Below are 115,343 nucleotides of genomic sequence, written 5' to 3'. Positions count from 1 at the left end.
CGAGGGTGCCAGAGGTGTTGGTGGTGGCCCCGGCCACGTTGGCCGTGAGCGCCCCTGCGGCCGAGATGTTGCCTCGCTGGTTGTTGGCCAAACCGCCGACCGTGATATTGGCATTGCTGTCGCTGGTCAGCACGCCGTCCTGGTTGTTCAGGTCACCGGAGGTGATGATTTCCAGGCTGCCGCTGCGCAGGGTGCCGGACGAGTTGTCGAAGGTACCAAGGTTGGCCGTGAAGGCCCCGGACACATTGATAGTCCCGCCCTGGTTGGAAAAGCTCGGCTGGCTGAGCGCCAGGCTCGCCACGCTCAGTGTTCCGCCGTTGTTGAGCAGGTGCGCAGTTTGCAGGGTGATCGGGCCACCTGCGTACACCTTGCCACCATCGTTGCGGATCGCGCCTGTGGCGGTGATGCTGCCCGGGTCAATCGGTGCGGCAGCAGGTGTTGAAGTGCCTGCGGTTGTCGTGCTGCCTGTCGATGTCGTGGCGCCAGTGGAGCCGCTTGAGCCGGCGCCTGAGGTAGTACCTGTGCCAGTGCTGCCGCTGTCACTGCCCGGTGTCGGAGCAGGCGCAGGTTCGCTGCCGATCCACCCATCATTGGTATTGCTGATCGTGGGGGCCTCAAGCGCGAGCGATGCCATGCTGGTCTGACGGATCGTCCCCTGGTTGACGATGTCGCTACCAGTACTGGCCAGCTGCACGCTCTGGCCTTCCAACGTGCCGGTGTTCTCCAACCGCCCCGATGCCGTGACGACCAGGTTCCCAGCGCTCGCGCCGATGCTGCCGGCATTGCGCACCCCCAGACCAGCCTCAGTCCCGATCAGCGAAATCTTGTTCGCATACATGCCACCCAACGCCGCAACGTCGAGCGCAAAGGTCGGAGCAGCACCAGTGCCTGACGTCGGCGTGATCTGGCTGTGATCGGCACTGATCTCGTTCGCACCAGTCACCACCTTGAGCTCGCTCGCCCAGATACCAGCATTGACCTGCACAGCACGCGCCAGAATGGCCGCATAGTCGGTCTTGCTCGCATCGAGCCCCGCACCATCGATGGTGACGGTGCCGCCACGAACCAGGAAGCTGTCGAGCCCCCCGATCGCATTGAACTGCGGCGTGCCCGTGGTGAGCGTAGCCCGCGAGGCGTTGATGAAACCGCCTCCGTCCACGCTGATGCCGGCCGGGTTCGCAATGATCACTTCGGCGCGCTGGCCACCCACTTCGATGTACCCGCGAAGCTGGCTCGGCGAGCCGCCGTTGATTTCGTTCAGGATGATGCGCGCCGGCCCCGTTGCGAGGTAAGGATTGCCTTGAACGAACCCGCCCAGTTGGGTCTGCACGTTCACCCGGCTGTTGTTCAGGATCGCGCCGTTCGCGCCCACATTGAACTGGTTGTAGACGTTGCGCGAAACGCCTGCGGCCGAAGGAGTCTGGATGTTGACCAGCGGCACGCCGTTGGGCGCCAGCAGCACCATCGGGCGAAGATTGCCCGGCACATTGGGCGCGCCGACGATCTGTGCATGTGCCGACGTTGCCATCAGCACGCCGGCGATGGCCATGGCGCCCGCTGCGGTCGTCGCCTTGCTCGCACCCTTGCCGGTACTGGCGGCCGTCTCCTGGACCACCATACGCATACCTCTGGCCGCATTGAAAACAACGCGGTGCAAGTGCCGATTCATGTTTAGCGCTCCCTCAAATCTTTGTTAATCCGCAACACATTTGTGTCCAGACACGCGTTGCAGGGGCGCGATTATGGGATAGCGTTACATCTCAGCAAGGCATTTAGTCACGCTTTGTAAGATTACGTCGAAGGTTTTTCGGGCGATGTAATGCATATGAATTACTTGGCTGCGCCGCCACCGCATGCCGGTGAAATTGCGCCCGGATGCCCGGCGTTTGCCCCGCCTTCGCGCAGCAGCCGTCGCCGCCGACCTACAGACAAGACTCTCCCGCCGCGCCATGGTGAAACCCATGACACACCCCATCGAACTCACCATCGAAGAACCGCTGCCGGGCGCCTTTGTCTGGCAGTTGCTCGAAACCGACGACAAGGGCACGCACCCGCGCGTGCTGCGCAAAGCGTATGACGCTGTGGAGAGCTATGAACTGGCGCTCTCGGCCGGCCAGCGCGCGCTGCAAAGCGAGATTCGTCACCGCGCGCCTGCCGGGCACGGTTGATTGAATCGCTCACGGCGCCTTCAAGCCTTGGCGGCTCAGGCGTGCAGTGCGAAGTCGTCGATCGTGAGCGTGATGGACCGATGCGGCTCGGCTTGGTAGCGCGCGACGGCCACGGGCTCTATGACGTGAAAGTGCTGCCTGCATGTCTCCAGCAGGCTGTCGCCGACTTCGCGCGCGCCGAATTCATCGTGCAGGGTTTCCTCGGAAATCTGCGCGACGACACGGGGGCCGCCGGGGCCTTCGGGGTAGAAGGCAAATCGCACGCTCGCGGTGTCGAAGCAATAGATGCCTTCGAAGTTCATCTCTCTTGTCTCCTTGTGAAGCGGCGGCGATTGGACGCGCACGCAGCAACGGCAAAGAGTAGAAAAATTCGCATGCGCGTGCAGGAAATGTCCTACAGACAACAAGGAGAGAACTTGTATCCGGAAACGGCTTCGGCTTCCATTGCGCAGCGCCGATCCGGCGAAGATCGCAGCTTCCAGATTTCCTGTACCCGGAGCCTTTCCGGAGCACCCGACTCGATGACCGAAACGATCACGCGCCCTGCCCGGCTCCGCCGCCGCGCAGCCGCATCCGGCCTCGCTGCCGCACTGCTTTTGTTGGGAGCATGCAGCGGCCCCACGGAAGCCCAGCGCCTGGCAACCGCCAGCACGCCGCCGCCCACCGACTGCACCGCCTGGGTCGGCACCGACCGCAACGCCATGATGAGCGGCTACCTGCTGCCGCAGGACCAGAAGAACAGCAAGGGCACCAAGGTCTGCGTGCCGGTGCTGATGACGGCCAACCCCACGCCTTCCGGCTATGCGGGCGGCGACTATCACATCGCCGAGTTCACCGACGACAAGCTCAAGGCCCGCTGGCGCGCCTGCAAGGAAGACCCGGCGTGCTTCAAGCGCATCGACGCGCAGATGCAGCGCTGGCTGCCGCCCAACAAGGAACGCGCCACGCGATCGACAGGCGTGGTCGACCCCTCCGGCAAGATCGATCCGGACGGCCAGGTCGACCTGAAGCAGATCCGCCGGCCCGCCTTCTTCGCCAAGGCGCCGTACCGCGAAGGCATCGCCGGGGCCGACGCCCGCACCTACGTGGTCGAGTTCACCGCGCCGCGCGACACCTTCGAGCGCATCGACCTGAAGATGAGCGGCGACATCAAGCTGCGCGGCTGGTACATCGAAGGCGCGGGCGTGGACGGCGGCAAGGGCAAGAAAGTGCGCGCGCTGGTCATCATGGCGCCGGGCGGCGGCGGGCAGCTCACGGCCATCCAGCACCCCGACGAGGCCTCGTACCGCATCGACGAGAAGACCGGCAAGACCATTCCCATCAACTTTCCCAACGCGACCACCGAGACCATGGGCCAGCGCTGGTGGCGCGAGAACCTGTATGCGCTCAACCAGGCCGGCTTCGACGTGCTGGCCTACGACCGGCGCGGCGAAGGCTTGTCGGGCGGTTTCAGCGACACCAACACGCTGGAGCAAGGCGAAGACGTATTCCGCGCGCTCACGGCGCTGGAAACCGGGCGCGGGCTGCGCATCCTCACGCCCCAGGGCGAAGTGCTCGAAGGCGAAGCCACCCGGGGCAAGCTGCTCGCAGGCATGCCATCGAGCGAGATCCCGCTGGTGCTCGGCGGCTACTCGCGCGGCTCGATGTCCACCGCCTGGGCCATGACGAGAAACTACGTGGCCCAGTGCAGCTTCGACATGCCCGAGCCCAACTGCACGCCGCCCAAGGGCCTGCGGAACATCCGCGGTGCGATATTGCTGTCGTCGTTCGCCAGCGGCGCGGGCTATGTGGGCGACTCGCCCGACCTGGCCGACCGCAACCTGTTCCTGGGCGGCATGGCGGCCGATCACCACATCGTGTTCTATCCGAACTCCTCCACGCTCGCGGGCATGGACCGCTGGCCCGCCGCCTTCTTCGGCAAGGGCCTGTGGGACCGCGCGGAAACGCTCGAAGGCACCGTGGCCGCCTACAACCGCATCCGCGGCGTGAAAGAGATCGTGCTGGCGCGCGGACCGCATTCGATCGAGACCTGGCCCGCGTCCGACCAGGCCTATCTGCGCGAGCGCATGGTGGTGTTCGCGAAGTCGCTGATCGTCGGCGGGCGCACCATCCCGGGCGCGCGGCCGTGGAAGGACTTCAAGTCGCTGGTGGCGACCACGCCCGACTCGTGGGAGCCGTCGTCGCGGCCGAAGGCGCCCTGAGCGACGAGGCGATCAGTACTTGCGCGGGTTGTCCGGCCGGCGGTCATAGCGATCGGGCACGCCGTCGCCATCGCTGTCGCGGTTGCGTTCATAGCGGTCAGGAATGCCGTTGTGGTCGCGGTCACGATTGCGGCGGTGGTTGTCGTGGCCGCAGCCGGCCGCAAGGCTGGCGACTGCAAGCAGAAGAATGAGGTGCTTCAAGCTGTGTTCCCCGTGCTGTCGGTGTAGTTCTTGGGAGCCCCAGTGTCCGGGCGGCTGCTGAAGAATCGCTGAGCCTCTGCTGAAGGCTTCATGAACGCCGGGCACTGACACGGTGGCCCGGCCGCCTTCCCGTGCCCGGGTTGAAAACCTCCGGCATGCCGCCATTTCCTTTGGGATCTGGCGACTGAAAAGAGGTGCTCCATGGGCGCGCGCGACGAATTCATTCTTGACTCCTACTCGGCCACCGTCACGCAGGTGGCGCACACCGCCAGCGCGGCGGTCGCCCACATCAAGGTCCGAAAGCAGGCACAGCGCGGTAACGCAGGCGGCCAGGGCAGCGGCTCCGGCTTCCTGTTCACGCCCGACGGCTTCACGCTCACCAATGCCCACGTGGTCGAGGGCGCGAGCGAGCTGCGCGCCGCATTCGCAGACGGCACCGAAAGCGTCGCGCGCCTGGTCGGGCTGGACGCCTCGACCGATATCGCGGTGTTGCGCATCGAGTCGCACCCGAGCACCTTCCTGCCGCTGGGCAGTTCGGCCGCCCTGCAACCCGGCCAGCTGGCCGTGGCGGTCGGCAATCCGCTGGGCTTCGACTTCACCGTGACCGCCGGCATCGTGAGCGCGCTGGGCCGCAGCCTGCCTGCGCGGGGCGGCCGGATGATCGAGGACGTGATCCAGACCGACGTGGCCCTCAACCCCGGCAACTCAGGCGGCCCGCTGCTGGACAGCGCGGCGCAGGTCATCGGCGTGAACACGGCGGTGATCCCTTCGGCGCAAGGCCTGAGCTTCGCGGTGGCCATCGACACCGCGCGCTGGGTGGCCGGCGAGCTGATGCGTCATGGCGCGGTGCGCCGCGGCAAGCTGGGCGTGCAATGCGCGGCCGTGGCATTGCCCAGGCGTTGGGTGCGCGAGAACGAATGGCCCGTGGCCACCGGGGTGCGCGTGGTCGAGGTGGTGGCCGGCTCGGCCGCCGCGCGCGACGGGCTACGCAGCGGCGACATCCTCATTGGCTGCGACGGAGTGCCGCTGGCCCAGCTGTCCGACCTGCTCAAGCGGCTGGCGGGCGAAGGGTATGGACGCCCGTTGCTGCTCAAGCTGCTGCGGCCCGTGGCCGGGACTCTGACGCCCTTTTACCTGACGGTAACGCCCGCAGGCTGACCCCCTCCTGCCGGCGCAACGACAATAGGCGCCTGCAGTGAAGCACCCGTCCAGGAGAAAACCTTGTCCACCGTCACCATCACCCCTCAAGTCAACGCCAGCAACGAAGCCCCCTTCGTCCTCTTCGGCGGCGTCAACGTTCTCGAATCGAAGGACCTGGCCCTGCGCAGCGCCGAGGAGTACGTGCGCGTCACACAGAAACTGGGCATTCCCTACGTCTTCAAGGGCAGCTTCGACAAGGCCAACCGCTCCTCCATCCACTCCTACCGCGGTCCCGGCCTGGACGAAGGCCTGAAGATCCTGCAGGCCGTGAAAGACGCCTTCGGCGTGCCCGTGCTGACCGACGTGCACGAAACCGCGCAGGCGGCCCCGGTCGCGGAAGTGGTCGACGTGCTCCAGCTGCCCGCCTTTCTCGCACGCCAGACCGACCTCGTCGTGGCGCTGGCCAAGACGGGCCGCATCATCAACATCAAGAAGCCGCAGTTCCTCAGCCCGTCGCAGATGCTCAACATCGTCGAGAAGTTCAAGGAAGCCGGCAACGACAAGCTCATCCTGTGCGACCGCGGCACCTGCTTCGGCTACGACAACCTCGTGGTCGACATGCTGGGCTTCGGCGTGATGAAGAAGGTCACGCAGAACCTGCCCATCATCTTCGACGTGACCCATGCGCTGCAGCAGCGCGAAGCCGGCGCTGCCGCATCGGGCGGCCGCCGCGAGCAGGTGGCCGACCTGGCACGCGCCGGCATGGCCGTCGGCCTGGCGGGCCTCTTCCTCGAAGCCCACCCTGATCCGGCGCAGGCCAAGTGCGACGGCCCGAGCGCACTGCCGCTGGACAAGCTGGAACCGTTCCTGACGCAGATCAAGGCGCTGGACGATCTGGTGAAGTCGTTCGCGCCCCTGAAGATCTGAAGCAGGGGCCCGAGGGCCCGGCGCGGCTCCATCCGTGGGCCATTTACTAAAGTTTTCAATTGGACTGCCGATATCCAGCCATTCCCCTGGATTCCGGAGTCCGAATATGTTTCTGAGCAACGTTTCAATTGGCAAGCGCCTGGCCATCGTGCTGGGCGCCATCCTGGCGCTCTTTCTCGCCACCAGCGTCGCCGCGGTGTGGAAGCTGCAGCAGCTCAGCCAGGAGATCGACGCCATGATCGAGGACAACGTCAAGACCGAGCGCGCCGGCTCCGACTGGCTGCGCCACACCACGTCGGGCGTGCAGCGGGCGGCGGCCATTGCCAAGAGCAGCGACGCCAGCCTGATCGACTACTTCGCGCCGGCCACGGCCAAGTCGATCAAGGACACCAACGAGCTGCAGAAGTTCATCGAAGGCAAGCTGGTCAAGCCCGAGGAGCGTGAGCTGCTCGAGAAGGTCGGCAACCTGCGAAAGGCCTACCTCGCCTCGCGCGAGGAAGTCAGCAAGTTCAAGCTGAAGGGCGACCTCGAAGGCGCCAACCGCATCTTCGACTCCCAGTTCCAGCCCACCTCGGTCAGCTACATCGCGGGCGTGCAGCAGGTGGTGGACATGCAGCGCGAGCAGCTCGATGCCGCCGCCGCCCGCGCCAACAATCTGCGCGCACAGACCAGCACGCTGCTGATCGTGTGTTCCGCCGTGAGCCTGGTGCTCGGCACCCTGCTGGCCTGGCTGCTGGCACGCAGCATCACGCGCCCGCTGCGCAGCGCCGAAACCATCGCGCAGTCGATCGCCGAGATGGACCTCACGGGTGCAGTCCAGCCCAGCTATGCCAAGGACGAAACCGGCCACCTGCTGCGCGCTCTCGACCAGATGCGCACCGCCTTGCAGGGCTCGCTGACGCAGGTGCATGGCGTGGTGATGAACGTATCCACGGCCAGCTCGCAGATCGCCACGGGCAACCAGGACCTGTCGTCGCGCACCGAAGAGCAGGCCAGCTCGCTGGAGCAGACGGCGGCCTCCCTTGAGGAGCTGACCTCCACGGTGAAGCAGAACGCGGACAACGCGCGCCAGGCCAATCAGCTGGCCACCTCCGCTTCTGAAGTGGCAGTCAAGGGCGGCAGCGTCGTGTTCCAGGTGGTGGAGACGATGGGCTCGATCAATGCGTCGTCGAAGAAGATCGTGGACATCATCAGCGTGATCGACGGCATCGCGTTCCAGACCAACATCCTGGCGCTCAATGCGGCCGTCGAGGCGGCACGCGCGGGCGACCAGGGGCGTGGCTTCGCTGTGGTCGCCTCCGAAGTGCGCAGCCTGGCGCAGCGCTCGGCCGCGGCGGCCAAGGAAATCAAGACGCTGATCGGCGACTCCGTCGACAAGGTCGAGGAAGGCAGCCGGCAGGTGGCCGATGCCGGCCGCACCATGGAAGAGATCGTCGGCAGCGTGAAGCGCGTGACGGACATCATGGGCGAGATCAGCGCGGCAAGCCAGGAGCAGACCTCGGGCATCGAGCAGATCAACCAGGCCGTCACGCAGATGGACCAGGCGACGCAGCAGAACGCGGCGCTGGTCGAAGAGGCCTCGGCCGCAGCCCAGTCGCTGCAGGAGCAGGCGGGCAGCCTGTCGCGGATCGTCGGCAGGTTCAAGCTGGAGCGGCAGCACACTGCTGCGGCATCCGCGACCACGTCGTTGAGCACCTACGCACCCAACGCGCCACGCGCCTACCAGGAGCTGATCGCGTCCCACTAGGCGGAAGAAGCCGACAAAGGCCCTGCACGGAGGAATGAGGCGAAACTAGGCGCCACGTATCAGTCTTTCCTCCGGAGCCTACCTTGTCATCCAAAGTCTCCCGCATTGCCCTGTCGGCCTCGGCTGCCGCCATTGGCAGCATCGCGGCGTACTGGACCCTGCTTGCCACGCGCCAGGGGCACATCCTCTTCAACGCCCGCAAACTGCCCGTCGTCCATCTGTCGGACGACTTCTCCACGTACTCCCACACCGTGCCGGGCGGAATGGTCCGCGGGTATGTCTATCACCCCCAGGGTGAAGACTCGCTGCGGGACCTGTTCGTCTACTTCGCCGGCCGCGGCGAAGACGTGCGCGCCACCGCGCAGATGCTGCACTGGCTGCCCGAGGGCTTCGGCTTTGCCGCGCTCAACTACCGCGGGGTGGCCGACTCGCAGGGGCGCCCTTCCGAGATCGCATCCGTCGAAGACGCGAGCCAGTTCGCCAACCATTTGCGCCGCGCCTTTCCGCATGCACGCCTGCACGTGGTCGGCCGCAGCCTGGGGACTGGCGTAGCCATCCAGCTCGTGGCGCGACAAGACTTCGAGAGCCTGCAGTTGGTGACTCCCTACGACTCGATGCTGGAGGTTGCGAAGAAGCGCTTCCCGCTCGTGCCGCTGTCGCTGCTGCTGCGGCACCAGTTCAACTCGCTGGAGCACTGCAAGGAGGTCGCCGCGAAAACCCAGGTGCTGCTGGCCGAGCACGACGACGTCGTGCTGCCCGAGCGCTCGCAAAAACTCATCGCCGCATGGCCCACCCCGGTCAGCGTGCAGACGGTTCCCGCGTCGAACCATCACAGCATCATGGGCCTGGAAGAGACCTGGCTCTATCTCGTCGACTTTGCGTTGACGGCGGTCATTCCCGAGCCGAAGGCGGCATAGCCCGCTGGCTGGTCGATGCCATGGACTCCCTGATCGCCGCCTCCGCCCGCGCCCTGGCCGCCGGCGATGCGCTAGGTGCCCTCAAGCGGGTCGCCCTGCGCGACGACCCGCCTGCGCTGGCCTTGCGCGGCATCGCCATGGCCCAGCTCGGCGAGCACCCGCGCGCACGCGAACTCCTGCGGCGCGCCGCACGCGACTTCGGCGCGCATGAAGTGCTGTCGCGCGCCCGCTGCATCGTGGCCGAGGCCGAGGTGGCGCTGGCCATGCGCGACCTCGGCGGCTCGCCGCGCACGCTGACGGCTGCGGCAGCCACGCTGGAGGCGCACGACGATCACGCCAACGCGCTGCAGGCGCGGCTGATCGCGGCGCGCCGGCTCCTGCTGCTGGGGCGCCTCGCCGACGCCGCAGCCGCGCTGGAGCGCCTCGATGCGCGCGGCCTGCCGCCATCGCTGGCGGCGGTGGCCAAGCTGAGCGCGGCCGAACTGGCGCTGCGCTCGCTGCGCATCGGCCCGGCGCAGGCAGCGCTGGCCCGTGCGCACGAAGCGGCCGTGCGTGCGCGCGTGCCGGCACTGCTGGCAGAGGTGGCGGAGGCACGCGCAGCCTTCGAGCGCCCCGCCGCACGGCGCATCTTCGCGGGCGGCGAGCAGGCGCTGCGCCTCGACGAAGTCGCGGCGCTGCTGGCCTCCGACGCACTCGTGGTCGATGCCTGCCGCCGGGGCCTGAGCGCTGGTGACGCGTGGCAGCCGCTGGCGCGCCGTCCGATCCTGTTCACGCTCGCGCGCTCGCTGGCCGAGGCATGGCCCGGCGATGTCGATCGCGAAGCATTGATCGCAAGCGCATTCCGCACCCGCCACCCCGACGAAACGCATCGGGCGCGCCTGCGTGTCGAGATCGGCCGCCTGCGCGCACTCGTCACCACCCTGGCGAGCATCGAGGCCACGCCGCGCGGCTTCGTGCTCAAGCCGCACGGCGAACGCGCCGTCGCCCTGCTGGCGCCGCCCATCGACGGCGACCAGGCCTCGCTGGTGGCGCTGCTTTCCGACGGCGCGGCGTGGTCGACCTCGGCCCTGGCGCTGGCGCTCGGAGCCAGCCAGCGCACCGTGCAGCGCGCGCTGGTCGAGCTGGAGGCCGAAGGCCGGGTGCGCTCCATCGGCCAGACGCGCTCGCGCCGCTGGCTGTCGCCGCCGCTGGCGGGATTCACGACGATCTTGTTACTCCCCGCTGCGCTGCCGTTTGAATAGAGTTGTCTCCAGGCGCCAATCCGAGGCGTTTCACAAGGAGCCAACGATGAGCAGCAACAACAAGACGAGCAAGAGCAGACCCCAGCCCACCGTGCGGCCGGCCGAGATCGTGCGCGAGTACGGCCCCTTTGCCGACGCCACCCAGGTGGCGGGCGTGACCTACGACGGCCAGCGCGTCTGGGCCGCCACCGGCGCCAGGCTGGTCGCTTTCGACCCCGCCAGCGGCGAGACCACGCGCACGCTGGACACCGCCTGCGACGCCGGCACCGCCTTCGACGGCAAATACCTCTACCAGATCGCCGAGTCGCGCATCGACAAGATCGACCCGGCCACGGGCAAGGTGCTGGCGTCGATCCCCTCGCCCGGCCATGGCAACGACTCGGGCCTCACCTGGGCCGAAGGCAGCCTGTGGGTGGGACAGCACCGCGACCGCAAGATCCACCAGATCAACCCCGAGACCGGCGCCGTCGTACGCACCATCGAGTCGAACCGCTTCGTCACCGGCGTGACCTGGGTCGACGGCGAGCTGTGGCACGGCACCTGGGAAGCCGAAGAAAGCGACATCCGCCGCATCGACCCGCAAAGCGGCGCCGTGCTCGAGCGGCTCGAAATGCCGCACGGCATCGGCGTCAGCGGGCTCGAGTCCGACGGGGCCGATCTTTTCTATGCCGGCGGCGGCAAGAGCGGAAAGGTCCGCGCCGTGCGCCGTCCCCGCAACTCAACGGAGCATTGACATGACCGAAATCAATCACGCAGCAAACCACCCCGTCGTGTCCAGCGACCAATGGCTCGCCGAGCGCAAGGCACTGCTGGCGCGCGAGAAGGAGCTGATGCACCTGCACGACCAGATTGCCCGCGAGCGCCGTGCGCTGCCATGGGAGCGCGTCGAGAAGAACTACGTCTTCGACACGCCCGAAGGCAAGCGCACGCTGGCCGAGCTGTTCGAGGGCCGCCGCCAGCTGATGGTGCAGCACTTCATGCTCGGCCCGGGGTGGGAGCAAGGCTGCCAGAGCTGCTCTTTCATGGCCGACCACACCGACGGCATGAACGTGCATCTGGCGCATCGAGACATCACGATGGTGGCCGTCTCGCGCGCACCGCTGGCCGAGATCGCGCGCTTTCGCGAGCGCATGGGCTGGCAGTTCAAGTGGGTGTCGGCGAACGGCAGCGACTTCAACCACGACTTCCACGTCAGCTTCACACCCGAGGAGCAGGCCACCGGCAAGGTCTACTACAACTACGCCGTGCAGCCCTTCCCCCAGGAAGAGGCGCCAGGTGTCAGCGTGTTCTACAAGGACGACGCGGGCGAGGTGTTCCACACCTACTCGACCTTCGGTCGCGGCGTGGAAGTGATGATGGGCGCCTACTACATGATGGACCTCACGCCCAAGGGCCGCGACGAGCGCGAAGTGCCCTACAAGATGGAATGGGTGCGCCACCACGATCGCTACGAGCCGCAGGCAAAGGCGGCAGGCGATTCGTGCTGCTCGGCACACGGCTGAAGCGCGAAGCATCATGGCAAGCCTCTGGCCCTGGCTGGCGGTCGCGGGGATCGGCGCCCTTCACGGGCTGAACCCCGCCACCGGCTGGGCCTTCGCAGCCGCCTGGGGCGTGCGCTCACGCGACCGGTCGCAGGCGCTGCGGGCCCTGGTGCCGATCGCGGTCGGGCACGCCGCATCGGTCGCACTGGTTGCCGCTGCTGTGGCGCTGGGCCTGTCGATGGATCGGATGGCGCTGCAGGTGCTGGCGGGTGGGCTGCTTGTCGCCGTCGTCTCGTATCACCTATGGGGCCGCAGCTCGGGCAAGACGGCCGGGCATGCCGGGCTGGCGCTCTGGTCTTTCATGATGTCCACCGCGCACGGCGCGGGGCTGATGCTGGTGCCGGCGCTGATCCCGCTGTGCATGGGCGACGCACCGGCAGCACGCGAGATCACCGCATCGGGCTCGCTGATGCTGGCGCTCGCGGCCGTTGGTGTTCACACCGCGGCGATGCTCGCGGTCACCGGCGTGATCGCCACCGGCGTGTGCCGTGGCTTCGACTTCAGGCGGAAGTCGCCTGCAGCGCCGCACTGAAGGCGATGCCCGGCCGCATCACTGCCGCCCCTTCGGCACGTGGAAATCCGGCGACCCGGCCACCACCTTGCGGATCTCGTTCATCAAGGCCCGCGCCCCCGGCGACGGAAACGCGCCCAGTCGCTGCGTCAAGCCGATCTCGCGCCGTGTTTCCTCGAGCGGAAAGTCCAGCACCACCAGGCTGCCGTCGCGAATCTCGTAGCGCAGCTGGTGCGCCGAGATCGCGGTCAGCATGTCGCTTTCCAGCAGCAGGCCGCGCAGCACGGCAAGGTCGCCTGTCTCGACCGCAGGCAGCGGCGGCGCCTGCCGCGCATCCGAGAAGAAGCGCTCCAGCAGCTCGCGCGACGGCGAGCCATGCCGAGAGAGCGTCCAGCTCGCCTCGCGCAGCATCCTGAAGTCGATGCGCTTCGCGCGTGCGAGCGGGTGACCGGCGCGCGCGATCACCGAGATGCGGTCTTCGAACAACGGCTCCTGCTGCAGGTCTTTCGCTTCACCTGCACTGCGCAGCGCGCCGAGGATGAAGTCGATGTCGCCGCTGCGCAGAGACGCAGCCAGCGCGTCGTACGGACTCTCGACCGTGGTGACGTGCAGCCCCGGGTGCCGCGCGAGCAATGAGGCAATCGCCAGCGGCAGGATCTGCGTGCGTCCGAGCGGCAGCGCACCGACGTTCACGCTGCCCTGCAAGGTGCCTTCGCTGGCCGCGATGTCTGGCCCGATGTGCCGCAACTCCGACAGCACGCGCTTGAAGTAGAAGGCCACGATCTCGCCCGCCGGCGTCGCGGTGAGCCCGCGCGCATTCCGGTTGAAGAGCGTGACGCCGAGCCCGCTTTCCAGGTCTTTCAATGCGCTGCTGATGGCCGGCTGCGTGATGCCGAACTCGCGCGCGACGGCGGGCATGTTGCGCTTCTCGGCAAGGCTCGCAATCACGGCGAGGCGTCGGCCGTTCAGGATCGAAGTGAAGAGCGAATGCACGTCGGCCGTGCTGTCTATTCCGCCGCGCGCCGCCAGTTGCGTGCGCGCCTCCTCGAACTCGCGCTCGATGCGCAGGGCGCGCACCAGCACCAGGTCGCCGTACGCGTTGAGCGCCACGCCGCGCGAGCGCCGGTCGAACAGCGGCCTGCCGAGCGCGGCCTCCAGATCGAGGATCGAACGCGTCACCGCCGACGCCACGCGGAACAGCGCCTCGGCAGCCGCGGCAATGCTCCCGGCAGACGCCACGGCCGAGAACGCGCGCAGGTGGCGCAGGTTGATGCCGAGCGCCACGCTGTCGGCGTGCGCAATAACTTTGTGATGCTCGTTTTTTTTGTTCACGGGTGGAGGCGTCGCTCTCGATCATGCATTTTCATGCTTAAGGGTAAACCCTTTATCGATAAAAAAGAATGATGGCAGCGCAACGCTAACTCACCCCACGCAAAGCAACCGCCGCGCAGACTTCTCTTCATGCTTGAAGCACCCCCTGCACATCTTCCGGAGCGTTGCGAATGATCATCGACTGTCACGGCCACTACACGACCGCGCCCAAAGCCCTCGAGGCATGGCGCAACCGGCAGATTGCCGGCATCCAGGACCCGTCGGCCAAGCCCAAAGTCTCGGAGCTGAAGATCAGCGATGACGAGCTGCGCGAGTCCATCGAGGGGAACCAGCTGCGGCTGATGAAGGAGCGCGGCAGCGACCTGACCATCTTCAGCCCGCGCGCGAGCTTCATGGCGCATCACATCGGCGACTTCGAGGTGTCGTCCACCTGGGCGGCCATCTGCAACGAGCTGTGCCATCGCGTGAGCCAGCTCTTTCCCGATCACTTCATCGGCGCGGCCATGCTGCCGCAGTCGCCGGGCGTCGATCCGGCCAGCTGCATTCCCGAGCTGGAACGCTGCGTGAACGAATACGGCTTCGTGGGCGTCAACCTCAACCCCGACCCCTCGGGCGGCCACTGGACCAGCCCGCCGCTGTCCGACCGGCACTGGTATCCGCTCTACGAAAAGATGGTGGAGCTGGACATTCCCGCGATGGTGCACGTGAGCACGAGCTGCAACGCCTGCTTCCACACCACGGGCGCGCACTACCTGAACGCCGACACCACGGCCTTCATGCAGTGCCTCACCTCGGACCTGTTCACCGACTTTCCGACGCTGCGCTTCGTTATTCCGCACGGCGGCGGCGCGGTGCCCTACCACTGGGGGCGCTTTCGCGGCCTGGCGCAGGAGATGAAGAAGCCGCTGCTCAAAGACCACCTGCTGAACAACATCTTCTTCGACACCTGCGTGTACCACCAGCCCGGCATCGACCTGCTCACGCGCGTGATCCCGGTCGACAACGTGCTCTTCGCCAGCGAAATGATCGGCGCGGTGCGCGGCATCGACCCCGAGACCGGCTTCTTCTACGACGACACGCGCCGCTACATCGACGCCACGCCCATGCTCGACGACAAGGCGCGCCACCAGATCTACGAAGGCAACGCGCGCCGCGTGTACCCGCGGCTGGACCGCGCACTCAAGCAAAAAGGACTTTGAACATGTCGACCACTCCCCTCCTCCAGGAACTCGGCGTCGTGCACCGCAACGTGGTGCGCGCCGATGCGGCCGCCGTCGAGAAGCTGTCGCGCTTCGGCGTATCCACGGTGCACGAAGCACTCGGCCGCCTGGGCCTGATGGCGCCGCGCATCCGCCCCATCCATCCTGAAGCGCGCATTTGCGGCACCGCCGTCACGGTGCTGCTGCAGCCCGGCGACAACTGGATGCTGCACGTCGCGGCCGAGCAGATACAGCCCGGCGACGTGGTCGTGGCCGCCTGCACCGCCGACAGCACCGACGGCTTCTTCGGCGACCTGCTCGCAACCTCGTTCAAGGCGCGCGGCTGCAAGGGCCTGGTGATCGACGGCGGCGTGCGCGACGTGCGCGACCTCATCGCCATGGACTTCCCCGTGTTCAGCCGTGCCATCCACTCGAAAGGCACGATCAAGTCCACGCTGGGTTCGGTCAACGTGCCGGTGGTGTGCGCCGGCGCGCTGGTGCAGCCGGGTGACGTGGTGGTGGCCGATGTCGACGGCGTGGTCGTCGTGCCGGCGCAACTGGCCGCCCGCGTAGCCGATGCCGCCGAAGCCCGCGAAGCCAACGAGGCCGGCAAGCGCGCGCGCTTCGCGGCCGGCGAGCTGGGGCTGGACATGTACGCCATGCGCGAGCCGCTCGCCAAGGCCGGCCTGCGCTACATCGACTGAGCAAGGGACCGCACTGTGGCTCGCATCATCGGCGCCGTCGCCTGCTCGCACACGCCCACCATCGGCTTCGCCTTCGACAAGAACAAGCAGCAGGACCCGGTCTGGGCGCCCATCTTCGAGGCCTTCGCGCCAGCGCAGCAGTGGCTGGCCGACAAGAAGCCCGACGTGCTCTTCTTCATCTACAACGACCACGTCAGCTCGTTCTTCTTCGACCACTACTCGGCGTTCTCCCTGGGCGTGGGCGAGCGACACGAAGTGGCCGACGAAGGCGGCGGCGCGCGCGACCTGCCGGCTCTGGCGGGCCATCCGGCACTGGCGCGGCACATCGGCCGCTCGCTGGTGGCCGACGAGTTCGACATGTCTTTCTTCCAGGACCGGGCGCTGGACCACGGCGTGTTCTCGCCGATGTCGCTGCTGTGCCCGCACGAGCCGGCATGGCCGACACCGGTGGTGCCACTGCAGGTCGGCGTGCTGCAGTCGCCGGTGCCGTCGGCACGGCGCTGCTACAAGCTCGGCCAAGCGCTGCGGCGCGCGATCGAGAGCTATCCGGACGACATCAGGGTGGCCATCGTCGCCACCGGCGGGCTCTCGCACCAGGTGCATGGCGAGCGCGCGGGCTTCAACAACACCGCCTGGGACGCCCAGTTTCTCGACCTGATCGAGAACGACCCGGTGCGGCTCACCGAGATGACGCAGGCCGAACTGGCGACGCTCGGCGGCATGGAAGGCGCCGAAGTCATCATGTGGCTGGTGATGCGCGGCGCCCTGTCGTCCAACGTGCGCAAGACGCACCAGAGCTACTACCTGCCCTCGATGACGGGCATTGCCACCGCCATTTACGAAAACCTGGCGAGCCCGCCCGTCGCCGGTGAAGTCGAGCGGCACCGCCGCCACATCGACAAGGAACTGGCGGGCGTGGAAGCGCTGCAGGGCACCTATCCGTTCACGCTCGAGACCAGCGTGCGCGCCTACCGCCTCAACAAGTTCCTGCACGGCATGACGCGCCCGGCGCACCGCGCGGCCTTTCTTGCCGACGAGGAGGCCGCGTTCGACGATGCCGCGCTGACGGACAAGGAGCGCGACATGGTGCGCCGCCGCGACTGGCGCGGCCTGATCCAGTACGGCGTGATCTTCTTCATGCTGGAGAAGCTTGGCGCGGTGGTGGGCGTGTCGAACCTGCACATCTATGCCGCGATGCGCGGCCAATCGCTGGAAGAGTTCCAGCAGACCCGCAATGCGCCCGGCGCCCTTTATTCGGTGGCCGGCAAGGACGCCGCGCCGCAGGCGTGGGACCGCCGCTGAGCCGTACCTGATTTTTTGATTCTGGAGACAACACAAATGAAGCCCCTTTCCCGACGTCTCGCCCTTGGCGTTGCTGCACTGGCCGCGTTCGGCCAGCTCGGCATTGCCAGCGCGGCCGACGCCTTTCCGTCGAAGCCAGTGAAGATCCTCGTGGGCTACAGCGCCGGCGGCGCGGTCGATGCCATTGCGCGCTCGGTCGGCCTGCGGATGTCGGCCATCCTGGGCCAGCCGGTCATCGTCGAGAACAAGCCCGGCGCGGGCACCAACATCGCGGTGAAGTCCGTCATCACGAGCCCGCCCGACGGCTACACCTTGCTGCTGGCCGCCAACGCGCTGGCCGTGAATCCGTCGCTGTTCCAGCCAGCGCCCTACGACCTGGAGCGCGAGCTGACGCCAGTAGCGTCGGTCGGCCGGGTGCCCGTGGTGTTCACTGTGCGCGAAGAATCGGCCATCAAGACGCTGCCCCAACTGGTCGCTGCGGCCAAGGCCAAGCCGGGCAGCGTGACCGTCGCCACGCCAGGCAACGGATCGACACCGCACCTGGCCATGGAACTGTTCCAGCACACCGCCGGCCTGCAACTGCGGCATGTGCCGTACAAGGGCGGCGCGCAGGCGCTCACCGATGTGCTCGGCGGCCATGTGGACGTGGTTGCGGTCAATGCGCTCGAGGCACTGCCGCTCGCCAAGTCCGGCAAGCTGCGCGTGCTGGCGGTGATGAGCGCCGAACGCTCCGCCGTGCTGCCGGGCGTGCCGACCGTCGCCGAGTCGGGCTACCCGGGGTTCGAGGCCAGCGTGTGGTACGGCTTCGTCGGGCCGGCCGGGCTGCCGAAGCCCATCGTCGACAAGCTGCACGACGCCGTGCAGAAGGCCATCGACTCGCCCGAGGTGCGCTCACAGCTCGCCGCGGCCGGCGGCGTTCCGCTGCCGGGGCCGACCGAGCAGTTCGACAAGCTGCTCAAGGCCGACGTGGCGCGCTACGGCAAGCTCATCCGCGAAGCCAACATCAAGCCTGATTGATCGCCATGACCACAACAGGCATCACCCGTCGCCACGCCTGCCTCGCGGCAGCAGCCGCCGCCCTGCTGCCGGCAAGCCGCGCCGCCATGGCGCAGCAGGCCTATCCGTCCAAGCCGATCCGCATGGTCATTCCCTTCCCGCCCGGCGGCTCCACCGACGTGCTCGGGCGGGCCATCGGCATCGAGCTGGGCCGCGCGTGGCACCAGCCCGTGGTGGTCGACAACCTCCCCGGCGCCGGTGGTTCCATCGGTGCCGACAAGGTCGCCAAGTCGCCTGCCGACGGCTACACGCTGCTGATGGGGCACATCGGCACGCTGGCGATCAACCCGTCGCTGTACCCCAAGCTCGACTACGACCCCGTGCGCAGCTTTGCGCCCGTGGCCTGGGTGGCGCGCGTGCCGAACGTGCTCGTGGTGCATTCCTCCGTTCCGGCGCGCACGCTGGCCGAACTGGTCGCGCTGGCCAAGGCGCGGCCGGGCCAGCTGGCCTTTGGCTCCGGCGGCAACGGCAGCGCGGCGCACATCGCTACCGAATATCTGAAGCTGCAGACGGGCGCCTCTTTGCTGCACGTGCCTTACAGGGGCACGGCCCCGGCCGTCACCGATCTGCTCGCGGGCCAGCTGCAGCTGCTCTTCACCGGCGCGCCCGCCTTGCTGCCGCACATCAAGTCCGGCAAGCTGCGTGCGCTGGCGGTGTCGAGCCCGAAGCGCATCGCGCTGCTGCCCGACGTGCCGACGGTCGCGGAAAGCGGCGTGCCCGGCACCAAGGACTTCGAGGCCGACCAGTGGTACGGCGTGGTTGCTCCGGCCGGGACTCCCGCGGACCTCGTCGCCATGCTCAACCGGCAGATCAACCAGTCGCTCAACACGGCGGACGTTCATGCGCGGCTGGCAGCCGAGGGCGCCGAGCCCACGCCCACGACACCGCAGGCCTTCGGCCAGCTGATTGCGAGCGAAATGAAACGATGGGACCGCGTGATCAAGAGCGCTCACATCACCGTCGACTGAAGTTGGACAGGAACACACCGGCCATGAAATCGCTCGCCCGTCTGCTGCTCGCCCTTGTCGTCGCGGCACTGCTCGCCGCCTGCGCGCAATCGCCCCAATCGCCGCCCTCCACGAGTGGTGGCAAGACCGAAGTGCTCTGGCTCGGCCAGTCGGTATTCCGCATCACCACGCCGGGCGGCAAGGTGATCGTGACCGACCCGTGGCTCAAGCTGAATCCGCTGACGCCCGCGGCATACAAGAACCTCGAAGCCCTCGGCAAGGTCGACGTTCTGCTGGTCACGCATGGTCACTTCGACCACTTCGCGGATGCGCCTGCGCTGGCGCTGCTCAACCAGGTGCCGATGTACGCGCCCGGCGACATGAACCAGACGGTGGGCGTGCTCGGCATCCTGCCGCCCAACCTTGTGCCGCGCTTCAACAAGAGCGGCACGATCAACCCGGTGCCGGGCATCAAGGTGACTGCCGTGCACGCTGAGCACTCCTCGGTCATCGTGTGGAAGAACCCGGCCACCGGCAAGGACGAAGTGCACCCCGGCGGCGAGCCCGTGGGCTACATCATCGAGCTGGAGAACGGCTTCCGCATCTACCACATGGGTGACACGGGCCTGTTCGCCGACATGAAGTTCATCGCCGACTACTACAAGCCCGACCTCGTGCTGATGCCGATCGGCGGCCACTTCACGATGGACCCGGTGGACGCCGCCTACGCCACGCGCGAATGGCTCAAGCCGCGCGCGGTGATTCCGATGCACTATGGCGCCAACCCGCTCGGCAAGGGCACGCCCGACGAATACATCCGCGCGCTAGGCAGCACAAGCACGCGCGTGCTGGCTTTGAAGCCCGGCGAGAAGGCCATCTTCTGACAAGGACACACACGATCATGGGAACGACACTGGGCCTCATCGGCTACGGCGAAGTGGGCGGCATCTTCGGACGCGGGTTGCGCGGGCAAGGCGGCGTGGATGCCGTCTGGGTCTGGGACAAGCGCTTCGCCGATCCCGCGACGGGCGCGGCAGCGCGTACTGTGGCAGAAAGCGACGGAATGCACGTGGCGAGCGGCATGCAGGAGCTTTGCAGCCGCGCCGACCTGCTCATCTCCGCCGTCACCGCCTCCAACACGCTGGCGGTAGCCGAAGAGGCCGCTCGCCACGCGCGCGACGGCAGCCGTTTTCTCGATCTCAATTCGGCATCGCCCGGCACCAAGCAGCGCGCCGCGGCGGCGCTGGAGCCCGTGGGCGTCGCCTACGTCGAGGCCGGCGTCATGACCTCGGTGCCGCCCTACGGCATCCGCGTGCCGATGCTGCTGGGCGGCCCGCAGGCCGCAGCGCTTGCCGAAACGCTGAGCGGCTGGGGCATGGACGTTCGCGTGGTGAGCGACCAGCTCGGCGTGGCCTCGGCGATCAAGATGAGCCGCAGCATCATGATCAAGGGGCTGGAAGCGCTGGTCATCGAGAGCTACACCACCGCCAGGCGCTACGGCGTCGAAGCGCATGTGCTGCCGACGCTGAAGGAAACCTTTCCGCAGATCGACTGGGACAAGCAAGGCGCCTACTTCTTCAGCCGCGTCGTGCAGCACGGCAAGCGCCGCGCGGAAGAAATGCGCGAAGCGGCGCAGACCGTGCGCGAGGCTGGCTTCGAGCCCCTGATGACGGCCGCCATCGCGGCCAAGCAGGACTGGGTTGCGGCGCAGGCGCGCGATGGCCTGTTCGAAGGGCTGGATGCCGCAAGCGACTGGCAGGCCTACGCGGATCGCCTCATCGGCCGCGCATGACCATGTCGAATTCGATACGGGGCATCTGCTCCATGGCCACGAAGGGCCTGCTGCTGGAGCTGGCCGCGGCGTACACGCGCACGAGCGGCGTGCCGGTTTCGTTCGAGGCGGTGGGCGGCGTAGATGCCGCACGGCGCGTTTCGGCAGGAGAGCCATTCGACGTGGTGGTTCTCGCCTCGGATGCCATCGACAAGCTGGCGGCTGCCGGCAAGGTGGACGCATCGCGCAAGACCGACGTGGTGCGCTCCGGCGTTGCCGTGGCCGTTGCCGCGAACGCCGCGCGAGTCGATATCTCCACCGAAGAAGCGGTGCGGCGCGCCGTGCTGGATGCGGCCAGCGTCGCGTATTCGACCGGGCCCAGTGGCGTTGCCCTGGCCGCGCTGTTCGAGCGCTGGGGCATCGCCGACACCATCAAGGGCCGATTGGTACAGGCGCCACCCGGCGTGCCGGTGGGCTCGTTGATCGCACGCGGAGAAGCTGCGCTGGGCTTTCAGCAACTGAGCGAGCTGATCGGTGTCGAAGGCATCGCACTGCTGGGGCCGCTGCCGCCGGCAATCCAGATCACCACGGTGTTCAGCGCAGCGCCGGGCTCGTTCGCTTCGCAGCCGGACGCCGCAAGCGGGCTGCTCGCGTACCTGGCCTCCGGCGACAGCGCAGAAGCCAAGCGCCGGCACGGCATGGAGCCTGCCTAACGGGTCACAGACTTGCGAGAGCCGTTTCCCTTCCCGGCAATGACAAGCCCCGCACTCTCGACAAAGCCGTGAATCAACCTCAGCCGTGGCGACGCCCGCAGCCACAGCACGCCGAAGCGCCGCGTCTCCGAAGGCAGCGGCAGCGGGATCTTGGCGATGCGCTGCCCGTCGAGCAGCGGCGAAGCGATGTCGGGCACGACCGACACGCCGAGGCCTCGGTCGACCATCATCGCAATTGCCAGCAATGAACTGAGTTCGAAGCGCTCCTGCGGCACGATGCCCGCCGAACGCAGGTAGCGGTCGGCCTGCTTGCCACCGCCGAGGTTGCGGTCGTAGCGGATGAGCGGAGAGGTTCGCAGCAGCTCGTGGGGATCGCGCCGCGCGAGGCGGCTCGGCGCGAGCAGCACCAGGGGTTCTTCGCGCAGCAGGGCCCAGTCGAAGGTCTTCGCAAGCGCGAACGGTGGATACAGGCACACGGCAGCATCGAGCTCGCCCTGCTGCATCGCCTTGTAGAGCGTGGCAGTGTTGCCCGACTGCAGGTACACCTTGACGCCCGGATGCGTCTTCACGAAGCGCGCGAGGATGTCCGGCAGCAGGCTGTGGATGGCCGTGTTGATGGTGCCGATGACCAGCTCGCCGCCGGCCGCCTCGCTGCCCACCAGCGCCTTGATGTCGCTCACCTCGCGCAGCAGCGTACGGGCCCGCTGCACCAGCCGGTGCCCCGCCTCGGTCGGCTGCACCGTGCGGCCGGCGCGCGCGAGCAGCGGTGCGTTGAGCTCCCGCTCCAGCGCGCGGATCTGCTGCGCCACCGCGCCGGGCGTCAGGTCGAGCCGGCGCGCGGCCTCCGACATCGAGCCCGACTCCACCACCAGAAGAAAGCTTTGCAGGTAGGCCGTTTCCATGAAGAAAGATTTTCTGCGATCTGATCGCAGGGAGCAGCTGTTTTTCTCTTCTCATGAACTGCGGACACTGCATGCATGAGAAGCAAACTCTTCGTTCCCGGCACCCGTCCTGAACTGTTCGCCAAGGCACTGGCCAGTGCGGCGGACGCCATCTGCCTCGACCTGGAAGACGCGGTGTCCGAGCCGCGCAAGGACGAGGCACGCGAGACCGTGCGCCAGCTGCTGCTTGCCAGCGGCGATGCGGCCTCCTCGCAAAAGACACTGATCGTTCGTGTCAACGCCATGGACACGCCGCACTTCGAGCGCGACGTGGCGGCGGTGACGCAGCCCGGCGTGCATCTGATCAACCTGCCGAAGCCGCAAAGCCCGGCGCACGTACGCACGGCGGTAGAAGTCATCGAGCGCGCCGAACGCGTCAACGGCGTGCAGGCGCCCATCGGCCTGCTGCTGAACATCGAGACACCCACCGCCCTGCGCACGGCAGCGGAACTCGCACTGGCGCATCCGCGGGTGGCGGGGCTGCAGCTGGGGTTGGGCGACCTGTTCGAGCCGCTGGGCATCGCCCGGCGCGAACCTTCCGCGATTCGCCAGGCCATGTTCGCGGTGCGCATCGCAGCCGGCGAAGCGGGCGTGTATGCCTACGACGGCGCATTCGCGAACATCCGCGATGCCGAGGGCTACCGCGCCGAAGCCATGCTGGCGCGCGACCTCGGGTTTCTGGGCAAGACCTGCATCCACCCGAGCCAGATCGCCATCGCCAACGAGGTGTTCCGCCCCACCGACGAAGAAATCGCGCACGCCTGCAAGGTGGTCGAGGCGGCCCGCGAGGCCGATGCCAACGGCGTCGGTGCCTACGTGGTGGACGGAAAAATGATCGACATCCCCTTCGTGATTCGCGCGCGCGCCATCGTCGAGAGTGCACGCAGCCTTGGGCTGCTTCCCAATTGAGCCTTGGGCTGCTGCCTGGATGAGCCGAGCTTCCTATTAATAAAAACCGGAGACAAGACAATGCATTTCCCATCCTTCCTTCGCCCGCGCGTGCTCGCTGTTGTTGCAGCGGCAGCGCTCGCCGGCGCGGCATTCGCCCAGGGCGCCTATCCCGGCAAGGCCATCACGATCGTGGTGCCCTACCCGGCCGGCGGCTCGAACGACACCTTCGCGCGACAGGTGGCCAAGGAACTGGGCGACCAGCTCAAGCAGCCCGTGATCATCGACAACCGCCCCGGCGCGAGCGGCAACACCGGCACGGCGCAGGTGGCGCGCGCCGCGCCCGACGGCTACACGCTGGTGGCGGTGTCGTCCAGCATGACGACCAACGCAGCCGTGCAATCGAAGATGCCCTTCGATCCGGTGAAAGGCCTCGCACCCGTGGCAATGTTCGCCAAGGGCCCATTCATCGTCGCGGTCAACAACGAATTTCCCGCGAAGACGCCGGCCGAGCTGATCGCCGCCATCAAGGCCAAGCCGGGCCAGTACAACTACGCCTCGTCGGGCTCGGGCAGCGTGAACCAGTTCGGCACCGAGCTGCTCAAGGCCAAGGTGGGCGACCTGCAGATTGCGCACATCCCCTACAAGGGCATGGGTCCGGCCGTGACCGACCTGATCGGCAACCAGACGCAACTGCTGATCTCGAGCGGCCCCTCGCTGCTGCCGATGGTGCGTGCCGGCAAGCTGCGCGCCGTGGGCATCACGAGCCTGAAGCCCAGCCCCGTCGCGCCTGATCTCACGCCAATGGCCACCGCGGTGCCCGGCTACGAATTCGAACTCTGGTGGGGCTTGCTGGCCCCGGCCGGTACGCCGCCCGACGTGGTCGCCAAGCTCAATGGCGCCGTCAACCAGATCCTGGCCAGGCCCGAGATCACGGCCAACTTCCTGCGCGAAGGCGCCATCGCCACGCCGCTCACGTCGGCCCAGTTCGGCACCGTGATCGCCGACGACGTGGAACGCTGGAAGAAGCTGGCCAAGCAACAGAACATCACAGCCGACTGAGGAAAGAAGAACCCATGAGCACTACCGCCCCCGACAACGCTGGCGACGACAAGCACCTGCCCGCGCGCCAGGGCCCCGCCGGGCCGTTGAGCGGCCTGCGCGTGCTCGACCTGAGCGCCTACATCGCGGGCCCGTACGGTTGCTCGCTGCTGGCCGACCAGGGCGCGGAAGTCATCAAGATCGAGCCGCCCACGGGCGACAACCTGCGCAAGTACCCATCGACGCTGGAAGCCGAGAGCCGTGCGTTCATCGGCGTCAACCGCAGCAAGCTGGGCGTGGTGCTCGACCTCAAGAACCCGCAGGACCTCGCCGCGCTGATGGCGCTGGTGCGCACGGCCGACGTGCTGGTGCACAACTTCCGCCCCAGCGTGCCGCCACGGCTGGGCATTGCGTACGACCAGCTGAAGGCCGTAAACCCACGCCTGATCTACTGCGCCGTCACCGGCTATGGCGAGACCGGGCCGCTGCGCGAGAAGGCGGGCTACGACCAGGTGCTGCAGACCATGACCGGCATGTGCGCGCTGCAGGGCAAGCGCGGCGAGCCGCCCGAGATCATCTACGGCTCGGTGGTCGACTACTACGCGGCCGCGCTGGTGGCTGCCGGCGTGGCCTCTGCGCTGTACGAGCGGGAGAAAAGCGGCGAAGGCCAGTTCGTCGGCGTTTCGCTGCTGCGCTCCGCGCTCACGATGCAGTCGGCCCGCATGGTGTGGGCCGAGGGCGAGCCGAAAGACGTGGGGCGCGACATGCGCTCGGGCGGCATCACCGGTCTTCACCCCACGCGCGAGGGGCACATCTACATCTCGGCCAACACGCCGCACTTCTGGCAGGCGCTGTGCGTCAAGGTCGACCTGCCGGAGCTGGCGGGCGACGAGCGCTACGACTCGGTGCGCAAGCGCGCGCAGCACGCCGCCGAGATCGTTCCGAAGCTGCGCGCCGCGCTGGCCGCGCGCACCGCGCTCGAATGGGAAGAACTGTTCGGCGAGGAAGTGCCCTGCGCGGCAGCACGCACCGTGGAAGACATGTTCGACAACGAACAGGTGCTGGCCGAGGACATGGTGGCGAACTTCGCGCACCCCACGCTCGGCTCGTACCGCGGCTTCACCCGGCCGGTGCGATTCGGCCGTACGCCGGGGCCCGAGCCCTTTGCCGCGCCGACGCTGGGGCAACACACAGCAGGCGTGCTGGCCGCGCAGCGCTTGGACGAATAGGACATGCCCACCGATAACGTGGTGCCCCACAGCAGCGGCACTCGCAAGCCCGCAAGCGCGGCACCCGAAGGCGCATGCGACGCGCACATGCATGTGTACGACCGACGCTTCGCGCTGCACGGGCCGCCCGATGCCATGCTCGACCACGCCACGGCCGCCGACTACCGCCTGCTGCAGCAACGCATCGGCACACAGCGCACGGTGGTCGTTCAGCCGCGCGCCCACGGCACGGACAACAGCGTGACGCTGGCCGCCATTCAAGCGCTTGGCGCCGAGCACACGCGCGGCGTGGCGGTGGTGCGGCCCGAGGTGAGCGATGCCGAACTCGAACGCCTGCACGCGGGCGGCATCTGCGGCATCCGGTTCACGCTGTACACACCGGCGAATGCGGCAACGGACTTCGCCATGGTCGAGCCGCTGGCGCAGCGCGTGCATGCGCTCGGCTGGCATGTGCAGTTGCACTGGAACGCCGACCAGATCGTCGAGCACGCGGCGCTGCTCGCGCGCCTGCCCTGCACGATCGTCTTCGATCACCTTGCCCGCCTGCCGCTGCCCGACGCGCTGGCGCATCCCGCATACGACGTCGTGCGCCGGCTGCTCGACAACGGCCGCACCTGGATCAAGCTGTCAGGCGCCTACCTGGATTCGCGTGTGGGCGCGGCAGGCGGCTACGCCGACACGACCGGCATCGCACAAGCCTGGGCGCAGCAGACACCCGACCGCGTGGTGTGGGGCAGCGACTGGCCCCACCCGACCGAGCGCACCGCCAAGCCTGACGACGCTCAGCTGTTCGACCTGCTGGGCCAGTGGGTTCCCGACGAGGCCGCGCGCCGCCGCGTGCTGGTCGACAACCCGGCGCGGCTCTACGACTTTTCCTGAACTACAAGCAAACTCCGAGACATTGGCATGAAGCAACCACAGAAGCGCCTTCTGAAATCCGTCGTAGCGCTGGCCGCCTGCGCCGCTCCCCTGCTGGGCTGGGCCGCCTGGCCCGACAAGCCGATCCGCATGGTGGTGCCGTACGCCGCGGGCGGCGGCGCCGACAACACCGCGCGCATCGTCGCGCAGCAGATGAGCGCTGCGCTGGGCCAGCAGATCGTCATCGACAACAAGCCGGGCGCGGGTGGCGTGATTGGCGCCGATAACGTGGCCAAGGCGGCCGGCGACGGCTACACCGTGCTCTACGACGCATCGGCGTTCTCGGTGAATCCGTCGCTGCGCAAGCTGCCCTTCGACGCGGCGAAAGACTTCATTCCCGTGTCGCTGGTCGCCACCGCGCCGCAGATCCTCGTCGTGCCGACGAGCGCGCCGTACAAGACCGTCGCGGAGTTCATCGACTTCGCGCGCAAGAACCCGGGCAAGCTGAGCTTTGCGTCGGCGGGCGGCGGCACCGGCTCGCACCTGGCGGGCGAGGCGCTGAACGAGCAGGCGAAGATCAACCTGATGCACGTGCCCTACAAGGGCGGCGCGCCCGCACTCACCGACGTGATGGGCGAGCAGGTGTCGGCCTATTTCGGCAACGTGGCGTCGACGCTGGGGTACGTCAAGGGCGGCAAGCTGCGCGCGCTGGGCGTGAGCTCCATCAAGCGCGTGCCGGGGCTGCCCGACACGCCGACGCTCGCGGAGTCGGGCCTGCCGGGCTACAACGTGGTTGAATGGAACGGCGTATTCCTGCCCAAGGGCACGCCGGCCGACATCGTGCAGAAACTCGGCAAGGCGGTGCAGGCTGCGGTCAACGACCCGACGGTGCGGCAGAAGCTGCTGCAGCTCGGCCTGGAGCCGGCCGGCACCACGCCCGAGGCCTTCGCGAAGTTCGTGCAGGACGAGACGGGAAGAGTGAGCGCGCTGGTGAAGGCACGCAACATCAGGGTCGATTGATCCTGCACTCGACTGGGTGTGCGTGAAACGTAGTGTGTGGGTTTCCCCCCGCGGATACAGAGGCATACGCGTTTCGCGCCACGGCAGGGTGGCCCAACGAAGAATCGGCTCCGTTCACAGACGAACGCCCGTCACTCTTCCGAAGGAACCACCATGCGCTTTCGCTCTTCCACCCTCTTCTTCGCCGTTGCCATCGCGGCCTCGGCGGCGGCCCTCACGCTGACCTTTGCCGCACCATCGCCGCTCGGCGGTGACGTTCCGGCTGCCGAGGCGGTGCCCGCGCCTGAATTCCAGAACATCGACGCCTGGCTCAACTCGCAACCGCTGAAGCTCGGTGAGCTGCGCGGCAAGGTCGTGCTGGTCGACTTCTGGACCTACACCTGCATCAACTGCCTCAACCACCTGCCTTACGTGAAGGACTGGAACGAGAAGTACAAGGACAAAGGCCTGGTCGTCGTCGGCGTGCACACGCCGGAGTTCGCGTACGAAAAGTCGACGAAGAACGTGAAGGACGCGATCCAGCGGCTGCAGATCAAGCACGCGGTGGCGCAAGACAACAGCTACGGCACCTGGAAGGCCTTCAGGAACCAATATTGGCCTGCGGTGTACCTGATCGACAAGCAGGGAAAGATCGTCTATTCGCACTTTGGCGAAGGCAGCTATGGCACCACCGAGAAGAAGATTCAGGCGCTGTTGGCTGAGCCTTCGCCGACTGGCTCCTGAGACGGGAGTTGCACTGTTCAGGGCGTGATCGTTCAGCGCAGCGGTGATCGGCCAGCACAAGAGCTGCGCCCATGTGCGAATGGCACCGGGTGCTCCCCGCAGCGAAATAAAGGAGGAGGCCGCAGGCCGGGGGCCATTCGCGGAGGAGAGCACCCGGTGTCATTCGCACTCACCCCGAACACGAACACACAAACACAACAAACGCTGGAACAACAGAATGAAGAAGCTCTGGTTCGCCCTACTCTTCCTAGCCGGCGGCATCACCCACGAGATACGCAACCCGGTGAGCTGCCAGTGCATCACAGCACGATTCAGTCCAACGCCTCGACAGTCGAGGAAAAAACGTAGCCCTCGCTGCGCACGGTCTTGATGAAGCGCGGCTCGCGCGCATCGTCTCGCAGACGCTGACGCAGCCGGCTCACGAGCAGGTCGATCGAACGCTCGAAAAGCTCGGCCTCGCGCCCCTGCGTGAGACTCAGCAACTGGTCGCGGCTCAGCACCTTCTGCGGATGGTCGAGAAATACGCGCAGCAGCCGGTACTCCGCACCGCTGAGAGCCACCATCACCCCGCTGTCGTCGATCAGGTGGCGCGCAGTGGTGTCTACCTGCCACTCGCCGAACCCCAGCTTCGAAGCCGACTCGGTCGAGCGCATGTTCGGCGGCAGCATGCGCGTGCGGCGCAGCACCGAGCGCATGCGCGCCAGCAGTTCGCGGGCGGAAAACGGCTTGGCCAGATAGTCGTCGGCGCCCATTTCCAGACCGAGGATGCGGTCCGCCTCCTCGCTGCGCGCAGTGAGCATGAGGATCGGCGTCGCCTTGTACTTGCCCGTGCGAAGGTCACGGCACAGCGTGAGCCCGTCTTCGCCCGGCAGCATCAGGTCGAGGATGATGAGATCGAACGGCCCCGACTCCTCCAGCGCCGCGCGCATGTGCCGCCCCGTGGGCACCGCGACCACGCGCAGACCGTTCTTGACCAGGTACGTGGTGAGCAGTTCGCGGATTTCCCGGTCGTCGTCGACGATGAGGATGTGGTCGGAGGTCTTCGAGGTCGTCATGCAGGTGGCCGATACGTCGGAAGCCGCAATGTAGCCCGGCTGCGGGCCGGGACAAGCGGGTTTGTATTCCTGTGTATCCGGCACCCCGGACGGCCACACTACGTTGCCGACGCGAGCTTCCACACCGCATCGGCAAAGACTTGCGGCGTCTCCTGCGGCACGTTGTGGCCCGCGTTCACGACCAGGTGCGTGCGCGGCCCGGTGAACTTGGCTGCGTAGGCCTTGCCGTCAGTGGCCGGCACGACACCGTCGGAGTCGCCGTCCATCGTGATCGCTGGCACCTTGATCGTCGGAAACGCGGCCAGGCGCTTCTCGTATTCCTCGTACTGCGCGAAGCCGTCCGCAAGACCGAGGCGCCAGCGGTAGTTGTGGATGACGATCTGCACGTAGTCAGGGTTGTCGAACGACGCGGCGGTGCGCTCGAAGGTGGCGTCGTCGTATGCCCACTTCGGCGAATTCGTGGTCCACAGGATGCGCGCGATGTCGCGCCGGTTCGCTTCCAGCCCGAGGCGGCCGCGCTCGGTGGCGAAGTAGTACTGGTACCACCAGCCCAGCTCGACCTTCGCAGGCAGCGGCAGCTTGTTGCCGGGGCGGTTGGTCATGATGTAGCCGTTGACCGAGAGCAGCCCGATGCAGCGCTCGGGCCAGAGCGCCGCGATGATGCAGCCGGTACGCGCGCCCCAGTCGTAGCCGACGATGACGGCGCGGTCGATCTTCAGGGCGTCGAGCAGCGCGATCTGGTCGAGCGCCACCGCCGCCTGCTGCGCGGAGCGGGGGTTGGCGCTGTCGAGAAAGCGCGTGGTGCCGTGGCCGCGCAGGTGCGGCACGATGACTCGGCAGCCACGGGCCGCGAGCAGCGGCGCGACTTCGGCATAGCTGTGGATGTCGTAGGGGTAGCCGTGCATCAGCAGCACCGGAATACCGTCGGCAGGGCCGGCCTCGTAGTAGCCGACATCGAGCTCACCGGCCTTGATCTGGCGGATGGGCTCCAGCTTGCGCGGCTTGGCAGCGGGCACGGCATCGGCCGCGTGGACGGTGCTGCTCATGAATGCCAGCTCGACGGCGGCGAGGCTGGCGGCGGCGCCTCCCAGCAGGAAACGGCGTTGACGGTTGACGGGTTCTTCGGACATGGGGTGTTCCTTTGTTTGTGTTGGCGACGGAACGATTGAATGCGCGGGATGTATGCGGCATGTGTCATGCCAGGGGTGTTCTTGTATGGCCGTGTGTACGGGCTGCGCCGGATACACGGCCATACAAAGCCGAAGCTGCGACGGCATCTGAGCCCCGGCAGGTAATGTTGTATGTCCCGTTTGCCGCCCAACACACTGCAATACAAAGAAGTGATCTGCGGCGCGAGCCCGGGTCTATAAACCAGCCCATGCCTACATCCGCAAGCCTCCCCGCACCCCTCGCCCCGGTCAACCCCGCAGGCCTGCGCCGGCTGCTGCCCCGCTCGCTGTTCTCGCGCGTGACGCTGATCATCGTCATCGGGCTGGCCATTGCACAGCTGCTGACCTTCACGGCGATCCGCTACGAACGCGGCATCGCGATGCGAGAGCTGATGATGATCGGCATCGAGCGCGACATCGCGAGCTCGGTCGCCATCCTCGACCGGCTGCCGGCCGCCGAGCGCGAAAGCTGGCTCGCGCGGCTGGAGCGACGCAACTACCGCTTCGTGCTGGGCGGCAGCGCACAGGGCACGCCGCCCGACACGCCGATGTCGCAACAGTTCGCCGCTGCCATCGTCGATGCGATGCGCCCATTCCAGATCGTCAAGGTCGGCCAGGTGGGCAGCCCACCGCAAAGCTTGCAGATCCAGGTGCGGCTGTCGGACGGGTCTTCCGTGATCGTGCATGCGCGGCGCGTGGACATGCCGGTGTCGAGCTGGGTGATGTGGCTGTTGTGGATACAGCTGCTGGTGCTGGCCGTGTGCGCCTGGTATGCGGTGCGGCTGGTCACGCGGCCGCTGGCGCAGCTGGCCGATGCGGCCGACGAACTGGGGCCCGATCTGAAAGGGCAGCAGTTGCCCGAAGAAGGCCCGACCGAGGTGAAGCACGCGGCGCGCGCATTCAATGCAATGCAGAAGCGCATTGCGGGCTACATGGCCGAGCGCGTGGAAATCCTCGCGGCCATCTCGCACGACCTGCAGACGCCCATCACCCGCATGCGGCTGCGCACCGACCTGATGGACAGCGATCAGGACCGCGACAAGTTCCGCCAGGACCTCGATGCGATGCACGCCCTGGTGCGCGAAGGCGTGACCTACGCGCGCACGCTGCACGGTGCCACCGAGCCGCCTTGCCGCATCGACGCCAATGCACTGTTCGAGAGCATGGTGGCCGACTACGAGGACTCGGGCGAGCAGGTGCTGCTCGAGGGCCGCACAGGCGAGCCCATCGTGACTCGGCCGAATGCGCTGCGGCGGATCTTGACGAACCTGATCGACAACGCGCTGAAGTTCGGCACTGACGTGCGCCTGCAGGTACATGCCGAGGCCGACCGGCTGGTGCTGGCCGTGGTCGACAACGGACCGGGCATTCCGCCCGACCAGTTGGAGAACGTGCTCAAGCCCTTCTACCGCGTGGAAGGCTCACGCAACCGCAACACCGGCGGCACCGGACTGGGCCTGGCCATCGCCCACCAACTGGCAATGGCGATGGGCGCGGAACTGGTGCTGCGCAACCGACCCGAAGGCGGGCTCGAAGCCCGGCTGACCATGAGCACGCGCGCAGCGCCGCCGAACTGAGCCGCGCCCTCATCCCTCCATTGACCAGACTCCGACCATGCTCCTCCTCATCGTTGCCTACCTGGGTGGTGTGCTCACCATCCTGAGCCCGTGCATCCTGCCCGTGCTCCCGTTCGTCTTTGCGAGGGCCGATCGGCCGTTCCGCTCGCATGGCCTGCCGATGCTGCTGGGCATGGCGCTGGCGTTCTCGGCCATCGCCACACTGGCGGCGGTGGGCGGCGGCTGGGTCGTAGCGCTCAACGAGTACGGGCGCCTTGCGGCGATCGCGTTGCTGGCGGTGTTCGGCGTGACGCTGCTGTTTCCATCGGTGGCCGACCGGCTGAGCCGTCCGCTGGTGGCGCTTGGCTTGCGGTTGTCGGGGCCTGCCTCGGCGAAGGCGTCGGTGTTCTCGCCGCTGCTGCTGGGGGTGGGCACGGGGCTGCTGTGGGCGCCGTGCGCGGGGCCGATCCTCGGGCTGATCCTGACTGGCGCCGCACTCAACGGCGCGAGCATCGGCACGTCGTTGTTGTTGCTGGCCTATGCGGCCGGTGCGTGTACCTCGCTGGCGGCTGCGCTGCTCTTTGGCGGGCGGTTGTTCTCGGCGATGAAGGGGTCGCTGCGCACCGGTGAATGGATGCGGCGCGTGGCCGGCGTGTCCGTTCTTGTGGGCGTCGGCGCTATTGCGCTGGGGCTGGATACCGGGCTGCTCAGCCGCCTCTCTGTCGGCACAACTTCGGCGTTGGAGAAAGCACTGGTGGAGAAGATCGACATGCCCATGCCATCGCCGCAACCTCAGGCCTCCATCGACCCGGGCGGCCTGATGCTGACGTCGACGCAACCGGAGCCGAAGAAGCCCGCATTGGCACTGCCCGACGAAGGTGGCTTTCCTTCGCTGGCCGGCGCCACCGAATGGCTCAACTCCGCGCCGCTGACGCCCGAGGGCCTGCGCGGCAAGGTCGTGCTGGTCGACTTCTGGACCTACTCGTGCATCAACTGCCTGCGCACCCTGCCCTACGTTCGCGCATGGGCCGAGAAATACAAGGACGCGGGGCTGGTGGTGGTCGGCGTGCATGCGCCGGAGTTCGCGTTCGAGAAGCAGCCTGCCAACGTGCGCCGCGCAACGAAGGACCTGGGCATTGGCTTCCCGGTGGCCGTCGACAGCAACTACGCGATCTGGCGCTCTTTTGGCAATCAGTACTGGCCGGCGTTCTATGTCGTCGATGCGCAGGGGCGCATCAGGCATCACCAGTTCGGCGAGGGGCAGTACGCGAAGTCGGAGCAAGTCATCCAGCAGTTGCTGGCGGAAGCCGGGCGGCCGGTTGTGCCGGCCGACACGGTTTCGCCGGAAGGCCAGGGTACGCAGGCTGCGGCGGCTGCGTCGCCGGCCCTGTCGGGCGAGACCTACCTGGGCTACGAGCGCGCGCAGAGCTTCGCCTCGCCTGGTGGCATCGCGAAGGATCGTGCGCGGGTCTATCCCGCGGCTTCATCACTGCGCGCCAACCAGTGGGCACTGAGCGGCGAATGGGCGGTGGAAAGCGAACGCGCGGTGCTGGTGCGGGCCAATGGGCGCATCGCCTATCGCTTTCATGCACGCGACCTGCATCTGGTGCTCGGCCCGTCGGCCGATGGCAAGCCCGTGCGCTTCAAGGTTCTGATCGACGGCAAGCCACCGCTGGCAGACCACGGCACCGATACCGATGCGCAAGGCAACGGCACCATCGATGGACAGCGCCTGTACCAACTGGTGCGCCAGACGGCGAACGAAAAAGACCGCCTGTTCGAAATCGAATTTCTCGACGCGGGCGCACAGGCCTACGTGTTCACCTTCGGCTGATCGCCCTTGGTGCTCCTTACAGGTGCTGCGCTACAAGCACCACGGCCCCGGCGATAGAAATGGCGCCGCCGACGAACTTCCTGAATGCCTTCATGGCGTTGTTCTCCTTCAGTGAAGCTCAATGGTGCCGCGCGGTGGGGTGTTCGTGGGTTGGGAATCCTCATGCTCGGGATAGAAAACCCCAACCCACAAGAGCAGCATCTACGACTTGGCAGCCGGCAAGGAGAGCCGCTCTCTCGCGAACTGGCTGGCCCGAAGCCGCACACGCTGCAATGCAGCCTCCAGCGTGGGCTGCTGCATGAATACGACCACTCCCCGCCTGAGTCCGCGAAGGCTCAACTCGGCAACGCCCGCATAGCGGCCGCTGGTGGTCTGCTTGATATCGATGCGGCTCGACCAGCCATCGGGCAGGTTGACGAGGAGTTGTAGTTGTTGCTGTGTGACGTTCATGTTGGGGCTGAGGATAGGCCTCGAACCCGCAGCGCCCCAAGGAACTAGTTCCTTTGCATTAGCAATACTTCAAGATTGCCATCAGGGGGATATCCGGTGCGCCCTCATCCTCAATGTCTCCCAGATTGGTCGCGATCATCGGCTTGCCCGCCTCCCTCCGGCGGGCTCCTCCCTCCGACCCCATGCGCAAGAACGGGGTCCTTCAGCTCGCCTTTGTGCGAGCTTTTTTTTGGCTGCCCGCAAGAGCCGCGTCCATTTTTCTGGGCCAAAGAAAAACGGGTTACACCTTGTGAGCGTAACCCGTCGTTCTGTCTGCTGATTTTGTGTGAAACCGATCTAAAGACGGTCTGTAGGCCGCATGAATACTGGCTTTTGACAATTCGGTAAAGCTTCCGTACCCCCTTTTGTACCCCCTCTCCCGAAACCCTCTTATGTCGTGGCCTTCCCGCAACATTCCTAGGCGTCGCTGCTTTCTCTCCGCGGACGCCAGAGCGTCGCTGGTTGACCGTGGACGGTGCTAATGCACACCCCCATTGTGTAGGTAGGCAGATGCGCAACGACGTCAAGGGAGAAATTTTCCCTTTATTGACAGGTACTTAGGACATCTAAGCCAGAGTGTGCGCTGGAGCGCACCATGGGCGTGAAATGGCGTGGATTGGCGGTGGAATTACCCCAAATTACACCAAAAACGGCTCGGAAACTGAGGCATAGACCGGGATATGGAGGCGTACTTGGACCGGGCTTGCTGGAGCACTCCCGACTTTGCTTGCCTCTTGCGCCGGCAGCCCTTGGCGAAGTCGGCCGCCGGATTGGATTCCAGTATTTCGCGCAACTGACGCGACGTGCTAGGACTTCGGAGGGTCGCCACTCGAGTCGACAAGCACTGCCTTGGTCACAGCTGCCTCGAAGAGCTGAAACCAATACTTGAGTGAATGCAGTTCGATAAGCCGGTGATTGAGAGCCATCGGAAGCAGCAAGCCGCCCAGCCCTCCAACTAAAGCGCGAACCGGCAAGCAAGCGAAGCGCGCAGCACCGGAGAGCGAAGGCATCGGGCACAGACGCGACGCGCGGGCTCTGTGATACCCCAACAGCCTTGCCAGCCGCAGATCGCGCGTACTGGCGCTCAGCGAACTGGGGCCAACTCAATTCTGCGCATCGGAGATGATGTGAAGCATAGATTGGCTTGATCCAAGTCTGATAAATTGGTGGCGCCACCGTCGCTCAGAAGCGATTGCCAGCAAAAATTCTGAGCTGATTAATTCAAAAAAGCAGACGACAGGCATGGCTGGCATCCCGGTCATCCAAGAACATCAAACGAGGAGGGGTTGTGGCAGAGACGGCAAACATTGGCGAGATTGCGGCGAAGCTTTCAAAAGACATTTTTAAGCACTTCCTCTGGGAAACCCATCCCAAGACGGATGACAACTTCGAGTGCACGAATGAGAAGCATGTCGGCGAGGGAGGAAAGCCGAAGGCAACTCACCCGGGCGATGTAGTTTTTTTGTACCGTGATCCATACCTAGGCAAGACGGTCTATCTTCACACCGACTTGAAGAGCTATGCGGAAGACTCAATCACCTCCACGAGACTGCGCGGTGCGTTCAAATCTCTGTGCATGACAATCGACTGTGCACGGGGCTCGGACTCCTGGAGAGCAAAGTACTCCATTGACGAGTCAGAAGCACATGAAGTTCGCGGGCTGCTATTCGTTCATAACCACGATAACGGTTATGACAAGCCGTTTTACGAGGCTATCGACAAGGTCGACTTGCAAGCGCTCCCAGTCGCGCCAGGAACGCAGCTGCATTACCTCGGACCGATGGACATCCAGCGCCTGTACAGCGTAGCGAATGACATCATTCGCTTAAAGGGTGAAGGCGAGCTGCCACAGACCTACACGTTCTACTACCCCGATCTTGTGATTTCGCGTCGGCAAGGGGACGTATGGTCACAGCCTGCGACTGTGGAAACTCTGACTTCACCTTACATCATCATCAAGCACGTCGCAACGGATGAACAGAGTGCTGGCTACGTCATCTACTACAACGCACCCGCATCAAGCCCAGAAGAATTCGAGTACTTCCTCGACAGCCTGTCGAGGTTTCAGATGCTGGAGTCCGGAGAGCGAATTTTGTTGCGAGTAACTCATCCCGATGCCCCCAATGACCTCAAGTCAATCTTTCGCACGGCACAGAAGAAGTATGTCAAGGCTTGGGGGTTTGATCCTGCGCGCGAAGAAATCCTAGGGAAGATTCAGATTGAAAGGATCACGAGCGTTACCAGCACCTATAACCCGGGAGACATGGGATGGCGGGAATGAAGAAGCGGGCCCATGGCCCATCGCTTTACTACGCGAGCGACAAGAATGTCTTTGATGCGTTGAATCAGCACAAGGTTGATGCACCAACTGTCATCCGACTCTTCCAACGTCGCAACATCGTAGTTAGCAGGAAGACACCACGAGAAGAGCTTGCAAAGTACTTCTCTACGCTGACGCACGACTACTATGACCACAAGGAAATTGCGGCTCGACTCGGGGTAGTCGCCAGACGAGAGCGCACGACTTCCATGGACGTCTCAGGGGTAAGTGATACCGACGAATTGCAAGGCGTCGTTGAACAGCTGAAGAAAGAAATGGAAGCGAGCGGAGACACCGTGCAGGTGACGCGAGAAGGTAACAACCTCAGCATTCGAGTCCAATATTCCGAAATCGACTACAAGCGTAGCGAGTTCTCGCAGGTTCAAGTTCGTGACGGCACCATCGAGTTCGTCCAATCCCCGACCGGCTATGTTGTGCGAAACACTCAGAATGACTATCTCAATGGGGTCCGAGAAACGCTATTGGCTAAGGTCGAGAAGACGACTTCAGAACCTCTGGTCAAGGTTGTCGTTTCGTTGTTTGATGTACCTTCAACAAAGCTTCGATCCAAGTTTTTTCATGAACTGGCGAGTTCATTGCCCGGCTTTGTCCGGCGTGACGTGACTGATGTGTACGTATTCAAAGCGAAGCCAGAGCTGGATGATGAAGGAGGAGAAGAGGATGCAGAGGGTTCGGAGACCCATGTAGAGCGGGTCTTTCTCCGCGGCAGCGGGGTGAGCCGTTCGGAAATCCTCAATGAACTCCTTGATGAGGAGGACTACTACATCATCAAGATGGGGTGGACTGCGACCGAGCTCATGGGAGTGGGCAATGTCTACGATATCGAAGCGGGTTTTTCTGATCTCAGGGATTGCACGGGCTTCTCGTTCATCTTGAGCGGTGTCTTCGCTGTAGAGGAGGGCAAGGTCTCTACGCGGCGACGACCACCACACAAGCATGAGAGTGACGCATTCTCTCGGGTCATAGAGTCGAAGGCTCGAGATCTTGTGGCGGCGCTCCGGGCAGAGTTTCTGGCGGCCGATGCCGGGAGTAAGTAATGCAGACTAGGTATCGGTGGTTCCGCATTCAGTTTCCAGCTCGAGCCCGGGATCTGGGAATGATCGTTGCCAATTGCCCTTTCGGGCCTACATCCGCGTATGGGTTTGCCGGAGCGCCAAGCGGTGGCGCCTCCTATCGGTACCTTTGGCGTTCACGAGTGGTCGTGACAACGCTGGATGCTGAAGGAACTCCGACCTACGAGCAGATTGACAGTGTTAGTTTCACCGATTTTTCCGTTGTTGAGCTAGGCGATCTGGTCTTCCTGAGAATCGAGAATGCAGGGAGAAACGTTCGGGATCTTCTCAATGCGCTCGAGACTCTGGTCGGCATGGGCTTCACAGCCAAGCCTGTGACGTTCGATAGGGCGCGTCCCTCCGCGGTCTTCAATTCCGTCGACTCTTCCAAGCTTGTAGGGATGAAGGTCGTTGGTGCTGTTCTCGCCGACGACCTCTTGGCTCGAATGGAGTTCGTGTCGAAAAATGGGATGGCGGTTGAGAACATGGAAGTTCTCAAGGGCCTGAAATACAAGGTCGAACTTGCCGTGTTTGAAGTCGTTCTGAGTGGGCTGAAGGGGCAAATTGCATTTGCTGCGAATGGGACCGTCAAGATCAGTGGCCAGATTGCCCCCAAGTTGATAAGCCTCGTAGAAAAAGATCTGCCGTTGCTCATTTGATTTTGGTTGCTCACGCAGCATCCACGCATGCCGGTGCGCACCCAAACAAGAAAAGCCGCAAAATCCCTTGAGTCGCATTTTTCGGCTTCCGTAGCCACCATCTACGCCAGCACGATCCAAACAGCACCCTTTTTGAGTCAGTTGATCTGAGAGGCGCTGAAGAATGGAGGGAACACTATGAACACATACCTGAGAACCGGCTTCATCGAACGAGTGATGGAGTCAATGACGCGTGCGGCACCTCGCTTTGAAGAGTTTGGCCAGCGCTTCGTGAACCACATGCTCGGGATCTCGCTGAGCCACCGCGGGCTGAATGTCCTGGGGCATTCTGTCGGGTATACCGTCGACACATATGACGACACAGGCTTGGTAGCCGCAGAGTACTCAGCTTTGAAGGGCTACTTTGATGGCATCGCCAAAAAGCCGATGGAGGACGTGCTGCACGTTCTGCATCTAAAACCTCAAACAAGAGACGTCTTCCTCATCAGCTCTGACGAGTGCTCTCCAGCCGACGAGGAAGCACTTCGTAAACGCTTTTCCGCTTGGCCGGGATTCGAAGGCCGCACCGTTCACATTTACAACCGACGCAGAATCGCCGAATTCATCGTCGATCACCTCCTTATAAGCGACTTGGCAATTGATCAACTCGGTCAATATCTGCCTGTACTCAAGCACATCGCCACCGAGCACGAAGCGAATCTTCTGGCGCCAAAGCCCGCATTGGGCTATCGGGAACGAGACGTGGTCGACAAGGCCATTCTTGCGAGCCTCCAGACGGAAAAGTGCCTCTGCATCACAGGTGTCGGCGGCATCGGAAAGTCGCAAGCAGCAGCGGCATATGCCGATGCACGCAGGGACGAATTTGAGCTGATCATGTGGCTTGACGGCACAGCATTGTCCAACGTCAATGATCTGCAGTCGATCGCACTGGGGCGCTCCGGAGTAACTCGAAACGTTGTAGGACTCCTTGGTTCGCGACGATGTCTGCTCGTGATTGATGACTTAGCCGGCAAGCTCAGCATTGGGGAGATTGCAACCCTCTGTGGGCCAAACTCCAGGGTCATCATTACCCAGAGAGAGAAAACTGCCGGAGGGCTCGAGATCCCGTTTATGGAAGAGAGCCTGGCGAAGGATGTGCTGAATCACGGCGTTGACGCGCCGTGCGACGATGAAAGCTGGAAGCAGATATGGAAGACGGTGAATGGACACCCTCTCACTTTAGGCCTCATGAACGCTGCGGTTCGGGATGGAGCCACTTGGAAAGAGATCGCTGAAGATTGCGTACGCGTGGGCGAGATGGAGGACGGCCGCTACCAGAGATTGGCCGACAGACTTCTTCAACGCTTCGAGAAAACACTTTCGACCGAGCTCTCGGCATTTCGTTGGCTTGCTGCACGCGATGCATACCGGCCACTATTGAGAGCGTTGATTGGTGGAGTTGGAATCCGCAAGCTGGAGAGCCACTCCATGACGGCACCGAGCAGGCAGTCAGTTGTGCGTCTACACGATGTCGTCTTCGCGGCGCTGGGCGCCGCCCCGTGGCTGAACGAGAGTTTGAGCGACCGCTGGATAGACCAGCTCGATGGTTTTTTGCTGACCTCTGCTCAGTCGCCATCTCTGGACTTGAGGGCCGCAGGTTCGTTCATGAGGGGAAAGCTGGAGTTACTTGTTCAAGCTGGAGAGCGTCGAAGCTCATTTCTGTACGCGCTTTTGCAGGAATGGCTTCCGTCTGAACTGAACCGAGGCCTCATCGGAGACCCAGCCACACTTGTGGAGCTTTTGGAGACCACGGGGCGGCCGGCGACTCCAATCGAGACCAGTCTGGTTCTGGAATCAATCGAAGGTTTGTACCGCGCAGACAAGGAGCAAGCAGGCGTCGACGCAGCAAAAAACATATTGCGGTCGCGCATTGAGCTATTCGATCGTCTCGAGGCACTGCCAAGCCTTACGGAACGTCAGAAGGCAGAAATTCTCCACCACAAGGGAAAGGCACTGACCCTCCTCGGAAAGAGAGACGAAGCACAGGCCCTGTTCGAGCAGGTAATTCAAGGTGCTTTCCCAATGTTTGAGACCAGACTTCAGTTGGTACGTCTCTATGGCGGCAAGGCGAGAACGAAAGCCGTGGAGCAGGCCAAGGCTGTACTCGAGGCTGCAAAGACTCCAGGGACAGTCTCCAACTCAGTAGCGCTTGCAACGATCTGCGCTGTTCCGTCCGGGCCCGAAAGGGATGACTTCATGCAAGAGTACGCCGATGTTGCACAGCGAGAGATCCTCGAAGCGGCAGACGTGAACTTGGGTCAGGCTTTCGAGGCATTCGCCGCTGTAAGTCGAACTTGGAAATGGAGAGCGCCCCAACGATTCGTCGACGTTTGGCGGGGCATCCAAGCTCCAGAACCTAGCAACGATGTACAGCGATTCATCTTTGCCGAGCTCTATCAGAATGCTGGTATTGTCCTAGGTGATCAGAAGGATGCGCTCAGTGCAAGAGCTCTGTCTCTGTATGAGCAAATGACTACCCGAAACGATTTCCAATCTCAGCAGTACGCAGGAGCGTTGGCCGAGGCCGGAAAGTTTGCCGATGCACTAGCCGTTGTCTCCAAGATCGAGAAGCCAAGCCCTTGGGCGCACTACTGGAAATCTGTGGCTCAGCTCGGTCTCGAACCCACAAATGTTCAGGCCGCTATGGAGAGCATCGAGACAGCACTGAAGGAATTGCCGACTACCAGCAGCAACTTCCTTTCGGCTTTTCATGCACAGCGCTTCGAAGTTCGTATTCAGCTGAATGACTCATCAGCAATCGAAGATCTGGACAAGGCCATAGCTGTCTGCGAAGAGGCGCGATATAAAGACCAATTGATTGAGCGGCGCGCTCGACACCTTGAGCGCCAGACGCTTCCAAGCGTTGCCTGACAATTTACGTACGCGTGCTGCAATCTCACGGAGTGCGGGCTTTAAGCTGAGGTGAGAGTGGCAAGCATGCACTGCATGCGAAAGCACTTTCTCCTGCCAAGGATCATGCCCCTGGGCTTTGCAGCCATTGCTCTGGGAGGACTGAAAAGGGTTTACCGTTTGCCACCACGTGAAGCCAGTGGCTGGAATTGACTGGGCTCTAGCTCTTGTAGGGCGCCCATGCCGTAGCGCAACACGATGTCCTCCCTGCCTTCGATCTCTGAGCTCGACATATTCTCTCGCTTGATTGGCACAGAAGGCTGAGTCGGATCGCTTAACGCCGCTTTGTCGGCCGGCAGCATCGGCAGGTTGGGTATCTTGTCCCTAGGTTGGCCGGCATCTTCTGCAAGCAGTGGAAGCGCGATCTGGTAAGCCCGGCCCCCAAACCTCAGGCGGAAGAACATGTGGGGCGAGTCCGTAGGCGCGTCTGGCTTACGCCGCAAAAGCTGATATTCGAACCTTCCGGGAGCGTATACATCTGGCCGCGTTTGCATCGACAGGACGAGCAATACGTCGGCGAACGCTTCGGTTGACTCCTCGTCGCCACGGATCCAGGCCTTCAGATGTTTCAACGATTCGCAGGCCTCCGGAGGCGCCACGGCAACGGCCATCTTGACAAGGCATTTGAACACCGACGATGGCGCAAACCCTCTTCGCGTCAGTTTGAATTCGACGGTTTTCGCCTCTGGGTCGATGGTGTAACGCCCCCCTTCGGACATTCCCTCCACGATCGTCATCTGATTCAAATCATCCGATTCGATCTGAACAGCACCATCGTGAGCACTGTATTTCGGCGATGCGCCTTCTCTGTTTGGCGTACGTTCAATGGCGCGCCAAGCAGCAGACCAACGGCCGAAATGTGCATCGATGGTCGCACCAAATAGGGCGTTGCATTGATCACACTCCCGCAGATCGAAAAGCCATTGATTCCCTATGAGCCCAGGTAGCGCATGTGCCTTCTGGTCGAAGCTCACGTCAGGCGCGCCTTTGTCGCAGTAACGACAGATACGCGGCTCGCCAGCGCCAAGATGCAACTCCTCTTCCTGTGCGCCTGGCCCGAAATTAGCACGAGTGATGAAGTCGTAGCGTTCGTAGAACCATCCGAGTAGCTGTCCAATCGTCGGCTCGGACGGAACCGCAACTGTTCCGCTAGGTGGCGTTTCTGACACCATGTTTTCGCGCTCCACGGTTTCTGATGTGACTGTGACGATAGCTTAGTGCACAACGAGGCATAGCCGCTTGAAGCACTGGCGCGGCCAAGCGTGCTGCTTGCAAAAAGGCACAATCCACCATGCCAAATATCGCCACCTTCCTGAAAGCCGAAATCTCCCGTGTAGCCCGCAAAGAGGTTCGCGCGGAGGTCGAAGCACTAAGAAAGCGTGGGTGGCAGCAGTGGGAGGCTGGAGATCGAGCCATGCCACCCGGGCTGTTCGAGCTGTTCATGCTCAAGGCCGGCCAGTGGCCACTCGATGGCAATGCGGGGCTCTGAACTGTGAGGGAAGACAGATGGTGAAAACGGCGGCAACCAATACCGGGCATCCTGGCGTCGAGGCATGGTGGAAACCGAAATCGAAGCCTCCATCAAACCAGTTGAAAGCAAGAAGAACACGAGGATCAAATGACCGAGAGCACTATGAATGCTGCGCTACGCCAATTCGAGGCGGTTGAGGCAAACCTTGTGAAGGCTGAACGCCTGCTTGACGCCATTGAAGAGGCAATTCCGAAGGGCGTCGTGTTCGGCAGCGACTCCGACTACGAAAGCAACAGTCATCACTTCGACGCGCTCTATGCAGCCCTTCCGAAGATCAAGGGATGGAAGCCGGAAATTCATCTCTTGGAGCTTGACGAGATCGCGCAGAACCGCCTTGATGCCCAGGAAGTAGGCGAAATCGAATGCGTAATCTCCGTAGAGCGCTCGATCGAGGAGCCGTCGAAGTCACTGCGGCAGTATCGCCTGCGGTTCGGCCAGATGCGCCGCGAGCTTGTGCGTGACGCCTTGCAGGAACTGATGTCTGGCGTGGACGAGTGCATTCATGTGCTGTCGCAACTGCCTGAGCCTGCTGAAAGGCACCTCGAAGTTTCGCACCAGCAATTCGAGGTGTTGAAGCAGAACGTCGCTCAGATCAATGTACTGATGGGCAGCAGCATGTCCAAGCCTTCGCGATGGGGTGACTTAAATCGCCATATGCGGTTTGGGCTCTACGGAGACCTGCAAGACATCATCCAACATGACTGGCCCACAGCAAGAGCCGAGCTGCAGAAATCCATGTACGGCGACAACGAGCCTATGCCCGTTGGCATCGACGACCTTGAGACCTTGATCAGCGCAAAGCCGCGGGGAACGGTCGCGACCCAGCTGAGATGGCCGAGCCTGACCGAAGAGCAATTCGAGCGACTCATCTTCGCCCTCGTCGCCACCGAGCCGGGCTATGAAAACGCGGCATGGTTGACCAAGACGCAGGCCTGCGTATTTCGGCGAACGTGACCGCCCATTTCGGCCCATCGTGACCGGCACGCCGAGGGGTGAATTCGGCGTCATTTCGGCAACGTGACCACGCGTTTCGGTGATCGTGACCGCCCAGGTCGATGGCGGTGCTGCGCAGGGGGCAGAGTTTAGGGGGTCAGATTCGATCAGATCATTGGCTGGCCTCCTGAACTGCCTTTGTTGACTTGGCTGCTGCCCGCGCGGCCTTGCCTGTGCGACGCGACTCGCCCTCGAGATTGAAGCGCCGGCAGCTTTGCATCAATCGGTCGAGGATGGCGTCTGCGATGGTGGCGTCGCCCAGCCAGGCGTGCCAATGCTCGATGGGCAACTGGTGCGTGATGATCGTCGCGCGGTGGCCCACCCGGTCATCAATGACCTCCAGCAGGTCACCCCGGGTGACACTGTCCATCGGACCCGTTCCCCAATCGTCCAGGATCAACACGTCGACCTTGGCAAGCTGTTCGAGCCAACGTCGGAAGGTGCCTGCGCCGTGGAGGATGCGAAGCTCCTCGGCCAGACGTGGCACCCTCAAGTACAGCGCCGAGTGCCCCTGGCGACAGGCGTACTGGGCCAGCGCGCAGGCCAACCACGTCTTGCCCAGCCCGGTGGCGCCGGCGAAGGTCAGCGTCTCGCCCCGCTCGATCCAGGTCGACAGTGCGACGCCCATCAAGGTGGACCTGTCGATGCCGCGCACCGCCTCGAAGCTGGCGTCCTCCAAGGTAGCCGTGGGGTACTTCAGCTGGGCACGCTGCAGCAGCCGGGCCCGCTTGCGGTCACCTCGGGCATAGACCTCGCGCTCGACCAGCAGGGCCAGTCGCTCGTCGAACGACAGGTTCAGGCAGTCGGCCTGTTCTTGCTGCTGCTGCAAGGCGTCGGCAAAGCCCTGCAGCTTGAGTGCGCGCAGTTGGGTCAGGGTGGCGTTGTTGAGCATGGCGTGTGGGTGCAATGGATTGGATGAGTTCATGGTGGGCTCTGGGCTGGTGAGGTCGGTCGTCCTCACTGGTAGTAGCCCGGTCCGCGCAGGTTGGCGTGCGTCGGACTGGTCCATTCGGCTTCGGCATTCAGCGGCACCTGGTCACGGTTGTTGGCCAGCAGGTCGCGCACATGGCGGTAGCGGAAGGCGCCCAGTGCGAGGGCCCGCTCGCAGGCCGCCTCCAGCCGTGCCTCGCCATATCGGCGCGACAGGTTCAGCAGTCCCAGGCAGGAGCGGTAGCCGTGCTCGGGATGCTTGTAGGTCTGCAGCAGCCGGGTGATGAGTTCGCCGCAGGCCATGCCGATGCGTTGCCCCCAATCGATCAGACGCTGAGGCGTCCACTCCAGGTGGGCGCGGTGGGCAGCGGGCATGTGGGCCTCCACCGTGGTGTAGCCGCCGCGGCGCTCGTTGCGGGCGTGGGCGGCCACGCGCTGGCCGCGCAGCAGCAGCTCTACGCCGTGGCGGGTGAGGCGCGCCTCCAGGGTCTGGCCGACGAGCGCGTGAGGCACGCTGTAGCGGTGGCCCTCCAGCTCGACGTGGTAGTCGATGTGGACCTTCACCGTCTTGAAGCGGGCAAGCTCATAGGGTTGGCGCGGCAGCGCCATCAGAGCCGGCGCATCCAGTTCGGCGAACACGCTGGCGCGGCTGCCGGGCAGCTTCTGGAACGGCCGGTCGTTCACGCTCGATAGCAGCTCGGTGATGGCGGTATCGACCTGGGCGACGGTGTCGAAGCGATGGTGGCGCAGCCGCGCCAGCACCCAACGGGTGACGACTTGCACTGAAGACTCGGCAGTGGCCTTATCCCTTGGGGTTCGTGGGCGGGCGGCCAGCACCGAGGTACCGTAGTAGCGGGCGAAGTCGAGCACGGTGTCGTTAGCGCGTGGTTCGTAGCGGTCGGGCGAGGCGATGACCGCGCGTGCGTTGTCCGGCACGATCAACTGCGGCACACCGCCGTAGAAGTGCAACGCACGCACCATGCAGTCGATCCAGTCATCCAGGCGCTGGGCCGGGGTGGCGCAGGCGAAGACGTAACTGGAGGCGGCCATGGCCGAGACGAACACCTGGGCGCGGGCGCCGTCACTCAGTGGCACGGTGGGGCCGGCGAAGTCGATAAACAGCTTCTCGCCGGCGCGCCGGTGTTGGCGCATGGAGCGCTTGAGCGTGCGGGCGAACTCCTTGTAGTGCTCGCAGAACTGCGTGTAGCGCCAGGTGCGGCCATCGGGATGGGCGGCCACGTACTCCTGCCACAGCAGCATGAGCGTCATGCCCTTGCGGTCGAGCTCCCGATGAATGCGGCCCCAGTCGGGTTCGACGAAGGGCTGCGAGGTGGAGGCCCGGGGAAGCAGCGCGCTCGAGAGCTGCCGCTCGTTCCAATGCTGCACGCTCTCCCAGTCCAGGCCGGCGACTGTGGCCAGGCTGACGTACTTGGCGACGACGCCTTTGGAGACCTTGAGGGTAGTGGCGATCTGCTCGTAAGAGAGCTGGGCGTGCCACTTCAGGCGGATGACATCCTTGATCATGGGTAGAGACATTCGTTGCTTGGGCATCCCGCTCCTTCGACGGCAAAGCCGCCGAGGCTACGGTGCCCAGGGGTTGAGTTCTCTACGCAGCGCCGCCGACGCCCGGGCGCCTCCTCAGGAAGGCTCCGGACCGGCGGTCATGAACGCCGAAACGGGCGGTCACGATGCCGAAACGGCCGGTCACGATGGTCCGAAACGCGGACCGGTCACGATGCGCCGGAATGACCGGTCACGATGCCGAAATCGGCGGTCACGATGCCCCGAAATACGCACAGGCCCCAGACCGAGGACGTGACGTATCCGTGTTTCGCATACAGACTGACACGCTCGGCGGAACGATGCGGCAACGGGTAATCATCCAATGTAAGCATTGGCTCAGCAAGAGCGTCGGCATCGCCGAGATCGCGACGCTACGGGAGCAAATGAAGACCTGGGAACCGCCGCGCGTTGATGTTCACGTCGTCGCAACAACGGGCCGCTTCACGAGCGACGCAATCCTGGCTGTGGAGAAACACAACCACTCGGATAGCGCATTGCGGATTGAGATGTGGCCAGAGAGCCATCTAGAGCTGTTGCTAGCAGCACGACCCGCGCTCATCGCGGAGTTCGGCCTGCGATGAGCAGGTGGCAATGCAAAAGCACCGCACCTTTTTGTGGGCTGGTTGCGTTCATCGATACGAATTCTCGGACGTCGGATTGAATGACCGCCAAAGAGCGAGGAGTTCCATGATCGAAGAATCAGAGCCAGCGCCGGAAGTGACGGTTGCGATGCGCGACAACCTCGCACGTCTGAAAAACGCACTGTACGAATGGCTTGTCAAGGAAGAGATCCTGGGAGACGCGGCCTTCTACACCGTCGAGACCTGGCGACAGCGCGGCGAGGAATACTTGACCGACTCCCTCCTCGTTCTCACATTTGATGGCAGCACGCTGCACACGATGCTGAACTTCGGAGGAGATACCGACGAGTTTGACGATCTGGTCGAGTCGTTCGGGTTCTACTACGGGCTCGGAAATCACTGGAACCTGGGCTTCTATCCACAAGACGGATACGACTACTCCCGCTCTGTCGGGACATATGCAAGCAAGCTGCGCGATCCACGATGGCAGAAGAAGGCCGATGCGGTCAGGCGAAAGGCAGACCAAAAGTGTCAGGACTGCGGATCAGCAGTTCGTCTTGATGCGCATCACTGCTACTACACCAACATGCGCGAAGGGTACGAACCTTGGGAGTACCCGCTGAGCGCGCTTCGTGCTCTGTGCCGCGATTGTCACATCGAGCGCGATCGTGCGGAAATTCGGATGCGCGCGTTTGCGGCATCGATGACAAGGCATCAGTTGGATGCGCTGCGCCCGGCTCTCAGTCACGCCACCTACTGGTACAGCCCCGAAGCTGTATTTGCATTCATGTCGCGACTTGGGCCAGAAGAGCGGCACATTGACAACGCGCTGAAAGAGCTTCGGGCCGGGCGGGTGGAACACGAGTGATGGATCAAACGCACCCCGCCACAGGCTCGATCAAAAAATCAGTAGGAGTGACAGCGACCGAGCGCATGCTTGCGGAATTTTGCGAGCGTTCTTTCCTGAAGCTTTGGAGTTACCCGAATCCGTACAAGGACGACGGGCACGAACTGTGTGACCTGCTCGCGGTCTTCGGCGACTACGTCTTCGTCTTCTTCGATCGGGAGAACGTACTGCCGGGCGTTCCCGAGAAGAACCCACAAGTCTTGTGGGACCGATGGAAGCGGAACATGATCGACCGGCAGGTCAAGACCGCGCATGGTGCCGAGCGCTACGTCCGCAGCGGAAGGCCCATCTTCTTGGATGGGAAAGGGACGATGGCGTTTCCCCTGTCGATTGATCCGGCGAAACCCGTCCACGCCACCGGGCTGGACCGCGTGCCAGTCACAGTGCACCCGGAGGCATAGGACCATCCTGTCGCTCGTGCGTCAATCGCGGCGAGTCCTCGCCGCGTACTTGGCATCGAACATCTTTTCTTCGAGCCATTCGCACAGGCATTCCACTTGCTCGATTGCCTTCATCAGCTTGTCGCGGGAGACGTGAACTGAGGGAGACATGAACAGCCGGGGTTCATCGTTCTCCTGAAACAGCGCGGCCTCGCGCTCACTCATGAAGAACGGCCGTGGATATCGCTGCCTATCCTTCTCGGCGTGGGTCACTCGCACCGACGTGATGTTCTCTGGATGCTGATCTCTGTTTCGGGCCAACACCACTTGCTCGATGATCTCCAGGTCCGCCGGGCATTGACTCCAGTCGACGCCCGCGCAAGAGGCCAGACAAGCGCGATAGCCACCGACAATCCCTTCGCTCTTGAACTCTGCCTTGAAGGCCTTGCCGCAGTTCAGACGCAGGTTGCGCTCCCAGGTCCTGAAGTAGAGCTGCAGAGATGCCGACAGCATGGACAGGCAACAGCGGCCAGTGACTTCCCGCAGTTCGTCCGCATCGATCCACTCGCTGATAAACGGCGGCTCCCCATCTTCGCTGTAGGGAGGCACATAGGGTTCCTCCTCCGCTTCGATCTTTCGGATGATCTCGTTGAACGGACTCGCCCCATGCTCGTAAAACTGGCGGATGAGGCGCGTACGATCCTTCAAGAAGAACAGAACATCCATGCTCACTCCTTCCTTGATGACGGTGGCGGCGCACTCGCGCTCGATGCGACGACGGCCACCGACGAGCAACGGCGGTCCATCACCGGCCGCGAGGCTGCAGCCGTACAGGCCACTCTGCAAGCCCACAATAGCGGCTGATGCGCGCATACGCCGTCGCGCCCATACCCTACGCATCCTACAGCTCTGCCATGCCCACTACTAACCCGCCAAAAGCGCGTGCTGGCTTGCGCTCTGTCATCAGACGCTCCAAACCCGAAGACATCGCGACAATCCGTTCTTGGCTTGAGGCCGAGGAGGCTGCTGGCGTACACGGTAACTTTCTTTGCAACTGGTCAGTCATCACTCGAGCCCACGAGGACCAAGAGCTGCTTGTGTACATAGACGGCAAGACTGGACTGCCAGTTGCTTTCCAACTCGGGCGCCTACTGCAGTCGGGAATCCTGCAAGTCAAGCAAGACTTCCGAGGCCGGGGAATTGGCAAGAAGATGGTTGCCTACTGCGTCAATCTCGCCCGACGCAAAGGCGAGGATCTCCTCGTCATTCAGTGCAAGCCATCTTCCTCGATTCAGTTTTGGCAGCGCGTGGGCTTCACTGTGATCCCTGAAAGTGAGCCGCCTAACAAGGCCTATCGAATCTTGGAGCGAAGGCATGCCCTGCCCGCGATTGGTACGTCTGTAGAGGCAGTCATTCGTTTTTATCCGGAGGAAAGAAAATGGCATGACGCCTGCCCCGCGCTGCTGCAGGTTACGGCGTCAGGGAAGGAGTTGCCGGGCGGCGTGATCCAGCTTGATCGCCGAGTCTCCTTTCATGAAGAGTAAGCGATCATTTATCCACGTCCGTCCTGCCGGGGCGCAGTACGGAGAGCCTATGCGTCTATGCTTACAGCTCGTATCTCAGTTGTAATGCTTGGCCTGTATCGACTGCCATTTTGAATCCAAGGCGCTCATAGAGCGTCCGAGCAGGATTGCCTTTCAGAACGCTGAGCGATACAGGCAACCCATCGTCCGCAGCTTGGGCCAATATCATTCGTATCACATCGGCTCCGATGCCGTGCCCTTGATGTTCCGGCAGGATCTGTACCTGCAATATCACCCATTCCGTGGGAGTTCGATAAGCTTTGAGCAATCCAATCTGTTCCGCTTCACTCCAAATTATTTGAGCATCTTCGTATCGGAGGCGTACTCGACGAAGATGGCTATCTTCGTCACTTGGCTCTCCCACGCGCCCCAGATGTTCAGTCATAGTGAGTTTTCGCAATTCAACGAGGAACGGTTCGTCCGATGGCAACGCCGGACGCAGTGTGATTTGGCGGAGATTCATATTGAGATTGAGCACTGGGTATGTTGGCCGTTGCCACGAACGTCTCGGCAGATATTGATGCCACAGTCAGAAGTCAGATTGTTGCCTGGTATTACCATGCTGCGGCCAGCGTAGAGATCAACGCCCGAGGTCAGGCATGTTCCAGGGCAGCAATGCCTCGTAGTCGTCGACGGTCTGTGCCAGCGGCACCTTCTTGAACAGCGCGACGAGGTAGCGGTAGGGCTCGACGTTGTTGGCCTTGGCGGTCTCGATGAGCGAGTAAAGATTGGCACTGGCGTTCGCGCCGCCCACGGTGTCAGCGAACAACCATGACCGTCTTCCGATCACGAAGGGGCGAATCGCGTTCTCCACCGGGTTGGAGTCCAGCGGCCAAGCGCCGTTGTCCAGGAACCGCACGAGCTTGGGCCACTGCCCGTGCAGGTAGTGCAGTGCCTCGCCCAGCAAGCTCGACGGCGCCACGCTGTGCAGGTGCGTGAGCAGCAGTTGCTCGATCTCGCGCACGACTGCGCGGCTGTAGCGCGAACGCAGTCGCAGCCGGCGCGCGGGCGTCCAATCCCTGGCCAAGGCCTCCGCACGGTACAGCTTGCCAATCAGCCGCACGAACCGGGTCGCGAGCTGATCCGGTGAGCGAGCCGCCTTCGGGATGGCTTCCTCGGCCTTGATCAGCGGTCGGCGCGCGTGGACCCAGCATCCGAGATGCGTGAGGCCGCCGGCCTTCGCGATGCCGTTGTAGACCTCGTAGCCGTCGGTGATGAGCGTGGTGCCTGGGCGGATGCCGGCATACAGCTTCTCGGCGTGCGCGGCACCGCGTCCAGGCGCATAGGCGAACAACCGCACCGGTGGACCCGTGCCATTCATCTGCGCCCACATGAAGCTCTTGGTCTGTGCCTTGCGCCCGGGCTCCTTGAGCACCTGGACCGTGGTCTCGTCGCCGTAGATCAGGTCCGAGTCCAGCAAGTGGTCGCGCAACAGGTTGATCACCGGCTGTACAGCCTGGCCGATGCGCACGATGCCGGAAGCCAGCGTATTGCTCGCGATGTCGCCACCGAAGCGGCGTAGCAATACGGCCGTGCGGTACAACGGCATGCCGAACTGGTACTTGCCGGTGATGACCCAGGCCTGGGCCTGCTCGGTGAGCAGCCCGCGCGGGATGATGCGCGCCGGCGTCGGTGCAACCTTCAGGCTCTGATCGCAGCAGGGACAGGCGTACTTGATGCGGTGGTGCTGCAGCACGCGCACCTGCTCGGGGATGACATCCATCTGCTCGCTGACCTCGGCGCCGATTTCCACCAGCGCGTGCCCGTCATGCGCGCACACACGCTCGGCCTCGGGCAGTTCGTGGCGCACGATCTCGCGCGGCAGCGCGGGGTCCAGTGGCTTGCGTCCACGCTTCTTGCGCTGGTGACCGGCGACCGGCGTCGACTCCTCTTCGTCGATGTCTTCGACCTCGGCCTGCGGCGTCTGATCGGTGGGCGCGAGTGCCTCTGCCTCGTTCAGGAACAGGTCCTTCTGATCGGTGCCGCGGGCTTCGCTCTTGGCCGCAAACAGCTGGCGCTGCAGCGCCTTCAGCCGCTCCAGTGCGAGGTCCCGCTCGGTGGTCGCTACTCGAAGCGCGCCGGCCAGCGCATCTCGCTCGGCGATGAGCGCGGCGAGTTCTTCAGCGGTGATGGTGGCGGGCGACGACACGCCCGCTTGGATCGGCATGCGCCATCATTGTTCCTTCAGGCCACGCTGGAATAGCGCAGACGAGAGTGGCGTTGCACCATCGCGATGTCGATGCCCTCCAGTAACCAGTGCAGCTGTTCGGCCGTCAGCGTGGGAACCGCCTCGGCCGAGGGCCAGATGAACCTGTCCTTCTCCAGGCGCTTGAGCAACAGCCAGAAGCCGTTGCGCTCCCAACCCAGGATCTTCACCCGGTCGCGCCGGCGGTTGCTGAACACGTACGCGCACGAGGCGAATGGGTCCAGGCCCAGCGCCTGCTCCACCAGCACGGCCAGGCCGTTGATGCTCAGCCGGAAGTCCACCGGCTCGCGGTGCAGGTAGACCTTCAGCCCTTCGTCGAAGCGGAACATGGCAGTCGACTCAACATCTGCACCAGCGTCGGCAATTGCTGCAAGCTCGTCTCGCCGAGATCGAATTGCACGCCGTTGGGCAGGCGCACCTGCAATCCGACCATCGGGGTCGGTGCCGTCAAGGAGTTCTCATTCGGGATCACCGCCACTGCCGTAGCAGGTGCGTGGGCCATCGCGGGCGCAGCCACTGCACACTCGCGCTGAGGTAGATCTTGTTCACCTTCTACGTGTACGGCAACGAATGCCGCATCGTGCGTTCGCGCAATGTCACCAGTTGGCACCTGGGCACTTCGCCGCTGGTAAGCCGTGATCCACGTCCTCAGAAGGTTCGTGTTGACACCGTGCTCCATCGCCATGCGTGCCACCGACACTCCCTGCTTGAGGCAGGCAACGATCAATTCCTTTTTGGCCGCTTCGTCGTAGACGCTGCGACCGTCACTCTTGCGCCCCACAACCAACCGGCTTCTCAACTCTGCGTACTGCTCTGTCATCTCTACATGTCCATGTTGCTCTACATGGACACGTAGCCTCACAGCTCATCGCTCCCTGAACAAGGGCGTGGTTAATTGACGGCTTACCATGAAGACGCATACCCGCGGGCCCGAGATGTCGTTGTCGAGGCGGAGGTCGATGGAGTGCGCCGATTCATCGACAAGGCCAAGTACCGTGAGCTCCAACAACGCGGCGTCACACGGTGCAGGAATGGATGGTTCATTGACCAGATTCGCCTCGAAGAAAGGCGTTAACCCATCGCTTCACCGCAGTCTCGCCAGAGCGAACTGCACACGGGACTCGCTGGCGTCATGCGCCGGGAAGAAGTACTGAGGCGACGCTGATGTTCGAGGTCCGATGAGCAGGGGACAGGCCCTTGTCCGTGCTGCTGACCTTGGCTCCTCAGCTCGATCAGCAGCAATCAAGTAGCCCACCATCGGCCGTACCTAGAAGTCGAACTCACGGTTTGGACCTTGAGCCACATCGCCCCATATCCTGTTCGGCAGTTCATGGCGGCTGAAGAACACCAAGTGGTACAGCGGTCGATTTCCTTCGTCGCGCACCAGAGGCATACGCCGACTGATGGAAAAGCCAAGGCCACGCACCAGCCCACACCAGTAATCAAAAAATGCTTCGTCGGCATCCCCACGCGCAAACGCGAGAGGATCGACGTGCTGTCGCCAACCGGGCGCCGCGTCATCAAAGCGCGCACGCTCGGGGTTGTATTCCATCAGCACGTTGCGTCGGAGGTCCATGGTGCTGAAATGAACCGCGAAATCGACAAATTTCAGACGCGCCAGTTTTTCGATCACCTTGAACGAAAGGTACTGGAGGTTGTAGGGGTCCAGATACGCGAGGCAGAGCGCACCTTTCGGAATCGTCCCGAGCACTTGATCCACCGTGGATTCGGCGGCACCCGAGAAAGCAGTGGCCGGCGCCCCCATTGCCCGCAATCGCTCTGCACAGGCCGACGCCCGAGCGGCGTCCAGATCACCGACGAGGCAAGAGGTGAAAACAACATCGTCGTGCAGAGAATGCTGCCATGCGACCTGAGCACCGCCGGGGCGCGTCATCGTCTCGCCTTTGACCTGAATGCGGCCAGGGCCACAGAACAAATCGACATACACGCGCTGCTTGAACTTCTCCCTCGCGCGACGCGTGCCCTCCACGTACTTGGCGAGGAAGGTGTGCTTCATCTCGGGAACCCAGCGGCCAACACCGTCGCCGCCCCGTCCATGCTCCACCGGAAGATGCGGCAACGGATCAGCATCGTGCGCGAGACGAAAACTCATTGCCCGATCCCTACCTGAGAATTGAACAGAGAGGTTTGCCGGTTGCGCTCGATCCAATCGGTGTCGCGCATGTACCTGGCGCGCCTTCGGACCGATCCGTCCTCCGATCGAATGACGATGTCCTTCTCACCAGCCAGCTTCTCCAGAGCATCTTTGTACATACCCGAAGTACCAGGCGAGGTGTTGCAAGTGGCGGCGTACAGTTGCCCGATCTGCACAGGCTGGCTGCGCTCGAAGACGTTTTCCGCCAGCTGCTGGACCAGCGCGTCAGACGACAACCGATGCGCCACGTCATCAAAGAGGAATCCTCCGGTGAACTCCTGCCGGAAACCCATCATGTGGGTGGCCAGCATGTCGAGGCCTGGGCCGCCGTAGTGGATGGAATGATTCTGGTGTTTCCAGTGCACTTGCTTCATGACGTCCTGGGCTCGCGGATGTCGCGATAGATGCACCAGCCAGTATTCACCTTGACCGCTGCCCTCCCCTCGGATGAAGAAAGGCGTGAAGTATTCGGCTCCGCAGCCTCGTACCAGAGCCTGGTAGAGCGCCGCTTGAATGAAGCGCCGCCAATCCGCCGAATCCTCATCCTTGATCTGCTCGACCGTCCTTCCACCCAATGCCGTTCGGATATCGATTGCCAACTTGTCGGACACCTGGTCCGTGAACTTGTCATTCGTGTAGGTTGCAAAGGCCGAGACATGGAACGTGAGGACGACTTCACTGCCAGGCAGCTCCGCGAATATCTTCTGGATCAGCGGTGCGGGCACATCGCTGTAACCATACTGGTCCAGGAAGAAAAGTGCGGTGTTCGCGCGTGGCGTGTGATCCCTGACCAGTTGAAGGGCCGTAGACGAGGCCGACACAAAATCATCGCGGATGATGTGGATGGAGTGGCCGACGGCATCACCGTAGCCGCGGTCCTGCAGGACCTGTTTCAGATGAGACAGCGCCCGAGCGTCCTTGTCGATAAACACATATCGGACATCCAGATCAATGGGTTTCGTTCTTTTGGCATTGATCAGCAAGCGCGCTTCCTCGACGGCCGCCAGCATACGCAGCGGAGAACCGAGAACCTCATGTCCCCGCCCTTTGAGCGTGTAGAGCCCGCCCCCGCAAAATCCATCAATCAACGTGATGCGGAGCCGTTCCCGCCCGCGGGCATTGAGCGTTCGCTGCTCAAAGTACCGGATCAGGTAGCCGACCAGCACCTCATGCTTGGTCACACTGTGTGCATCGATCTCTGCAGGTCCGTTGCCCCAATCGTAGTGACTCTGTGCCAAAAGCAAGCCTTTCTGCGGTGCTGGAAGGGATCGACGTTACACGGTGTTCCCCGTGCTCGGAAACTGATCCCAATGGCGGCCGCCCAAGGAACGGCCAGCCTTGCCTTTTCCGACAGCGGCGAGTTTGACCTCTGAGCCATCGCGTCTGACGATGTGGATCGGAGTACGGCCTGTCACTGCGTCAGCGGCTTGCTCAAGGGGTGCCCAGTGCCCCCATTGCTTGAAATGGAAGGCCACGCCGGCTGCATTGCACTGTTTGCGGAGATCTTCAGGCCATTGCGGATCCATGGGACGCGAACCTGGCCCAGACTCGCCGCCAGCGATGACCCAATCCACGTGCGTGCCGCCCTCCTTCGCCTTCAACCACTGGCGCAGATCCAGGGGCCCAAGCAGAGGCTCGCACGACAGGAACCGGACTGCCGGCGTATCGAACTCCAGAAGATACTTCAACCGTTTGCCTGCGGCATCCTGATTTTCGACGGTCGCACCAAGCCAAACGTTGGAAGGCAATTCATAGCCCTTTGGCAGTTGCTTGCGCACCAGGTGGATTCGCTTGGTCAGGAGCAGCCAATCAAGATGAGGCGTTGCCGCGATGAGGTCGAGAAGGCGCAGCCGATGCGGAACCAAATCCTTGCGGTTCTCGAAGACATCCGCCATGGACGCACAAAACACACGCCGCCTGGTCTTGCTCTCCTTGGCCTCCCGGTCCCACTTCAGGGGCTCTTTCCAATGGGTATCGCCAAAAAAACGTCGCTCCGATTTCGCGCCCCAAACGTCTTCTCCGAGGCGCTTCGCCCAAGTTTCGGCATAGCAATGGTCACACGCATCGGACACGCGCACGCAACCCCACCATGGATTGAAGGTGTGGTGCGTCCACTCGATACGGGTGTCTTTTCCCATTGTTCACTCTTTTGGTGCATTGCAATAATGCACTGTTTTTTTGTACAGCATAGGCATGCTGTCATGAGAAGGCACGGAATCGGCAAGTTGGTGTGTCAAGTCCTCGCCCCCTCACATGGCATCAAGGTGTTGGTGGATCCTGTCCACCAGCACCTCGAAGTCCGGCTGCCCCTGGTAGTACAGCGCGGCTGTCTTGCGGTATTCCTGCGCAAAGCGCTGGCGCTGCTCGGCGTCAGCTAGCACAAAAGCAGGATTGCGGGCAATGGCCTGTTCGTCGCCGGTTCGGAACCGCTGCGCCTTGCGTTCCTGGTAGGCAGGCGTACTCATGAAGGCCTGAACCTCCTCCAGCCCCAGCAGACAGTGCACGTCGTAGTAGTGCCGCAGGAAGTTGGCGGGGAACGCCTGGGCTTCATCCAGTCGGCGGTACTTGGTGGAGATCGTCTGCAGCTTCTCGACGAAGGTGTGCGTGGGGGCATAGCATGGTACGGCCACAGCACGGTTGTCCCCCACGACCACCCCGCGCTTCATGGCGACATCCAGTGCCCACGACGAGATTGTGACCGGCCGATTCGGGGCGGTGTCATCGAACCCGAGTTCCAGCAGGATGCCATCCTTGACTCCAGCGAGCGCGGGAACACGCGGTGCGTAGATCAAGCGAATGCCGGCACTGCGCATCTTGTCGTCGTCGAACTGCGTGTCGCGCTCCACACCGTCGATACCCGGGATGTGGATCCGTGCGGCCAGCGCGTCGTAGTATGCACGCCGCGATTCAACATGCGCGGGCTTGTCCTGGTTGCGCCCCGTCTTCACGTCCATGCCATCGGGCGGTTCGATGCGAATGTCGATGTCTTCCGAAAAGCGGTGGATGACACCGAACCCCTTCGACAAGGACGTGCCGCCCTTCAGCTCAAACTGAAAGCTCTGAGCTTGAAGGCCCCACAGGCAATGCATGATCCAGTAGTCCTTCTCGACCAGCACGGGATCAAGGCCGCGCTCGTCTGCGACCACTGTCAGCAACTGATCGAAGTCCCGTCGTTCGTGTAGGAACTCAGCCACCCGCCCACTCCCGCAAGCGCTTGCGAGTGGCCACGCTGCCAAAGCTGTCGGCTGCGCGCTGCAGACGGGTGGGATCGAATGAAAGCAGTTTGCTGCGCGCTTGGCGCAAGACCGCGTCACGGTCTTCCGCCAGTTCGTCCAGGTTGTTCAGCAGGTCCACGTACAGGAACTCCGGCGTCAGCTTCCTGGGGAAGCGCGGCTTCATCCGGAAGTCGAACTGCCGGTTGCCGAGCTTGAAGACGCCGTGGCGCTTGTGGTTGTAGACCAACGTGCGGTTGTAAAGCTGGGTTGTACCCAGACCCACAGCGTTGTAAGCCGAGGGAGAGAACACCAGGAAATCCTTGTCGCGCAGGAACCCGCCCACAACCTGCTCATCGGCCGGTGGCAGCGGACCAAAGCTGGACTGTTTCGGTGCGTGGTACAGGCCTTGGGCCAGCTTCTTCAGCTTTCCGGTAGCCACCAGTTCACGCAGATGCCGATCCACCGCCGTGGACAGGCGTGCAAGATCCTCCCGGCGGTAAACGCGCCCAGCTTGAAGCTCGCCTGCGAGGTGCGCGGCAGCGCCTCGCAAAGAGGCAGCAGGAGATTGGACGGCGGTAAGCATGGCTAATTTTTCATTGAAATTCCATGCATTTTAGCGCTTTTCGGTAGCTTGCCTCCTCGTGCTCCTGAATCCCCCTATCCCGCGCCATGAACGCCTAGAGTGTGGATTTCCGCGCTCGTTTGACCTACTTTCCCGTCGAGTGCTGACCCGCATCTGAGTACCGATGCACTGGACCGCAGGCTTGAGCTCTGAGGTATGGGTAGGGTCAGCCGCCAGCGGAAACGTGGGTCACGCCTACGTGGAAACCAGCACCTGTTGTTCGATTTGCAACTTGAGATCGGCGAGCGATGTCATTCAGATCCTCCTGGTTAGTTCAGAGCTTGAGTGATTTTGTAATCACGACGGCACGCAAATTGTGCTTGCGACCTCAAAGCGCTTCGTCTCTCCGTTCAGGATGCCGTAGATCCGCTGGTACGAGTATCGCTGCCCACGCACGATCGGCTTGACCTCATGCGGGAAATTCCGATTGGAAGGAAAGATGACCAGCGCTCCCGCATTCGGGCGCAACTCGAGACCCTGCTTGGGGAAGTGAATCTCTCCGCCGTCGAAGTCCGAGTTCAGGTACAGGATTGCCGTGATGCCTCGCTGCACGTCCCGCGTGAGCACGCTGCCGTCTGATCTCAACACATGGTCGTCGGCATGCATCTTCAGACCGATGCCCGGCGTATAGGCAAAGAACTCGTGTTGCGCAAGAACAAGACTGTCCGACGGCTGCACCAGGAAGTGCTGTTCGAAATACTGCTGGACCGCCTCGAAGATGAAGAACGCGAGTTCCTCGTCGTGGCGTGGGACGATTGCCTTGCTATCGCGAGACTGCGTGTCGACGACGGAGTCCCCATTGCGGCCATAGACCTCATGCACGCGGAAGTCGCGTGCCTGCAGCCGATCCTCGATGTGCGAAACGCACAGATCCAGGGGCAAGGGGCAGACCCTCTGAAAAATAGGCGCGTCCGGCTTCTGAATGGATTCGGCGTAGGTGATCACAGGTCGAACCGCCAAGTCGTTTGCAGCAAGCTGCGTGCACCCGACTGGATCGCGGTGACGCCGTGCTTGTACTTGAAGTGTCCGGGAAAGGTCACCAGCTTGCCGGCCTCGGCATCGACGTACAGATCCGCATTGGGGAAATGCAGCTTCCCACCCTCGAAGTCCTGCCCTTCCGTCGAGAGGTAGAGCAAGGCCACCAGTTGGTTCGCCCAGTTGAACATCACCGTGCCCAGACCATAGTCCCGATCGGCGGGGTCCTGATCGTCGCAGTGCACGGGACAGCCCGGGCCTTCGAAGTAAAGCAGGATCTGACTCGACGCAAGGGTGACGTTCCTGCCCGCATAGTTGTACTGCGGTGCCAGTGCCTCCACCTGCTGTCGAACGACTTCGACCAGTGCGTCCTTGCCCGGCAACTCGATGTCGAAGCTCATGCGCCCGCGCTCGCGGCCATGGTTGGTGTTGTACGTCCTGGAAGGCGTCGGGTTCTTCGTCCAGGCGTCGAGGATGGCCTGTCGGTGGTCGGCGACCTCCAACTGCCGAATCCGGATGCCGTCGCGCCCGTCCGGTGTGGACACTGTGAAGCATGGGTTAAACAGCGGCCGTATCTTTGACATAGTAGTGCCTGGCAATGGCGATCCTCTTGCCCTTGGTCACGGGCGTCACCAGGTGAGGAAAGAGATGGTTCGACGGAAAGGCGACCAGCGTTCCCGTGAGTGGCTTGACCGAGATGTCGTGATCCGGAAAGACCAGCTCTCCACCTTCGAGATCGTCGGTGCTGATGTAGAGCAGCCCCGCGAACTGGTTCAGCAGGTGCATGACGTACCTGTCACGGCCAAACTGCCGGGGTGGCTTGAACTGATCGTCGACATGCAGGCCCGCACCTGCCCCGTCGCTGTAGAGCATAAATTGCTCTCGAGACACGGAGCCGGAATACCCTTCTCCACGAGCGTGGAGCGACTGGAGCACGAACTCGTCAAGCATCTGGAAAAGCATCGCGAACCGCTGCGGCTGGCGATGCTTCAGCTCCTTGGAGCGACGCAGCCTCTTGTCTTCTTCACCCATATTGGAATAGATGTCGAAGGACAGTTCGAGCTCCTCGGTCTCGAAGGCCGTGAAGCAGCTTTGGATGAGCTCGGCAGGGATGGAGGTTCTTGAAACCTCCACACCCCCACCGACCATATGAACCGGATTGGGAAACAATCAGCCTGCAGCGCCGATGCTGCCCGTCGCGCTGGAGCCATTGCTGGCGGCAATGCCGTTTTGCAGTGCCATGAAGTTCGCGCTCGTCATCGAGTTGATGATGGCCGAGGTCAGCGCGGGCACGTTGATGCGCAACGGGTTTTCGGGAGTGCCGTCGCCGATGATGTAGATGCTGCCGACCACCACCGGAGCGTGCGCCGTGGCGGCAATCTCGCGAACGGTTGCGGCGGACTCTCTCTTCAGCGGCAGCACGTTGCTCTCGGCGATCTCCGCCGGCTGCATTTTTTGAAGTTGTTGCACAGTGAACTCTCCTTGGAGGTGAGCTTCGATCAGCGTCGAAGCGGGTGGACAGGCCATGACAGCCCGGAAAAAATCATGAAATGGGCGGTGTCTCGAACAAGGTCGAGAAGACGTGGGGGTAGCCCGACGGCGGCAAGGTCGGGTTCGAATTGACTTCCAACCACCATGCGTTCCCGAGGGGGTCTACGACGCCGTCCAACGAGTAAAGAATGGGGGCCGAGAATCTGGCCTCCAGATCGAGCGCAAGCGCCTCGACCGCGAGCCTGGCTTGCGCAAGAAGCGCTTCGGGCAACTGGGGCAAGTCGTTGTCCGCAACCTCTGTCGTGCGAGGCGATTCGTAGTCGCGTCCATAGCGAAAATCGAGCCAAGCCGTGACTCCGCTGGCGAGCACCTCGTCTCGGGTGACCCCCTGATGAGCCAATGAACTGGCGATCGCCTCCCCATCCCCCACAGGGCGAGGCATCCGGGGGGACTGTGCCTGGGCCAATAGCTCGATGAGTTCGTCGATGCGATGGACGCCATCGCCGGTGACTGTGGGATACGGATAGGCGTGCGCATGGAAGATGGTGCGTCCCCAGATCCACAGCTTGAGGTTCACGCCCTGGATGAACTGCTCGGCGTACCGGGTTTCTGGCGAGGGCAATGCGCTGGCGGTCGCTTCGGGCAGAGCCACACCACCTCGAAACGGCCCCGTGATGTGCAAGCCGAAGGAGCCCCTGGACCCCTTGACGATGTAGTCCTGATTGGGCTGCTGCGGAGCAATCCACCACGCAGGTGTACAAAGGCCATGCTCGACCATGTGGGCCTTGAACAGCAGCTTGTCGGTCGACAGGGCCCACTGGACCGGTGCATAGGGCAGCCAGCCCAGAAAGCCGGTCGCCTGGTTCGAGATCTTGCTGATGTTGAGCAGTCGGCCGTCGATGCGTGCGCGGAACTGGGGTTGCAAGGTGAAATAGCGATTCCTCGCCTTCACTTCCATCCGGAAGGACTCGACATCGATGGAGCTCTGTGCCGCGTGCTTCTCCCCCCAGCTTTTGACTGCGCGGATATGGTTCAACAGCATCGTCATGTACATGGGGGAATCGTCTGCGACTGGAAAGCGTGATTATTCAGATGCCTCACCTTCCGAGGCCGCTCTGGTGGCCTCTTAGAGCAACATATCCGCGCCAGTTGCGACTTGTTTAGCGCTTTCGCTACTGAGTAGCGCCGTCATGTGCTGATAGTTTGCGTAGCATCGGGCTAGGCTTCCTGGTTTTAGGCAATGAAAGCCACGCCGATCCTCGCCTGAACTTCCCCCAAGCCTCTCGCGTTCAGCCCGGAATCACCCGTCACGATGCTCCGGGGAACCACGGCGCACTCACGCGCCGGACCGCCATCGAGCTGGGCCTGGAGTCGCCTTTTCAGAAAACGTAAACTTTTGCCCATCAGGGCCTGGCAGCTGAATCCGGCGTGCGAAATTCGACCCGGCCAACCACTAGACTGCCGAGTTTTCCGCCCCGGAGGTCCATCGTGTCCCATCCCCAGCAGCTGTTCTTCGTTGGTGGCATCAAGCAATTCCTTGGCGAACTCTTCCAGCGGAAGAAGGTTCTGGAAATCGGCAGCCTGGACATCAATGGCTCCGTTCGCGCCTTTTTCGAAGAATGCGAGTACATCGGCCTGGATGTGGGCGAAGGCAAGGGCGTCGACCTCATCTGCTATGGCGAGGACTATGGCGGCAAGGCCAACGAGTTCGATGTGGTGATCTCGTGCGAGGCCATGGAGCACAACCCCGGTTGGCGCAAAACCTGGCTCAACATGCTTCGGCTGGTTAAGGATTCCGGCATGGTCGTGATGACCTGCGCCTCCACGGGGCGACGGCAGCACGGCACGGTCGAATACGCACCGACCGATTCGCCGCTTACCATGCAGAACAACCAGAACTACTACCAGAACCTGGTCGAGGAAGACTTCAAGGCGATCATTCCATGCGACGCTTGGTTCTCGGTCTGGTCGTTCTACTGCGACCACACCAGCCACGACCTCTACTTCTTCGGCCTGGGCAAGGGCGCGCCCCCAGAGACGATCCAGAAGGCAACCGAGCTCCGGGCCGCGCTCGCCGACTACTATCACAAGCGGAACATCCTGGGCCTGCAATAAGCAGTGACCGCCACCAGACCAGGCCAGTAAACGGGATGGAACCTTCGGTACCGCTGCATTTCACCTCGCTTGCGGACCGGCATATGGTCGGCAACGTGGTAGATGCCTTCGTCGTCGCCGCCAGGAAGCTGGGCTACGAGGTCAGCAGCGAACATGCTGCCCTGCGTGCTGGCGCCATCAACGTTGTCTGCTTCGCGCACCACCTGGCGCCCGAAGCCCTGCAAGGCATGGACACCAACTGCATCGTGCTGAACTTCGAGCAACTCGTCGCAGGTTCGCAGGCCAGCAACGAGTCCTACATGACGCTGCTGCGAAGCCACTACGTCTGGGACTACAGCCAGCACAACCTGGCCCGCTATGCCGAGCTGGGCATTCCCAACGGCCACTACGTTCCGCTCGGATACGAAGAAGAGGCCGGGGACAACCTCCGCACCGAAGACGTGCTCCCCGAGGCCCTGCAGGACATCGACGTGCTCTTCTTCGGCTCGCTGAATCAGCGGCGCGCGCAAGTCATCGATGCCATGCGAAGAAAGGGGCTGCACGTGGTCTGCAATGACAACGCGCTTTGGGACAGCGCGCATCGCGACCAGATGATCCGGCGCGCGAAGCTGGTGCTCAACATGCACTTCTTCGACAACTCCCGCATCGTCGAGATTCCGAGGCTTGCGATGCTTTTCAGGCAGCGCAAGGCGGTGCTGTGCGAACTCTATGCGGACAGCGAGATCTTCTATCCGGAGCTACGGCAGGCGGTCGCGGGCGCTCCCTTCGATGGCCTGGCCGACATGGCTGTGTTGCTCGTGAGCGCCCCGCAACTGCGTCAACGGCTGGCACGCCAGGGCTTCGAGGCCTTCAGCGCGCGCACCCAGACGGCTGTGCTGGGCCCTGCGCTCGACGAGTTCTTTGCCTGGCGAGCCGGCATTCTTGGGGCCAGCATGAAGCGCACTGCGATAAATCCGCCCGATACAACGCGATAACTCATCGGGCTTTCTTTTACTGTATTTGAAACAGAATTGCTATTCGCCCCACTCGCGGCGAGTTCAGGCCGCCTCCCCAAAACCAGGAACGCTTCTGATGTCTGAGAAATTCTTCGCGTACTTGAACATCGACGATCCGCTTGTGGCCTGGGAGGTTGCTATCGGGCGACTTCGCTCGGTAGGCGTCCCCGGGCCGGACAACCACCCCAACTTCGTCAGTCTTTTTTTATCCAGCAAGTTGCGAGATTCCTTTGCACTTGACCGCCCGAGATGGCTCAAGCGGGAATTGGTGCTGGAAAAGGCTCGCGCCGCCCGTCACCCGCAGGCGGTATCGCGGCTTGCTGGCGTTTACATGTTTACGTCGATGGAAGACGCATTGCGCGCCTTAGCGGAGTGGCGCATCCCGGGCTGGAAGCGAGAGTACATATCAGAAGTCCAATTCTTCGCCAATCAATTGACCATCGCCGATTCAGACTGGATCACAGAGGACCTCTTCTCGCCGGACACCGGTTGGATGGACAGCTACTGGTCAGGCGTTGCGAAGCGTAAAAAGCCGCTCTTGGAGGCCTTGGGCATCGGGGTAGGTCAGATCCAAAACAGGGCATTGCGCGAACAGGCATACCAAGCGGCTATTCGGAACTGGCCCGGCGCAACAAACCTACTGCAAAGGGCAAGTTATGGCTTCGCCGAAGCACACATGGAGGCTGTCGCCCAGATCCGTGCACACATAGGGGCTTCGGACAACAAGCTGATCTTGAGCCACGTCATATACATGGAAGACTTCACACGGCCGCAGGATCGATTACAAGAGGTCATATTTGCTGCCGCGGCCCGCGGAGACTTTCCTACTGCACTGCCACCTGACGATCAGTACGTTCCCGATCTGAGAGAAAAAAACTGGAGATCGCAATGCCAGCGTTGCAGCAACTGCTAGCGGATGTTGGCTGGACCGAAGCAGAAGCCTCTTGAGTTGCCCTCGGAGGGCGCCAGTGCACTCAGTTCAATTCAGCACTCTCGGACTGGCGACTCGTCTATCTTTCAGAAGAGCCCGGCTGGCCCAGCCTCTCGATCCCAGTTGTAATTGATCAACTCATGACGCTTAGCCCGGTTGGGCAACCCGCACGCCGATCCCAGCGCCGAAGTTCTCAATGTAGACCACTGCGCTCTGTAAGTGCGGGCTCAAGGCACTCTTGACGTCAACTGATTGAAGAGATCGACGATTCTCAAACGTCGAGCACCTGGCGCAGCATATGGAATGGGCCCCGCCAAGTCACACCGTCACCGGTGGCAATGGTGGCCGTGCATTGGTTAATGCGCACGATCACCCCAGTGATGTTGCGACCGTCTCGGTTGTCGAAGGTCGCGGTGTCTCCGCGTTCGAACTCGCTCGCACGGCTTGTCGCCCGGGCGGGTTCGGGCGGCGGCTCGTAGGGAGCCTGCTCGTCGCGCCATTCTGCGCCGCGACTTGGGGTTCACGTCCATAACCGTCCAGTTAGAAGTTAACTGGACAGCATCGTTTAGCTACCGGCTCTGCTCAAGGTGGGGCGGCTGGCCGCTTACGATGCCATCGTGCCCCAAGCCATCCGACGCTCCGCAATCGACGTGCTCCTGATACTGGCGCTCCATCCCGCCGATGAGAACGACGCATTCGCCAGCGCATTAGCGCTTTGGGCCCTCTCGAACAAGGTCGTATTTCGGGGAGCGTTGAGCGCACCCAGCCAATCCATCCAGGTCGATGTGCAATTCCTGCCCCGGCTGCACCATCGGCACGCCGTTGCGACCGACCTGCACCTGCCCAGTTTTCAGCAAGTAGCCATAGCCGACTTGCTATTGCGCCGGGTTCAAGCCAAGGTCTGCCAAAGCGGCCAGCGGACCTTGCCCATTGCGCACGGTGGCCGTGCGACGGCTGCCGTTGTAGTTGTCGCTGGCAACGTCGCTGCCGTTGCGATAGTTATATGCAAAGGCTGGGTCGTCGCTGCCCACGTAGGTTGACAACCCTGCCGGGTTGATGCCTGCGCGTCGAGCTGCCGCATCCTGCGAAAGGTCCAGCCTGTTGACCCTCGGAATCGCGTCGCCCATCGCGTAGGCCTCCCGCGCCGCCGCCCACTCTTCGGCCTCCCCGCACGTCATGCCGCCGCCTTGACCGTTCGCCGCTGCGATGGAGTCCCCCAGCGCATTGCCAAAGGCAAAGACTCCTGCGGGAGTTGCCTAGGAAGATGCAGATTTAGAGCTTCTTAACTTTCCGGCCTTTTGAAAAAGAAGCTGCGTTTCCTGAATTTTTTTTTGTGCCTCGGCAATCATTCCATCTCGATAAAGACCGTGGACTGAGTTTACCTCTTCTATGCAATTTCGAAAAATTGCTTCGGCTTCTTTATTTTTTGTGCGTCTCGCCGCATCGGCAATTCCTTGTCGCAAAGCATCCATCATCATATCTAACGTGATCTTGTATGTTACGCAGCTGTTTAAAAAAACAAAATCAGGCGCACCCACAAATACACTTGTAAACCAATCGTCGGTCTCTCGAAAATTTTTAGGAATAGGAACAGAGTACTCAGTCATGGTTAGCGCCTAAGATAAGCCTGCGGTTGATTTGGCGTCACAATAACAACAGTATTGGTGGTTGGGGAATACTGGAAAAATTTTTGCACTTGAGATGTGGATGTGCTCTTGGAGCCAATCGTACCATCAATAATGACACCTTCCGAAGGAATTCGGATGTCGGGTATTGTGTAATTTCCGCTGCCGGCAGGGTCTCTCAAATAGCGGTTAACCAGTACGGAGTCACTTAGATTTTGGAGGGCGCCTCCTGGGGCCAGCGCAATCTTAAGTGCAGTTCGAGCTTGCTTGTCTGCCACCTGTCCCAACCTCGTTTGGTCAGATACATTATCTGGTGTGTTCAGTGTTCCCGCAATTTGCTGGGCTTGCGCAAATGCATATCCAGAATCAAAGGCTTTTTGATAGAAGGCCAGCACTTTACCTGTGATAGGTCCGGCGATAACGGTTTGTCCATCGACTGTTGCAATGTTCTCGATGCGGCCTCCAGTCCATATCCCTCCATCTCCTGCAGTTGCAGTCGCTGGTTCACTGCTGGGCTGAGGCATGCCAGTAGACACAAAATCATTGATTGCTAACGCGCCACCATTAGCCTTGTAACTCAGATAGTCAAGATAGGTTGGATTTGAGTAGGGCGTTGGATTATTAATGCTGGGAATGACGGTCGTCGGAAAAGGCGAACTGCCCAACAAGCTGGAGACCCTCGCAGTAACACCAAGACTAAAGTCGTCGGGGTTGTAGCTAAATGATTGACGCCCCATACCCCAGTTCGTCGTCGCCCCATCGTCGGTGTGGACCAGTAAGCCGAGCCCGATACCAATTGGGCTCACGCCCGAAACACCTGTCGCCTGTCCAATTGCAGGAGCAACCTTTGTAGCTGGCTGCAACGTGAACCCTTGTGGATCGAAAACATTTAGAAGCTCGGGATCATTGACGCCAGGCAGGTATAGCGCGGCTGTAGTTGTCAGTCCTTGCGCGGCAGCGAGACTGCGGGCTAGTCCCTGTGTCGACATGCGGGAAGTGATCGGCGTGCCGTCGTCCCACATAGGGCTTTCATCGGCGACGGCGGGAGCAGGTGTCGGCGCGTTGGCCTGCGCCAAGATGCTGCTATTGATCTCGTTGCCCCAGGCGCTCACCGCATCGCCCGACGCTTGGAAGCCGTAGCCACCTGTGCCGTAGCCGAACCCCTGGGCGCCGCCAGCGTTGGCTTCGGTGACACCGGACGTGCTGAGCACAGCCTCTGCATACGTACCCCTCCCAATCGAACTCTGATAGCCATACCCCTGCAGCGGTGCGTCCAGCGCAATCGATCCAGACTGCGCCGCGCTGCCCAATGCAGGCACACGCGAACTCTGCCCATTCGCCGCTGCGATGGAGTCCCCCAACGCATTGCCAAACGCATCAATGGCCACCTGCTGATAAGCCACCTTGCCCCCGCGCATGGCGGCGGCGGCCGAGCCCGCGATAAGACCTGTTGTCAGCCGAGCCGCGAAGGCGCTGCCTGCGTTGTCCCCGAATGCTTTTCCGAACGCATCGCCGATCACCGGCCCCACGGCTTGTCCCACACCCGCCCCAACAGCGCTGGCCGCCACACTCCTCCAGCTAAAACTCGATTGCAGCCCGGTTGCCACCGCGATGCCCTGCGTGATTGCATTGCCCGCAGCTTGCTGAATCACACGGTTGCCCAGAGATTTCGCGCCATCACCAAGGAAGTCGATTCCCCCCTCACCACCGATGCCACCCAAACCAGCACTCGCGCCTCCGGCAATCGCACCAAGCGCTACGCCCTTCCAGCTGAAGCTGTCTTGCGCTCCGATGGCAACGCCGACCGCCTGACTTGCAATGGATCCGACAGCTCCGCCGATAGCACCGGCAGCAACCACGGTCGCTGCGGAATAGGTCACTCCGCCGATGACAACCCCGCCGGTGGTGCCAGCAGCGACTCCACCCATGGCACCGAGTGCCGCGCCTGCCGTGTAGATCGACACCACCACAGCCACCACCACCATGATGATCTGCCCGATGGCCCCACAGCCGCCATCCTGACTCTGCGGCATCGCCATCATGGTCGGGTTGGTGCCCTCCATGATCTTGCTCGGGTCATAGGGCTTGAACGTGCCACTGTTGTTCGCACTGGACACATGCGCCGGAATCGTCAGCACCTGCCCCACGCGCAACTCGGCGTTGCCGCCCAGCCCGTTGGCGTCCGCGATCAGGTACCACAGGTTCGCATCACCATAGGCGCCCTTGGCGATGCTCTGCAGCGTGTCGCTCGCGCCCACGGCATACGTGCCCGGCGTGCCCGCCGGGTAGTTGCCGTTGATCGGCTGATACCCGAAGCTGAAACTCGCCTTCTGCGTATAGGGCGTGAAGCCCGGCACCGGGAAGCTGATGCCCGCATAGAGCTGATCGGGCACCCAGCCATAGCGCCCCAACACCTCACCGTTGACCACCAACTGTCGCTGGCCCTGGATCGGGCTGGCCGGATTGCCGTAGTAGGCATACAGCGCCGTGCCGTTCGCGTCGTTGATGAAGAAATGGTTCTGCGTGACGGTCTGGTTGCCTGGATCGCCGGTGTGCGTCAGGAAGCCGTTGACGTCGTAGTTGTAGCCGACCAGTCCCTGCGAGGTCACGGTGCCGGCCGCCGGCCCCGTGGCCGGTCGGGTCTGGGTGAGGCTCGTGAGCTGCTTGTACCCTTCGGCGCGCTGCACCGTGTTCGTGGTGGTAGCGAAGGTCGGGTTCAGCGGATCGGCATTGGCGGTGTGGTACCCCAGCACGTTGCCCGCGTCGTCGTAGGTGTAGCCGACACCGCTGAAGCTCTGCCCGCTAGGGTTGACCAGGGGCGAGACATAAGCCAGCGTGCTCTGGTAGGCGACTCGGCCGTTGGCGTCGTACCGGCTTTGGCGCAGCTGGAGGGGGTCGTTGCCCGTCACGCCCTGGTATTGGGTGTGCAGTGCGATGTAGTCTGCATCCAGATTACCCGGCGCGCTGGTGAGCACACGGCTGGCCCCGTCATAGGTGCGTGCATCCACCACCGTGCCGTCGCGCGTGGTGCTCGTCAGCCGGTTCATGCCGTCGTAGCCGTAGACCTCCTCGGTCTCGCCTCCTGTTTGAGCGATCCATTGGCCATCGCCCTGCTGCACGATGCGAATGCCTTCGTGCTTGTCGCTGGTGCGCCGGCCGTTGTAGTCGTAGCGCAGGCGATGCCCATCCGGCCCCAGATACGAACCGTCGGCTGTGGCCGAGTCCGCCAATGTCTGGCGGTTCATGGCGTCGTACTGGAAGTAGCGATCGCTGTCCGGCGGCAGCGTGCTGACATCGGCATCGATCGCGTGGGTGTGGATGTGCGTGCGGTTGCCTACTTTGTCGTAGTCGATGGTGATGTACGCGCGGGCGTCCGCCACCCAGCGCATGCGCCCCAGCGCGTCGTAGGCGATGGAGTTGTCCTGGTAGGTGACGCCCCCCTGCACTGTGGTCTCGCGCAGCCGACGGCCCCCCAGGTCATAGCGGTAGCTGGTGGTCTGGCCGATAGCCAGATCCTGGATGCGGGTCTGCTGGCCGGCGGCGTCGTAGCCGTAGACGCGGTTCTGGCCCCGGCTGTTGCTCTGCGCGATGAGCTGGCGCGCGTTGTCGTAGTTGTAGGCGTAGTTGGCGCCGCCGATGTCGCTGTGTCCCTGCAGCTGTCCGAAGTAGTCGTACTTCCAGGTCGCCAACGCACCGTTTGCATCCATCTCCACGACCTTGCGATTGAGCGCGTCGTAGCCGGCCAGGGTGACTTGTCCTAGCGGCTGCGTGGTCTTGATCAGGTTGCCACGCAGGTCGTAGTCGTAGCTGACGGTTTCGTTGTTGCCATTGGTCTGCGACAACATGCGCCCCGCCTGATCCCAGCGCTGGGTCTGGTTGATGCCCACCGATTCGAAGGTGGTACGCATCAGCCGGTCGAGCTTGTCGAAGACGAACGATGTTGCGTTGTGCTCGGCATCGACGGTGCGCACCTTGTCGCCGAAGACGTTGTAGGCATGGCTGACCACACCGGTGTCTGCGCCGTTGCCATCCGCATGGAGTTCACGCACGAGGTTGCCGCCCGCATCCCACTCCTGGCCATTGACGTTGCCATTGGCATCGCGAACGGCGACCTGCCGTCCCATGGCGTCGTAGTAGATCTGCGTGACCGGCGCGTTGGCGTTGTTGATGTTGCCGTTGGCATCCACGCCCGAGTTACCGTCCGCGTCGGTCTGCACCTGGCGGATCATCTGGTTGTTGGCGTTGTAGCTGTAGTTCGTGACCCAGACGGTCGAACGCGGGTCGTTGATGCTCAGCACATTGCCCCAACGGTCGATGGTCTGCTTGACCAGGGGTCGCTGGTAACCGTCCACGCCGTTCAGGCCAAAGCCCTGCCCGATGGCGCGCCCACCCAGCAACGGATCCTGGCTGATCGGGTACGGGCCCATGTCCGTCGCGCTCCAGCCGTACTGCGGCGGTGTAGCAGGTGTGCCGGGCGTCGCAGGAACGTAGGCCGGCGTAGTGTCCGTGATGGACACACTGCCGTCGGCGTTGAGCGTCAGGTCACCCAGCGCATGCGCCGTGGCCGCCGCCCCCAGGCCGGGGAAGAATCCGTAGGCGTACTCGTAGATGCCTGCGGGCAGTTGCGCGCCTGTGACATTGACTTCCCAACCGAAATCGCTGCGCAGCCGGACCTCCAGAGGCAGGAAGCCGCCGCCACTGCCCTTGACGCGCACGCTGAAGCCGCTGATGGACCCAGGAGGGGGACCAGGCACACGCACCACGGAGACCGTCTGATAGATCGGGCCGGTCTGTTCGTCAATACCTATCAGTTCTTGCCGGGATTCGACATACAAGCCGTCGATATGGGGCAGGCCTTGCGCAGGGGTACCTGGTGTACCGGGTGTGCCGTCGACCTTGTTGATCTGGCCCGTGGCATGGGCATAGGGTCCGGCTTCGCCCGGATGGCTCCACAGGATCTCGTACTCGTACTGCCCTGCACCCAGACCCGAGAGGTTGACGGTGCTCCAGTCACTGCCCGCAGCCCGATTGATGCCCCATGGCGCACTCCAGCCGCCGCCCACCGGGCGCACCCGGATGGTCTGCAGATCCCCGGCACCCGGGCCCTGCCACTCGAGCGTCTGCGCCGAGCCATTGACGCCTGCCACACCCAAGGTGGCCAGCGGCCGCGGCGTGATGTTGAAGGTGCCTGCAGAAGTGATCCGATCGCTTTGCCCAGGTGCATGGGTGATGGCCTGGTATTCGTAGTTGCCCAACGCAAGACCGGAGAGGTCGCCACGCGCCGCATCGCCGAACCTTACCGTGGGAAGCTCGCTCCACGCGCCATTGCTGCCAGCCGGGCGGTATTGCACCTGCACCCAGGCGTTCGGATCGTCCGGACTCGCCACCTGCAGGCTCTGGCCGGCATAGCCGACGCCGTTCTGCGAGATGAGCGTCTGCCAGTTGGCCTGCAGGTCCTTCTTGGCCACGACAACGCGCGAGATGCGGCCGATGCCGCCGTAGGCATCCCCCACCGCGGGGCTCCAGCTGAGGCTGGTGCCGCCGTTGCCTTGCGTGGCATTGAGGATCACGCTCCTGACCTGCTCTGGCCCCTCGTTGCCCTGGGCGTCGATGGGGATGTAGTAGAGGTCGACGCGCACGTCGCCGCTGCCCAGGCCTGCGAGCGCATTCCAGCCGAGGTTGACGGTGTTGCTGCCGCTCCAGCCTTCGCTGCCGTGAACGGCGCGGGCGGCAATGCCTCCCACCAGCGCATCGGTGCCCACACTGACCCCGCCCTGGACCTCTTTGCGTTCCGGCAAGGCCTGGCTCAGGACGTGGCCGATCAGGTCATAGGTGGTGTCGGTGCGTCGCACGTCCGACAGCTGTGCGACCTGTTGCGCATCGGCGGCATTACGCAGGTTGATGTCGCCGCGCCCCGAACCGGCGCTGCTGATGTTGGCAGTCTGGCGGCCCTGCAGGTCGTACAGCGCGATCTTGTCCACGCCGTCACCGGCGTTGGTGCGCCACAGGCGCCCGGCCTTGTCGTAGTCGAAGTATTCGCCGAGCTGGCCGTTGACTCGCTTGGCCGTCAGTTCGCCGAAGGCGTTGTATTCCAGGGCCGTGTCCACTTTCGGGCCAGACACGCCGGCGCCCACATTGAGCGTGTCCTGCCCGGTGGCATCGGCCGGACTGCCCTGCCAGAGGGTGACCCAAGCGGTGCCGTTCCATTGCAGGATGCGGATGGCCGTGACGCTGCCGATGGGTTCGTTGTCCGGTGAGACCGTCACGCCGTCAGGCCCCAGCACGTCGCCCGGGATCGGGAAGGTGCGGGAGTAGCTGGCGGGGTGGCCTGCCACCGTGGAGGGCCCGGTGTTTTCTCCGCCAGCAACCTCGTAGCTGGGGGTGATGAAGTCGAACTGAATCTGGACCTGGCCGCCTGCGGCGTTGACGAGATTCGCCAGGTGCCACAGATTGACGTTGCCGTAAGTCGCTGTCGGCGGAGCGCTGCCGTCGGGGGACTGCACCGGGTTGCCGCCCTCGCCGTTGCCATACGTGCCAGGCGTCACATCAGCGCCGGGTCGGGTGCTGTAGATCCCGTTGGCCGCGGCCGCGCCCTGGGTGTAGTCCGTGCCGTCGGTGGCTGTGGCGGGGTCGTAGATGTGTGTCTGGTGGCCCAGGGCGTCGTAGCCATACGCCCGATACAGGGTGCGCGTGGTGCCGGCGTTGTCGGTGACGCCCTGCCACTCCTTGGCGATGAGGCCCTGGCTGTTGTAGGAGCTGTAGTGGTTGACGCCCATGGCGTCGGTGCTCTGCACCGTGTGGCCCAGGGCGTCGTATTGAGCGAAGGTGGTGCGGTCGGTTCTGGCGAGCGTGTCCGCGTCGCTCCATGGATCCACTGGCGTCCTGTCGGGCAGGTACAGGTGGTCGAAGCCTGTCATGAACGAGAGCGACGGGCCCACGTACCGCGTCAGTTGCGCATCGAAGGGGCCCGTTGCATTGCCCCCGAGATAGACGAGCTGACTTTCGTCCACCACGTAGGGGTATACCGGATTGGTGGTGAGCGCCTCGACCTCCGCCAGGCTGGTGGTGTAGACCACGTCGACGAAACCCGGCTGCGCCGATGTCAGTCTGTACAACCTGACGCCGCCTGATGGCGGGGTCGTGGCGACATAGCCCTGGACGCCTTCGCCCACGACATACGGCATCGCCAGCCAGGACTGGTACTCCGACAGGCTGGTCGTGTAGAGATGCTTGCCGAAGAACGTGTTGTTGATCCTGTACAGCGCGGTCCCGCCCTCGAAGGGGGCGCTCGCGATATAGCCAACTGGACCTTCCTTGGCCCAGGCTGGATTCCCCTCGATGAGGCCGACCTCCGGATTGGGCGCCAGTGCATAGGGCGGCAGCGGGCTGGGGGCTGCGGGTGCGCCATTGGCATCGGCGCCGTTGACATATTCGGTCTTGAGCACGACGTTGCCGTACGCGTCGCGGCGAAAGACGGTCAGCGGGGTAATGGCCGCACCGCTGACGGTGCTGGCGCGGGTGGGCTCGGCCACCGCAGTGACGCGGCCCAAGGCGTCGTAGTAGCTGTAGGTGGTGGCGCCCTTGGCGTCGGTGGTGCTCGTGAGGTTGCCCACAGCGTCGTAGCCGTAGCTGGTGGTCAGGTCCCCGCGCGTGCTGGTGCCGTTGGACGCGGTGCTGTACTCGACGTTGCGCCGGGTCTCGCTGGTCTTGCGGTTGTTGAGGTCGTAGAAGGTGTCCACGCGCCGGTCGTTGTTGGCATCCACGACGGGCGTGGGTGGTGTGCCGCCGGCACCCGCACCGGCATTCACTGCGCCGGTCCAGCCCGCAAGGTTGCTGGTTCCGATCCAGCTCACCGCCTTCGCATACTCGATGCGCATGGCGATGTTGCCCGCCGCATCGAAAGCCTGGGTGGTGAGGTAACCCAGCGCATCGACGCTGGCGATCTGCTGGCCGCGCTGATCGTAGAAGTTGGTGCTCAGAGTCCAGGTGTTGGCGCTCTTTTGCAGCGCCACCTGGGTGAGTTCACCGAAGGTGTTGTAGGTGTTGCGGGTGGTCTTGCCCGCGAAAGTATCCTGTGCGGTATCGCTACCGCCCTCGTGAACGTAGACGGCGGCCTCGCGCACCTCGATGCCACGGCCCAGGCGGTCGTAGGTGGTCCACAGGGTGCGGTCGGCATCGTGGAGCAGCGCATCGACCGTGGACTGGACCTGCGCGCGCCCCAGGCTTGCCGGATGGCCGGCACTCAGGCCGGTGGCCGCGCCATAACGCGTGAGTTTGGTGGCGTCGCCGAAGGCATTGCGCTCGTAGCCGGTGACATAGCCCAGCGCATCGACTTCATGGGCCACCCGCCCAACGAGGTCGTAGGTCTTGTAGCTGTAGTTGCCGCCGATGTCGCGATTGGCAATGGCGTTGCCCAGGGCGTCGTAGGTGGTTTCGGTGTAGAGCGTCTGGGTGGTGTCGTGGCGGCCGTCGAGGCCATCCACAGTGAAGGTGTCGCTCGAGGGGTCGTACACGCCCACCGGCGGATAGGTGACCTTGACCTGGCGACCGACCTGGTCGTAGGCGTAGGTAGTGGTGCGCTGCTCGGGCCGCCCCGCCCCTTCCGTGCGGCTACGCAGGTTGCCGAAGCTGTCGTAGGTCAGCACCGTGATGACATTGCCGACGCCGCTGGCACCCGCATTGACCTGCAGGCGGCCGTCGCCGCCGGGAGTGACGGCGGTGAGTTCGACCTGCGGGGAGATCTCCCGCAACATGCGGCCGCCGAGGTCGTATTCGTAGTGCCACACCGCGCCCTTGGCGTTGGTGTAGCTGGTCTTGTTGTCCAGCGCGTCGTAGGTCCACGCCTGCGTGAACCCCATGGCGTCGACGCTGGAAAGGACGCGCCCTGCGGCGTCGTATTGGGAGCTCTTGCTGCGGTCCTCGGGGCTGACAACGACAGCTGCGGCAATGGCAGCCGCCGTGTTGGCGGTGCCCGACGGGATGGACAGCGCGTACTGCGTGGTGCTTCGCACCTGGCCCAGGCCGTCGTAGTCGGCCCGGGTCACAAAGCCCATGGGATCGATGCCGTAGATCTTCCACCCACCCGCATCGAAGACCTGGCGCGAGACACGGTCATTGATGGCGTCGAGCACCGTGCGCGCGCGGATATCGCTCGCGCTGGCGGTGCTGCTCAGCCCAGCGACATTGATCGCCTGCGCGTATTCGTGGCTCTGCACCAACTGGCCAAGGCCGTCGTAGCCGGATTCGGTCGTGCCGCCCTGGGCATCGACGGCGAAGACCTGGCGGTTGGCCTGATCGTAGGCAAAGCGCTGGATGCGGTCGGCTGCGGCATCGGCCGAGACAGTCCCCTGCAGCGCTGCGTCGGTGTAGGTCGTCGCGGCACCGGGCGCTGCGACGGCGTTGGCATAGCCGATCTGCTGAGTGACGTTGCCAAAGGCGTCGTAGACGGCCCGAGTGACGCTTCCCAAGGCATCGACAGTGAAGGTGCGGCGGCCTGCGCCGTCGTGAGCGAATACGGTGATGCGATCCGTGCTGCTGGCCACCGCGCTGGAAGGCAAGACGCTGGCCGAGACAGGTGTGGCGTACTGCACCTGACGCACAAGGCGACCCGTGCCGTCGTACGTCATGCCCGTGACTGCACCCGTACCGTCGGCCTGCCAGGCCAGGCGGCCGGCCGTGTCGTAGACATTGCGGATACGCACGTCGTGCGCGTCGTCGGCCTTGCCTGCAAGGGCCGAGGCCAGCGAGGCCGCGCTCGACGCGTCGCCCGGATTGACCGTGTTCGCATAGGCGCGCTGATCGATCACATTGCCATTGCCGTCGTACTGCAGGCGCGTGACGGCACCCAGCGCATCAACGCGCCAGTTCTGACGGTTCGACGCGTCGTAGAAGTAAGTGCTTGTCCGGTCGGCCGAACTGACAACCACGCTGGCCGGATCTGCCCCTTCGGCGATGGGGTTGGCGTACTGGCTGCGGCGCGCAACATTGCCGTTGGCGTCGTACTCGGTCTTGCTGACGGCGCCGATGCCGTCCACGCTCCAGGTCAGCCGGTTGGCCGCATCGTAGACATTGCGCACGCGCTGATCGTGCGCATCGTCGGCCACCGGTGCGGGCGCCGTGTGGCCGTCCCAGGCGGCGAGTGCGGCTACCGTGAGGGGCATGACATAACTGCGCTGGGCGACCACATTGCCATCGGCGTCATAAGTGCGCTGGGTGACATTGCCCAGCGCATCGACGCTCCAGGTGGCACGGTTGGCGGTGTCGTAGACCGTGCGCACGCGCTGATCGCGGGTTGAGTCGGCAACAACAGGGGGCACAGACGTGCCGTTCCAACTGCCGAACGCGGCATTGGTCAGCGCCGTCGCGTAGGCGAGCGACTCTGTGACATTGCCATTGGCGTCGTAGAAGTACTGGACCACGCCACCGGTACCGTCCACCTGCCAGGTCGCCCGGTTGAGGGCGTCGAAGACCGTGCGCACGCGTTCGTCCCGCGCCGCATCTGCGGTGACGATCGGATCGCGATCGCCAACAGGGTTCCAGCTCGCCAAGTCAATGCGGTTGGCATAGGCGCGCGTCTCGATGACGTTGTTGGTCTTGTCGTACTTGTATTCGACGACAGCACCGGTCCCGTCCAGACTGAAGCGCAGGCGACCATCGCCATCGTAGCGGCGGCCCTCGATGATGTCCGAGCCGACACTGACCACCACCTTCGCCTGCACTTGCGCGACAGTTGGGGCATTGCCCAGGCCCGAGGTGTCGATGGGCACCGCATACGAGGTGCGGCGGACCACCCGCCCTTCGGGGTCGTACTCCTGCTTTGAGAGGTTGCCCAGCGCATCGAGCGTGAAGACCAGGCGATTGTTGGCGTCGTAGGCGTAGCGCGTGGCGTTGCCGTTGGCATCAATGGAGCGGGTGACGTTGTTGGCCGCGTCGTACTCGTAGCTGCGCGTGAGGTTCAGCCCCGAGGGGTCGACCTGCTCCTTGGTGCGCCGGCCGGCGCCGTCGTAGGTGTACGCGGTGACGTTGCCGTTGGGGTCGGCGACCGTGAGCACCTGGCCGGTGGTGTCGTGGGTGTAGCTGGTAGTGAGGCGCAGACCCGTGGGATCGACCACCTGACGCACGGTCTGGCCGGCAAGGTCGAACTCGGTGGTGGTGACGATGCCGCGAGGATCGGTGACGCTGACCACCTGCCCCTTGGCGTCGTAGGCGTAGGTGGTGGAGAGATTGAGACCTGTGGGGTCGAGTGTGCGGGTCAGCAGGCGGTTGGCCGCGTCATACGTGAAGTTGGTGACGACACCATTGGCATCTGTGCTGGTCAGCTTGAGGCCGGTCTTGTCGTAGGTGGCGCCTGTGGTGACACCCAGCGGCTCATTGGTCCCGATGAGATTGCCACTCTTGTCGTAGTTGTACGTGGTGACATTGCCGCGACCGTCCGTGACGCTCTGGGTCTGCCCCTGGCTGGTATGGACCGTGGTGACGCTCACGCCCGCAGAAGTCGAGACGGTGGTGCTACGGTTGGCCAGGTTATAGCCGAAGCTCGTCCAATAGCCGATGGTATCGCGCTGGTACATGACGCGGTTGAAGGCGTCGTATTGCGTCAGTTGCTGGCCATTGAGCGGATTGGTGGTCGTCACTATCCGACCGAGACGGTCGTAGGCGATCTGGCTCCGGTTGTTGTTGCCGTCGAAGTTTTCAATAACACGACCGAAGGCATCGTAGGTCTTGCGCTGCGTGATGGCGAGGGTGGCCGCATCGCTCACGCGCTTCGTCGCCAGGCCGCGGCGGTCATAGCTGGCTGTATCCGTGACAACGTAGCCATTCTTCAGTGCGTAGCTGCTGGCGATGGCTTCGCGGAAGGCGTTGTAAGAATAGCTGGTGGTGCTGCCCAACGCGTCAGTGCTGCTGGCCTCGGTGCCGGTGGCGTTGTAGATATGCAGGACATGAGTGTCCTTGGTGGCGTCGGCCACTGCAGCGAGCTGGCTGGCCAGGACGGCGGTATTCAGGCCACCGGGCGTGGTTGCGCCCAGAGTGGAGACATCCACACGGGTGCCGTAGACGACCTGCTCGTCAAGTTGGCCAAGAGCGCTGTACTTGCTCTCGGTGACTTCGCCTAGGGCGTTGACGGTGTAGCGCAGCCGGCCAATGGGGTCGTAGAAGAAGAGCGTGCGGTGGCCGTTGGCGTCGGTGGTGCTGGTGCGACGCCCCGCTGCATCGTAGGTGTGGGTGGTGCCGTTGGCAGCCCACAGGGCGAGCGGATCGCTCAAGGCGACAGCATCGCTGCCGCGGCCGTCGAGCTCGCCGATGAGTCGGCCCTGGATGTCGTAGAGCGCGCGGCTGGTGCGCTCGTCCATGGTGCCCACTGCGGTGGTGGTCTGCACGAGCTGGCCGACGCTGCTATAGGAAAACTGGGTGACGGTGCCTTCGACATTGGTGCGGCTGACCAACTGGCCTGCGTTGTCCCATGTCCGGATCACGTTTTGATTCTGAGAAGCGTTGGTCGTCGGCCGGATGCCGTTCAGTGTGGACGTGCTGCTGATGGCGCCCACCTTGTCGGCGTAGCGGATGGTCTGGATGACGTTGCCGCGGGTGTCGTAGACGGCCTCGGTGAGGTAGCCTTCGCCATCGACTTGGGCGACGATATGGCCCTGGGCGTCGTATAAGTTGTAGCTGTGGATGTCCGCACCACCCCAATCCTGCGGACGCACGCCTGTCAGGTTGTAACTGGCGCGTGCGACGGCTATTGCCGCGATTCGATTGGCAGCGCTGGTGAAGCTGGTTGCACGATTGGCGTAAGCGATGGTTTCTACCAGTTCGCCTGCGGCGTTGTACTTGTACTCAGTGAGATAGCCCTCGGCGTCCAATGTCCCTTGAAGCTGGCCACTGCGGTTGTACAAGCGAGTGACGGTACGGTCCTGGGCGTTGTCGAGATTGACCAGGATCGTGGTGACGGGCACGCCCTCGACGACCTGCGTGAAGCTGACTTCGCTGTCGGTGTTGTGCGCATCGCCAGCGTAAGTGGCCGTGAAAGTGTGCGTGCCTGGAGGCAGCGATACACCCGACAAGGTCGCCAGGCCGTTGACGACCTGGACCGTACCCAGCAGCCGCGTTCCATCGTAGAAGCTCACCAAACCACCGGGTTGGGGGCCGTTGACCTGAATCGACAGGGAGCCATCCTTGGCGATCGAGCCCGACGTCAGGTTGATCAGCGTCGAAGGTGCCTTGGCTATCGTGACGTTGGCTGTGGTTTGCGAGGTGGCGTTGTTCGCATCGCCGGAATAGACCGCCTTGATGGAATGCGAACCCACCTCCAGACTACTCACGCTCAAGCTGGCTTTGCCGTTGACCAAGTTGACGATGCCCAGAAGCGTGGTGCCGTCGTAGAAGCTGACCGTGCCGCCCTCGGGACGCCCTTGGCCCGAGCTGTTGGCGGTTAGCACCAGGGGCGAACCGTAGACAGGTTGTGCGGGAGAGAATGCCAATCCGGTCGAGGAGGCGATCGGAGCGGACGTAATTTGCAGCGCCAATGCCCCCGACGTGCTCACGGCATGACTTGTGTCACCTTCGTACTTCGCGGTGATGCTCGCGGCGCCCAAAGGCAGGTCAGTCGTAGCCAGCGTTGCTGCACCATTGACGATGCTGGCCGTGCCAATGACAGTCGCGCCGTTGTAGAAAGTCACCGTCCCGCCGGGATCAGGAGCCGTCGAAAGCCCAGCATTCAAATGGGCCACGACCGCAGTCAAGGAGACCGGTGCACCCAACGCGCCCTGAGGTCTTGACGAGGACACCGAAACGGTGGTGGTCGCTGGTGGAACGACAGCCGGGTCGTTCACTGGACTGGAATAGGTGACCGGGGCATTGATCGAGGAGCCCGAATAGACCGCGGTCACCGGATTCGTCCCCAGCGGCAGATTCCTCATCTGCGCATAGAACCAGGGATTTGTCAGCGTGGACACATCGACGCAACCCAGCAACTGATCACCCACAAAGTAGCTGATCGTGCCCCCTTCGGTGAGCAATGCAGAGGGTGCAACGGTGTAGATGGAGGCAGTGAGGCCGTACGGGAAATTCCCTCCGAACACGTCAAATACACGGTGCTGCGTCCCCGTCACCACCAACGGCGGCACCGTGCCCGTGCCCGCCGCGATCTCGACATTCGCCGTCTGCGCCGTGACGCTGCCGTAGTTGTCCTTGTCGCCCGAATAGGCCGCCTGAATCGCGTGCGAACCTACTGCCAGGTTGTTGACCGACAAGGTGGCTTGTCCATTGACCACCGTTGCGGTGCCAAGGACGTTCCTTCCGCTGAGGAAGGTCACCACGCCGGTCGCTCCTGCACCAGCCACCTGTGCCGTCAGCACAATCGTGTCATCCTGCGTCCCCGTCGCAGCAGATGCACTGACGGAGGTGAAAGTGACCGCGGGATTGGTTTGATGACTCAGTACGGCGGAGACACTTGGGGCATTGTAAATTTCATCTCCGCTGTAAATTGCCGTCAGGGTTGACGCTTGCAGCGGCAAACTATTGAGCGTCAGAGTTGCACGACCATCAACAACGGTTGCGCGCCCCAAAAGAATCGATCCGTTGTAGAAATCGATGACTCCCTCAGGCTTCGATAACGTCTGCGCGTTGGCCGATGTCACGGTGGCGGTCAAAGACACAGGTGCACCGAAGTTCGATGGCTCGTTGGATATCTCGAGCCTGACGGAGGGCTCAGGCAGACCGACAAAAGCCTGCACCCCCTGCATGATTCGCACGCTTTCGGCGACGGCATTACCTTCATCCCCTGAGTACCGGGCGGTGACATAGGCTGCACCAGCAGGTAGCGCGTTGGTGGTCAGTTGTGCCCGACCATTCACCAAAGTCGCAACCCCAATAATGGTGTTCCCGTTGTAGAAGGTCACCGTCCCCGTGGGATTGGGAGCTGTTGACGCACTCCCATAAGTACGAGAAACGGAAGCAACGAACGTCACTGGCGCGCCCACCGTCGCACGGGGCTCGGAAGATGTGATGCCAATCGATACAGGGCCGGGCGGAACGACAGCCGGGTCGTTCACTGGACTGGAATAGGTGACCGGGGCATTGATCGAGGAGCCCGAATAGACCGCGGTCACCGGATTCGTCCCCAGCGGCAGATTCCTCATCTGCGCATAGAACCAGGGATTTGTCAGCGTGGACACATCGACGCAACCCAGCAACTGATCACCCACAAAGTAGCTGATCGTGCCCCCTTCGGTGAGCAATGCAGAGGGTGCAACGGTGTAGATGGAGGCAGTGAGGCCGTACGGGAAATTCCCTCCGAACACGTCAAATACACGGTGCTGCGTCCCCGTCACCACCAACGGCGGCACCGTGCCCGTGCCCGCCGCGATCTCGACATTCGCCGTCTGCGCCGTGACGCTGCCGTAGTTGTCCTTGTCGCCCGAATAGGCCGCCTGAATCGCGTGCGAACCTACTGCCAGGTTGTTGACCGACAAGGTGGCTTGTCCATTGACCACCGTTGCGGTGCCAAGGACGTTCCTTCCGCTGAGGAAGGTCACCACGCCGGTCGCTCCTGCACCAGCCACCTGTGCCGTCAGCACAATCGTGTCATCCTGCGTCCCCGTCGCAGCAGACGTCTGAATCGAGATCGCGGTCGAAGACGGCATTCCTGTAGGAGAAGTGCTGGAGGCATTCAGCGCGTCACCTGCGTATTCGGCTCGGAAAGAACTGACGGCGCTGGATCCAGTCCGCGCTAGCGTCGCAACGCCATTGATCAGAGACGCAGTTCCGACAAGAACTGCTCCGTCGTAGAAAGAAACCGTCCCTCCCGGCAAGGAAGAGGGCCCCAAGCTCGTCGCCACCCGAGCAGTCAAGACAGGGGCAGTACCCGCGCCACCGACCTCCAATGTCGTGGTTGTCGGATTCGGCTTGGCTGTCAATCCACGAGTCAGTGTCACAGGCGCGTGGACAGCATCACCTGCATACTCGGCCCGCAACGTGAAGTTCCCAACCGGCAATTCGGTTGTGGTCACGGTGGCAAGCCCGTTGACAACCGCGGCGCGAGCCACCAAGACATCTCCGCTGTAAAACCTTACCTCTCCTGAAGCCAGGGGCAAGTTAGGCAACTGAGCCGTCGTCAATGTGACCGATATCGAGAATGGCTGCGAATACACGAGCTCCGAGGCGCTCGGCGAGAAGCTCATTACCGCACCCGTCGTGGCGCCAGTGATGGTCTTGGTGGCAACGGCCGATACGCTGGCCGGTCTGTTCACATCGCCCGAGTAAGCCGCCCGGATGCTGTTCGCCCCCACCGGTAGCTCGTTGGTCGCGAGCACCGCCTTGCCATTGACCACCATCGCACTTCCAATGACCATTTCTCCACTGAAGAAGGTCACCATGCCGCCAGGATTCACACCCTCGATTGTGGCGGTCAATGTGACCTGCGAACCCAGCGGCACCGGATTCGCGTTGTCTACGGCAAGCGTGATTCCCCCCACAGTGGCGGGATTGACCAGCAACTCGATGTTCGCCCCATTGCCCAGCTGGCTCACATCGATCGGATTGGCCAATTGCGTCACGCTCAGAATGCGCGACGCCCCGTCATAGGTCGTCTGCGTCACATACCCCAGCGCATCCACTTGCCAGGTAAGCCGGTTGGCCGTGTCGTAGAAGCGCCATACCTTCTGGTCCTGCGCCGCACCCGCCGGGCGCAGCGCTGCCAGGCTGGTCGTCGTGTTCGCCTCGCTCCACGCCGTGGTCGGCTTGCCTGCCCCGTCCACCAGGCTTGCCGTACTGATCGGCGTCGCGTACGCAACGGTCTCGCGCAATTGCCCATTGGCGTTGTACACGTACTCGATCACCGCCCCGATCGCATCGATGTCCGCGATTTTGCGGTCCGCCTCGTCGTACAGCATCCACTTGCGCACGCCCGTGGGGTCCTGCGTCATCAGCAGGTTGCCATCCTTGTCGTAGGCGTAGGTGGTGGTGCCCAGCACACCGGTGCCGGCACTCTGCTGGGTCACGCTGACCAGGCGCCCGGCCTTGTCGTAAGCTGAGACGGTGACCAGCCCATTGGCGATGGTCACGCTGGTCTTGCCGTTGGCGTCGTCGTAGCTGGTAATCGTGGTGTTGGGCGTGGTGCCGCCATCCAGCGACGGTGCACTGACGCTGAGCACGCGGCCCAGGCCGTCATAGGTGTAGGTGGTGACGGCCGTGGCGCCGCCTGCCACGGTCGCCGGCTCGATCTTCTGCAACAGCAGCCCGCGCGGGTCGTAGATGTACTGCGTGGTCGCTGCGGTACTGGCCACGCCACTGCCATCGGCGGCCGTCGATGCGTAGGTCGTGCGGCTGCTCAATTGGCCGCGCGCGTCATAGACCAGCTCTGTAAGCTCGGTCCGCGTGAGATCCCGGGCAGAAGCCCAAGTGTCCAGCTGCGCCTCGGTGGGCACATCGCCAAGGGCTAGGTCAGCTGTGTTGTACGCAGTGCCAGCGTACTTGATGGCGCTGGTGCGCTGGCCGTAGGCGTCGTAGCGGTACTCGGTGACATCGCCCTGCGGCGTGATCACAAAGCGCAGCCGATTGGCATTGCCTGCCGCGTAAACATAGCGCGTGGTCTCGGGCAGCGCAGCATCCTTGTTGAACGCGGCACGATCGACCACGGCTGCATCGGCGTAGATCGTGTCGGTCAGCAGCTGGTTGGCACCGTTATAGATGCGCACGCGGGTGTCGCCGGCCGAGTCGACTTCCCGCGTCAGGTTGCCATGGTCGTCGTACTGCAGCGTGACCTTATGGCCTTCGCCGTCGGTGATGAGGGTGACGTTGCCCTGGGCATCGTACAGGTAGCTGACCTGACCCAGGCCGGTGGCGTTTGCTGCGGTGACGCCGCTGCGCACCTGGAGCAACTGGCCCTGGACGTCGTACAGGTAGACCGATTGAGCGCCCAGAGGGTCCGTGACCGTGGTGGTGTTCTGGGCTGCGTCGTAACTGAAGCGGGTGATCGCGCCGAGAGCGTCGGTGACGGTTTCGACCTTGAAGCCGCCGCCAGCCTGCACATAGGTGAAGCTCAGCTTCGTGCCATCGCTCTGGGTGACACTGGCCACTCGCTTGCTGGCGCCGTCGTAGGTGTAGGTGGTGACGTAAACGTCGTTGTCCGACACCGCGTTGTCGTCGGGCGAGAGGTCGACGGTGACCTGAGACAGCCGATTGCTGGCGTCGTAGGCGTAGCGGACAGTGGTGGTGGTGATACCGCCCGAGACGGTTCGAATCTGGGTGAGGTTGGTGCCGCTATAGTCGTAGTAGCTGACGTCGCCGTTGGCGTCGGTGACGGACTGCACAGTGCCGTTGGCGTTGTAGGCGTAGCTGACGGTGTTGCCGTCGGCGTCGGTGGCGGAAACGAGGCGGCCTTGCCCGGTAGCTTGGTAGCGCTCGCTGAGGCCGCTGTCGCCATCGGTCCAGATGAACTGCGAGGCGCCGCTGTCGTAGGCGATGGCGTCGAAGGCACCGGAACCAGCGGAGCTGACATAGCGGCTCTGGGTCGTGTCCCACGTGTAGACAGCCTGGGCACCATCGCGGTCGGTGCGCGTCAGTGTGCTGCCGGCCGCGCCCACGGCGCCGGAGGTCAGGACGACCTTCTGGCCGAAGGCACCCACACTCCAGTTATCGCCGTTGTCGTCGGTCAGCAGGCCCTGGCTGTTGTAGGTACGTACGGCCAGGACGTCGAGCCCGCGACCCATGAGGACGTCATCGCGGTCCTGCAGCACGAGATTGCCGTTGGCGATGTTGACGAAGGATTGCTCGCCACTTCTGCCCTGCCCTGTCGTACCGAGTTGACCACGCTGCCCCAGAGTAGTCAACGAACTCAGGCTCAGACCCAGACTATTCCCACTGACGATTGCAACCATGACTTCATCCCTCGACGATGTTGACCATGGACATGCAACCTCCGGAAGTGAGCGCCGCAGTCCTCTGCCCAACACATCCAGGGAAATCTCAAAACGTTTAGAACTCGGCAGCGAAAAAAGGTGAAACGCGCCTGCGCCGTGAAATAGGTCACAAAAAAGCCCCGACGACACCCTGGATTTAGCTGATGCAGAACCGAGGGCAATGCTGGCGACAACCAATGGGATGGACGCCCCCACCCGTACCGGCATCGATGTGCCACAGTGGAAGTGTCAGCAACCACTTGAACTGAAAGGGGCGTCCACCATGAAGATTACGACTGTTGGCATTGACCTGGCAAAGAACGTGTTCCAGGTTCACGCAGTGGATGAGCATGGCAAGGTCGCGTTGCGCAAGCAACTGCGGCGCGACCAAATGACGGCATTCTTCGTGAACTTGCCTCGGTGTCTCATCGGCATGGAGGCGTGCGGCAGCGCCCACCACTGGGCGCGAACCCTGCAGGGCTTCGGCCACACGGTTCGCTTGATGTCGCCACAGTTCGTCAAGCCGTATGTGAAGAGCAACAAGAACGACGTGGCTGATGCGGAAGCCATCTGCGAGGCCGTCACCAGACCCAACATGCGATTCGTGCCGGTGAAGAGCGTCGAGCAGCAAGCCGTGCTGTCGCTGCATCGCGCGCGCCAAGGCGTTGTCATCGCCCGCACGGCGCAGGCGAACCAGATTCGCAGCCTCCTGGGCGAGTTCGGCCTGGTCATCCCGAAGGGCATCTGCCACGTCGCCAAGCAAGTCCCCGAGCTGCTTGAAGACGCGAGCAACCAGCTGCCCGGAACGTTCCGCCGACTCATCGCTCGCCTAACCGAGCACCTCAAGGAATTGGACAAGCTGGTCGACGAGTTCGAGGACCAAATCAAGGTCTGGCATCGCAGCAGCGAGCTCAGCCTCCGGCTCGAGAAGATTCCCGGCATCGGACCGCTGGGAGCCAGTGCTCTGGTGGCCTCCATCGCGGATGCGAACAGCTTCGACAACGGCCGGCAGCTCTCGGCTTGGCTCGGCCTCGTGCCGAGGCAGAATTCGAGCGGAGGCAAGCCAACGCTCCTGGGCATCAGCAAGCGCGGGGACGTGTACCTGCGCACCTTGCTCATTCACGGCGCGCGCTCGGCCATTGTTGCGGCGCAGCGCAAGGCCGTGAACACCAACGTGTGGCTGGCGAGCCTGCTGAACCGACGACATCCGAACGTGGCTGCTGTGGCACTGGCCAACAAGAACGTGCGAACGGTCTGGGCACTGCTAGCCCATGGGCGGGAGTTCCGACCTAACTACGTGCCGCCGCAGCTCGCTGCGTAGCCGACCCAACCCATCAACACAGAAGGCAGGAGACTGAACCACCGATTGCTCAGGCAATCACGCAGTGATGGCAAAACAGGTTAGACCGTGGTTGGCGAAGCCCAAAACGTCCGGGGCACTCGGAGTGCGGACAACCGATAGAGGAGCCGACCAGCAAACCCCATCAGGGACAGCGGCGAAAAGCCGCAGCGAAAGTCCGAATGTACGGGTGCAATCGAACCTTCAAGTCATCATCAACTGAATGCCTGGCATATTTGGGGGCGTCCATGTACGGACTTCAGCAGATTGCGAAATGCTGGAACTTGAAGCCGCATCGCAGGAAAGAACCCTTTTGCTTGTCGCGCACTCTGCAAACGATCTGCCCCTATCTCGCTTATGTGCTTTTGCGGGAGCACCCTCTCCAAACCCACGCGGCTGTCGGGCTTCCTGGCTCCCACTTCAACAACCGCCGTGCACACTCCCGCTTAGGACACCTCGTTCCGCGCGTGTTTCGAGGCAGTGGCGCCCCTTTTAGCTTTCAGTCGGATTTGCCCCACCTCCAGGCCATTGCGAATCACACGAAAATAGAGATCACTTCCGCCAGTAAGGCGTAAGCGAATTGAGAAGATCCTTGTGCTGAAATCAGGACTGGAAGATCAGGTCAAGGACTGCTGCATGCTCTGGGCGTAGTATCCCGAGCATTTCGAACCCGTGGCGGGCACTGTTAAGCAGGCTCAGGATGGACTGCTGACATCCGCTGGCACTTTGACCCCAGCGCGTATCGACTTCCAACAGTGCCTTGCGTGCCGCGCGGTGAAGGTTCACCAAGTGAGCCAGCGTCTGGGGCATATCTTGCGGGCGTCGATAAAGCGTCAGCAAATGTTCGCATTCGTTGCCTTGAAGGCGCGGGAATAGAAGTGGCAAGAAGCGGCGATAAATCCGGTCCTTCGAGGCATAGAGCCGATCCAGTCGCAATGTGAGCGAGGTCATGTTCGCATGGATGCGATAGCGTGTCAGCGGCTCGGGTAAGTTGGCGAACGATGCCCCGTGAAACATGCAGTCCATCCAGAAACCCAAGTCGTCGACGACATAGAGATTGGGGTCGAATTGGAGCGCATGAGTTCGGTAAAAATCCAAGCGTCCGAGCGTGCTTTGATTAGCAAGGTAATTAGCACCTTCCACCATGCGCGCCTTGATCATGGCGTCGTCAAGAGGCAGGCCAGTGATGCCCGCTTGGTCATGAAAATGCTCGAGTTGGCTGCCAACGATAGTGACTGACGGGTTTCTCTCCAGAAAGTCGACCTGCATCTCGAAGCGATTCGGCATAGCACAGTCGTCGTGGTCGACCCGTGCCAAGTACTTGCCCTTTACCATGGCCATGGCGATGTTCATGTTAGGGCGTGTTAACACTAATTGAGCCAACCATGAGGGATGCAAGACACTTCATGCATGGAGATCACTCAAGCCCAGTTCGCTCAGATCGAGCACTGCCTGCCCCTTCAGCGGGGCAATGTCAGCCTGTCGAATCTGAGTGTGTTGAACGCAATCCTGTATGTCGCCGAGCACGGCTGCAAGTGGCGCGGCCTGCCCAAGCGCTTTGGCAACTGGCACACCATCTACACGCGCATGAACCGCTGGTCCAAGAGCGGCGTGCTGGACCGCGTCTTCGCAGAGCTTCAGCAAGCCCAAGTCGTGCGTATCAGAATCGAGGCCGTGTCGCTGGACAGCACCATCGTGAAGGTGCATCCCGATGGCACGGGGGCGTTAAAAAAAACGGCCCCCAGTCGATCGGAAGATCCAGAGGCGGGTGGACCACCAAGATTCATATGGTTGCCGCGGATGCTCGAACGGCCGTAACGTTCTCGCTGTCACCGGGCCAAGTGCACGATGCGCCTGCAGGGCGCGCACTGCTCAGCCGCCTGGGCGCGCCGGATCGAGCGCTACATCTGCTCATGGACCGCGCCTATGAAGGCAATGAGACCCGGCAACTCGCGCTCGATCTGGGCTTCATCCCCGTCGTGCCGCCGCTGAAGACCCGGCTCCAGCCCTGGGAGTACGACCGTGAGATGTACAAACGCCGCAACGAGGTGGAGCGACTGTTCCGGCGCCTGAAGGGCTATCGCCGCATCTTCTCTCGCTTCGAGAAACTCGACGTGATGTTCGTCGGCTTCATCAGCTTCGCGCTGATCGCCGACGGACTTCGTTTGTGTTAACAGGCCCTAGTCGGCAGGCCCACGTTGCATGCGTTGCGATGCATCCGAATGCGCGGGTCGTCGAAGCTGGCCATGCGCTCCCAGGTTCCGTCCGAACTAGCATCGTCCATGATCAACAGTTCAAAATCTGTGAACGTTTGCGCCAGTAGCGAGTGAAGGGTTTCAATGACGAAATCACCGCTATTGAACGTAGGAAGTACGACACTGAGCAATGGCATGGAATTCTGTAGAACGATGTGGGGCGGTACGGGAGCTTGTGGTTCGGAACTAGCTCTATCCATCCCACAAAGGTTGAGAAAGCATGGCTCACCCGTGCTTCAGTATCGATACCTGCAGCGCGAAATAAGTCACAAACAGGCTCTCCCAGTGACACCCTAGATTCAGTTGATGCAGGGCTGAGGGCTATGCCGGAGACAACCGGACTTCAGCGGGATGAGACATATTTGATGAGGTGGAACCTAGGGTTGCACCGCGGGAAACGCGTCAAAATCCTTCACAGCGCCAAGGGCTTACCTAAACTTTTTTTTATTGCCATGGACAGATTGACGGCTGGTGCCGTCGCACCGCACCAGCATCGAACCTGCGGTCGAGGGCGCCGCGGACGTCGTCGGCACCAGTCGGCACGAGAATGCACCGTAGGAAGCCCCTTTTTTGAATCCGTACCACTGGCTCTGACGCCGCCACTCACCATCTTTAACACGCCGATGAAGCAATCCGATCCAACCTCCTTCGATGCCCTGATATCCCAAGGCATGGCAGCAAGCCAGGCGAACGATGGCATGCAAGCCATCGCGTGGTTCCAGAAGGCGAGCGCCGAAGAGCCCGCTGCAGGCTTGCCTCAATTTTTGCTGGGCGCAGAATTCGCTGCGCTCGGCGACATGGCGCAGGCCGAAGCAGCGTTCGCTAACGCGACCCTGCTGGCGCCGGGTTTTCCGATGGCACGCTATCAACTGGGGCTCCTGCAGTTCAGTTCGGGACGAGCTGCAGTAGCACTGCTCACCTGGCAGCCACTGCTTGATTTGCCCGATACAGATCCCTTGCCGCATTTCGTGAAGGGATTTGCAGCTCTGGCGCAGGATCATTTCGAAGAGGCTCTGCGCTGCTACCAAGAAGGACTGGCACTCAACGCCACGAATGAGGCACTATCTGGCGACATTGAAAAGGTCATCGCCGGCATCAAGGCGCTGAATCCGGACGGCCCAATCGCCGACAGCCAAAACTCATCCAGCGACGGCGCGGACAACCATGTGCTGCTGGCCAACTACCAGCAACAAGGGCTCGCTCATTGATGCGCGAGCAACCTCTTCAGCGCTGCTGCACCTGCGCCACCGATGCATCGCTCCCATGATTGATCCATCCACCCAACTGGCCGCTCTGATCCGCGCCCAGTTTGCCGCGCAGTTCAGAACTCAGAATCGAAGTCGCCCCTCGGGACACAACTCCGACCCACACGATGTTCGGACAACGCACAGCGAGGACGAGGGTTCGGCACCCGTCGATGGTCAGCGCCCGATCAACGCGGACAGCAGCGAAGAAGCACAAATCCGGCAGATGGTGGCGTTGCGCGTTCGCGCCCTGTCGCCCAACGACCCACAGCGGCAAAGGAAGGCCTTCCGGCTTTTTCTCGAATCCGTTCTGATACAGGAGTTCGGTCGCGACCGGTTGGACGACAAGGGCTTCGACCAGATGATCGATGCGGTGCTTCAGCGCATGGAAGGCGACGCCCAGTTGAATGCGGCATTGCACGAAGCAGGAAATTTCCTGTTGGCCGAAGCGGCGCCGGCCCACCCGCCAGCCAAGACTGACAAGCCGAGCCCCTGACGCGCAGGCGTGCACGCCGTCCGTTCGCTCAACCCTCCGCGTCGGGAGGTGACTTGGTAACCAATGCAGCTGAGGGCTGAAAAAGATCGGCCATATCCCCCCCCAGCGGCCCTGTCCGCCCCCCAAACAGCCGCCGCGCAAAGCGCTGCAGATCGTTGGCTTCCTTCACTTCACCACTGAGCAAGGCCTGCGCATACCTGCCTGACAGGTTGCTCTTATCGAGTCGCAACGCGAGCTCCGCGTGCACTTCAGCTTCCTGCCGCAAGGACTGCGTAGCCAAAACAACCGCCAGGCCACCGTGGCTCTCTGCAAAGTTTCGATCCAGCGCAAGGGCAGTGTCGAAGCTCGCACGCGCACCGGCCAGATCGCCTTGCAGGATCTGCGTCCATCCAAAGCCATGCCAGGTCCCGATATGGTTCGCCATGGCCGACACGGCCTTTTCGAAGGCGCCCCGGGCGGCAACCAGGTCGCCCCCCAGGAGTGCCGCAAAACCGCGCGTCGACCACGCCCGTCCATCGCCTGGCTGGCGTTGCAGCGCGACGTCCGCCAATTGAGCTGCAAGCTTTGCATCGCGGGCAGCAAGCGCCAACGACGCCCGTGCCACCAGGGCCTCGACAGGGTGATCGGCGGGCGAGTCGCTCGACAGACTGGCACTGGACCAACGCTGCGCTGCAGCGAAGTCCGAGGCGTCGATCGCGATCAGGCTGGCCACACCAGCCGCCTGTGCATCCAGCACACGCTGCTGTTCTGCAGCGTGCGCCCAGGCCATCGCCCGATCCAATTGGCCGTCGTGATGCATCGATCGTAGCCAGAGCTGCTGCAGGGCGCGGGTTGCAAGCATGGGACGAGCGTCGGTGTCAGGCTCAGACCCAGCCAACGCTTCGAGCGTTGGCCCCAATCGGGTAATGCACTCCGCATAGCGACCGCGCCGGAATTCGATGAAGGCCAGATTGTGAAGCAGCACCTCGGCGAACCCGGCAGGCGGCTGAGGCGTTTTCTGCAGTGCCTCCAGAACGTCGAGTGCCTCGTCATATCGTTGCTGTGCAAGCCAGAAATCTCCCTCGCGTAGTCGCCACGCGAGCGGCTCGGCATTCAGGGCTTGCCCATGCTGCAAATGAGAACGAGCGCGCTCCCACTCACCGCACGACAGCGCCGTCTCGAACGCATCGATCAACAAGGCACCGTTCGACGGATCCTCTCGAAGAAAACCCTCAAGCCGATCCAGACGCTGGCGCACTGCCGCAAAGCGGGCATCGTGGGACGAAGCAGCGACAGAGATGGAAGGTGCGTTCGAATCGGTCATGGAATAAATATGGAATGGTTTACCTGATGAAGGAGCATGTCACCACGACACATCGCAGCGCGCATCCTTGCCGAGCAGTTCTCGCAGCCGCAACAGCCCTTCCCGATGCAGCTGGGATACGCGCCCTCGCGTGAGGTTCATGGAACTCGCTATCTCGCTGAACGAGATCTCCTGCAGGTAGTGATAACGGATCACGGTCTTCTGCCGATCGTTCAGTTGGTCCACCAAGCCGCGCAAAACATTGCGCAATTGATGGATCTCGGATTTGCGGAAATAGCTGACCTCCGGAGAAGGGGAATGACCATCGCTGTCGAAAGCCTCGGCATCCACCATGCCGGTGTCCTCGAGCAAGACCCCCAGCGCGATCCCGATGCCGACCTCCGCCAGATAACGGAACAACTTCTCCGCATCCCGCGATGATGCCGGGTCGCTCGGGGCGCTCTCATTGTTGGTGGAGACATCCTCGGACGCAGCTTCCTTGATCGCCTCGAGCCGCTCGTGGCGCAAGCGCATCATGGTGCTGATCTGTTGATTCTTTTCGGTCAACCGCGGCAAGCCATTGAGGATGGCGCCCTGTACGCGTCTGGCCGCGAAAGTCCTGAATTGAGCCCCCTGAGCAGGATCGAAACGGTCCACGGCCTCAATCAACCCGATGCGCGCCAGTTGCAGATAGTCCGCAAACTCGACGTCGTTGTGGGTGCGCCGTCCATAGACAGTGGCCGCCATCATCCGTGCATACGGCAGATGATGCTCGATCAGCTGCGCACGCGCACCCTCGTCCCCCTTCTCGCGCCAACGCTGCCAGAGCATGGTTGTGAGATCCAGGGTGTCCGCCGTTGCCGCCTCGGCCATGCCTTCCTCGATCTTGGCCTCGAAGAACGGCAGGGGCGACAACGGTGGAGTTGAACTCAAACGCGGCATGGTTGTGCGTTCGGAGCCTCAGTGAAAGCTGCCCACCAGGGCCTTGAGCACAAGGCTCCAGCCATCGACGAGAACGAACATCAGGATCTTGAGCGGCAGCGCGATGGTGGTCGGCGGCATCATCATCATGCCGAGCGCCATGAGAATGCTGGACACGATCAGGTCGATCAGCAGGAACGGCAGAAAGATCACGAAGCCGATCTGGAACGCGGCGCGCAACTCCGACAGCATGAACGACGGGATCAGCTGCACGTTACTGATGTCGTCCATCGACCTGGGCATGGGCGCCTTCGAGAGCTCGACCATCAACGCCAGGTCGGCCTCGCGCGTCTGCCGCACCATGAATTCGCGCAGCGGCCCCACGCCTTTGCGATAACCGTCGTCCATGGACAGCTTGCCTGCCATGAAAGGCTCGAACGCATCCTGATTGACCTTCTGCAGTACGGGCGACATCGTGAACAGCGTCAGAAAGAGCGCCAGCCCGATCAGAACCGTGTTCGGCGGCGTCTCGTTCATCCCGATGGCATGACGCAGCATCGACAGCACGATGATGATGCGCAGGAAGCTGGTCAGGCAAACAAGCAAGGCCGGAAGGATCGCCAGCACGGTGAGCCCGAGGACCACGCGCAGCGCCTGCGCGGTTTCGGTGGCAGGCGTGACCGCGCTCGTCGCATTCGGCACCGAGATCGGGCCGGAGGCAAGGCGTGGCCGCACCGGACTGCCTGCGGCGGCGGGTTTCGGCGTCGACGCAGCTGTGCTGGCCGGTGCTTCGGCGGACGGCGCAGCAACGGCAGGCGGCGCTACCGACGCCGGGCTGCCCGGCACGGCCTGCGCAGGAACCGCCTCTTCGGCAGTCTGCGCCGATACCTCGCCGCCGAACCCGCAGAACACGCCGGCCAGAAGGAGGACCGCCGCCAGAACGAGCTGCCGCATCCGCTGCGCGGACCCCGCCGAAGATGGCGTGCGCATCATGAGTGCGCGTCCGGCACGGACGACGATCCAGCGGTCGACGGCATGCGGCCTTCGTTCGCAGCGGACGGCGACTCGGCCAGCAACTGGATCGATTGGTCGGTACATCCGAGCAGCAATCGCTGGCCATTCCAGACCACGACATGCAGGCTGTGGCGAGGCGAGAGACGAGTGCTCGAGACACGCTGTATCTCCTGCGACGCAGTGCTGCTGTTCAGCAAGCCGCCGAAGCGTGCCCATAGCGGCCCGGCTGGCAGCTTTGTGGATGCGGTTCTTCGGCGGGCGGCGATCACGGCAAACACCAGCAGTCCGCCAGCGGCCGTGATCGCAAGCCACCACCGATCACTGCTCACGCCCGCCACCTCCTGCGCCCCGTCACGCTTGACTGGAATGCTGGATGGCAGACCCGCGCCACCACCACCGGATGCCGTCGCGCTGCTGTCCGGCACGGCGTGTACTCGATCGGTCGGCACGAGCAGGGCCGCGGCCACCGCGATGGCAAGGCAGGCGAGGCGCGGCTTGCCCGCGTTGACTCGCCAAGGCACAGGCTCCCTCAGCATCATTCGTCAGGCTCCCGCAGCCAGACCCAACGCGACGGGCAGTTCGGTGATGCGAACCGCAAAGTGGCCATCCACTGCAACGAGTTGGCCGCGCGCGACCACCTTGCCCTCGATGGTCAGGTCGACTGGCTGATCGATCTCGCGGTCGAGACGCAGCACCTGGTGCTCCTTGGCACCGAGCAATTCGCCCACCGAGATCGTCGCCTCTCCCACGCACACCTGCAGCCGGGCCTTGATCTGGTGCAGCGGATTCCAGTCCCGCAGGATGGGGGCTTCAGCGCCATGGGAACCCGCATCGCCGTCGGCATTGGGATGAAGATCCGGCAGCGCGATGATCTGCGCTGTCGGCAGATTGTTGCCCTGTGCGGGGCGCATCCTGTGGTCGCCGCGCACTTCGGTCGCGGCGCCCGAGGCGCCGACGCGGTTGTCGGCGACGATTCCTTCCAGGGCTTTCGTCATTGTTTTCGTTCCTTTGATGAATAGGTGTTCGCAGCCGGCGCAACGGCAGGCCTGCGGATGTCGGGCAAGGCCAGCTCGATCGCGACACGGCCGTCGATCTGTCCCAGCCAGCCATCGCAGATCGTCGCGCCATCCGCGCCGAGGACTTGCGCCGGTGCGTCGAGCGGATGCTCCAGCGGCACGACGTCGTCGAGCCGCAATTGCTGCAATTGCCCGAGGTTCAATTCGACCCCCGCCAGCATGATGCGTAGCGAAACGGTCTGGCCCGTCAGCACCCGGTCGAGGCGCTCCTTGGGGGCGTGCTGCGGACCAGCGCCCGGTGCCACCACCGGCGCGGCTTCGGCGCTCAGCAGGCTCGCGACTGCCTCATGGGACAGCACGAGCGTCCAGACGCCGCCGCACCATGGCCAGCGGACGTACAGTGCGCCGGACCACGGATCCGGCCGTGAACCGATCGTCCGCGCGCCCTCTGCGTCCTGCGGCGCGAGCCCGAAACCCGGGGTGAGAACGTCGATGCGGTGCAGCCAATCCTCCCAGGCGGCGCGCGCCACAGCAGCAGCAATCTTCGCTGGCTCCTGCACCGAGGCGTTCGCCATGTTTGCGTCGGATGCGAACATCCGCTCCGCGATGGCTCGGACTGCCGCATCGGAGGCCGCGCGACCATCGCGCGAGGGCACCTCCTGGTTCGACAGGTTGCTCCGGCGCAACGATGCGGCGAAGGTCCACCGGACGCCGTTCCCAGATGCCGATGCCGATACCGACGCACCGTCGGGCTCGCTTACGTGTACCTCCGGTTCGTCCGGGGAAGCGTTGCGCACTGGAATCCACTCGGCGCTCCACGCACGGTGCAATGCCGCGAAGCGCTGGCGCACCGACTCCTTCTGCGCATCTCGCCAACTGCGCAAGGGGCGTGCCCCGAGGGCGGATGCAACCGGATCCAGCAATGCTGAGCCGGGTGCGACGTGAGAAACCGGGGCGTTCATTTGCTCTTCATCGAGAACAATTCCTGCAGCATGTCGTTGGCCGTCGAGATCACCTGTGAGCTGGCCTGGTAGCCGCGCTGCATGATCACCAGATCGCTGAACTCCTGCGACAGGTCGACATTGGAGATCTCGACCCTGCCCGATACCACTGAGCCGAAGGCACCCTCCCCTCCAGTACCGAAATGCCAGGCGTCCTTGTTCAGGATCTCGAACTGGTTATTGCCCAACGCACCGACCGCGTCAGGTGAGTCGAAGCGTGCGAGCGCCAGTTGCCTTCCGTTGACCGTTCGGCCATTGGTGTAGGTCATCTTCAAGGTGCCGCTGGCATCGAAGGCGGTACCGCTGAGAGAGCCCGATCCAAGCCCGTCCTGCGATTGCACTCCAACGGAATAAGTCCCCCCGGAAAAACGGGTCTCCGTCATATCCAGCGTCAAGGCCATCGGGTCCAACCCAGGCGGCGTGTATGTAATGGACACGGAGGCGGACTCCGGTTTCGGTTTTCCATCGAGATAGACCAATTGGCCGCTGCCGACCACGGTGGTCCCATCCAGCAACTCGATTTTCATATTGACCCCCGCTGTGGCGGACGAACTGATCACGGTGAACCTGGGGGTCAACACATGCCGAACTTGCATGGCGTCGATCACCTGAATGGTCATCCGGTCAGGCGGCGAAGCAGGAGGTTGCTGCGGCGTCGTCCCACCGGTCGAAGGAATGACGCCATCCAGCTTGAAGGTGGAACTCGGCCTGCCGAGGTCGGTCGTCTGCCCGGCCAGCGAGATCTCGGTGAAGCCACCGTTCTCGTCGAGAGCCATGACCTTTTCGCCACCGGCCCTGTTCACAAGAACACCGTTGGTATTGAATTCGAACTGGCCGGCGCGGGTATAGGTGACTTTGCCGTCGGCGTCCTTGAGGACGAACAACCCCTGGCCATCGACAGCCATGTCGAGATCGTTGCCGGTCTGGCGCAGTTCGCCTTGCTTGAACGACATCGTCGTTCCGAGCGTGTTGAGGCCGAATCCGACCTGGCTGTAGTTCTGGTTGGCACTGCCGCCGCCCAGGTTGCCGCCCGTGTAGAACATGTCCGCGAACTGCAGGCTCGAACTCTTGAAGCCCGGTGTATTGAGATTGGCCGTGTTGTTGGCGATCACGCGTAAGCCGCGCGAGTAGCCCAACAGGCCCGTCATCCCGACGTAGATGGATTCAAGCATTGAAAATCTCCCGAAGGTTCAGGCCGTACGTCGCACTCATCGCACCGCCACGAGTTGGCTCAGCGAGACATCGCTCAACACGGCCCCCGCCGGCGTCTTGATCGTCAACAGCGGTGCGTCACCCGACAACGACAACGCGCTGACAGTACCCGTGACCTGTCCGCTCGGCGTCGACACGTCGACTGTCTTGCCGATCAGACCCACGGACTGCAGGGCCGCCTGGTTGGTGATGAGCGTTTCGATCTTGTTGTTGAGCTGCTGGGTCTGCTCCAGGCTCGTGAACTGGGCCATCTGCGCCATGAACTGCTGGTTGTCCATGGGCTTCAGAGGGTCCTGGTAGGTCAACTGGGTGAGCAGGATCTTGAGGAAATCCTCCATGCCCAGGCTGTTGGCCTGCAGGTTGGTGCTGCTGGAACCGCTAATTGCATCAATGGCCATCACGCCTCCTTTGGATCAATCGAATCGGAAATCGCCCGACGGTTGTCGATGCGGGAAATAAGTTTGTCGTCCGGCAACGCGGACATGCGGTCGTGCCAGACGAGGCGACCGTTGCACACGACCTGGTGCAGCCGCTGGCCGCGCTCCAACAAGCCATGCTGCAGGTCCGCCACGAGCCGGGGCAGCATGGCGGCCAGCGCCTCGTCGTCGGCCCGCATGGCGATCCATATGGCCTGCCCCTCGGGGGTTGCTTCCTCATGCAGCCGCAGCGGCGCGAGCTGTTCCCGGGCCTCGGCCTGGAACGCATCGGGCGCAGCATCAGCACCGTCTTCCAACTGGGCGGGCGCTTCCGTCGGCAGCCCCGTGCCCGCCTGCGTCCCCTGTCGATGGGCAAGCCGGGCATCGATGCGCAGATCGTTCGCGACGGCGGGCTCGACCTCGACGGCCGCTGACGGCGGGATCGACAGGCTGACCGCCGAGCGGATTGCAAAGACACTCACACCGATGCTCCTCTCTCCCCCCGGACTCACGATCGGCGACCCCGGCGCTGCGGCCGGCGGCAAACCACCCGCACCGGGCTGGCTCGCCTGCCACGTGCGCCCCGATCCACTGCGCTGCTTACTGTCGCCTTTGCCACGGGCACGTCCATCGATGGACCGATCGGCGGATTCCGCAGCAGCCGCCCTTGTGTCAACGCTCACCGGCTTGAACCAGCCCATCAGCTGCGCGCGCTCCATCTCGCGTTGCCACGCCAACTGCTGCTGCGCCGTGTCGCTGTTGCCTGTGGGCAGCGATGTCCTGCCTTGCCGCGAGGGCAGCGCCGCATTGGACACGGTGACGGAGCTTTCCGTGCTCATTCGGCCTCCAGCATCGGGCGCGCGAACGATGAACGCGCGAGCCAATCGCGGTCCTGCTCGTTCCTGTCGCGGTGGCGGATCTCATCTGCATACGCTGTCAAGGCATCCTCCTTGTGACGTGCCAGGCCGTCCAGGCGCACCTGCTGCGCCACGCACTGCTGTCGCAGTCGATCCCTCTCGACGCACTGCGCCTCATGCCGCACGTCGAGTTGCTGCCACTGCCCCCGCAGATGCGCGAGGTAGCCCAGCGCCCGCCGGTGAGCGGACGCGTCCAGCCGAAGCGGCAGCGCCTGCGCCATCGCAGTCGCCTGCTGATCGTGCGCGTGCTGCAAGCGGGTCATTTCGGCCTCCGTTTCCAAAATCGCCTGCTGCGCCCGCGCGAGTTCGGCCATCAGCCTGTCCAGACGCCATTGCTCGCGCTGTCGAATGGGCTCCAGCGGATAGGCGAAGCCACGCACATCGACGTCGCGCGCAGCAGCGGGGGCACGGCTCGCCGTCACGGTTTGTGCCCCGCAGATGCGGGCGCGAGGATTTCGCGCAGCCCCTGGATCGACTCCATCCGCGGCACGCCGCCCGTGCTCTGCCGCAGCCATGACTGAAGCCTCGGCTCGATGGCGATCGCTTGGTCCAGCTCCGCATTCGCGCCCTTCTCATAGGCGCCGATGTCGATCATCTGGCGATTGCGCTCCAGCACGGCCAGTTGTTGTACCGCCGCGACCGCAAGTGCGCGCTGCTCCTTGTCCGCCAGTTCGGGCATGAGCCGGCTCACGCTCTTGAGCACATCGATGGCCGGATAGTGTCCTCGGTGCGCCAGGTGCCGCGACAGCACGATGTGCCCGTCGAGAATCGCGCGCAGCGCATCCGAAACAGGTTCATTGAAATCGTCTCCTTCGACCAGCACGGTGAGCAGCGCAGTGATCGAGCCGCCGCCGGGCGCCGTGCCGCAGCGTTCGCAGAGTTCGGGCAACTCGGCAAAGACCGACGGCGTGTAACCACGCGCCGTGGGCGGCTCGCCGGCGGACAGCCCCACCTCGCGCCGCGCCATGGCGAAGCGGGTGATCGAATCCATGGTCAGCAGCACGTTGCGGCCCTCGTCGCGGAAATACTCCGCGATGGCCAGCGCCGCATAGGCCGCGCGCAAGCGCGCCAGCGCCGGCTGATCGGAGGTCGCGACCACCACCACCGACCGCGCCAACCCCTCCGGGCCCAACTGCTTCTCGATGAACTCTCGCACCTCGCGCCCGCGCTCACCGATCAGCGCGATGACGTTGATGCTTGTCCGTCCATCGGCGCCGTCCTGCGCCTTGACATGGCGCGCCAGCAACCCCAGGAGGGTGCTCTTGCCGACACCGCTGCCGGCGAAGATACCGATGCGCTGCCCCTGCCCCAGCGTGAGCAACGCATCGATGCTGCGGATCCCGGTTTCCAGGACTCGCTCGATCGGGGGGCGCTGCATCGGATTGATCGGTGCGGCTTTGAGCGGGCGGCGCTGCTGTGCAAGCGGCCTGGGCATGCTGTCGAGTGGTTTGCCGAAACCGTCGATCACGCGCCCCAGCAGCGCGGGGCCGACGTCGATCTGCGAATCCGCGCCCAGTGCGCGAACCTCGCAGCCCGCCGCGATCCCTTCGACCGAACCGTAGGGCATCAGCGTGACGCGGCCGGGCTTCAGTCCCACCACCTCGGCGAGAACACCGGCCGGATCTCCACCGCCGTGATCGGCCCCGCTGCCGGCGCCCGCTGCGCGGTGCGTCCTGATCATGATGCGGCAGAGTTCGCCCACCGCCGCATCGGGACCGATCGCGTCGATGGCGAGCCCCTGCATTTCGCGCACCCAACCGATGCGTCGGTGCAGATCGGCCTCTCGAAGCGCTTTGCGGCTCAGACGGAGAGCTTCCACGTCAAGTCTCCCGATGCCGGGCCAGTGCCCGGGACTGCAGCAGAAGATCGCGCAAGGCATGCAGTTGCGTCTCGAACCGCGCATCGAGTCCGCCTTCGGGCGATTGGAGGATGCAACCGCCCAGCGCGACGTCGGAACTGGCAATCCACTGCACATCGTCACCCCCCGGCAGAGCTGACGTCGTCGCAGCCGGTGCCCGCTGCAGCGCGGCCAGATTGTCGGGATGGAGATGGACAGCAATCAGACGCCGGTTGCGCAGGTTGCTCGCGGCATGAGCCAATTGCGCCCGCACCAGCTCGGGCTGCATCGCGGCCTCGCCAAGCACGCGGCAGACGGTTTCGAAGCACAGCGCCAGCATGTCGTCTTCCGCGGCAGACAGCCGTGCGTCGATCTGCGGTGACAGCCCTGCAATCAGGCTGTCCAATGCCTGCACGCGTGCTTCCACGGCAGCCTGGCCCTGCTGCCGAAGCTCCTGGGTCGAACGCTCGGCGCGCTCGTCCAGCTCGCGCGCCACCTTCTGTTCGGCCTGGGCTGCCGCCTGCCGCGCTTCCTGCGCCGCGCGTTCACGCCCCTCGGCCAATCCCCGGGCCAGACCTTCCTCATGGCCTTTGCGGCGCGCATCTTCCTCGATCTGCACGATGGCGGTTTGCATCTGCGGTTCGGCCACCACCCCGTCAGACGCCGAAGGCGCACCTGCGGGCCCGGGCTCGGTCCTGTGCGCTTGAACCGGAACGAGGCTCGGCCCCTGCGACCGCACCTGCAGAGCGACGGCATTCCGATCCCTTGGACGAGCCAACGCGACGTGTCCCTGCATGACCACGTCGCGCAGCACGATCGGGCCGCCTTGCGCACCCGCATCCGGCCGTGGATCGGCGCTCCCGTATGGCAGCTTGCCTGTCACTGCCGCGTGCTCCGTTGGGACCGGGCGCCCCCGAAAATGCGTCCGACCGAATGCTTCAACCTTTGCCACGGCGCGATGGAAACGCCGCTGGCCGGCGCAAGCCCCTGCAGGCGCACCGCCATGGTCGAAATCAATGCGGCACGCATGCCGGGCGGCGTCTTCGGTCCGGCCGTCGACGCCGCCAGGATTGCCTCGACCCTGCGTCGCTGGGCCGGTTCCAGCGCGGCAAGAAGTTCCTCGCGCCAGGGCCAGTCGGCGAGCCGAAGCCACTCGGCGACCAGGCCTGCAGGCTCGGTACGCATGCACTGGATGAGCACCTGCAGCCGGGCTGCATCGAGCGCGTGGAGCCACGCCTCGTCCGACATGGGCACCAGTTGCCGCGCATCGACGTCGAACTCGGGCAGGGAGGCGTCGCCCATCGAATCGGCAGACTCCGCGGTGGCACCGGCGATCAACGCGGTATCGCGCTCGATGCCCAGGGCTGCGAGCTCTGCAAGAAGCCTCTGCAGGTCTTCCCGCTGCGCTGGCGGCAAGGCGTCGAGCATCCAGGCGCGATCCACTGGCGCCATGGCGTGCAGCAACAGTGCCGCATGGCGGGCGCCGCCGGATTCGGGCGTAGCGCCCGCGGGATTCGGGGCCTGCACAGGACCGGATGCCGGAAACATCAGGTGCTTCTCCTCGTTGCCGCTGCAGTGGCGGGCATTCCGGCACCAGGCCCGGAGGTCGGGCCGCCTGCGGCGGGTGCCGGCGCTGTATCGCGCATCCAGTCGCGTACCCGCCGCAACGCGGCGGCTCGCTCGGCTTCCGAGAGCGGTGCGCCACCGCCCGTGCCTCGCGGCGACATGCCGCGCCGACCGGCGCGCAGGAGCAGCAAGGCAAGCAGCGCCAGCAGCACGCCGGCCACCAGCCATTGCCAGAGGGATGGGCCTTCCTTGTAGAACGAACCCGCCGCAGCCGGACTTGCAGCACTCCCGCCCAGTGCAGTGGGATCGCCCGCCGAGGCCGCAGTGGCCACGACAGTCTCGTTACCGAGAAGGGCGCCGTTTGCCAGCGACTGAACCACCACGGTGTCGCCACGCTCGATGGAAGCGCCGACGGCCGCGGCGATCACCCTGCGCAGTTGGTCTTCCTGCGCGGCATCGAGTGCCTTGCGCACCACGGCCACGACCTGGACGCGCCGTATGGAGCCGGGCTGGCTGACCACCTGCTCGACGCGGCGGCCCACTGCGTATTCGACATCGCGCTGGGCGCTGCCGCCGCGGGAGCTGCCGGTATCGGCCACCTTGGTATCCAGCGTGGCGCCGGTGTCACGAAGCACCTCACGCTCGCGCACCACTACGCCCGTGGCCTGAAGGCCGGAGCGCGACGCGGCGGGCAGCACGTCTTCCGTCGTGGTGCGAATCTGGTCCATGTTCAACGTGACGTCGACACTGGCCAGTGCCTGCCCCGCGCCGAAGCTGCGATCGAGCACCGCCGCGACCTTGCGCGAGAGATAGGCTTCGGTGTCCCGCTTGAGATCCAGCCGGGCACTGTTCATGTCGAGTTCGCCGTTGCCGCTTTCCTGCCGCGTGAGCGCCACGCCATGGCTGTCGACGATCGTGACGTCCTGCGTCACCATGCCCGGAACCGCCGCGGCCACCAGCCGCTGCACGCCGATCACCTGCTCCGGTCGCAAGGCCTGGCCCTGCCGCATGGTGAGCGTGATCGATGCCTTCGCCTTCGACGTCGCCTGCTTGAAAAGCCCCTGCTCAGGCAGCGCCAGCAGGACACGCACCTCGCGAACCTCCGACAGCGACTGGATCGTGCGGGTGAGCTCGCCCTGCAGCGCGCGCTGGTAGTTGATCTTCTGCGCGAACTCCGTCATGCCGAAGTCGGTGTTGTTGAAGAGCTCAAGGCCCACCGCGCCTTGCAGCGGCAATTCCTTGCCCATGAGCTTGATGCGCGTGGCGTGCACCGTGGCCTTGTCCACCAGGATCGAGGTGCCGCTGTCGCCCAGGTGGTACGGAATCTTGAGCCGCTCCAGTTCAGTCGTCATCGCCTGGGCATCCTGCGGCTTCAGGTCTGCGAAGAGCACCTGGTATTCAGTGCGCAGCAGCCACCATCCCATGGCGGCCGTCGCCAGCAGGATCACCGCCGCACCACCAATCAGGCCGATGCGCGCGCGCTGCGTCAGTCCTTGCCAGAAATTCATATCGGCATCTTCATGATGTCTTGGTAAGCCTCGAGCAGGCGGCTACGCACCTGCATCATCAACTGGAAGGACAGACGGCTTTCCTCGAGGTTGATCATGATCTGGTGCAGGTTCTGCGCGTCGCCGACCGCAAGCTTCTGCAGATCGACCTGGCTGCCGATCAACTGGTCGTTGACCTGGGACAGACCTTCGGAGACCAGCTGGCCGAACGAGCCCGTTGCCGGTGCGGACACGGCAGCAGCCGCCCCGGACGGCTCGGGCTGGAGCGTCTGCGGCTGGCTGGCCACCAGCATCGCCCGCGCCTGCGGCGACAGCGAAGACAGGGCTTCGACGGGAATGAAGGCTGTCATGCGCCGCTCCCGATGTCGAGCGCTCGCAGCGCAAGTGCGCGCGTGGTGTTCATGGCAGAGACGTTCGCCTCATAGGCGCGGGTCGCGCTCATCATGCTGACCATCTCCGTGGCCGCATCGACGCCTGCATACGCGACGAAGCCGCGCTCATTGGCCAGCGGATGACCCGGCTCGTACACGAGCCGCGGCGCGGCGTTGGTGGGCACGATGTGGACCGTCGGCGCGGTCATCGGCATCACATCCGCGCTCTCCATCCCCTGACTGATCAGGGCACCGAATGCACCGGCGTCACCGCCCGCCAGGGCACCTCCAGGCATGCGGGCTTCGGCCAGCACCCGCAATGGCTGGTAGCTGGTGCCGCCCACACCCTGAACGGTATTGGCATTGGCCAGGTTGAGTGCTGCGACATCGACGCGCGTGCGCTCGATGTTCATGCCGATCGCGCTGATGGCAAAGGATTGGGTGTAGTCCATGGTTACTTTCTGCCGTCGCCCGCTGCCATCGAAAGAATCGCGAAGTGCCGCGAGAGACCTTTGACGAGCGCCTGGTAGTGCACGGCGTTGCGCGCCATCTCGGCCGCTTCGACGTCCAGCTGCACCTGGGCCGGAACGCCAGTGGCATCCACCGCGGGCTCGACGCGCGGGCGTACCTGATTCAACGCAAAGGCATCGAGCCGCCCCGACTGCTCGATGCTGCGCCGGGCGTCGGCCAACTGGGCCTCGAAGCTCACGCGCTGAGGCACATAGCCGATCGCGTTGGCGTTTGCGATATTGGTCGATATCGCCTGCTGGCGCAGGCTGGCCGCGTCGAGCGCCAGGGCCAGCGCTGATCGGGTCACGGCCTCTATTCCGTCTGTCATGTCTGTCTCCGAGGCATTGCTGTGGGAATGAAACTGTCGGGAATGAACGGTCACTGCACGACGAGTTCGCCGTGCAGGGCGCCCGCCGCCTTCACGGCGCGCAGGATGGAGATCACATCGCGCGTGCTGGTCTTGAGTCGGGCGAGCGACTGCACCAGATCGGAGACGGTGTTGCTGCCCGTCACGAAGCCGGTGCCATTGGGCTCGTCGACGTCAACGCGCGTATTGGTCACGATGGCCGTACGGATGTCCGAGCCGCCGTTCCAGATGTTCATCGGCTGAGAAGCTGTGTTCTGGCTGGAGATCGCGATCTTGATGTCGCCGTGAGAGATCGCCACCTTCGATATGCGCACATCGCCACCCGACACCACGGTACCCGTGCGTTCGTTGATGACCACTTTGGCACGTCGGTCGGGCTCGACGGTCACGTTCTCGATACGCGTGAAGAGGCTGACCAGTTCATCGCGCTGCGCGGGCGGCACGGCGATCTCGATCCCCGAAGCATCGCGCGCCTTCGCGAGGCTGCCTCCGAGCTGGCTGTTGATGGCATTGGCAACGCGGTTGGCGGTCGTGTAATCGGGCTCCGACAGAACAAAGGTCACGCTCTGCCGTTCGTCGAGCATGGACGCATTGAGGCCCACTTCCACCGTGGCGCCATTGGGAATCGAACCGGCGGTCGGATGGTTCTTCTGCACCACGTTGCCATTGGCGTCATACCGATAGCCACCGACGGCCAGGCCGCCCTGGGCCAGCGCATAGACGCGGCCATTGGCGCCCTTCAACGGCGTGATCAACAGCGTGCCACCGACCAGGCTGCGTGCATCCCCGGCCGAACTGACCGTGACATCGAGCGTATCGCCCTCGCGCGCGAAGGTCGGCAACGCGGCGCTGACCATCACCACGGCAACGTTGCGGCTTTGCACGGCTTCGGGCGCAATCGTCAGGTTGAACTGGGACAGCACGTTGGCCAGCGACTGGCGCGTCGTGCGATTGGAGGGCGAGTCGCCGGTGCCGGCGAGACCCGTCACGATGCCGGTGCCGAACAGCGCGTTGTCGCGCCAGCCCTTGAGCTTGCCGAGATCCTTGACGCGCACGGCCTCGGCGGCCCGAGCGGTCGGCGCCGCGGCGCACAGCGCGACCACCATCGCCATCGTCGCGCAACCGACAAGCCGGCCCATGAAGGGAACAATCGTTTGACGCATCACAGCCCCAGCCAATCGAAAACACGCCGCCAGACGCTGCGGCGCGTGCGGTCGGACACATCGCCTTCGCCCACATAGGTGATGCGGGCGTCGGCCAGGCGAGTCGAGAGAACCACGTTGCCGTCGGAGATGTCCTGTGGGCGCACACGCCCTTCGAGGTTGACCTTCTGCAATTCCTCGTTGACCGTCAGCAACTGCTCGCCGGCGACGCGCAGCTCGCCGTTGGCCAGCACCTCCAGCACCGTCACGGTCAGCGTCGCCAGCAGCTTGTTGGCGCGCTGGGTGCGCCCGCCGCCGTCGAACTCGCCGGTGACGCCGATACCCAGCTGCCCCACCACCCGGTTGCCGGTCTGGGTGACCGAGCCGCTGATGTCGTTGGCGCGCCGCGTGCCGGTGTTGGCGCTCGTCGTCGCCGAGGAGTTCTCGAAGACCTGGATCGTGAGCGAATCGCCCACCCGGAAGGCCTTGTTGTCCGCGGTGAGAGGGCGAAAGCTTCCCTCCTGGTAGAGGCTTTCCGCAGCAGCCGACTGCGCGAACGACAGGGCTGCGGCCAACACCAGCGACAACAGCAGACCGCCCCGGACAGGCTGCAGGCGGGTGCTCATGGCTGCACCTCGACCTGACCGGGGCCTGTCACGCGCGCAAGCACTTCACCGCTGGAACCCGGCACCTTGACGCGCACGACCTGCCCTTCGCGCCCGTCCTGCAGCACTTCGACACGGCTCTCGACGGACACGTCGCCACTGCGCGCCAGCAGATGTGCCCAGTTGCCCCGCACGACGGCGGGGACGGCTTCCAGGTGCGAGGTCGTCAGTGCCTCGCCCGGTTTCAGCGGCCGACGCAGGCGTTGGCGACCCGCTTCAAGTTCCGATTTGGCGTCGCCCGCCACCAGGAGCGGCGTGCCGTGCGGGATCTTCGTGAGATCGACATCGCGGTTGGTGGTCGCACCTCGAAGCATGACGCTGTCGACGGCCGCCCCACTGCCCAGGCCCGTCGTCGCAACGGTCGCTGGCGCCCAGGCGTCCACCTCGAAAGTCACGGCCGTCGTGCGCACGAAACGGTTGTCGACCCAGGCATCGACCCAGACCAGCATGCGCTTGGATGGCACGGCCTGGCTGGAAAGCGGCCGCACCCGCAGCACCGGTGTACCCGCCGGCAGCATCAGGTCGCGCGCCGTGGACACGGGTTGCACGTCGGCCCTCACGCTGCGTTGGGACAACCAGCCAAGAAGCGCCGAACGCGCCGCATCGACCACCACATCGCCGGACAGCTCCTGCGCCGCGGTCTCGATGGTTGTCTCGCTCGATCCACTCCACCGGATCGCAGAGGTCGAAGCCGCGTCGCGCTCCGCCGAGCGCATTCCGCTGCGCGCCTCGACCCATTGCACGACGGTGTCGCGATCCAGAACCGCAGGAGAACCGGGCCGAGGTGCCGTGCCGATGGGCAGTGCCATGAGCCTGCGCAGGGTAGGCAGGTCGCGCGAAGTCAGAAAGGCGATGTCGCCCAGACGAACGCTGGCCTGCTCGACCTTGACCCAGGGGCGCAGCTCGATCGCGACCGAGCCATCGCCTGCGGACGGAGCAGCGAAAGCGCCTGCCGCTACGCCGGACATGCACAGGGCCAGCAGCACGGCCCCGGCGTTGCTACTTGCGCAGGCCATTGATCATCCCCAGCATCTCGTCCGACGCTTGCATGACCTTCACGTTGGCTTCATACACGCGCTGGGCCACCATCAGGTTGACCATCTCCTCGGTCAGTTTGACGTTCGAGCCTTCGAGGAAGCCCTGGGCCAGGCTACCCATGCCGTCTTCGGTCGGCTTGCCGGAGATCGCCTCGCCCGAACCCGGGCTCGCTCGGTAGAGGTTGTCACCTTGGGGCAGCAGGCCCGACGGGCTCGTGAACCGCACCAGGTCGAGTTGACCCACTTCGACCGGCGTAGCCTGCCCTGCCACCTGGATTCGCACGCGTCCCTCGCTGTCGATCTGCATGTTCTTGGCGTTGTCCGGAATCGCGAGGTTGGGCTTGAGCGCATAGCCACCCGAAGTGGCCAGCAGCCCCTCGCTATTGACCTTGAAAGTTCCGCCGCGCGTGTAGGCGCTCGAACCATCAGGCATCGACACCTCGAGAAAGCCCTCTCCCTGGATCGCGATGTCGAAGGCCGACTCGGTCTTCTTGAGGTCGCCCATATCGAACAGCTTCGATACCGACACGATGCCCACACCCGCACCGAGCCTGCTCTCGCCGCCCAGAATGCCGGCCTGCTCCTGCGAAGGCATCAGGCGCGCCGCCTCACGCACCATGAGGTCGGTGAAGCCGACCTTGCTTTTCTTGAACCCAGTGGTGTTCACATTGGCCAGGTTGTTGGCGATGGTGTCGACATTGAGCTGCTGCGCCTGCATGCCGGTGGCGCTGATGTAGAGGGCGTCGAACATGGGGTTTCTCGGTGAAGGATGAGGAATTTGCGGGGAGGCCCGGATCAGGAAAGCTCGCCGAGCTTGCGGACCGCGCCGCCAATCATTTCGTCGTAGCCCAGAGCCACGCGCTGCATCGATTCGAAATGGCGCATCGACTGGATCAGCTGCGCCATCTCCCGCATCGAACTCACGTTGGAGTTCTCGAGGAAGCCTTGCTTCAGTTGCACATCGGCGTCCGGCAGCTGCGTGGGCACCTGGTCCGTGCTCACCATGCTGTCGCCCATGCGCCGAAGGTCCTGGGTGCTTTCGAACTGCACGACCTTGAGCTGGGCCACGGGTGTCGCCTCCGCGCCGCCACCGGGTTTCGACTCGAACACCTGGCCCGAGGCATCGATCACCGGATTGGGGCGTGTCAGCACGATCTCGCCGCCGCGCCCCATCACCGGATGACCCTGCGCCGTGACGAGCCGGCCGCGGGGGTCGAGCTGCCAGCTGCCCTGCCGGGTGTAGGCCAGGCCGGCTTCAGTGGAGATCTCGAAGAAGCCCGGCACCGCCAGTGCGACGTCCAGGCTCTGGCCCGTGGATTTGAATGTGCCCGGCCGCATGTCGGTCTGTACCAGCAACGCCCCGGCCGCGGCGAGCCGCCCCGCGATGCCCGGCGACGCGTCGGCCTGCAAGCCTACCTGCGCACCGTCGATGCCGCGCATCGCGTCGGCAAAGCTGCCCGCGCCCATCGGCAGCGAAGTGGCGACTTCCCGCTTGTAGCCGGGCGTCGTGGCATTGGCCATGTTCATGCTGATGCGCTCCAGGCGCGCCATGTCCTGCTGCATGCTGTTCAGGCTGATGGCCAGTACGTCGCTCATGGATGTGCCTCCCCGGATTTCATAGTTGGACGACGCTGAACGACTTCAGCTCGATGGTGTTCGGCACCTCGGCCATGGAGAGCACACGCAGGTGCGGCATCACGCGCTCCGACAGCGCCCGCACGTGGCGGCGCAACTCGGGCGCACACAGCAGCACGGGCAGCATGTTGCTCTTCATCATGCGTTCGGCCTGCTGCACCAGGCGCTTCATCAGCTCCTCGGACAGCCGCGGGTCGAGCACGAAGGGCTGCGCTCCGCCGGCTTCCGTCGCCACGTGGACGCTTTGCAGGAACTGGCTTTCGATCGCAGGGTCGAGCGTCATGACCTGCAGCGATGTCGCCTCGCCGAGCAGGCCCTGGCAGATTGCATGGCCTAGCCGCTGGCGAACGACCTCGGTGAGATGGCTCGCATCGCGGTTCGTGCGCCCCGCGTCGGAAAGCGTCTCGAGAATCGCCTCGATGTGGCGGACCGAGACCTTCTCGCGCAGCAGGTTCTGCAGCACCTTCTGGACGTCGCTCGACGACAGGACGGTCGGAATGAGTTCCTCGACCAGCCCCGGCTGGCTCTGCCGAACGCGCGCGAGCAGACGGTCCACCTCGGCGCGCGTGAGCAACGTGGCGGACTCGCGCCGGAGCATTTCTGTGAGATGCGTCATGAAGACCGTGGGCGCATCGACCAGCGTGTACTTCGCGCGGCCCGCCGCTTCGCGCTGGCTCTCGTCGATCCAGAGCGCCGGAAGGCCATAGGTCGGGTCGCGCGTGGGCTCGCCGGGAATGGACTTGATGTCTCCTGCGGGATGAATGGCCAGCAGCTTGTCCGCGCGCGCCTCGCCCTTGCCGACCAGGACACCGTCGAGATGGATCTCGTAGCGATCGGCCGACAGCCGAGCCGAATCCTTGAAGCGCACGCGCGGCAGCACCAGACCGAATTCCTGCGCGTGTTGCTTGCGGAAGGTGGCGATGCGTTCCATGAGGATGCTGCCGGGCTGGTTGACCACCGGCACCCATTTACTTCCGATGTGGACCTCGATGGGCTCCACCTGCAGCAGTGCATAGGGATCGTCGCCGGAGGCACCTGATGGGCCCGAGGCACCATCGACCGACGGCACGTCACTCTGGGCCGAGCCAGCGGCCAGTTGCGCTCCACCAGGCTCCAGGGCCTTGTTCTTCGCGGCGCGGTACAGCATGGTCGCAGCGAACAGGAAACAGGCCGTCAGCGCGAGGGTCGGCAACGCGGGAATGCCGGGCAGCAGCAGCAGCCCGCCCAGTGCCATCGCCACCAGCAGAAGCGTTTTCGGGAATGAACTCACCTGGCGCAAGGCTTCGCGGCTCAGGTTGGCGTCGGAAGACGAGCGCGTCACGATGATGCCCGTGCCCACAGCGATCACGAGCGCGGGCACCTGGGTCACGATGCCGTCACCGATGGTCAGCAGCGTGTAGGTCTGCAGCGCCTGGCCCCAAGGCAAGCCATGCTGCATCACCCCGATCACCAGCCCGCCGATGATGTTGATGAGCAGGATGATGATGCCCGCGATCGCGTCGCCCTTGACGAACTTGCTGGCGCCATCCATCGCGCCGTAGAAGCCGGCCTCCTTCTCGATGTTCTTGCGTCGGCGCTGGGCCTCGGCCTGATCGATGAAGCCCATGTTGAGATCGGCGTCGATGCTCATCTGCTGGCCCGGCATGCTGTCGAGCGTGAAGCGCGCAGCGACCTCCGACACGCGCTGCGCACCGCTGGTCACCACCACGTACTGGACGACGATCAGGATCAGGAACACGATCAGCCCGATGACGTAGTTGCCGCCAACCACGAAGGCACCGATGGCACCGATGACCCGGCCGGCGTCGCCGTCGGAAAGGATCAGCCGCGTGGCCGCCACATTGAGCGACAGCCGGAACAAGGTGGCGATCAGCAGCAGCGAGGGGAACGTCGAAAACTCCACCGGCCTGGCCATGTAGAAAGTCAGCAGCAGCACCAGAAACGCGAAGCTGAAATTGCTCAGAATCAGAAAGTCGAGCAACCCGCTGGGAATGGGCGCAAAAAGCACCACGAGCACGCCGAGCACCAGCAGCACGAGCGCGATGTCGCTGTTCTTGCCCAGGATGCGACTCAGCGCGTTCATGCCTGAACTCCCGATGCCGCACGGCCCTGGCGCTGCTCGCGCATCGCAAAGACCCAGACGATGATGCGTGCAACCTGCGCATACAACTCGGGCGGCACGGAGTGATCGACGGGCAACTCCTTGTAGATGCGCCGCGCCAGAGCGGGGTTCTGCACCACAGGAATGCGATGACGGGCGGCGATCTCGCGCATGGCCGCTGCCATGTGTCCCGCCCCCTTGGCCAGCAGCAGCGGAGAAGTCATCCGGCCATGCTCGTACTTCAGTGCAACGGCCAGATGGGTCGGGTTGGTGATCACGACGTCCGCATTGCGCGTCTGGCGCAACGCCAGGCTTCGCTTGAGCGTCTCCCGGCGCAGCTCGCGCAGGCGGGCGCGAATGCGCGGATCACCTTCGCGGTGCTTGGCTTCGTCCTTGAGTTCGCGCTGGCTCATGCGCATCTTCTTGCTGAACTCGCGCCGCGTGTACATCAGGTCGAGCAGCGCGATGAGTCCAAGCACCAGCGCCATCTTGAGCCCCACGCTGGACAGGTCGTCCAGCAGGATGTGAAGGTAGCCATTGGCCGACAGCGAAGCCAGCGCATAGAACTGGCCTGAGAGCGCCTTGAGTGCCAGGACAGCCACCAGCGTCAGCAGCGAGAGTTTGATGACCGCACGCGCCGCGTCGAACAGCACGCGCATCGAGAACAGCTTCTTGAGGCCGTTGACCGGATTGATCCGATCGAAATCCATCTTGACCGGCTCAAAGGAAAGTATCGGACCGGTCTGCATCATGTTGCCGATGATGGCCGCCAGCATGACGGTCGCAAAGAACGGAGCCGCGAGCATCAGCGCCGCGCGCAGTGCGCGCTCGATCAGCGGCCACAGGCCCGCGCCAGAAGCGTCCATGCGGCCCGCGTGGATCAACAGCGCCTGGTCGAAGCGAAACTGCCCCGCCACCGCTTCGAAGCCGCGCCAGGTGAGATAGACCACAGCCACCGCAAACACGATGGCCGACACGACATCCGTGCTCTTCGCCACCTGTCCACGTTCGCGCGCACGCTTGAGCTTGTAAGGCGTGGCCGCCTCGTTGCGATCGAGATCCTGCTCGGCCATCAGCGCACCGGCCCTTGCGGCGAAGGCGCCGCGACGAAAATGCCATCCCACGTCGTGGCGATGCTTGCGTAGACCCGCGTCATGACGCCGCCGATGCCGGCAAACCAGAGCGACAGCGCGACCAGGCCCACCAGAATCTTCACCGGGATGCCCATCGTGAACATGTTCATCTGCGGCAGGTTGCGCCCAACGACGCCGAGCGCGAATTCCACGAGCAGGATGCAGAACACGACGGGCGCTGCAAGCGCGAAGCCCAGACTGAACAACCCCGATGCCTGCTTCAGTATCGGCGCTGCCGCATACGCGATCGACCAGGGCGCGCCCACAGGGAACCGTTCGATGCTGTAGCTGATGCCGCGCAGCAGCGCGTGGTGGCCGTTGACCAGGAAGAACATCAGCACGGCGAAGTAACCGAAGGCAGAGGTGAGGATCGGGACGGGACGCTGCGTTACGGGATCAAAGACTTGCGCAATGCCAAAGCCGAGTTGGACGTCGAGCAACTGTCCCGCCACGGCGAAGGCGCCGAAAGCCAGGAGGATTCCCAAGCCCAGCGTCGCACCGAGTGCGAGTTCCGACAAGGCTGCAGAGAGAAGCGCACCCCAACCCATCCAGGGGCCGGCAGACACAGGCAGCGCAGAGGCGAGCGCAACGGACAGACAAAGCACGAGCAGCACCCGCACTGAGGCCGGCAGCGGCACCGCATACAGCACGGGGGTCATCGCAAAGGTGGCGGCGACGCGCAAGGCCAACAGCCCGACAAGAAGCAGCCAGGACGCATCAATGCCACCGGCCGCGGCTCCGAGCAGCGTCGACGCGGCTGCAGGCGACTGCGAGGGATTCACTGGATGTTCCCGACGATCAGAACATCGAAGGAATGCTGCTCCAGAGCTGGACCGTGAATTGCGTGAGCTTGCCCAGCATCCACGGGCCCGCCACGATCAAGACGGCCCCCGCCGTGAAGAGCTTGGGCACGAAGGTCAGTGACATTTCCTGGACCTGCGTCACCACCTGGAGCACGCTGATCACGATGCCGACCAGCATGGTCAGGCCCAGCAGCGGAAGGCACAGGAGCAGGCCTGTCCAGAACAGGTCCGCCATCATTTTCAAAGCCAGATCGGCGTGCAATTCAGTTCCCCCTCGATCACTCTTTTTAGAAGCCTTCAGGTGGAGAGATTCGGCCAGCGAGCGATACACCTCTATCACTCGGTTACACGAATCCGGGAGCAACTCGCCTCAAATACTTGAACGAATCACACCTCCACAGGCCGGGGCATAGGCACAAAAGCGTAGTCCCCCTCCTACATTCAGAATACACGATCCGGGATCAGCTGGCTTGCGAAGCTTGAATTTGGCGAAGAAAGTTTCTCAAGCATTTCTCAAATGAAATCTTAAGTAACAGTTCAATGATTTCAGCCGCTCGATAATGAGTACTTAAGAGGTATTTTTGGTGAGTCTTTTTCACTACATTGAACTGCGCGTTGCGTGCTTGTGACAGTCGCCTACTTCACGCCCAAGCCCAATCAAATTCGCGATGGAGATGACAGCACGTCACACGAATCGCGATGCTGACTTGCCGTCATGCCCTCCTCTTCCGCACACCCTACAGCGGCCTGAGCTCGCAACCGCAACACCCATTACGGCCCGGCGGCACTGTGGATTTCCGCGCTCGTTTGACCTGCTTTCCCATCGAGTGCTGACCCGCATTTGCGTAGCGATGCTCTGGACCACAGGCGTGCGCTCTGACGTATTGGCGGGGTCAGGCGTCAGCGGAAACGGGGGTCACGCCTGCGCGGAAATCAACACGAGCGCATTGCCCAGCTACGCCGCGCGCGCAACCTGACGCAGACGCAGCTGGCCGAGGCGCTGGGCGTGGCACAGCAGACGCTGCAGGCCTATGAGGCGGGTACGCGGCGCATTCCGGTGTCGGCGCTGCCTACGGTGGCGCGTACGTTGTCGGTGTCGTTGGAGGAGTTGTTCGGCGAAGGGCAGCAGGCCAGCCGCAGCAAGCGCGGGCCGGTGCCCAAGTGGCAGCAGCAGATCGAGGCGATCGCGCAGCTACCCAAGGCCAGGCAGCGATTCGTCAGTCAGATGCTGGAGACGGTGTTGGCTCAGGGCTGACGTAATAGTCCGCTCGAGGCCGTTGTTGACGGCCGGGTGGTTTAAGGCGTGATGTCGGTGACGTGTTGAAGCAGAGCGAACGCCACGCGCCATGCGCGGCCGTCGCAGTGAACGGTGGCCGTGCGCTGGTTGATCCGAACGATTTCTCCGACGTGGCGCTTGAGGCTTTGGTCGGTGAAGCTCACGCGCTGGCCGACGCGGAAGTCCTGTTTGTGATGGATCTCCGGCGGCGGCCTCAGCGGTGCGGCAGTCGCCGGTGAGGGTGACGCGCCTGCCTGCTGATCATCGACAGGCACGACGGCCGCGTACAGCACGCTGAAGCGCTGTTTGCTTTGCTCATCGATCAGTGTGACCTGCCGGTCTTTCATCGCCGCGATGCGAGCCTCGCGCAGCTTGCCGGTCCCCCAGTCCCAGTACCTCACCAGTTGGCCCATGTGCAACTGCGAGCGCGCCTGCACGATGCGCCTGGGGTCGGCCATGAGTTGCTCGATGACCCAGCTGAGCTGGTACAGCTCAGCGCTGGTGGCCATGGGGAGATCTTCGATCTGCTTGACACGCATGCTGGCGATTTTGCCAGCGGCGATGCGCTCAGGCCGCGAGCTTGTCAGTCGGCTGTGAGCTCGTCGGCGCCGCCTTGGCAAGCTCACTGGCGACCGCCCACGGCAGCAACTCGTCGATACGGTTGCTCGGATGGTCGGCGATGCGCTCGAGCACGTGGCGCAAGTAGGCCTGCGAATCAATGCCGACGAGCTTGGCCGAGCCGATCAAGGTGTAAATCACCGCCGCGCTGTGCCCGCCGTTGTCCGAGCCGAGATGCAGGTAGTTCTTGCGGCCGATCGCCACGCCGCGCAGCGCGCGCTCGGCCGCGTTGTTGTGCATTTCGATCCGCCCATCGTCGACGAAGCGCGTCAGCGCCGTCCAGTTGCTCAGCGAATACCCGATCGCCAACGCCATCGGCGACTTCGCCGAGACCTGCGACAGCGCCGTGTCGAACCATGCCTTCAGGTCGCCCAGCATTGCAGCGGTTCGTTCCCGGCGAACCCGCATTCGCTCGTGTGGCGGCTTGCCTCGGATCTCGGCTTCCACCCCGAAGACCTTGCCGATGCGCTGCAGCGCCTGGTGCGCCAGCGTTCCGCCGAGCTTGTGCTGGCGCTCGTGGATGTCCCACAGCTTGCGCCGTGCAT

Annotated in this window: 103 protein-coding genes (2 of these 103 only partly in view); 44 read left to right on the top strand and 59 right to left on the bottom strand. The window is 63.5% G+C overall.

Features of this window, described 5'->3' with window-relative positions:
• Window positions 1-1,669, bottom strand: the beginning of a protein-coding gene (locus ACTG4X_RS14020) for a two-partner secretion domain-containing protein (RefSeq protein ID WP_440534080.1). 6,836 nt of this gene lie to the left of the window's left edge; the window shows 1,669 of its 8,505 coding nt (coding positions 1-1,669); it begins with the start codon at window positions 1,667-1,669; the stop codon falls past the left edge of the window.
• A 292-nt stretch (window positions 1,670-1,961) separates the two neighbouring features.
• Here ACTG4X_RS14020 and ACTG4X_RS14015 point away from each other — a divergent pair, with 292 nt between their 5' ends.
• Complete coding sequence (locus ACTG4X_RS14015; RefSeq protein WP_093052689.1) at window positions 1,962-2,168, top strand: hypothetical protein; 207 nt, start codon at window positions 1,962-1,964, stop codon at window positions 2,166-2,168.
• Window positions 2,169-2,203: 35 nt separating this feature from the next.
• Here the strand turns inward: ACTG4X_RS14015 and ACTG4X_RS14010 are convergent, their stop codons facing one another.
• Entirely contained in the window at window positions 2,204-2,470 is a 267-nt protein-coding gene (locus ACTG4X_RS14010; RefSeq protein ID WP_093052692.1) for a hypothetical protein, read from the bottom strand.
• 219 nt (window positions 2,471-2,689) lie between these two features.
• Here ACTG4X_RS14010 and ACTG4X_RS14005 point away from each other — a divergent pair, with 219 nt between their 5' ends.
• Window positions 2,690-4,369: a hypothetical protein gene (locus ACTG4X_RS14005; protein ID WP_307614422.1), complete on the top strand. Its 1,680-nt coding sequence runs from the start codon at window positions 2,690-2,692 to the stop codon at window positions 4,367-4,369.
• A 12-nt stretch (window positions 4,370-4,381) separates the two neighbouring features.
• On the opposite strand, the gene ACTG4X_RS14000 is transcribed toward ACTG4X_RS14005, so the two are convergent.
• Window positions 4,382-4,570, bottom strand: a complete 189-nt coding sequence (locus ACTG4X_RS14000) for a hypothetical protein (RefSeq protein ID WP_093052698.1) — start codon at window positions 4,568-4,570, stop codon at window positions 4,382-4,384.
• 201 nt (window positions 4,571-4,771) lie between these two features.
• Between ACTG4X_RS14000 and ACTG4X_RS13995 the strand changes: the two genes are divergently transcribed.
• From ACTG4X_RS13995 to ACTG4X_RS13960, 8 genes are all read left to right on the top strand, one after another.
• A complete protein-coding gene (locus ACTG4X_RS13995; RefSeq protein ID WP_440534079.1) occupies window positions 4,772-5,728 on the top strand; it encodes a S1C family serine protease in 957 nt (318 codons plus the stop codon).
• Window positions 5,729-5,791: 63 nt separating this feature from the next.
• Entirely contained in the window at window positions 5,792-6,637 is an 846-nt protein-coding gene (kdsA, locus tag ACTG4X_RS13990; RefSeq protein WP_093052704.1) for a 3-deoxy-8-phosphooctulonate synthase, read from the top strand.
• A gap of 106 nt (window positions 6,638-6,743) precedes the next feature.
• The gene (locus tag ACTG4X_RS13985) at window positions 6,744-8,384 is read left to right on the top strand and encodes a methyl-accepting chemotaxis protein (protein WP_093052707.1); all 1,641 of its coding nucleotides are present in this window, start codon (window positions 6,744-6,746) and stop codon (window positions 8,382-8,384) included.
• Window positions 8,385-8,467: 83 nt separating this feature from the next.
• Window positions 8,468-9,301 (top strand): alpha/beta hydrolase, encoded by an 834-nt coding sequence (locus tag ACTG4X_RS13980; RefSeq protein ID WP_093052709.1) that lies wholly within the window; start codon window positions 8,468-8,470, stop codon window positions 9,299-9,301.
• 20 nt (window positions 9,302-9,321) lie between these two features.
• Window positions 9,322-10,542: a helix-turn-helix domain-containing protein gene (locus ACTG4X_RS13975; RefSeq protein WP_440534078.1), complete on the top strand. Its 1,221-nt coding sequence runs from the start codon at window positions 9,322-9,324 to the stop codon at window positions 10,540-10,542.
• A gap of 46 nt (window positions 10,543-10,588) precedes the next feature.
• Window positions 10,589-11,275 (top strand): Vgb family protein, encoded by a 687-nt coding sequence (locus ACTG4X_RS13970; protein WP_093052723.1) that lies wholly within the window; start codon window positions 10,589-10,591, stop codon window positions 11,273-11,275.
• A 1-nt stretch (window position 11,276) separates the two neighbouring features.
• On the top strand, window positions 11,277-12,044 hold the full coding sequence (locus tag ACTG4X_RS13965) for a DUF899 domain-containing protein (RefSeq protein ID WP_440534077.1): 768 nt from the start codon (window positions 11,277-11,279) through the stop codon (window positions 12,042-12,044).
• 13 nt (window positions 12,045-12,057) lie between these two features.
• Entirely contained in the window at window positions 12,058-12,615 is a 558-nt protein-coding gene (locus ACTG4X_RS13960; RefSeq protein WP_440534076.1) for a hypothetical protein, read from the top strand.
• 18 nt (window positions 12,616-12,633) lie between these two features.
• On the opposite strand, the gene ACTG4X_RS13955 is transcribed toward ACTG4X_RS13960, so the two are convergent.
• Window positions 12,634-13,926: a LysR family transcriptional regulator gene (locus tag ACTG4X_RS13955; protein WP_440534075.1), complete on the bottom strand. Its 1,293-nt coding sequence runs from the start codon at window positions 13,924-13,926 to the stop codon at window positions 12,634-12,636.
• Window positions 13,927-14,096: 170 nt separating this feature from the next.
• Here ACTG4X_RS13955 and ACTG4X_RS13950 point away from each other — a divergent pair, with 170 nt between their 5' ends.
• Genes ACTG4X_RS13950 through ACTG4X_RS13915 form a run of 8 tightly spaced genes read left to right on the top strand, consistent with a single transcriptional unit; the run spans window position 14,097 to window position 21,618 of the window.
• Entirely contained in the window at window positions 14,097-15,125 is a 1,029-nt protein-coding gene (locus ACTG4X_RS13950) for an amidohydrolase family protein (protein ID WP_440534074.1), read from the top strand.
• Window positions 15,126-15,127: 2 nt separating this feature from the next.
• The gene (ligK, locus tag ACTG4X_RS13945) at window positions 15,128-15,829 is read left to right on the top strand and encodes a 4-carboxy-4-hydroxy-2-oxoadipate aldolase/oxaloacetate decarboxylase (protein ID WP_440534073.1); all 702 of its coding nucleotides are present in this window, start codon (window positions 15,128-15,130) and stop codon (window positions 15,827-15,829) included.
• Between the two features lie 15 nt (window positions 15,830-15,844).
• Window positions 15,845-17,131: a gallate dioxygenase gene (locus tag ACTG4X_RS13940; protein WP_440534072.1), complete on the top strand. Its 1,287-nt coding sequence runs from the start codon at window positions 15,845-15,847 to the stop codon at window positions 17,129-17,131.
• 36 nt (window positions 17,132-17,167) lie between these two features.
• Window positions 17,168-18,148: a Bug family tripartite tricarboxylate transporter substrate binding protein gene (locus tag ACTG4X_RS13935; protein WP_440534071.1), complete on the top strand. Its 981-nt coding sequence runs from the start codon at window positions 17,168-17,170 to the stop codon at window positions 18,146-18,148.
• Between the two features lie 5 nt (window positions 18,149-18,153).
• Window positions 18,154-19,155 carry a Bug family tripartite tricarboxylate transporter substrate binding protein gene (locus ACTG4X_RS13930; RefSeq protein WP_440534070.1) on the top strand — a complete coding sequence of 334 codons (1,002 nt, stop codon included), beginning with the start codon at window positions 18,154-18,156 and terminating at the stop codon, window positions 19,153-19,155.
• A gap of 23 nt (window positions 19,156-19,178) precedes the next feature.
• On the top strand, window positions 19,179-20,018 hold the full coding sequence (locus ACTG4X_RS13925) for a metal-dependent hydrolase (RefSeq protein WP_307614404.1): 840 nt from the start codon (window positions 19,179-19,181) through the stop codon (window positions 20,016-20,018).
• Between the two features lie 17 nt (window positions 20,019-20,035).
• The gene (locus tag ACTG4X_RS13920) at window positions 20,036-20,926 is read left to right on the top strand and encodes a DUF1932 domain-containing protein (protein WP_440534069.1); all 891 of its coding nucleotides are present in this window, start codon (window positions 20,036-20,038) and stop codon (window positions 20,924-20,926) included.
• 2 nt (window positions 20,927-20,928) lie between these two features.
• A complete protein-coding gene (locus ACTG4X_RS13915; RefSeq protein WP_426392433.1) occupies window positions 20,929-21,618 on the top strand; it encodes a substrate-binding domain-containing protein in 690 nt (229 codons plus the stop codon).
• Here the strand turns inward: ACTG4X_RS13915 and ACTG4X_RS13910 are convergent.
• On the bottom strand, window positions 21,615-22,520 hold the full coding sequence (locus ACTG4X_RS13910; RefSeq protein ID WP_093176467.1) for a LysR family transcriptional regulator: 906 nt from the start codon (window positions 22,518-22,520) through the stop codon (window positions 21,615-21,617). The two genes, ACTG4X_RS13915 and ACTG4X_RS13910, sit on opposite strands and share 4 nt — an antisense overlap.
• A gap of 75 nt (window positions 22,521-22,595) precedes the next feature.
• On the opposite strand from ACTG4X_RS13910, the gene ACTG4X_RS13905 reads away from it, so the two are divergent.
• From ACTG4X_RS13905 to ACTG4X_RS13880, 6 genes are all read left to right on the top strand, one after another.
• On the top strand, window positions 22,596-23,468 hold the full coding sequence (locus ACTG4X_RS13905; RefSeq protein WP_440534068.1) for an HpcH/HpaI aldolase/citrate lyase family protein: 873 nt from the start codon (window positions 22,596-22,598) through the stop codon (window positions 23,466-23,468).
• A 60-nt stretch (window positions 23,469-23,528) separates the two neighbouring features.
• A complete protein-coding gene (locus ACTG4X_RS13900; RefSeq protein ID WP_440534067.1) occupies window positions 23,529-24,509 on the top strand; it encodes a tripartite tricarboxylate transporter substrate binding protein in 981 nt (326 codons plus the stop codon).
• Between the two features lie 14 nt (window positions 24,510-24,523).
• A complete protein-coding gene (locus ACTG4X_RS13895) occupies window positions 24,524-25,717 on the top strand; it encodes a CoA transferase (protein WP_440534066.1) in 1,194 nt (397 codons plus the stop codon).
• A 3-nt stretch (window positions 25,718-25,720) separates the two neighbouring features.
• On the top strand, window positions 25,721-26,596 hold the full coding sequence (locus ACTG4X_RS13890; protein ID WP_440534065.1) for an amidohydrolase family protein: 876 nt from the start codon (window positions 25,721-25,723) through the stop codon (window positions 26,594-26,596).
• 27 nt (window positions 26,597-26,623) lie between these two features.
• A complete protein-coding gene (locus tag ACTG4X_RS13885; protein WP_093176461.1) occupies window positions 26,624-27,595 on the top strand; it encodes a tripartite tricarboxylate transporter substrate binding protein in 972 nt (323 codons plus the stop codon).
• A 153-nt stretch (window positions 27,596-27,748) separates the two neighbouring features.
• Entirely contained in the window at window positions 27,749-28,318 is a 570-nt protein-coding gene (locus ACTG4X_RS13880; RefSeq protein ID WP_440534064.1) for a thioredoxin family protein, read from the top strand.
• A 311-nt stretch (window positions 28,319-28,629) separates the two neighbouring features.
• Here ACTG4X_RS13880 and ACTG4X_RS13875 read toward each other — a convergent pair whose 3' ends face one another.
• Both ACTG4X_RS13875 and ACTG4X_RS13870 read right to left on the bottom strand, forming a co-directional pair.
• Window positions 28,630-29,373: a response regulator gene (locus tag ACTG4X_RS13875; RefSeq protein WP_093052769.1), complete on the bottom strand. Its 744-nt coding sequence runs from the start codon at window positions 29,371-29,373 to the stop codon at window positions 28,630-28,632.
• A gap of 98 nt (window positions 29,374-29,471) precedes the next feature.
• Window positions 29,472-30,503, bottom strand: a complete 1,032-nt coding sequence (locus ACTG4X_RS13870) for an alpha/beta fold hydrolase (protein WP_093176459.1) — start codon at window positions 30,501-30,503, stop codon at window positions 29,472-29,474.
• Window positions 30,504-30,751: 248 nt separating this feature from the next.
• Between ACTG4X_RS13870 and ACTG4X_RS13865 the strand changes: the two genes are divergently transcribed.
• Both ACTG4X_RS13865 and ACTG4X_RS13860 read left to right on the top strand, forming a co-directional pair.
• Entirely contained in the window at window positions 30,752-32,119 is a 1,368-nt protein-coding gene (locus ACTG4X_RS13865; protein WP_440534063.1) for an ATP-binding protein, read from the top strand.
• 37 nt (window positions 32,120-32,156) lie between these two features.
• On the top strand, window positions 32,157-33,932 hold the full coding sequence (locus ACTG4X_RS13860; protein ID WP_440534062.1) for a cytochrome c biogenesis protein DipZ: 1,776 nt from the start codon (window positions 32,157-32,159) through the stop codon (window positions 33,930-33,932).
• Window positions 33,933-34,133: 201 nt separating this feature from the next.
• Here ACTG4X_RS13860 and ACTG4X_RS13855 read toward each other — a convergent pair whose 3' ends face one another.
• A complete protein-coding gene (locus ACTG4X_RS13855; RefSeq protein WP_093052781.1) occupies window positions 34,134-34,382 on the bottom strand; it encodes a hypothetical protein in 249 nt (82 codons plus the stop codon).
• Window positions 34,383-35,709: 1,327 nt separating this feature from the next.
• Between ACTG4X_RS13855 and ACTG4X_RS13850 the strand changes: the two genes are divergently transcribed.
• The 4 genes from ACTG4X_RS13850 (at window position 35,710) to ACTG4X_RS13835 (ending at window position 41,383) form a co-directional block, all read left to right on the top strand.
• Window positions 35,710-36,702 carry a hypothetical protein gene (locus ACTG4X_RS13850; RefSeq protein WP_440534061.1) on the top strand — a complete coding sequence of 331 codons (993 nt, stop codon included), beginning with the start codon at window positions 35,710-35,712 and terminating at the stop codon, window positions 36,700-36,702.
• Entirely contained in the window at window positions 36,699-37,799 is a 1,101-nt protein-coding gene (locus ACTG4X_RS13845) for a hypothetical protein (RefSeq protein ID WP_440534060.1), read from the top strand. Before ACTG4X_RS13850 ends, ACTG4X_RS13845 begins: the two co-directional genes overlap by 4 nt.
• A 164-nt stretch (window positions 37,800-37,963) precedes the next feature.
• A complete protein-coding gene (locus ACTG4X_RS13840; RefSeq protein WP_440534059.1) occupies window positions 37,964-38,473 on the top strand; it encodes a hypothetical protein in 510 nt (169 codons plus the stop codon).
• A gap of 177 nt (window positions 38,474-38,650) precedes the next feature.
• Entirely contained in the window at window positions 38,651-41,383 is a 2,733-nt protein-coding gene (locus ACTG4X_RS13835) for a tetratricopeptide repeat protein (protein ID WP_440534058.1), read from the top strand.
• A 152-nt stretch (window positions 41,384-41,535) separates the two neighbouring features.
• On the opposite strand, the gene ACTG4X_RS13830 is transcribed toward ACTG4X_RS13835, so the two are convergent.
• The gene (locus ACTG4X_RS13830; RefSeq protein WP_440534057.1) at window positions 41,536-42,609 is read right to left on the bottom strand and encodes an HNH endonuclease; all 1,074 of its coding nucleotides are present in this window, start codon (window positions 42,607-42,609) and stop codon (window positions 41,536-41,538) included.
• Between the two features lie 104 nt (window positions 42,610-42,713).
• Here ACTG4X_RS13830 and ACTG4X_RS13825 point away from each other — a divergent pair, with 104 nt between their 5' ends.
• Window positions 42,714-42,911 carry an XRE family transcriptional regulator gene (locus ACTG4X_RS13825; RefSeq protein WP_440534456.1) on the top strand — a complete coding sequence of 66 codons (198 nt, stop codon included), beginning with the start codon at window positions 42,714-42,716 and terminating at the stop codon, window positions 42,909-42,911.
• A 129-nt stretch (window positions 42,912-43,040) separates the two neighbouring features.
• Window positions 43,041-43,907 carry a hypothetical protein gene (locus ACTG4X_RS13820; RefSeq protein ID WP_440534056.1) on the top strand — a complete coding sequence of 289 codons (867 nt, stop codon included), beginning with the start codon at window positions 43,041-43,043 and terminating at the stop codon, window positions 43,905-43,907.
• 151 nt (window positions 43,908-44,058) lie between these two features.
• On the opposite strand, the gene istB is transcribed toward ACTG4X_RS13820, so the two are convergent.
• Both istB and istA read right to left on the bottom strand, forming a co-directional pair.
• Entirely contained in the window at window positions 44,059-44,838 is a 780-nt protein-coding gene (istB, locus tag ACTG4X_RS13815) for an IS21-like element helper ATPase IstB (protein WP_440532734.1), read from the bottom strand.
• Between the two features lie 65 nt (window positions 44,839-44,903).
• The gene (gene istA / locus ACTG4X_RS13810; RefSeq protein ID WP_440532735.1) at window positions 44,904-46,427 is read right to left on the bottom strand and encodes an IS21 family transposase; all 1,524 of its coding nucleotides are present in this window, start codon (window positions 46,425-46,427) and stop codon (window positions 44,904-44,906) included.
• Window positions 46,428-46,621: 194 nt separating this feature from the next.
• Here istA and ACTG4X_RS13805 point away from each other — a divergent pair, with 194 nt between their 5' ends.
• The 3 genes from ACTG4X_RS13805 to ACTG4X_RS13795 all read left to right on the top strand — a co-directional run bounded on the left by ACTG4X_RS13805 (window position 46,622) and on the right by ACTG4X_RS13795 (window position 48,328).
• The gene (locus ACTG4X_RS13805) at window positions 46,622-47,020 is read left to right on the top strand and encodes a restriction endonuclease (protein ID WP_440534055.1); all 399 of its coding nucleotides are present in this window, start codon (window positions 46,622-46,624) and stop codon (window positions 47,018-47,020) included.
• A 106-nt stretch (window positions 47,021-47,126) separates the two neighbouring features.
• Window positions 47,127-47,888 carry an HNH endonuclease gene (locus ACTG4X_RS13800; protein ID WP_440534054.1) on the top strand — a complete coding sequence of 254 codons (762 nt, stop codon included), beginning with the start codon at window positions 47,127-47,129 and terminating at the stop codon, window positions 47,886-47,888.
• On the top strand, window positions 47,888-48,328 hold the full coding sequence (locus ACTG4X_RS13795) for a hypothetical protein (protein ID WP_440534053.1): 441 nt from the start codon (window positions 47,888-47,890) through the stop codon (window positions 48,326-48,328). The genes ACTG4X_RS13800 and ACTG4X_RS13795 overlap by 1 nt, the downstream gene beginning before the upstream one ends.
• Window positions 48,329-48,349: 21 nt before the next feature.
• Here ACTG4X_RS13795 and ACTG4X_RS13790 read toward each other — a convergent pair whose 3' ends face one another.
• Window positions 48,350-49,180 (bottom strand): hypothetical protein, encoded by an 831-nt coding sequence (locus tag ACTG4X_RS13790; RefSeq protein ID WP_440534052.1) that lies wholly within the window; start codon window positions 49,178-49,180, stop codon window positions 48,350-48,352.
• Between the two features lie 41 nt (window positions 49,181-49,221).
• Here ACTG4X_RS13790 and ACTG4X_RS13785 point away from each other — a divergent pair, with 41 nt between their 5' ends.
• On the top strand, window positions 49,222-49,851 hold the full coding sequence (locus ACTG4X_RS13785; RefSeq protein WP_440534051.1) for a GNAT family N-acetyltransferase: 630 nt from the start codon (window positions 49,222-49,224) through the stop codon (window positions 49,849-49,851).
• A gap of 61 nt (window positions 49,852-49,912) precedes the next feature.
• Here the strand turns inward: ACTG4X_RS13785 and ACTG4X_RS13780 are convergent, their stop codons facing one another.
• The 14 genes from ACTG4X_RS13780 to ACTG4X_RS13715 form a co-directional block, all read right to left on the bottom strand.
• Window positions 49,913-50,368 carry a GNAT family N-acetyltransferase gene (locus ACTG4X_RS13780; RefSeq protein WP_440534050.1) on the bottom strand — a complete coding sequence of 152 codons (456 nt, stop codon included), beginning with the start codon at window positions 50,366-50,368 and terminating at the stop codon, window positions 49,913-49,915.
• A gap of 102 nt (window positions 50,369-50,470) precedes the next feature.
• On the bottom strand, window positions 50,471-52,057 hold the full coding sequence (gene tnpC, locus ACTG4X_RS13775) for an IS66 family transposase (RefSeq protein WP_440534049.1): 1,587 nt from the start codon (window positions 52,055-52,057) through the stop codon (window positions 50,471-50,473).
• Between the two features lie 17 nt (window positions 52,058-52,074).
• A complete protein-coding gene (tnpB, locus tag ACTG4X_RS13770; RefSeq protein WP_440534048.1) occupies window positions 52,075-52,425 on the bottom strand; it encodes an IS66 family insertion sequence element accessory protein TnpB in 351 nt (116 codons plus the stop codon).
• Entirely contained in the window at window positions 52,401-52,916 is a 516-nt protein-coding gene (locus ACTG4X_RS13765; RefSeq protein WP_440534047.1) for a transposase, read from the bottom strand. Before ACTG4X_RS13765 ends, tnpB begins: the two co-directional genes overlap by 25 nt.
• A 447-nt stretch (window positions 52,917-53,363) precedes the next feature.
• Entirely contained in the window at window positions 53,364-54,209 is an 846-nt protein-coding gene (locus tag ACTG4X_RS13760) for a three-Cys-motif partner protein TcmP (RefSeq protein WP_440534046.1), read from the bottom strand.
• Window positions 54,206-55,489: a three-Cys-motif partner protein TcmP gene (locus ACTG4X_RS13755; RefSeq protein ID WP_440534392.1), complete on the bottom strand. Its 1,284-nt coding sequence runs from the start codon at window positions 55,487-55,489 to the stop codon at window positions 54,206-54,208. Before ACTG4X_RS13755 ends, ACTG4X_RS13760 begins: the two co-directional genes overlap by 4 nt.
• Window positions 55,490-55,525: 36 nt before the next feature.
• The gene (locus ACTG4X_RS13750; RefSeq protein ID WP_440534045.1) at window positions 55,526-56,389 is read right to left on the bottom strand and encodes a DUF5131 family protein; all 864 of its coding nucleotides are present in this window, start codon (window positions 56,387-56,389) and stop codon (window positions 55,526-55,528) included.
• Between the two features lie 111 nt (window positions 56,390-56,500).
• Window positions 56,501-57,445, bottom strand: a complete 945-nt coding sequence (locus ACTG4X_RS13745; protein ID WP_440534044.1) for a nucleotidyl transferase AbiEii/AbiGii toxin family protein — start codon at window positions 57,443-57,445, stop codon at window positions 56,501-56,503.
• Window positions 57,438-58,049, bottom strand: a complete 612-nt coding sequence (locus tag ACTG4X_RS13740; RefSeq protein WP_440534043.1) for a hypothetical protein — start codon at window positions 58,047-58,049, stop codon at window positions 57,438-57,440. Before ACTG4X_RS13740 ends, ACTG4X_RS13745 begins: the two co-directional genes overlap by 8 nt.
• Before the next feature lie 336 nt (window positions 58,050-58,385).
• On the bottom strand, window positions 58,386-59,033 hold the full coding sequence (locus tag ACTG4X_RS13735) for a 2OG-Fe(II) oxygenase (protein WP_440534042.1): 648 nt from the start codon (window positions 59,031-59,033) through the stop codon (window positions 58,386-58,388).
• Window positions 59,030-59,608, bottom strand: a complete 579-nt coding sequence (locus tag ACTG4X_RS13730; RefSeq protein ID WP_440534041.1) for a hypothetical protein — start codon at window positions 59,606-59,608, stop codon at window positions 59,030-59,032. The genes ACTG4X_RS13735 and ACTG4X_RS13730 overlap by 4 nt, the downstream gene beginning before the upstream one ends.
• A 13-nt stretch (window positions 59,609-59,621) precedes the next feature.
• Window positions 59,622-60,233: a 2OG-Fe(II) oxygenase gene (locus ACTG4X_RS13725; protein ID WP_440534040.1), complete on the bottom strand. Its 612-nt coding sequence runs from the start codon at window positions 60,231-60,233 to the stop codon at window positions 59,622-59,624.
• A complete protein-coding gene (locus tag ACTG4X_RS13720; protein WP_440534039.1) occupies window positions 60,234-60,533 on the bottom strand; it encodes a hypothetical protein in 300 nt (99 codons plus the stop codon).
• A gap of 73 nt (window positions 60,534-60,606) precedes the next feature.
• Window positions 60,607-61,602, bottom strand: coding sequence for a hypothetical protein (locus ACTG4X_RS13715; RefSeq protein ID WP_440534038.1), 996 nt, complete (start codon window positions 61,600-61,602; stop codon window positions 60,607-60,609).
• Window positions 61,603-62,042: 440 nt separating this feature from the next.
• Between ACTG4X_RS13715 and ACTG4X_RS13710 the strand changes: the two genes are divergently transcribed.
• From ACTG4X_RS13710 to ACTG4X_RS13700, 3 genes are all read left to right on the top strand, one after another.
• Window positions 62,043-62,669 carry a hypothetical protein gene (locus ACTG4X_RS13710; protein WP_440534037.1) on the top strand — a complete coding sequence of 209 codons (627 nt, stop codon included), beginning with the start codon at window positions 62,043-62,045 and terminating at the stop codon, window positions 62,667-62,669.
• A gap of 35 nt (window positions 62,670-62,704) precedes the next feature.
• A complete protein-coding gene (locus ACTG4X_RS13705; RefSeq protein WP_440534036.1) occupies window positions 62,705-63,643 on the top strand; it encodes a hypothetical protein in 939 nt (312 codons plus the stop codon).
• A 97-nt stretch (window positions 63,644-63,740) separates the two neighbouring features.
• Window positions 63,741-64,577: a hypothetical protein gene (locus ACTG4X_RS13700; RefSeq protein ID WP_440534035.1), complete on the top strand. Its 837-nt coding sequence runs from the start codon at window positions 63,741-63,743 to the stop codon at window positions 64,575-64,577.
• Between the two features lie 893 nt (window positions 64,578-65,470).
• On the opposite strand, the gene ACTG4X_RS13695 is transcribed toward ACTG4X_RS13700, so the two are convergent.
• From ACTG4X_RS13695 to ACTG4X_RS13685, 3 genes are all read right to left on the bottom strand, one after another.
• Entirely contained in the window at window positions 65,471-65,773 is a 303-nt protein-coding gene (locus ACTG4X_RS13695) for a hypothetical protein (RefSeq protein WP_440534034.1), read from the bottom strand.
• 78 nt (window positions 65,774-65,851) lie between these two features.
• Complete coding sequence (locus ACTG4X_RS13690) at window positions 65,852-66,202, bottom strand: hypothetical protein (protein ID WP_440534033.1); 351 nt, start codon at window positions 66,200-66,202, stop codon at window positions 65,852-65,854.
• Between the two features lie 2 nt (window positions 66,203-66,204).
• Window positions 66,205-85,344, bottom strand: a complete 19,140-nt coding sequence (locus tag ACTG4X_RS13685; RefSeq protein ID WP_440534032.1) for an Ig-like domain repeat protein — start codon at window positions 85,342-85,344, stop codon at window positions 66,205-66,207.
• 55 nt (window positions 85,345-85,399) lie between these two features.
• Here ACTG4X_RS13685 and ACTG4X_RS13680 point away from each other — a divergent pair, with 55 nt between their 5' ends.
• On the top strand, window positions 85,400-86,437 hold the full coding sequence (locus ACTG4X_RS13680; protein WP_097197991.1) for an IS110 family transposase: 1,038 nt from the start codon (window positions 85,400-85,402) through the stop codon (window positions 86,435-86,437).
• Window positions 86,438-87,058: 621 nt separating this feature from the next.
• On the opposite strand, the gene ACTG4X_RS13675 is transcribed toward ACTG4X_RS13680, so the two are convergent.
• Window positions 87,059-87,808 (bottom strand): glycosyltransferase, encoded by a 750-nt coding sequence (locus ACTG4X_RS13675; RefSeq protein WP_440534031.1) that lies wholly within the window; start codon window positions 87,806-87,808, stop codon window positions 87,059-87,061.
• A gap of 57 nt (window positions 87,809-87,865) precedes the next feature.
• On the opposite strand from ACTG4X_RS13675, the gene ACTG4X_RS13670 reads away from it, so the two are divergent.
• A protein-coding gene (locus tag ACTG4X_RS13670; protein ID WP_097198224.1) for an IS5 family transposase occupies window positions 87,866-88,629 on the top strand; the annotation gives its coding sequence in 2 pieces (ribosomal slippage) (window positions 87,866-88,181 and window positions 88,181-88,629; 765 coding nt in all).
• Here the strand turns inward: ACTG4X_RS13670 and ACTG4X_RS13665 are convergent.
• Window positions 88,626-88,847 (bottom strand): glycosyltransferase family 2 protein, encoded by a 222-nt coding sequence (locus tag ACTG4X_RS13665; RefSeq protein WP_440534030.1) that lies wholly within the window; start codon window positions 88,845-88,847, stop codon window positions 88,626-88,628. The two genes, ACTG4X_RS13670 and ACTG4X_RS13665, sit on opposite strands and share 4 nt — an antisense overlap.
• A 486-nt stretch (window positions 88,848-89,333) precedes the next feature.
• Between ACTG4X_RS13665 and ACTG4X_RS13660 the strand changes: the two genes are divergently transcribed.
• Together ACTG4X_RS13660 and ACTG4X_RS13655 are read left to right on the top strand one after the other, a co-directional pair.
• A complete protein-coding gene (locus tag ACTG4X_RS13660) occupies window positions 89,334-89,918 on the top strand; it encodes a tetratricopeptide repeat protein (RefSeq protein ID WP_440534029.1) in 585 nt (194 codons plus the stop codon).
• A gap of 55 nt (window positions 89,919-89,973) precedes the next feature.
• Window positions 89,974-90,450 (top strand): hypothetical protein, encoded by a 477-nt coding sequence (locus tag ACTG4X_RS13655; protein ID WP_440534028.1) that lies wholly within the window; start codon window positions 89,974-89,976, stop codon window positions 90,448-90,450.
• A 28-nt stretch (window positions 90,451-90,478) separates the two neighbouring features.
• On the opposite strand, the gene ACTG4X_RS13650 is transcribed toward ACTG4X_RS13655, so the two are convergent.
• The 26 genes from ACTG4X_RS13650 to ACTG4X_RS13525 all read right to left on the bottom strand — a co-directional run bounded on the left by ACTG4X_RS13650 (window position 90,479) and on the right by ACTG4X_RS13525 (window position 113,235).
• Complete coding sequence (locus tag ACTG4X_RS13650; RefSeq protein WP_440534027.1) at window positions 90,479-91,753, bottom strand: hypothetical protein; 1,275 nt, start codon at window positions 91,751-91,753, stop codon at window positions 90,479-90,481.
• Between the two features lie 39 nt (window positions 91,754-91,792).
• Window positions 91,793-92,674, bottom strand: coding sequence for a sigma-70 family RNA polymerase sigma factor (locus ACTG4X_RS13645; RefSeq protein ID WP_440534026.1), 882 nt, complete (start codon window positions 92,672-92,674; stop codon window positions 91,793-91,795).
• Window positions 92,675-92,692: 18 nt separating this feature from the next.
• Window positions 92,693-93,646 (bottom strand): flagellar type III secretion system pore protein FliP, encoded by a 954-nt coding sequence (gene fliP / locus ACTG4X_RS13640; protein WP_440534025.1) that lies wholly within the window; start codon window positions 93,644-93,646, stop codon window positions 92,693-92,695.
• Window positions 93,643-94,206, bottom strand: coding sequence for a flagellar biosynthetic protein FliO (locus tag ACTG4X_RS13635; protein WP_440534024.1), 564 nt, complete (start codon window positions 94,204-94,206; stop codon window positions 93,643-93,645). The genes fliP and ACTG4X_RS13635 overlap by 4 nt, the downstream gene beginning before the upstream one ends.
• 3 nt (window positions 94,207-94,209) lie before the next feature.
• On the bottom strand, window positions 94,210-94,662 hold the full coding sequence (locus ACTG4X_RS13630; protein WP_440534023.1) for a FliM/FliN family flagellar motor switch protein: 453 nt from the start codon (window positions 94,660-94,662) through the stop codon (window positions 94,210-94,212).
• Window positions 94,659-95,645: a FliM/FliN family flagellar motor C-terminal domain-containing protein gene (locus tag ACTG4X_RS13625; RefSeq protein ID WP_440534022.1), complete on the bottom strand. Its 987-nt coding sequence runs from the start codon at window positions 95,643-95,645 to the stop codon at window positions 94,659-94,661. Before ACTG4X_RS13625 ends, ACTG4X_RS13630 begins: the two co-directional genes overlap by 4 nt.
• The gene (locus tag ACTG4X_RS13620) at window positions 95,642-96,856 is read right to left on the bottom strand and encodes a flagellar hook protein FlgE (RefSeq protein ID WP_440534021.1); all 1,215 of its coding nucleotides are present in this window, start codon (window positions 96,854-96,856) and stop codon (window positions 95,642-95,644) included. The genes ACTG4X_RS13625 and ACTG4X_RS13620 overlap by 4 nt, the downstream gene beginning before the upstream one ends.
• A gap of 36 nt (window positions 96,857-96,892) precedes the next feature.
• On the bottom strand, window positions 96,893-97,294 hold the full coding sequence (locus ACTG4X_RS13615) for a flagellar hook assembly protein FlgD (RefSeq protein ID WP_440534020.1): 402 nt from the start codon (window positions 97,292-97,294) through the stop codon (window positions 96,893-96,895).
• On the bottom strand, window positions 97,294-98,151 hold the full coding sequence (locus ACTG4X_RS13610; protein ID WP_440534019.1) for a hypothetical protein: 858 nt from the start codon (window positions 98,149-98,151) through the stop codon (window positions 97,294-97,296). The genes ACTG4X_RS13615 and ACTG4X_RS13610 overlap by 1 nt, the downstream gene beginning before the upstream one ends.
• On the bottom strand, window positions 98,148-98,651 hold the full coding sequence (locus tag ACTG4X_RS13605) for a hypothetical protein (RefSeq protein WP_440534018.1): 504 nt from the start codon (window positions 98,649-98,651) through the stop codon (window positions 98,148-98,150). Before ACTG4X_RS13605 ends, ACTG4X_RS13610 begins: the two co-directional genes overlap by 4 nt.
• Window positions 98,648-100,048: a FliI/YscN family ATPase gene (locus ACTG4X_RS13600; RefSeq protein WP_440534017.1), complete on the bottom strand. Its 1,401-nt coding sequence runs from the start codon at window positions 100,046-100,048 to the stop codon at window positions 98,648-98,650. Before ACTG4X_RS13600 ends, ACTG4X_RS13605 begins: the two co-directional genes overlap by 4 nt.
• Before the next feature lies 1 nt (window position 100,049).
• A complete protein-coding gene (locus tag ACTG4X_RS13595; protein WP_440534016.1) occupies window positions 100,050-100,700 on the bottom strand; it encodes a FliH/SctL family protein in 651 nt (216 codons plus the stop codon).
• 245 nt (window positions 100,701-100,945) lie between these two features.
• A complete protein-coding gene (locus tag ACTG4X_RS13590) occupies window positions 100,946-101,614 on the bottom strand; it encodes a hypothetical protein (protein ID WP_440534015.1) in 669 nt (222 codons plus the stop codon).
• Window positions 101,614-103,140 (bottom strand): flagellar basal-body MS-ring/collar protein FliF, encoded by a 1,527-nt coding sequence (gene fliF / locus ACTG4X_RS13585; RefSeq protein WP_440534014.1) that lies wholly within the window; start codon window positions 103,138-103,140, stop codon window positions 101,614-101,616. Before fliF ends, ACTG4X_RS13590 begins: the two co-directional genes overlap by 1 nt.
• The gene (gene fliE, locus ACTG4X_RS13580) at window positions 103,137-103,490 is read right to left on the bottom strand and encodes a flagellar hook-basal body complex protein FliE (RefSeq protein ID WP_440534013.1); all 354 of its coding nucleotides are present in this window, start codon (window positions 103,488-103,490) and stop codon (window positions 103,137-103,139) included. The genes fliF and fliE overlap by 4 nt, the downstream gene beginning before the upstream one ends.
• Window positions 103,487-103,963, bottom strand: a complete 477-nt coding sequence (gene flgC / locus ACTG4X_RS13575; RefSeq protein ID WP_440534012.1) for a flagellar basal body rod protein FlgC — start codon at window positions 103,961-103,963, stop codon at window positions 103,487-103,489. Before flgC ends, fliE begins: the two co-directional genes overlap by 4 nt.
• 2 nt (window positions 103,964-103,965) lie before the next feature.
• Window positions 103,966-104,349 carry a flagellar basal body rod protein FlgB gene (locus ACTG4X_RS13570; RefSeq protein WP_440534011.1) on the bottom strand — a complete coding sequence of 128 codons (384 nt, stop codon included), beginning with the start codon at window positions 104,347-104,349 and terminating at the stop codon, window positions 103,966-103,968.
• A 50-nt stretch (window positions 104,350-104,399) separates the two neighbouring features.
• The gene (locus ACTG4X_RS13565) at window positions 104,400-105,527 is read right to left on the bottom strand and encodes a flagellar basal body P-ring protein FlgI (protein WP_440534010.1); all 1,128 of its coding nucleotides are present in this window, start codon (window positions 105,525-105,527) and stop codon (window positions 104,400-104,402) included.
• A gap of 23 nt (window positions 105,528-105,550) precedes the next feature.
• Entirely contained in the window at window positions 105,551-106,156 is a 606-nt protein-coding gene (locus tag ACTG4X_RS13560) for a flagellar basal body L-ring protein FlgH (protein WP_440534009.1), read from the bottom strand.
• A complete protein-coding gene (gene flgA, locus ACTG4X_RS13555; protein ID WP_440534008.1) occupies window positions 106,153-107,211 on the bottom strand; it encodes a flagellar basal body P-ring formation chaperone FlgA in 1,059 nt (352 codons plus the stop codon). Before flgA ends, ACTG4X_RS13560 begins: the two co-directional genes overlap by 4 nt.
• Complete coding sequence (flgG, locus tag ACTG4X_RS13550) at window positions 107,195-107,983, bottom strand: flagellar basal-body rod protein FlgG (protein WP_440534007.1); 789 nt, start codon at window positions 107,981-107,983, stop codon at window positions 107,195-107,197. Before flgG ends, flgA begins: the two co-directional genes overlap by 17 nt.
• Before the next feature lie 44 nt (window positions 107,984-108,027).
• The gene (locus ACTG4X_RS13545; protein ID WP_440534006.1) at window positions 108,028-108,828 is read right to left on the bottom strand and encodes a flagellar hook-basal body protein; all 801 of its coding nucleotides are present in this window, start codon (window positions 108,826-108,828) and stop codon (window positions 108,028-108,030) included.
• A 19-nt stretch (window positions 108,829-108,847) separates the two neighbouring features.
• A complete protein-coding gene (gene flhA, locus ACTG4X_RS13540) occupies window positions 108,848-110,950 on the bottom strand; it encodes a flagellar biosynthesis protein FlhA (protein ID WP_440534005.1) in 2,103 nt (700 codons plus the stop codon).
• Window positions 110,947-112,092 (bottom strand): EscU/YscU/HrcU family type III secretion system export apparatus switch protein, encoded by a 1,146-nt coding sequence (locus tag ACTG4X_RS13535; protein WP_440534004.1) that lies wholly within the window; start codon window positions 112,090-112,092, stop codon window positions 110,947-110,949. The genes flhA and ACTG4X_RS13535 overlap by 4 nt, the downstream gene beginning before the upstream one ends.
• Window positions 112,041-112,883, bottom strand: coding sequence for a flagellar biosynthetic protein FliR (locus ACTG4X_RS13530; protein WP_440534003.1), 843 nt, complete (start codon window positions 112,881-112,883; stop codon window positions 112,041-112,043). The genes ACTG4X_RS13535 and ACTG4X_RS13530 overlap by 52 nt, the downstream gene beginning before the upstream one ends.
• Before the next feature lie 16 nt (window positions 112,884-112,899).
• Complete coding sequence (locus tag ACTG4X_RS13525) at window positions 112,900-113,235, bottom strand: flagellar biosynthetic protein FliQ (protein ID WP_440534002.1); 336 nt, start codon at window positions 113,233-113,235, stop codon at window positions 112,900-112,902.
• A gap of 552 nt (window positions 113,236-113,787) precedes the next feature.
• On the opposite strand from ACTG4X_RS13525, the gene ACTG4X_RS13520 reads away from it, so the two are divergent.
• On the top strand, window positions 113,788-114,159 hold the full coding sequence (locus ACTG4X_RS13520; protein WP_440534391.1) for a helix-turn-helix domain-containing protein: 372 nt from the start codon (window positions 113,788-113,790) through the stop codon (window positions 114,157-114,159).
• Between the two features lie 41 nt (window positions 114,160-114,200).
• Here ACTG4X_RS13520 and ACTG4X_RS13515 read toward each other — a convergent pair whose 3' ends face one another.
• Both ACTG4X_RS13515 and tnpC (ACTG4X_RS13510) read right to left on the bottom strand, forming a co-directional pair.
• Window positions 114,201-114,689: a hypothetical protein gene (locus tag ACTG4X_RS13515; protein WP_257014540.1), complete on the bottom strand. Its 489-nt coding sequence runs from the start codon at window positions 114,687-114,689 to the stop codon at window positions 114,201-114,203.
• 58 nt (window positions 114,690-114,747) lie between these two features.
• On the bottom strand, window positions 114,748-115,343 hold the 3' end of the coding sequence (gene tnpC, locus ACTG4X_RS13510; RefSeq protein ID WP_440534390.1) for an IS66 family transposase. 1,006 nt of this gene lie beyond the right edge of the window; 596 of the gene's 1,602 nt are visible here — the last part of the coding sequence; its start codon lies off the right edge, out of view; the stop codon is at window positions 114,748-114,750.

The organism is Variovorax sp. YR566 (genome assembly GCF_051992195.1).
Classification (GTDB): Bacteria; Pseudomonadota; Gammaproteobacteria; order Burkholderiales; family Burkholderiaceae_C; genus Variovorax.
This window is presented reverse-complemented; position numbering and strand designations above follow the sequence as displayed.

Coding starts and splice junctions, on each gene's coding strand:
- ACTG4X_RS14015 (WP_093052689.1), top strand. CDS start 1,962: ATGACACACCCCATCGAACTCACCATCGAAGAACCGCTGCCGGGCGCC.
- ACTG4X_RS14010 (WP_093052692.1), bottom strand. CDS start 2,470: ATGAACTTCGAAGGCATCTATTGCTTCGACACCGCGAGCGTGCGATTT.
- ACTG4X_RS14005 (WP_307614422.1), top strand. CDS start 2,690: ATGACCGAAACGATCACGCGCCCTGCCCGGCTCCGCCGCCGCGCAGCC.
- ACTG4X_RS13995 (WP_440534079.1), top strand. CDS start 4,772: ATGGGCGCGCGCGACGAATTCATTCTTGACTCCTACTCGGCCACCGTC.
- ACTG4X_RS13985 (WP_093052707.1), top strand. CDS start 6,744: ATGTTTCTGAGCAACGTTTCAATTGGCAAGCGCCTGGCCATCGTGCTG.
- ACTG4X_RS13975 (WP_440534078.1), top strand. CDS start 9,322: ATGGACTCCCTGATCGCCGCCTCCGCCCGCGCCCTGGCCGCCGGCGAT.
- ACTG4X_RS13970 (WP_093052723.1), top strand. CDS start 10,589: ATGAGCAGCAACAACAAGACGAGCAAGAGCAGACCCCAGCCCACCGTG.
- ACTG4X_RS13965 (WP_440534077.1), top strand. CDS start 11,277: ATGACCGAAATCAATCACGCAGCAAACCACCCCGTCGTGTCCAGCGAC.
- ACTG4X_RS13960 (WP_440534076.1), top strand. CDS start 12,058: ATGGCAAGCCTCTGGCCCTGGCTGGCGGTCGCGGGGATCGGCGCCCTT.
- ACTG4X_RS13950 (WP_440534074.1), top strand. CDS start 14,097: ATGATCATCGACTGTCACGGCCACTACACGACCGCGCCCAAAGCCCTC.
- ligK (WP_440534073.1), top strand. CDS start 15,128: ATGTCGACCACTCCCCTCCTCCAGGAACTCGGCGTCGTGCACCGCAAC.
- ACTG4X_RS13935 (WP_440534071.1), top strand. CDS start 17,168: ATGAAGCCCCTTTCCCGACGTCTCGCCCTTGGCGTTGCTGCACTGGCC.
- ACTG4X_RS13930 (WP_440534070.1), top strand. CDS start 18,154: ATGACCACAACAGGCATCACCCGTCGCCACGCCTGCCTCGCGGCAGCA.
- ACTG4X_RS13925 (WP_307614404.1), top strand. CDS start 19,179: ATGAAATCGCTCGCCCGTCTGCTGCTCGCCCTTGTCGTCGCGGCACTG.
- ACTG4X_RS13920 (WP_440534069.1), top strand. CDS start 20,036: ATGGGAACGACACTGGGCCTCATCGGCTACGGCGAAGTGGGCGGCATC.
- ACTG4X_RS13915 (WP_426392433.1), top strand. CDS start 20,929: ATGTCGAATTCGATACGGGGCATCTGCTCCATGGCCACGAAGGGCCTG.
- ACTG4X_RS13910 (WP_093176467.1), bottom strand. CDS start 22,520: ATGGAAACGGCCTACCTGCAAAGCTTTCTTCTGGTGGTGGAGTCGGGC.
- ACTG4X_RS13905 (WP_440534068.1), top strand. CDS start 22,596: ATGAGAAGCAAACTCTTCGTTCCCGGCACCCGTCCTGAACTGTTCGCC.
- ACTG4X_RS13900 (WP_440534067.1), top strand. CDS start 23,529: ATGCATTTCCCATCCTTCCTTCGCCCGCGCGTGCTCGCTGTTGTTGCA.
- ACTG4X_RS13895 (WP_440534066.1), top strand. CDS start 24,524: ATGAGCACTACCGCCCCCGACAACGCTGGCGACGACAAGCACCTGCCC.
- ACTG4X_RS13890 (WP_440534065.1), top strand. CDS start 25,721: ATGCCCACCGATAACGTGGTGCCCCACAGCAGCGGCACTCGCAAGCCC.
- ACTG4X_RS13885 (WP_093176461.1), top strand. CDS start 26,624: ATGAAGCAACCACAGAAGCGCCTTCTGAAATCCGTCGTAGCGCTGGCC.
- ACTG4X_RS13880 (WP_440534064.1), top strand. CDS start 27,749: ATGCGCTTTCGCTCTTCCACCCTCTTCTTCGCCGTTGCCATCGCGGCC.
- ACTG4X_RS13875 (WP_093052769.1), bottom strand. CDS start 29,373: ATGACGACCTCGAAGACCTCCGACCACATCCTCATCGTCGACGACGAC.
- ACTG4X_RS13870 (WP_093176459.1), bottom strand. CDS start 30,503: ATGTCCGAAGAACCCGTCAACCGTCAACGCCGTTTCCTGCTGGGAGGC.
- ACTG4X_RS13865 (WP_440534063.1), top strand. CDS start 30,752: ATGCCTACATCCGCAAGCCTCCCCGCACCCCTCGCCCCGGTCAACCCC.
- ACTG4X_RS13860 (WP_440534062.1), top strand. CDS start 32,157: ATGCTCCTCCTCATCGTTGCCTACCTGGGTGGTGTGCTCACCATCCTG.
- ACTG4X_RS13855 (WP_093052781.1), bottom strand. CDS start 34,382: ATGAACGTCACACAGCAACAACTACAACTCCTCGTCAACCTGCCCGAT.
- ACTG4X_RS13845 (WP_440534060.1), top strand. CDS start 36,699: ATGAAGAAGCGGGCCCATGGCCCATCGCTTTACTACGCGAGCGACAAG.
- ACTG4X_RS13835 (WP_440534058.1), top strand. CDS start 38,651: ATGAACACATACCTGAGAACCGGCTTCATCGAACGAGTGATGGAGTCA.
- ACTG4X_RS13825 (WP_440534456.1), top strand. CDS start 42,714: ATGCCAAATATCGCCACCTTCCTGAAAGCCGAAATCTCCCGTGTAGCC.
- ACTG4X_RS13820 (WP_440534056.1), top strand. CDS start 43,041: ATGACCGAGAGCACTATGAATGCTGCGCTACGCCAATTCGAGGCGGTT.
- istB (WP_440532734.1), bottom strand. CDS start 44,838: ATGCTCAACAACGCCACCCTGACCCAACTGCGCGCACTCAAGCTGCAG.
- istA (WP_440532735.1), bottom strand. CDS start 46,427: ATGCCCAAGCAACGAATGTCTCTACCCATGATCAAGGATGTCATCCGC.
- ACTG4X_RS13805 (WP_440534055.1), top strand. CDS start 46,622: ATGACCGGTCACGATGCCGAAATCGGCGGTCACGATGCCCCGAAATAC.
- ACTG4X_RS13800 (WP_440534054.1), top strand. CDS start 47,127: ATGATCGAAGAATCAGAGCCAGCGCCGGAAGTGACGGTTGCGATGCGC.
- ACTG4X_RS13795 (WP_440534053.1), top strand. CDS start 47,888: ATGGATCAAACGCACCCCGCCACAGGCTCGATCAAAAAATCAGTAGGA.
- ACTG4X_RS13790 (WP_440534052.1), bottom strand. CDS start 49,180: ATGCGCGCATCAGCCGCTATTGTGGGCTTGCAGAGTGGCCTGTACGGC.
- ACTG4X_RS13785 (WP_440534051.1), top strand. CDS start 49,222: ATGCCCACTACTAACCCGCCAAAAGCGCGTGCTGGCTTGCGCTCTGTC.
- tnpC (WP_440534049.1), bottom strand. CDS start 52,057: ATGCCGATCCAAGCGGGCGTGTCGTCGCCCGCCACCATCACCGCTGAA.
- tnpB (WP_440534048.1), bottom strand. CDS start 52,425: ATGTTCCGCTTCGACGAAGGGCTGAAGGTCTACCTGCACCGCGAGCCG.
- ACTG4X_RS13765 (WP_440534047.1), bottom strand. CDS start 52,916: ATGACAGAGCAGTACGCAGAGTTGAGAAGCCGGTTGGTTGTGGGGCGC.
- ACTG4X_RS13760 (WP_440534046.1), bottom strand. CDS start 54,209: ATGAGTTTTCGTCTCGCGCACGATGCTGATCCGTTGCCGCATCTTCCG.
- ACTG4X_RS13750 (WP_440534045.1), bottom strand. CDS start 56,389: ATGGGAAAAGACACCCGTATCGAGTGGACGCACCACACCTTCAATCCA.
- ACTG4X_RS13740 (WP_440534043.1), bottom strand. CDS start 58,049: ATGCTTACCGCCGTCCAATCTCCTGCTGCCTCTTTGCGAGGCGCTGCC.
- ACTG4X_RS13715 (WP_440534038.1), bottom strand. CDS start 61,602: ATGACGATGCTGTTGAACCATATCCGCGCAGTCAAAAGCTGGGGGGAG.
- ACTG4X_RS13705 (WP_440534036.1), top strand. CDS start 62,705: ATGGAACCTTCGGTACCGCTGCATTTCACCTCGCTTGCGGACCGGCAT.
- ACTG4X_RS13700 (WP_440534035.1), top strand. CDS start 63,741: ATGTCTGAGAAATTCTTCGCGTACTTGAACATCGACGATCCGCTTGTG.
- ACTG4X_RS13695 (WP_440534034.1), bottom strand. CDS start 65,773: ATGACGTGCGGGGAGGCCGAAGAGTGGGCGGCGGCGCGGGAGGCCTAC.
- ACTG4X_RS13690 (WP_440534033.1), bottom strand. CDS start 66,202: ATGACTGAGTACTCTGTTCCTATTCCTAAAAATTTTCGAGAGACCGAC.
- ACTG4X_RS13685 (WP_440534032.1), bottom strand. CDS start 85,344: ATGCCGGTACGGGTGGGGGCGTCCATCCCATTGGTTGTCGCCAGCATT.
- ACTG4X_RS13680 (WP_097197991.1), top strand. CDS start 85,400: ATGAAGATTACGACTGTTGGCATTGACCTGGCAAAGAACGTGTTCCAG.
- ACTG4X_RS13675 (WP_440534031.1), bottom strand. CDS start 87,808: ATGAACATCGCCATGGCCATGGTAAAGGGCAAGTACTTGGCACGGGTC.
- ACTG4X_RS13665 (WP_440534030.1), bottom strand. CDS start 88,847: ATGCCATTGCTCAGTGTCGTACTTCCTACGTTCAATAGCGGTGATTTC.
- ACTG4X_RS13660 (WP_440534029.1), top strand. CDS start 89,334: ATGAAGCAATCCGATCCAACCTCCTTCGATGCCCTGATATCCCAAGGC.
- ACTG4X_RS13655 (WP_440534028.1), top strand. CDS start 89,974: ATGATTGATCCATCCACCCAACTGGCCGCTCTGATCCGCGCCCAGTTT.
- ACTG4X_RS13650 (WP_440534027.1), bottom strand. CDS start 91,753: ATGACCGATTCGAACGCACCTTCCATCTCTGTCGCTGCTTCGTCCCAC.
- ACTG4X_RS13645 (WP_440534026.1), bottom strand. CDS start 92,674: ATGCCGCGTTTGAGTTCAACTCCACCGTTGTCGCCCCTGCCGTTCTTC.
- fliP (WP_440534025.1), bottom strand. CDS start 93,646: ATGATGCGCACGCCATCTTCGGCGGGGTCCGCGCAGCGGATGCGGCAG.
- ACTG4X_RS13635 (WP_440534024.1), bottom strand. CDS start 94,206: ATGATGCTGAGGGAGCCTGTGCCTTGGCGAGTCAACGCGGGCAAGCCG.
- ACTG4X_RS13630 (WP_440534023.1), bottom strand. CDS start 94,662: ATGACGAAAGCCCTGGAAGGAATCGTCGCCGACAACCGCGTCGGCGCC.
- ACTG4X_RS13625 (WP_440534022.1), bottom strand. CDS start 95,645: ATGAACGCCCCGGTTTCTCACGTCGCACCCGGCTCAGCATTGCTGGAT.
- ACTG4X_RS13620 (WP_440534021.1), bottom strand. CDS start 96,856: ATGCTTGAATCCATCTACGTCGGGATGACGGGCCTGTTGGGCTACTCG.
- ACTG4X_RS13615 (WP_440534020.1), bottom strand. CDS start 97,294: ATGGCCATTGATGCAATTAGCGGTTCCAGCAGCACCAACCTGCAGGCC.
- ACTG4X_RS13610 (WP_440534019.1), bottom strand. CDS start 98,151: ATGAGCACGGAAAGCTCCGTCACCGTGTCCAATGCGGCGCTGCCCTCG.
- ACTG4X_RS13595 (WP_440534016.1), bottom strand. CDS start 100,700: ATGCAAACCGCCATCGTGCAGATCGAGGAAGATGCGCGCCGCAAAGGC.
- ACTG4X_RS13590 (WP_440534015.1), bottom strand. CDS start 101,614: ATGTTTCCGGCATCCGGTCCTGTGCAGGCCCCGAATCCCGCGGGCGCT.
- fliF (WP_440534014.1), bottom strand. CDS start 103,140: ATGAATTTCTGGCAAGGACTGACGCAGCGCGCGCGCATCGGCCTGATT.
- fliE (WP_440534013.1), bottom strand. CDS start 103,490: ATGACAGCCTTCATTCCCGTCGAAGCCCTGTCTTCGCTGTCGCCGCAG.
- flgC (WP_440534012.1), bottom strand. CDS start 103,963: ATGGACTACACCCAATCCTTTGCCATCAGCGCGATCGGCATGAACATC.
- ACTG4X_RS13570 (WP_440534011.1), bottom strand. CDS start 104,349: ATGACAGACGGAATAGAGGCCGTGACCCGATCAGCGCTGGCCCTGGCG.
- ACTG4X_RS13565 (WP_440534010.1), bottom strand. CDS start 105,527: ATGGGCCGGCTTGTCGGTTGCGCGACGATGGCGATGGTGGTCGCGCTG.
- ACTG4X_RS13560 (WP_440534009.1), bottom strand. CDS start 106,156: ATGAGCACCCGCCTGCAGCCTGTCCGGGGCGGTCTGCTGTTGTCGCTG.
- flgA (WP_440534008.1), bottom strand. CDS start 107,211: ATGGCCTGCGCAAGTAGCAACGCCGGGGCCGTGCTGCTGGCCCTGTGC.
- flgG (WP_440534007.1), bottom strand. CDS start 107,983: ATGTTCGACGCCCTCTACATCAGCGCCACCGGCATGCAGGCGCAGCAG.
- ACTG4X_RS13545 (WP_440534006.1), bottom strand. CDS start 108,828: ATGAGCGACGTACTGGCCATCAGCCTGAACAGCATGCAGCAGGACATG.
- flhA (WP_440534005.1), bottom strand. CDS start 110,950: ATGAACGCGCTGAGTCGCATCCTGGGCAAGAACAGCGACATCGCGCTC.
- ACTG4X_RS13515 (WP_257014540.1), bottom strand. CDS start 114,689: ATGGCCACCAGCGCTGAGCTGTACCAGCTCAGCTGGGTCATCGAGCAA.